General features: G+C 71.6%; 118 protein-coding genes. 54 read left to right on the top strand and 64 right to left on the bottom strand.

Annotation, left to right across the window (positions count from 1 at the left end; translation table 11 throughout):
* Positions 1-2 precede the first annotated feature (2 nt).
* The 3 genes from NIE111_RS18890 (at position 3) to NIE111_RS32070 (ending at position 3,182) form a co-directional block, all read left to right on the top strand.
* On the top strand, positions 3-1,430 hold the full coding sequence (locus NIE111_RS18890) for a DHA2 family efflux MFS transporter permease subunit (RefSeq protein WP_238685650.1): 1,428 nt from the start codon (positions 3-5) through the stop codon (positions 1,428-1,430).
* A gap of 181 nt (positions 1,431-1,611) precedes the next feature.
* Positions 1,612-3,060 carry an OFA family MFS transporter gene (locus NIE111_RS18885; protein WP_238685649.1) on the top strand — a complete coding sequence of 483 codons (1,449 nt, stop codon included), beginning with the start codon at positions 1,612-1,614 and terminating at the stop codon, positions 3,058-3,060.
* A complete protein-coding gene (locus NIE111_RS32070) occupies positions 3,057-3,182 on the top strand; it encodes an MFS transporter small subunit (protein ID WP_266302508.1) in 126 nt (41 codons plus the stop codon). The genes NIE111_RS18885 and NIE111_RS32070 overlap by 4 nt, the downstream gene beginning before the upstream one ends.
* A gap of 64 nt (positions 3,183-3,246) precedes the next feature.
* On the opposite strand, the gene NIE111_RS18880 is transcribed toward NIE111_RS32070, so the two are convergent.
* On the bottom strand, positions 3,247-3,975 hold the full coding sequence (locus NIE111_RS18880; protein WP_238685648.1) for an SDR family oxidoreductase: 729 nt from the start codon (positions 3,973-3,975) through the stop codon (positions 3,247-3,249).
* Between the two features lie 88 nt (positions 3,976-4,063).
* Here NIE111_RS18880 and NIE111_RS18875 point away from each other — a divergent pair, with 88 nt between their 5' ends.
* From NIE111_RS18875 to NIE111_RS18865, 3 genes are all read left to right on the top strand, one after another.
* The gene (locus tag NIE111_RS18875) at positions 4,064-4,897 is read left to right on the top strand and encodes a patatin-like phospholipase family protein (protein WP_238685647.1); all 834 of its coding nucleotides are present in this window, start codon (positions 4,064-4,066) and stop codon (positions 4,895-4,897) included.
* A gap of 45 nt (positions 4,898-4,942) precedes the next feature.
* On the top strand, positions 4,943-5,404 hold the full coding sequence (locus NIE111_RS18870) for a peroxiredoxin (RefSeq protein ID WP_308193706.1): 462 nt from the start codon (positions 4,943-4,945) through the stop codon (positions 5,402-5,404).
* An 83-nt stretch (positions 5,405-5,487) separates the two neighbouring features.
* Positions 5,488-6,171 carry a hypothetical protein gene (locus tag NIE111_RS18865; RefSeq protein ID WP_238685646.1) on the top strand — a complete coding sequence of 228 codons (684 nt, stop codon included), beginning with the start codon at positions 5,488-5,490 and terminating at the stop codon, positions 6,169-6,171.
* Between the two features lie 6 nt (positions 6,172-6,177).
* On the opposite strand, the gene NIE111_RS18860 is transcribed toward NIE111_RS18865, so the two are convergent.
* Positions 6,178-6,630 (bottom strand): MarR family winged helix-turn-helix transcriptional regulator, encoded by a 453-nt coding sequence (locus NIE111_RS18860; protein WP_238685645.1) that lies wholly within the window; start codon positions 6,628-6,630, stop codon positions 6,178-6,180.
* A 97-nt stretch (positions 6,631-6,727) separates the two neighbouring features.
* On the opposite strand from NIE111_RS18860, the gene NIE111_RS18855 reads away from it, so the two are divergent.
* Positions 6,728-7,180, top strand: coding sequence for a winged helix DNA-binding protein (locus NIE111_RS18855; protein ID WP_238685644.1), 453 nt, complete (start codon positions 6,728-6,730; stop codon positions 7,178-7,180).
* A 101-nt stretch (positions 7,181-7,281) separates the two neighbouring features.
* Here NIE111_RS18855 and NIE111_RS18850 read toward each other — a convergent pair whose 3' ends face one another.
* The 5 genes from NIE111_RS18850 to NIE111_RS18830 all read right to left on the bottom strand — a co-directional run bounded on the left by NIE111_RS18850 (position 7,282) and on the right by NIE111_RS18830 (position 12,631).
* Positions 7,282-8,211: a CU044_5270 family protein gene (locus NIE111_RS18850; protein ID WP_238685643.1), complete on the bottom strand. Its 930-nt coding sequence runs from the start codon at positions 8,209-8,211 to the stop codon at positions 7,282-7,284.
* Entirely contained in the window at positions 8,208-8,792 is a 585-nt protein-coding gene (locus tag NIE111_RS18845; RefSeq protein ID WP_238685642.1) for an RNA polymerase sigma factor, read from the bottom strand. The genes NIE111_RS18850 and NIE111_RS18845 overlap by 4 nt, the downstream gene beginning before the upstream one ends.
* A gap of 64 nt (positions 8,793-8,856) precedes the next feature.
* Positions 8,857-10,050 (bottom strand): GNAT family N-acetyltransferase, encoded by a 1,194-nt coding sequence (locus NIE111_RS18840; RefSeq protein WP_238685641.1) that lies wholly within the window; start codon positions 10,048-10,050, stop codon positions 8,857-8,859.
* Positions 10,051-10,205: 155 nt separating this feature from the next.
* Positions 10,206-11,204 (bottom strand): cytochrome d ubiquinol oxidase subunit II, encoded by a 999-nt coding sequence (gene cydB / locus NIE111_RS18835; protein ID WP_238685640.1) that lies wholly within the window; start codon positions 11,202-11,204, stop codon positions 10,206-10,208.
* Between the two features lie 14 nt (positions 11,205-11,218).
* Positions 11,219-12,631, bottom strand: a complete 1,413-nt coding sequence (locus tag NIE111_RS18830; protein ID WP_238685963.1) for a cytochrome ubiquinol oxidase subunit I — start codon at positions 12,629-12,631, stop codon at positions 11,219-11,221.
* A 152-nt stretch (positions 12,632-12,783) separates the two neighbouring features.
* Here NIE111_RS18830 and NIE111_RS18825 point away from each other — a divergent pair, with 152 nt between their 5' ends.
* From NIE111_RS18825 to NIE111_RS18795, 7 genes are all read left to right on the top strand, one after another.
* The gene (locus NIE111_RS18825; RefSeq protein ID WP_238685639.1) at positions 12,784-13,557 is read left to right on the top strand and encodes a lysophospholipid acyltransferase family protein; all 774 of its coding nucleotides are present in this window, start codon (positions 12,784-12,786) and stop codon (positions 13,555-13,557) included.
* A gap of 56 nt (positions 13,558-13,613) precedes the next feature.
* The gene (locus NIE111_RS18820; RefSeq protein WP_238685638.1) at positions 13,614-14,189 is read left to right on the top strand and encodes a TetR/AcrR family transcriptional regulator; all 576 of its coding nucleotides are present in this window, start codon (positions 13,614-13,616) and stop codon (positions 14,187-14,189) included.
* Positions 14,190-14,237: 48 nt separating this feature from the next.
* Positions 14,238-15,197 carry an SDR family NAD(P)-dependent oxidoreductase gene (locus NIE111_RS18815; RefSeq protein WP_238685637.1) on the top strand — a complete coding sequence of 320 codons (960 nt, stop codon included), beginning with the start codon at positions 14,238-14,240 and terminating at the stop codon, positions 15,195-15,197.
* A gap of 59 nt (positions 15,198-15,256) precedes the next feature.
* Complete coding sequence (locus NIE111_RS18810) at positions 15,257-15,832, top strand: hypothetical protein (protein ID WP_238685636.1); 576 nt, start codon at positions 15,257-15,259, stop codon at positions 15,830-15,832.
* Positions 15,833-16,002: 170 nt separating this feature from the next.
* Positions 16,003-16,770, top strand: coding sequence for a glycerophosphodiester phosphodiesterase family protein (locus NIE111_RS18805; RefSeq protein WP_238685635.1), 768 nt, complete (start codon positions 16,003-16,005; stop codon positions 16,768-16,770).
* Positions 16,771-16,787: 17 nt separating this feature from the next.
* A complete protein-coding gene (locus NIE111_RS18800; protein WP_238685634.1) occupies positions 16,788-18,179 on the top strand; it encodes an MFS transporter in 1,392 nt (463 codons plus the stop codon).
* A 56-nt stretch (positions 18,180-18,235) separates the two neighbouring features.
* Positions 18,236-18,952 (top strand): thymidine kinase, encoded by a 717-nt coding sequence (locus NIE111_RS18795; protein ID WP_112586966.1) that lies wholly within the window; start codon positions 18,236-18,238, stop codon positions 18,950-18,952.
* On the opposite strand, the gene NIE111_RS18790 is transcribed toward NIE111_RS18795, so the two are convergent.
* Genes NIE111_RS18790 through NIE111_RS18780 form a run of 3 tightly spaced genes read right to left on the bottom strand, consistent with a single transcriptional unit; the run spans position 18,919 to position 21,768 of the window.
* Positions 18,919-20,070, bottom strand: coding sequence for a low temperature requirement protein A (locus tag NIE111_RS18790; RefSeq protein WP_238685633.1), 1,152 nt, complete (start codon positions 20,068-20,070; stop codon positions 18,919-18,921). The genes NIE111_RS18795 and NIE111_RS18790 overlap by 34 nt on opposite strands.
* 59 nt (positions 20,071-20,129) lie before the next feature.
* Positions 20,130-21,323 (bottom strand): low temperature requirement protein A, encoded by a 1,194-nt coding sequence (locus NIE111_RS18785; protein WP_238685632.1) that lies wholly within the window; start codon positions 21,321-21,323, stop codon positions 20,130-20,132.
* Entirely contained in the window at positions 21,310-21,768 is a 459-nt protein-coding gene (locus tag NIE111_RS18780; protein ID WP_372488361.1) for an Rv0361 family membrane protein, read from the bottom strand. Before NIE111_RS18780 ends, NIE111_RS18785 begins: the two co-directional genes overlap by 14 nt.
* A gap of 146 nt (positions 21,769-21,914) precedes the next feature.
* Here NIE111_RS18780 and NIE111_RS18775 point away from each other — a divergent pair, with 146 nt between their 5' ends.
* The 3 genes from NIE111_RS18775 to NIE111_RS18765 are packed head-to-tail and all read left to right on the top strand — an operon-like array spanning position 21,915 to position 25,243.
* Positions 21,915-23,618 carry an acyl-CoA dehydrogenase family protein gene (locus NIE111_RS18775; protein WP_238685631.1) on the top strand — a complete coding sequence of 568 codons (1,704 nt, stop codon included), beginning with the start codon at positions 21,915-21,917 and terminating at the stop codon, positions 23,616-23,618.
* Positions 23,619-23,649: 31 nt separating this feature from the next.
* The gene (locus NIE111_RS18770) at positions 23,650-24,822 is read left to right on the top strand and encodes an outer membrane protein assembly factor BamB family protein (RefSeq protein WP_238685630.1); all 1,173 of its coding nucleotides are present in this window, start codon (positions 23,650-23,652) and stop codon (positions 24,820-24,822) included.
* A gap of 49 nt (positions 24,823-24,871) precedes the next feature.
* A complete protein-coding gene (locus NIE111_RS18765) occupies positions 24,872-25,243 on the top strand; it encodes a VOC family protein (RefSeq protein ID WP_238685629.1) in 372 nt (123 codons plus the stop codon).
* 119 nt (positions 25,244-25,362) lie between these two features.
* On the opposite strand, the gene NIE111_RS18760 is transcribed toward NIE111_RS18765, so the two are convergent.
* The 7 genes from NIE111_RS18760 to NIE111_RS18735 form a co-directional block, all read right to left on the bottom strand.
* Positions 25,363-26,361: a tyrosine-type recombinase/integrase gene (locus NIE111_RS18760; RefSeq protein ID WP_238685628.1), complete on the bottom strand. Its 999-nt coding sequence runs from the start codon at positions 26,359-26,361 to the stop codon at positions 25,363-25,365.
* 71 nt (positions 26,362-26,432) lie between these two features.
* Positions 26,433-26,858, bottom strand: coding sequence for an Hsp20/alpha crystallin family protein (locus NIE111_RS18755; protein WP_238685962.1), 426 nt, complete (start codon positions 26,856-26,858; stop codon positions 26,433-26,435).
* A 72-nt stretch (positions 26,859-26,930) separates the two neighbouring features.
* On the bottom strand, positions 26,931-27,455 hold the full coding sequence (locus NIE111_RS18750) for a GNAT family N-acetyltransferase (protein ID WP_238685627.1): 525 nt from the start codon (positions 27,453-27,455) through the stop codon (positions 26,931-26,933).
* Between the two features lie 30 nt (positions 27,456-27,485).
* Positions 27,486-29,171, bottom strand: a complete 1,686-nt coding sequence (locus NIE111_RS18745; RefSeq protein ID WP_238685626.1) for an ABC-F family ATP-binding cassette domain-containing protein — start codon at positions 29,169-29,171, stop codon at positions 27,486-27,488.
* A 245-nt stretch (positions 29,172-29,416) separates the two neighbouring features.
* Positions 29,417-29,539 carry a hypothetical protein gene (locus NIE111_RS32065; protein ID WP_274531310.1) on the bottom strand — a complete coding sequence of 41 codons (123 nt, stop codon included), beginning with the start codon at positions 29,537-29,539 and terminating at the stop codon, positions 29,417-29,419.
* 17 nt (positions 29,540-29,556) lie between these two features.
* Positions 29,557-30,072, bottom strand: coding sequence for a DUF2087 domain-containing protein (locus tag NIE111_RS18740; protein WP_238685625.1), 516 nt, complete (start codon positions 30,070-30,072; stop codon positions 29,557-29,559).
* A gap of 54 nt (positions 30,073-30,126) precedes the next feature.
* A complete protein-coding gene (locus tag NIE111_RS18735) occupies positions 30,127-30,630 on the bottom strand; it encodes a MarR family winged helix-turn-helix transcriptional regulator (protein ID WP_238685624.1) in 504 nt (167 codons plus the stop codon).
* 68 nt (positions 30,631-30,698) lie between these two features.
* Between NIE111_RS18735 and NIE111_RS18730 the strand changes: the two genes are divergently transcribed.
* Entirely contained in the window at positions 30,699-31,931 is a 1,233-nt protein-coding gene (locus NIE111_RS18730) for an MFS transporter (protein ID WP_238685623.1), read from the top strand.
* 96 nt (positions 31,932-32,027) lie between these two features.
* On the opposite strand, the gene NIE111_RS18725 is transcribed toward NIE111_RS18730, so the two are convergent.
* Positions 32,028-32,219: a DUF397 domain-containing protein gene (locus NIE111_RS18725; protein WP_238685622.1), complete on the bottom strand. Its 192-nt coding sequence runs from the start codon at positions 32,217-32,219 to the stop codon at positions 32,028-32,030.
* Positions 32,210-32,977, bottom strand: a complete 768-nt coding sequence (locus NIE111_RS18720; RefSeq protein WP_238685961.1) for a DUF5753 domain-containing protein — start codon at positions 32,975-32,977, stop codon at positions 32,210-32,212. Before NIE111_RS18720 ends, NIE111_RS18725 begins: the two co-directional genes overlap by 10 nt.
* Before the next feature lie 228 nt (positions 32,978-33,205).
* On the opposite strand from NIE111_RS18720, the gene NIE111_RS18715 reads away from it, so the two are divergent.
* From NIE111_RS18715 to NIE111_RS18690, 6 genes are all read left to right on the top strand, one after another.
* A complete protein-coding gene (locus tag NIE111_RS18715; RefSeq protein WP_238685621.1) occupies positions 33,206-33,451 on the top strand; it encodes a flavin reductase in 246 nt (81 codons plus the stop codon).
* Between the two features lie 92 nt (positions 33,452-33,543).
* Complete coding sequence (locus tag NIE111_RS18710; protein ID WP_238685620.1) at positions 33,544-34,791, top strand: hypothetical protein; 1,248 nt, start codon at positions 33,544-33,546, stop codon at positions 34,789-34,791.
* Positions 34,778-35,692 (top strand): hypothetical protein, encoded by a 915-nt coding sequence (locus tag NIE111_RS18705; RefSeq protein ID WP_238685619.1) that lies wholly within the window; start codon positions 34,778-34,780, stop codon positions 35,690-35,692. Before NIE111_RS18710 ends, NIE111_RS18705 begins: the two co-directional genes overlap by 14 nt.
* Before the next feature lie 133 nt (positions 35,693-35,825).
* Positions 35,826-36,347, top strand: coding sequence for a SigE family RNA polymerase sigma factor (locus tag NIE111_RS18700; RefSeq protein WP_238685618.1), 522 nt, complete (start codon positions 35,826-35,828; stop codon positions 36,345-36,347).
* Positions 36,344-37,612 (top strand): hypothetical protein, encoded by a 1,269-nt coding sequence (locus NIE111_RS18695; protein ID WP_238685617.1) that lies wholly within the window; start codon positions 36,344-36,346, stop codon positions 37,610-37,612. The genes NIE111_RS18700 and NIE111_RS18695 overlap by 4 nt, the downstream gene beginning before the upstream one ends.
* 149 nt (positions 37,613-37,761) lie before the next feature.
* A complete protein-coding gene (locus NIE111_RS18690) occupies positions 37,762-39,048 on the top strand; it encodes an MFS transporter (RefSeq protein WP_238685616.1) in 1,287 nt (428 codons plus the stop codon).
* On the opposite strand, the gene NIE111_RS18685 is transcribed toward NIE111_RS18690, so the two are convergent.
* From NIE111_RS18685 to NIE111_RS18675, 3 genes are read right to left on the bottom strand one after another with little or no spacing between them, the layout of a single operon-like run.
* Positions 39,049-39,636, bottom strand: a complete 588-nt coding sequence (locus NIE111_RS18685; RefSeq protein ID WP_238685615.1) for a GNAT family N-acetyltransferase — start codon at positions 39,634-39,636, stop codon at positions 39,049-39,051.
* Positions 39,637-39,660: 24 nt separating this feature from the next.
* Positions 39,661-40,167: a mycothiol transferase gene (locus NIE111_RS18680; RefSeq protein WP_238685614.1), complete on the bottom strand. Its 507-nt coding sequence runs from the start codon at positions 40,165-40,167 to the stop codon at positions 39,661-39,663.
* Entirely contained in the window at positions 40,164-41,195 is a 1,032-nt protein-coding gene (locus NIE111_RS18675) for an aldo/keto reductase (RefSeq protein ID WP_238685613.1), read from the bottom strand. The genes NIE111_RS18680 and NIE111_RS18675 overlap by 4 nt, the downstream gene beginning before the upstream one ends.
* A gap of 123 nt (positions 41,196-41,318) precedes the next feature.
* Between NIE111_RS18675 and NIE111_RS18670 the strand changes: the two genes are divergently transcribed.
* Entirely contained in the window at positions 41,319-42,872 is a 1,554-nt protein-coding gene (locus tag NIE111_RS18670) for an ArnT family glycosyltransferase (RefSeq protein ID WP_238685612.1), read from the top strand.
* A 29-nt stretch (positions 42,873-42,901) separates the two neighbouring features.
* On the opposite strand, the gene NIE111_RS18665 is transcribed toward NIE111_RS18670, so the two are convergent.
* On the bottom strand, positions 42,902-43,381 hold the full coding sequence (locus tag NIE111_RS18665) for an RrF2 family transcriptional regulator (RefSeq protein ID WP_238685611.1): 480 nt from the start codon (positions 43,379-43,381) through the stop codon (positions 42,902-42,904).
* Positions 43,382-43,507: 126 nt separating this feature from the next.
* On the opposite strand from NIE111_RS18665, the gene NIE111_RS18660 reads away from it, so the two are divergent.
* Positions 43,508-44,248, top strand: coding sequence for an SDR family oxidoreductase (locus NIE111_RS18660; protein ID WP_238685610.1), 741 nt, complete (start codon positions 43,508-43,510; stop codon positions 44,246-44,248).
* A gap of 86 nt (positions 44,249-44,334) precedes the next feature.
* On the opposite strand, the gene NIE111_RS18655 is transcribed toward NIE111_RS18660, so the two are convergent.
* Both NIE111_RS18655 and NIE111_RS18650 read right to left on the bottom strand, forming a co-directional pair.
* Positions 44,335-44,919 carry a GNAT family N-acetyltransferase gene (locus NIE111_RS18655; protein ID WP_238685609.1) on the bottom strand — a complete coding sequence of 195 codons (585 nt, stop codon included), beginning with the start codon at positions 44,917-44,919 and terminating at the stop codon, positions 44,335-44,337.
* Positions 44,919-46,172: an MFS transporter gene (locus tag NIE111_RS18650; protein ID WP_238685608.1), complete on the bottom strand. Its 1,254-nt coding sequence runs from the start codon at positions 46,170-46,172 to the stop codon at positions 44,919-44,921. The genes NIE111_RS18655 and NIE111_RS18650 overlap by 1 nt, the downstream gene beginning before the upstream one ends.
* A 128-nt stretch (positions 46,173-46,300) precedes the next feature.
* Here NIE111_RS18650 and NIE111_RS18645 point away from each other — a divergent pair, with 128 nt between their 5' ends.
* The 7 genes from NIE111_RS18645 to NIE111_RS18615 all read left to right on the top strand — a co-directional run bounded on the left by NIE111_RS18645 (position 46,301) and on the right by NIE111_RS18615 (position 50,672).
* Positions 46,301-47,239 carry a LysR family transcriptional regulator gene (locus NIE111_RS18645; protein ID WP_238685607.1) on the top strand — a complete coding sequence of 313 codons (939 nt, stop codon included), beginning with the start codon at positions 46,301-46,303 and terminating at the stop codon, positions 47,237-47,239.
* 41 nt (positions 47,240-47,280) lie between these two features.
* On the top strand, positions 47,281-47,898 hold the full coding sequence (locus NIE111_RS18640) for an alpha/beta fold hydrolase (protein ID WP_238685606.1): 618 nt from the start codon (positions 47,281-47,283) through the stop codon (positions 47,896-47,898).
* Between the two features lie 226 nt (positions 47,899-48,124).
* A complete protein-coding gene (locus NIE111_RS18635; RefSeq protein WP_308193704.1) occupies positions 48,125-48,508 on the top strand; it encodes an ArsR/SmtB family transcription factor in 384 nt (127 codons plus the stop codon).
* Positions 48,508-48,996 (top strand): SRPBCC family protein, encoded by a 489-nt coding sequence (locus tag NIE111_RS18630; RefSeq protein WP_238685604.1) that lies wholly within the window; start codon positions 48,508-48,510, stop codon positions 48,994-48,996. The genes NIE111_RS18635 and NIE111_RS18630 overlap by 1 nt, the downstream gene beginning before the upstream one ends.
* Before the next feature lie 4 nt (positions 48,997-49,000).
* A complete protein-coding gene (locus NIE111_RS18625; RefSeq protein ID WP_238685603.1) occupies positions 49,001-49,561 on the top strand; it encodes a dihydrofolate reductase family protein in 561 nt (186 codons plus the stop codon).
* 111 nt (positions 49,562-49,672) lie between these two features.
* Positions 49,673-50,134, top strand: coding sequence for an HNH endonuclease (locus NIE111_RS18620; RefSeq protein ID WP_238685602.1), 462 nt, complete (start codon positions 49,673-49,675; stop codon positions 50,132-50,134).
* 13 nt (positions 50,135-50,147) lie between these two features.
* Complete coding sequence (locus NIE111_RS18615) at positions 50,148-50,672, top strand: hypothetical protein (protein ID WP_238685601.1); 525 nt, start codon at positions 50,148-50,150, stop codon at positions 50,670-50,672.
* Positions 50,673-50,768: 96 nt separating this feature from the next.
* Here NIE111_RS18615 and NIE111_RS18610 read toward each other — a convergent pair whose 3' ends face one another.
* Positions 50,769-51,455, bottom strand: a complete 687-nt coding sequence (locus NIE111_RS18610; protein WP_238685600.1) for a Type 1 glutamine amidotransferase-like domain-containing protein — start codon at positions 51,453-51,455, stop codon at positions 50,769-50,771.
* 89 nt (positions 51,456-51,544) lie between these two features.
* Complete coding sequence (locus tag NIE111_RS18605) at positions 51,545-52,216, bottom strand: nucleoside/nucleotide kinase family protein (RefSeq protein WP_238685599.1); 672 nt, start codon at positions 52,214-52,216, stop codon at positions 51,545-51,547.
* Between the two features lie 328 nt (positions 52,217-52,544).
* Between NIE111_RS18605 and NIE111_RS18600 the strand changes: the two genes are divergently transcribed.
* Positions 52,545-53,330: a phosphotransferase gene (locus tag NIE111_RS18600; RefSeq protein ID WP_238685598.1), complete on the top strand. Its 786-nt coding sequence runs from the start codon at positions 52,545-52,547 to the stop codon at positions 53,328-53,330.
* A 211-nt stretch (positions 53,331-53,541) separates the two neighbouring features.
* Here NIE111_RS18600 and NIE111_RS18595 read toward each other — a convergent pair whose 3' ends face one another.
* On the bottom strand, positions 53,542-54,003 hold the full coding sequence (locus NIE111_RS18595) for a winged helix-turn-helix transcriptional regulator (RefSeq protein WP_238685597.1): 462 nt from the start codon (positions 54,001-54,003) through the stop codon (positions 53,542-53,544).
* A gap of 128 nt (positions 54,004-54,131) precedes the next feature.
* Between NIE111_RS18595 and NIE111_RS18590 the strand changes: the two genes are divergently transcribed.
* Together NIE111_RS18590 and NIE111_RS18585 are read left to right on the top strand one after the other, a co-directional pair.
* The gene (locus tag NIE111_RS18590) at positions 54,132-54,800 is read left to right on the top strand and encodes a DUF899 domain-containing protein (protein ID WP_238685596.1); all 669 of its coding nucleotides are present in this window, start codon (positions 54,132-54,134) and stop codon (positions 54,798-54,800) included.
* Positions 54,797-55,324 (top strand): pyridoxamine 5'-phosphate oxidase family protein, encoded by a 528-nt coding sequence (locus NIE111_RS18585; RefSeq protein WP_238685595.1) that lies wholly within the window; start codon positions 54,797-54,799, stop codon positions 55,322-55,324. Before NIE111_RS18590 ends, NIE111_RS18585 begins: the two co-directional genes overlap by 4 nt.
* Positions 55,325-55,417: 93 nt before the next feature.
* Here the strand turns inward: NIE111_RS18585 and rox are convergent, their stop codons facing one another.
* The gene (rox, locus tag NIE111_RS18580) at positions 55,418-56,896 is read right to left on the bottom strand and encodes a rifampin monooxygenase (RefSeq protein WP_238685594.1); all 1,479 of its coding nucleotides are present in this window, start codon (positions 56,894-56,896) and stop codon (positions 55,418-55,420) included.
* Positions 56,897-57,092: 196 nt separating this feature from the next.
* Positions 57,093-57,806, bottom strand: coding sequence for a TetR/AcrR family transcriptional regulator (locus tag NIE111_RS18575; protein ID WP_238685593.1), 714 nt, complete (start codon positions 57,804-57,806; stop codon positions 57,093-57,095).
* A gap of 85 nt (positions 57,807-57,891) precedes the next feature.
* Here NIE111_RS18575 and NIE111_RS18570 point away from each other — a divergent pair, with 85 nt between their 5' ends.
* Complete coding sequence (locus NIE111_RS18570; protein ID WP_238685592.1) at positions 57,892-58,755, top strand: NmrA family NAD(P)-binding protein; 864 nt, start codon at positions 57,892-57,894, stop codon at positions 58,753-58,755.
* A 540-nt stretch (positions 58,756-59,295) separates the two neighbouring features.
* Positions 59,296-59,772 carry a hypothetical protein gene (locus tag NIE111_RS18565; RefSeq protein WP_238685591.1) on the top strand — a complete coding sequence of 159 codons (477 nt, stop codon included), beginning with the start codon at positions 59,296-59,298 and terminating at the stop codon, positions 59,770-59,772.
* Between the two features lie 12 nt (positions 59,773-59,784).
* On the opposite strand, the gene NIE111_RS18560 is transcribed toward NIE111_RS18565, so the two are convergent.
* Complete coding sequence (locus tag NIE111_RS18560) at positions 59,785-60,768, bottom strand: AraC-like ligand-binding domain-containing protein (RefSeq protein WP_238685590.1); 984 nt, start codon at positions 60,766-60,768, stop codon at positions 59,785-59,787.
* A gap of 103 nt (positions 60,769-60,871) precedes the next feature.
* Here NIE111_RS18560 and NIE111_RS18555 point away from each other — a divergent pair, with 103 nt between their 5' ends.
* Complete coding sequence (locus tag NIE111_RS18555) at positions 60,872-61,447, top strand: maleylpyruvate isomerase N-terminal domain-containing protein (RefSeq protein WP_238685589.1); 576 nt, start codon at positions 60,872-60,874, stop codon at positions 61,445-61,447.
* A gap of 152 nt (positions 61,448-61,599) precedes the next feature.
* On the opposite strand, the gene NIE111_RS18550 is transcribed toward NIE111_RS18555, so the two are convergent.
* The 3 genes from NIE111_RS18550 to NIE111_RS18540 all read right to left on the bottom strand — a co-directional run bounded on the left by NIE111_RS18550 (position 61,600) and on the right by NIE111_RS18540 (position 64,104).
* Positions 61,600-62,889 (bottom strand): MFS transporter, encoded by a 1,290-nt coding sequence (locus tag NIE111_RS18550; RefSeq protein ID WP_238685588.1) that lies wholly within the window; start codon positions 62,887-62,889, stop codon positions 61,600-61,602.
* 152 nt (positions 62,890-63,041) lie between these two features.
* A complete protein-coding gene (locus NIE111_RS18545; RefSeq protein WP_238685587.1) occupies positions 63,042-63,584 on the bottom strand; it encodes a GNAT family N-acetyltransferase in 543 nt (180 codons plus the stop codon).
* A 31-nt stretch (positions 63,585-63,615) separates the two neighbouring features.
* A complete protein-coding gene (locus NIE111_RS18540) occupies positions 63,616-64,104 on the bottom strand; it encodes a DnaJ family domain-containing protein (RefSeq protein ID WP_238685586.1) in 489 nt (162 codons plus the stop codon).
* A gap of 229 nt (positions 64,105-64,333) precedes the next feature.
* Here NIE111_RS18540 and NIE111_RS18535 point away from each other — a divergent pair, with 229 nt between their 5' ends.
* Positions 64,334-64,984: a LysE family translocator gene (locus tag NIE111_RS18535; RefSeq protein ID WP_238685585.1), complete on the top strand. Its 651-nt coding sequence runs from the start codon at positions 64,334-64,336 to the stop codon at positions 64,982-64,984.
* An 8-nt stretch (positions 64,985-64,992) separates the two neighbouring features.
* Here NIE111_RS18535 and NIE111_RS18530 read toward each other — a convergent pair whose 3' ends face one another.
* The 3 genes from NIE111_RS18530 to NIE111_RS18520 are packed head-to-tail and all read right to left on the bottom strand — an operon-like array spanning position 64,993 to position 67,857.
* A complete protein-coding gene (locus NIE111_RS18530; RefSeq protein ID WP_238685584.1) occupies positions 64,993-65,817 on the bottom strand; it encodes an SDR family NAD(P)-dependent oxidoreductase in 825 nt (274 codons plus the stop codon).
* Positions 65,814-67,154: a flavin-containing monooxygenase gene (locus tag NIE111_RS18525; protein ID WP_238685583.1), complete on the bottom strand. Its 1,341-nt coding sequence runs from the start codon at positions 67,152-67,154 to the stop codon at positions 65,814-65,816. The genes NIE111_RS18530 and NIE111_RS18525 overlap by 4 nt, the downstream gene beginning before the upstream one ends.
* 55 nt (positions 67,155-67,209) lie before the next feature.
* Complete coding sequence (locus NIE111_RS18520; protein ID WP_238685582.1) at positions 67,210-67,857, bottom strand: TetR/AcrR family transcriptional regulator; 648 nt, start codon at positions 67,855-67,857, stop codon at positions 67,210-67,212.
* A gap of 57 nt (positions 67,858-67,914) precedes the next feature.
* Between NIE111_RS18520 and NIE111_RS18515 the strand changes: the two genes are divergently transcribed.
* From NIE111_RS18515 to NIE111_RS18505, 3 genes are all read left to right on the top strand, one after another.
* The gene (locus NIE111_RS18515) at positions 67,915-69,273 is read left to right on the top strand and encodes an MFS transporter (RefSeq protein WP_238685581.1); all 1,359 of its coding nucleotides are present in this window, start codon (positions 67,915-67,917) and stop codon (positions 69,271-69,273) included.
* Between the two features lie 26 nt (positions 69,274-69,299).
* Positions 69,300-70,454, top strand: a complete 1,155-nt coding sequence (locus NIE111_RS18510) for a coiled-coil domain-containing protein (protein WP_238685580.1) — start codon at positions 69,300-69,302, stop codon at positions 70,452-70,454.
* Between the two features lie 231 nt (positions 70,455-70,685).
* Complete coding sequence (locus NIE111_RS18505) at positions 70,686-71,027, top strand: RNA polymerase-binding protein RbpA (protein WP_091398247.1); 342 nt, start codon at positions 70,686-70,688, stop codon at positions 71,025-71,027.
* Positions 71,028-71,113: 86 nt separating this feature from the next.
* Here the strand turns inward: NIE111_RS18505 and NIE111_RS18500 are convergent, their stop codons facing one another.
* From NIE111_RS18500 to kdd, 9 genes are all read right to left on the bottom strand, one after another.
* On the bottom strand, positions 71,114-71,644 hold the full coding sequence (locus NIE111_RS18500) for an FxsA family protein (RefSeq protein WP_238681388.1): 531 nt from the start codon (positions 71,642-71,644) through the stop codon (positions 71,114-71,116).
* A gap of 92 nt (positions 71,645-71,736) precedes the next feature.
* Positions 71,737-72,546: a polyprenol monophosphomannose synthase gene (locus tag NIE111_RS18495; protein ID WP_238685579.1), complete on the bottom strand. Its 810-nt coding sequence runs from the start codon at positions 72,544-72,546 to the stop codon at positions 71,737-71,739.
* A 34-nt stretch (positions 72,547-72,580) separates the two neighbouring features.
* Entirely contained in the window at positions 72,581-74,284 is a 1,704-nt protein-coding gene (gene lnt, locus NIE111_RS18490; RefSeq protein ID WP_372488359.1) for an apolipoprotein N-acyltransferase, read from the bottom strand.
* A gap of 479 nt (positions 74,285-74,763) precedes the next feature.
* Entirely contained in the window at positions 74,764-76,101 is a 1,338-nt protein-coding gene (locus tag NIE111_RS18485; protein ID WP_238685578.1) for a glutamate mutase L, read from the bottom strand.
* 40 nt (positions 76,102-76,141) lie between these two features.
* Positions 76,142-76,549 carry a 3-aminobutyryl-CoA ammonia lyase gene (kal, locus tag NIE111_RS18480; protein WP_238685577.1) on the bottom strand — a complete coding sequence of 136 codons (408 nt, stop codon included), beginning with the start codon at positions 76,547-76,549 and terminating at the stop codon, positions 76,142-76,144.
* On the bottom strand, positions 76,546-77,295 hold the full coding sequence (kamE, locus tag NIE111_RS18475) for a lysine 5,6-aminomutase subunit beta (protein ID WP_308193702.1): 750 nt from the start codon (positions 77,293-77,295) through the stop codon (positions 76,546-76,548). The genes kal and kamE overlap by 4 nt, the downstream gene beginning before the upstream one ends.
* Positions 77,292-78,851: a lysine 5,6-aminomutase subunit alpha gene (gene kamD / locus NIE111_RS18470; protein ID WP_238685576.1), complete on the bottom strand. Its 1,560-nt coding sequence runs from the start codon at positions 78,849-78,851 to the stop codon at positions 77,292-77,294. The genes kamE and kamD overlap by 4 nt, the downstream gene beginning before the upstream one ends.
* Positions 78,848-80,413, bottom strand: coding sequence for an amidohydrolase (locus NIE111_RS18465; RefSeq protein ID WP_238685575.1), 1,566 nt, complete (start codon positions 80,411-80,413; stop codon positions 78,848-78,850). Before NIE111_RS18465 ends, kamD begins: the two co-directional genes overlap by 4 nt.
* 4 nt (positions 80,414-80,417) lie before the next feature.
* Complete coding sequence (kdd, locus tag NIE111_RS18460) at positions 80,418-81,479, bottom strand: L-erythro-3,5-diaminohexanoate dehydrogenase (protein ID WP_504859147.1); 1,062 nt, start codon at positions 81,477-81,479, stop codon at positions 80,418-80,420.
* A gap of 141 nt (positions 81,480-81,620) precedes the next feature.
* On the opposite strand from kdd, the gene NIE111_RS18455 reads away from it, so the two are divergent.
* A complete protein-coding gene (locus NIE111_RS18455) occupies positions 81,621-83,012 on the top strand; it encodes a KamA family radical SAM protein (RefSeq protein ID WP_238685574.1) in 1,392 nt (463 codons plus the stop codon).
* 55 nt (positions 83,013-83,067) lie between these two features.
* Here the strand turns inward: NIE111_RS18455 and NIE111_RS18450 are convergent, their stop codons facing one another.
* The 3 genes from NIE111_RS18450 to NIE111_RS18440 are packed head-to-tail and all read right to left on the bottom strand — an operon-like array spanning position 83,068 to position 85,285.
* Positions 83,068-84,126 (bottom strand): hypothetical protein, encoded by a 1,059-nt coding sequence (locus NIE111_RS18450; protein WP_238685573.1) that lies wholly within the window; start codon positions 84,124-84,126, stop codon positions 83,068-83,070.
* Positions 84,126-84,689, bottom strand: coding sequence for an RNA polymerase sigma factor (locus NIE111_RS18445; protein WP_238685572.1), 564 nt, complete (start codon positions 84,687-84,689; stop codon positions 84,126-84,128). Before NIE111_RS18445 ends, NIE111_RS18450 begins: the two co-directional genes overlap by 1 nt.
* Before the next feature lie 47 nt (positions 84,690-84,736).
* On the bottom strand, positions 84,737-85,285 hold the full coding sequence (locus NIE111_RS18440) for a TetR/AcrR family transcriptional regulator (protein WP_238685571.1): 549 nt from the start codon (positions 85,283-85,285) through the stop codon (positions 84,737-84,739).
* A gap of 113 nt (positions 85,286-85,398) precedes the next feature.
* Between NIE111_RS18440 and NIE111_RS18435 the strand changes: the two genes are divergently transcribed.
* A complete protein-coding gene (locus tag NIE111_RS18435; RefSeq protein WP_238685570.1) occupies positions 85,399-86,343 on the top strand; it encodes an NADP-dependent oxidoreductase in 945 nt (314 codons plus the stop codon).
* A 3-nt stretch (positions 86,344-86,346) separates the two neighbouring features.
* On the opposite strand, the gene NIE111_RS18430 is transcribed toward NIE111_RS18435, so the two are convergent.
* Positions 86,347-87,009: a polysaccharide deacetylase family protein gene (locus NIE111_RS18430; protein ID WP_145788528.1), complete on the bottom strand. Its 663-nt coding sequence runs from the start codon at positions 87,007-87,009 to the stop codon at positions 86,347-86,349.
* A gap of 656 nt (positions 87,010-87,665) precedes the next feature.
* Positions 87,666-87,860, bottom strand: coding sequence for a CsbD family protein (locus NIE111_RS18425; RefSeq protein WP_088989634.1), 195 nt, complete (start codon positions 87,858-87,860; stop codon positions 87,666-87,668).
* A gap of 157 nt (positions 87,861-88,017) precedes the next feature.
* Here NIE111_RS18425 and NIE111_RS18420 point away from each other — a divergent pair, with 157 nt between their 5' ends.
* Complete coding sequence (locus tag NIE111_RS18420; RefSeq protein ID WP_210785778.1) at positions 88,018-88,629, top strand: histidine phosphatase family protein; 612 nt, start codon at positions 88,018-88,020, stop codon at positions 88,627-88,629.
* On the opposite strand, the gene NIE111_RS18415 is transcribed toward NIE111_RS18420, so the two are convergent.
* The 3 genes from NIE111_RS18415 to NIE111_RS18405 all read right to left on the bottom strand — a co-directional run bounded on the left by NIE111_RS18415 (position 88,559) and on the right by NIE111_RS18405 (position 91,427).
* Positions 88,559-89,065, bottom strand: a complete 507-nt coding sequence (locus NIE111_RS18415) for an Lrp/AsnC family transcriptional regulator (protein ID WP_091398289.1) — start codon at positions 89,063-89,065, stop codon at positions 88,559-88,561. The two genes, NIE111_RS18420 and NIE111_RS18415, sit on opposite strands and share 71 nt — an antisense overlap.
* A 107-nt stretch (positions 89,066-89,172) precedes the next feature.
* The gene (locus NIE111_RS18410; RefSeq protein ID WP_238685569.1) at positions 89,173-90,315 is read right to left on the bottom strand and encodes an acyl-CoA dehydrogenase family protein; all 1,143 of its coding nucleotides are present in this window, start codon (positions 90,313-90,315) and stop codon (positions 89,173-89,175) included.
* On the bottom strand, positions 90,312-91,427 hold the full coding sequence (locus NIE111_RS18405) for a M24 family metallopeptidase (RefSeq protein WP_238685568.1): 1,116 nt from the start codon (positions 91,425-91,427) through the stop codon (positions 90,312-90,314). Before NIE111_RS18405 ends, NIE111_RS18410 begins: the two co-directional genes overlap by 4 nt.
* Positions 91,428-91,629: 202 nt before the next feature.
* Here NIE111_RS18405 and NIE111_RS18400 point away from each other — a divergent pair, with 202 nt between their 5' ends.
* The gene (locus NIE111_RS18400) at positions 91,630-92,997 is read left to right on the top strand and encodes a glycosyl hydrolase family 18 protein (protein WP_238685567.1); all 1,368 of its coding nucleotides are present in this window, start codon (positions 91,630-91,632) and stop codon (positions 92,995-92,997) included.
* A gap of 99 nt (positions 92,998-93,096) precedes the next feature.
* Here the strand turns inward: NIE111_RS18400 and NIE111_RS18395 are convergent, their stop codons facing one another.
* Both NIE111_RS18395 and NIE111_RS18390 read right to left on the bottom strand, forming a co-directional pair.
* Entirely contained in the window at positions 93,097-94,464 is a 1,368-nt protein-coding gene (locus NIE111_RS18395; protein WP_238685566.1) for an MFS transporter, read from the bottom strand.
* Positions 94,465-94,502: 38 nt separating this feature from the next.
* Positions 94,503-95,423, bottom strand: coding sequence for a DMT family transporter (locus NIE111_RS18390; RefSeq protein WP_238685565.1), 921 nt, complete (start codon positions 95,421-95,423; stop codon positions 94,503-94,505).
* Positions 95,424-95,549: 126 nt separating this feature from the next.
* Between NIE111_RS18390 and NIE111_RS18385 the strand changes: the two genes are divergently transcribed.
* The gene (locus NIE111_RS18385; protein ID WP_238685564.1) at positions 95,550-96,440 is read left to right on the top strand and encodes a LysR family transcriptional regulator; all 891 of its coding nucleotides are present in this window, start codon (positions 95,550-95,552) and stop codon (positions 96,438-96,440) included.
* A 55-nt stretch (positions 96,441-96,495) separates the two neighbouring features.
* On the opposite strand, the gene NIE111_RS18380 is transcribed toward NIE111_RS18385, so the two are convergent.
* Entirely contained in the window at positions 96,496-97,374 is an 879-nt protein-coding gene (locus NIE111_RS18380) for a winged helix-turn-helix transcriptional regulator (protein ID WP_238685563.1), read from the bottom strand.
* Positions 97,375-97,579: 205 nt separating this feature from the next.
* Complete coding sequence (locus NIE111_RS18375) at positions 97,580-98,074, bottom strand: CAP family protein (RefSeq protein ID WP_238685562.1); 495 nt, start codon at positions 98,072-98,074, stop codon at positions 97,580-97,582.
* Between the two features lie 249 nt (positions 98,075-98,323).
* Here NIE111_RS18375 and NIE111_RS32445 point away from each other — a divergent pair, with 249 nt between their 5' ends.
* The 3 genes from NIE111_RS32445 to NIE111_RS18360 all read left to right on the top strand — a co-directional run bounded on the left by NIE111_RS32445 (position 98,324) and on the right by NIE111_RS18360 (position 101,187).
* Entirely contained in the window at positions 98,324-98,836 is a 513-nt protein-coding gene (locus NIE111_RS32445) for a DUF3040 domain-containing protein (protein WP_372488357.1), read from the top strand.
* A gap of 58 nt (positions 98,837-98,894) precedes the next feature.
* Positions 98,895-99,851 (top strand): 5'-3' exonuclease, encoded by a 957-nt coding sequence (locus NIE111_RS18365; protein WP_238670702.1) that lies wholly within the window; start codon positions 98,895-98,897, stop codon positions 99,849-99,851.
* A 127-nt stretch (positions 99,852-99,978) separates the two neighbouring features.
* Complete coding sequence (locus NIE111_RS18360) at positions 99,979-101,187, top strand: low temperature requirement protein A (RefSeq protein WP_238685560.1); 1,209 nt, start codon at positions 99,979-99,981, stop codon at positions 101,185-101,187.
* Between the two features lie 14 nt (positions 101,188-101,201).
* Here the strand turns inward: NIE111_RS18360 and NIE111_RS18355 are convergent, their stop codons facing one another.
* The gene (locus NIE111_RS18355) at positions 101,202-101,960 is read right to left on the bottom strand and encodes a maleate cis-trans isomerase family protein (RefSeq protein WP_238685559.1); all 759 of its coding nucleotides are present in this window, start codon (positions 101,958-101,960) and stop codon (positions 101,202-101,204) included.
* On the bottom strand, positions 101,957-102,784 hold the full coding sequence (locus tag NIE111_RS18350; RefSeq protein ID WP_238685558.1) for a hypothetical protein: 828 nt from the start codon (positions 102,782-102,784) through the stop codon (positions 101,957-101,959). The genes NIE111_RS18355 and NIE111_RS18350 overlap by 4 nt, the downstream gene beginning before the upstream one ends.
* A 252-nt stretch (positions 102,785-103,036) precedes the next feature.
* On the opposite strand from NIE111_RS18350, the gene NIE111_RS18345 reads away from it, so the two are divergent.
* Positions 103,037-103,243, top strand: a complete 207-nt coding sequence (locus NIE111_RS18345) for a hypothetical protein (RefSeq protein ID WP_007460667.1) — start codon at positions 103,037-103,039, stop codon at positions 103,241-103,243.
* 243 nt (positions 103,244-103,486) lie between these two features.
* On the opposite strand, the gene NIE111_RS18340 is transcribed toward NIE111_RS18345, so the two are convergent.
* Positions 103,487-103,849, bottom strand: coding sequence for a winged helix-turn-helix transcriptional regulator (locus NIE111_RS18340; protein ID WP_238685557.1), 363 nt, complete (start codon positions 103,847-103,849; stop codon positions 103,487-103,489).
* A 95-nt stretch (positions 103,850-103,944) separates the two neighbouring features.
* Between NIE111_RS18340 and NIE111_RS18335 the strand changes: the two genes are divergently transcribed.
* Both NIE111_RS18335 and NIE111_RS18330 read left to right on the top strand, forming a co-directional pair.
* Entirely contained in the window at positions 103,945-104,826 is an 882-nt protein-coding gene (locus NIE111_RS18335; RefSeq protein ID WP_238685556.1) for an NAD(P)-dependent oxidoreductase, read from the top strand.
* Between the two features lie 161 nt (positions 104,827-104,987).
* Entirely contained in the window at positions 104,988-105,947 is a 960-nt protein-coding gene (locus NIE111_RS18330) for a TIGR03557 family F420-dependent LLM class oxidoreductase (protein WP_238685957.1), read from the top strand.
* Between the two features lie 201 nt (positions 105,948-106,148).
* Here the strand turns inward: NIE111_RS18330 and NIE111_RS18325 are convergent, their stop codons facing one another.
* From NIE111_RS18325 to NIE111_RS18315, 3 genes are all read right to left on the bottom strand, one after another.
* Complete coding sequence (locus NIE111_RS18325) at positions 106,149-107,510, bottom strand: right-handed parallel beta-helix repeat-containing protein (RefSeq protein ID WP_238685555.1); 1,362 nt, start codon at positions 107,508-107,510, stop codon at positions 106,149-106,151.
* A 261-nt stretch (positions 107,511-107,771) separates the two neighbouring features.
* The gene (locus tag NIE111_RS18320) at positions 107,772-109,868 is read right to left on the bottom strand and encodes an APC family permease (protein ID WP_238685554.1); all 2,097 of its coding nucleotides are present in this window, start codon (positions 109,866-109,868) and stop codon (positions 107,772-107,774) included.
* Positions 109,869-109,955: 87 nt separating this feature from the next.
* Positions 109,956-110,444, bottom strand: a 489-nt coding sequence (locus tag NIE111_RS18315; protein WP_372488356.1) for a hypothetical protein, incomplete at its 5' end; no start/stop codon positions are given.

The raw sequence follows: 110,444 nt of genomic DNA, 5'->3' as shown, positions 1-110,444 counted from the left end.
GCATGCGACGTAGTCCCTGGGCAACTCTGGCGGTGCTGTCGGTAGCGCAGTTCATCGTCATCCTCGACGTGACGATCGTGAACGTGGCGCTGCCCAACATCCAGGCCGATCTGAGTTTCACCGCTGACGACCTGCAATGGGTGATCAGCGCGTACACCCTGCTCTTCGGTGGTTTCCTGCTGCTGGGCGGTCGCGCCGCGGACCTGCTCGGCGCCCGCCGGATCTTCATCGTCGGTCTGGCGCTGTTCGGGGCCATGTCCCTGCTCGCCGGACTCGCTACCTCGCCCGGCCTGCTGATCGCCGCGCGCGCCGTGCAGGGCCTGGGCGGCGCGTTGCTCTCCCCCGCGGCGCTGGCCATCCTCACCGTCACGTTCGCGCACGGACGGGAACGCAACATCGCCATGGGCATCTGGGGCGCCCTCGCCGGGCTCGGCGGCACCCTGGGCGTGGTGGCCGGCGGCCTGCTCGTCGACGCGCTGAATTGGCGGTGGGTCTTCTTCGTCAACGTACCGATCGTCATCGCCCTCGTGGCGATCGTGCCGACCTTCGTGGCGGCCGTACGGCACTCCCAGTCCGGCCCCCGAACCTTCGACGCGCTCGGCGCGGTCCTCGGCACCACCGGTCTGCTCGCCGTCGTGTTCGGCGTGGTCCGGGCCGAGTCCGCCGGCTGGGGCTCGGCGCAGGTGCTCGCCACCCTCATCGGCGGGGTCGCGCTGCTGGCGGTCTTCGTCGGCGTCGAGGCGCGCTCGGCCGCGCCGCTGGTACCGCTGCGGCTGTTCCGCTCCCGGGCGCTGAGTGTCTCCAGTGGGGCGTTGGCGCTCAACGGCGCCGCGTTCCTGTCGATGTTCTTCCTCACCGCGATCTACCTGCAGCAGGTACGCGGCGCCTCGCCGCTGACCGCCGGCCTGCAGTTCCTGCCGATGGGCGCGACGGCCATCGCCGGTGCCGCCCTCGCCACCCAACTGGTACACCGACTCGGCACCCGCACCCTGCAGATCATCGGCGCGCTGCTCAGCGTGATCGGCCTGCTGCTGCTCAGCGGGGCGAGTGCCACCGGCTCCTACGCCGGCGAGCTGCTGCCCGGCCTGCTGCTGTTCGGTCTGGGTATCACCACGCTGGGCGTACCCGCCCAGATCTCCGCGATCTCCGACGTCGAGCACCATGAGGCCGGCGCCGCGTCCGGTGTGGTCACCGCCGTGTACCAGGTCGGCGGCGCGCTGGGGTTGGCCATCGTCACGACGCTGTCGGTCACCCACGTCACCGACGCGCTCAGCCGCGGCGCCGGTCAGCAGCAGGCGCTGGTCGACGGGTTTCACCGTGGCCTGTTGATCGCCGCCGTCTTCGCGATCGTCAACCTGGCCATCTCGCTCGCCACCCCGCAACTGCGCCCCGACGCCGAGCGGGTCGCCGAGGCGGCGGTCGCGGCCTGAGTCGGTGCGCCGTTGGAGGCCGGCCGCGCGCCGGCCTCCAACGGGCGCCCGTCGCGCGGGCGCTGACTGACCGCTCAGCTCAGCGGAACGACCGTCCGGCGACGGTGAGGTTTGCCGCTTACGAGTGCTGTGGGCACGTTGGGGGCGACGTTTCTCGTCCTCATCGGAGAGGAAGCAGCGCATGCTTTCCGCACTCGATCGTCGGCACACCGTCGCGCCGCCCGGCTACAGCCGGTGGCTCATCCCCCCGGCGGCGTTGGCCATCCACCTCTGCATCGGTCAGGTCTACGCGACCAGCGTCTACAAGAACTCCCTGATCGCCCACTTCGACACCAGCCAGACGGCGATCGGGGTGATCTTCAGCATCGCGATCGTGATGCTCGGGTTGTCCGCTGCGGTCGCCGGGACCTGGGTGGAGGCGAACGGGCCGCGTAAGGCCATGTTCGTCTCGGCCTGTTTCTGGGCGGCGGGTTTCCTGGTGGGCTCGTTGGGCATCGCCACGAAGCAGCTGTGGCTGCTGTACCTGGGCTACGGGCTGCTCGGCGGCATCGGGCTGGGCATCGGCTACATCTCCCCCGTCTCCACCCTGATCAAGTGGTTCCCGGACCGGCCGGGGCTGGCCACCGGGTTGGCGATCATGGGGTTCGGTGGTGGGGCGATGGTCGCCTCTCCCCTGTCGCGGCAACTGCTGTCGTTCTACGACGCCGGCTACGACCCGGCCAACGCGGGGTCGACCGCGTCGGGCAGCGCCCTGGTGTGGCTGTTCGTGACCCTCGGCCTGGGCTACTTCGTCATCATGATGTTCGGGGTGGCGAACGTGCGGGTGCCGGCGCAGGATTGGCGGCCGGCCGGCTTCGACCCGGCCAGTGTGGCGGCGAAGCCGCTGGTCACCACGGCGAACGTGTCGGCGGCGAACGCGGTGAAGACCCGCTCGTTCTGGCTGCTGTGGGTGGTGCTGTTCTGCAACGTGACCGCCGGCATCGGCATCCTGGAACAGGCCAGCCCGATGATCCAGGACTTCTTCCGCGACAACGGCACCTCGGCGGTGACCGTCGCGGCGGCCGGCGGGTTCGTGGGTCTGCTGTCGCTGTTCAACATGGCCGGGCGGTTCGTGTGGTCGTCCACCTCGGACATCATCGGCCGCAAACCGATCTACCTGGTGTACCTGGGTGTCGGCATGGTGCTCTACGCGCTGCTGGCGCTCGTCGGGCAGACCTCCACGGCCCTGTTCGTGCTGTTGGCGTGCGTGATCCTGTCGTTCTACGGCGGTGGCTTCGCGACAGTGCCGGCGTACCTGCGGGACCTGTTCGGCACCTTCCAGGTCGGTGCGATCCACGGTCGGCTGCTGACCGCGTGGTCGGCGGCGGGGATCGCCGGCCCGCTGATCGTCAACGGGTTCCTCGACGCGCAGGGCGAGCCGGGCTCGCTGACGGCCGCGGCGTACCGCCCGGCGTTGTTCACGATGGTGGCTGTGCTGGCCGTGGGCTTCGTGGCGAACCTGCTGGTGCGGCCGGTGCCGCAGGGCTACCACGAACCGTCGACGGAGCAGAGGGCGCAACAGGGCGCCGATGAGGACGCGGATCGGGACGTGGACGAGGACACGACGACGCAGAGGAGTGGTACGCGATGAGTGAGGACAGCCGACCCGGGCAGCAGACCCGGTTGTGGATCTCCTGGTTGGTGGTGGCGGCGCTGCTCGGCTACGGGGTCGCCCAGACCGTGGTGACCGCGGCGAAGCTGTTCACCCACTGAGCCGGATCCGGCGGTCTCCGACGGCGTGGACGCCCGGCGGGTTTCCGACCGGGTGGAGACGTGGTCAGAGGCCGCCGGAGACGCGCAGCACGGTCCCGGTGGCGTACGAGGCGTCCGGGCCGAGCAGCCAGGCGATGGCGGCGGCGATCTCGTCGGGTTCGCCGGCGCGGCCCAGCGGGATCCGACCGACGGCGGAGTCGGCGCGGTCGGGCACCCCGGAGTCGGCGTGGATGTCGGTGCGCACGATGCCGGGGGCCACGGCGTTGACCCGGATGCCCTTCGGGGCGAGTTCCTTGGCCAGGCCGACGGTCAGGGTGTCGGTGGCGGCCTTCACGGCGGCGTAGTGCACGTACTCCCCCGGGCTGCCGAGGGTCGCGGCCGCCGACGAGACGTTGACGATCGCCCCGCCGTCGGTGAGCCGGCGGGCGGCCTGCTGGGCGCAGAGGACGTAGCCGACGAGGTTGACGTCGACGACCCGGCGGAGGTCCTCGACGCGCAGCTCGGTGAACGGCCCGATGAGGCTGGTGACGCCGGCGTTGTTGACCAGGCCGGTGAGCGGGCCGAGCTGCGCGGCCGCGTCGAACAGGCTGTGCACCTGTTCGGGGTCGGTGGTGTCGGCGCGTACCGCGATGGCCTGTGCGCCGGCGGCCCGCAGGTCGGCCAGGACGGCGGTGGCGGCGGCCTCGTCGCGGCGGTAGCACAGGGCGACGTGGTGACCGGCGGCGGCGAGCCGGCGGGCGGTGGCCGCGCCGATGCCCCGGCCACCGCCGGTGACGAGGGTGACGGGTGCCACTGTGCCTCCCGGGGAGTCTGACCGCTGCGCGATGGTCGTGCCGACGCTACCGTGACCGGCGCGGGTCGGTCGTCGAGAGGAGGGTCACATGCAGCGGGCGTTGGTGCTCGGCGGTGGCGGGGTGACCGGGGTGGCCTGGGAGTTGGGGCTGCTGGCCGGGTTGGTCGAGCGGGGCGTGCCGGTCACCGAGGCGGATCTGGTGGTGGGTACGTCGGCGGGTTCGATGGTCGGCGCGCAGGTGTGCTCCGGGTTGCCCGTCGAGCGTTTCTACGCCGAGCAGTTGGCGCCGCCGTCGAGTGAGCTGGCGGCACGGTTGGGCTTCGCGACGCTGGCGCGGCTGATCTGGGCCGGTGGGCGGACCCGTGACGCGGTGCGTTCGCGGGCCCGCATCGGGGCGATGGCGGTGGCGGCGCGTACCCAGTCGGAGGCGTCGCGACGGGCGGTGATCGAGGCCCGTCTGCCGGACCGGGAGTGGCCGCGGCGGCGGCTGCTGGTCACGGCGGTGGACGCGTCGTCCGGTGAGTTCGTGGTGTTCGACAGCGACAGCGGGGTGTCCCTGGTGGACGCGGTGGGCGCGAGTTGCGCGGTGCCCGGGGTGTGGCCGCCGGTGACGATCGGCGCACGCCGCTTCGTCGACGGTGGAATGCGTTCGAGCGTGAACGCGGACCTGGCGGCGGACGCGCGCAGGGTGCTGGTGCTCGCGCCGACGTCGGCGGCGTTCGGGCCGATGCCACGACTGTCGGCGCAGGTGGACGCGTTGCGGGCGGCCGGGTCGCGGGTGGTGGTGCTGACGCCGGACGCGGCGGCGCGCACGGCGATCGGCCGCAACGTGCTGGACCCGGCTCGGCGCGCGGGCGCGGCGCGGGCCGGGCGGGCCCAGGCCGACGTGGTGGCCGACGAGGTGGCGGCGATCTGGGCGTGATCGCTTACGCTCACCGCGCTGTCGATCAGACGATGGAGGTGCGCGGTGGCGGGTGTGGGTGTCGGCGACGTGGTGCAGGATTTCGAGCTGCTGGATGAGACGGGCACGCCGCGGCGGCTGTCGGAGTTCGTGGCGGCCGGGCCGGTGGTGCTGTTCTTCTACCCGGCGGCGATGACCCGGGGGTGCACGGCGGAGAGTTGCCACTTCCGTGACCTCGCGGCGGAGTTCACGGCGTTGGGCGCGACGCGGGTGGGCATCAGCCGCGACCCGGTGGCGAAGCAGGCCGAGTTCTCGAAGCTGCACGGCTTCGACTATCCGCTGCTGTCGGACGCTGACGGCGCGGTGGCGCAGCAGTTCGGCGTCAAGCGGCGGGTGCCGCTGGGGCCGTTGAGCATGAAGCGGATGACGTTCGTCATCGGCACGGACCAGCGGGTCATCGAGGTGATCCACAGCGAGGTCAGCATGAACGAGCACGCCGACCGGGCGCTGCGGGCGCTGGGCGGCTGAGCGGGCGTGAGCCCCGTGAGGCGGGTGTCGCAGTCGGCTGGTATCAAGACAGCAATCAAACAGGTGTACGGAAGAGGGTTGTGATGGATGCCGGCCAGGGTTTGTCCACTAGCGAGGTGCAGAGCATCCGGGAGTCGTTGGCGGCCGGGCGTAAACCGCGGGTGGTGTTCACCGCGGCGGCGGGGCAGATCGCCGGTCAGGTCGGTCAGGTGATCGAGCTGACCGACCCGGAGGTGTCCGACGAGTTCGTGGTGGTGCGCTTCGGTCGCGACGAGTTGCCGTTCTCCCCCGCCGACCTGGCCGTGGCGCCCAAGGGCGTCACTCGCCGGGTGGTGGAGCCGAAGCCGGAGGCCGAGCCCGAGCCGCCGGCGGTGGCCGCGCCGGAGTTCGTGTTGGACATGCCGCGGGTGCCCGCGCAGCGACAGGAGGAGCCGAAGGTGGAGCAGACCGAGAAGCCGCCGGCGCGGCGGGCGGTCAAGGCCGTCAAGCCGAAGGGCCCCGCGGGCCTCACCGTGACCTTGGCGTACGCCGACGGTGAGTGGACCGTCGCCGCGCAGCAGGGCAGCAAGGCACTGGCGAAGCCGTACGTGGTGAAGCCGGCGGAGGCGTTGAAGATGGTGGCCCTGGTCGACGTGCCGGGGGTGCAGGAGGCGGTGGAGCAGATCCTGGGCACCGAGCGGGCCGAGGCGGAGCAGCAGGCCGACAAGCTACGCGCCGAGCTGGCCGAGATCGAGGCCCGGCTGGCGGAGCTACGCGAGGCCCGCTGAGACGGGTCAGTGCCGGCTGTGGTGGTGCAGCAGTCGGGTGAGCAGTCGCGTCAACTGCTCGCGTTCGGTGGCCGACAGCGGGGCCAGCAGGTCGGCTTGGACGCGTTCGAGGGTCACGCCCATCCGGCGGGCCTCGTCGGCGCCGGCGTCGGTGGCGCTGATGACGTTGCGGCGGCGATCGGCCGGGTCGGGGGCACGCACCACGAGCCCTCGGCCGGCCAGGTCGTTGATGGCGGCCACCACGTCGCTGCGGTCGATGCCGCAGCGGCGGCCGAGGTCGGCCTGGCTCGCGGGCCCATCCTGGGCCAGGGTGGCCAGCAGGCGGTAGTGGTAGCCGCGGAGGTCGTGCGCGGCGAAGCCCTCGCTGAGCAGGCGGGCGGCGTGTCCGGCGGTCTGGTTGAGTAGCCAGCTCGGGGTGGTGCTGAGCCCGGCGGGTGACTGCGGGGCCGCGTTGTCCATGGGGCGAAGCCTAGCAGTAATCGTTGGTGCGACCCACGATCGGGTGTTACGTTGGCGGGACCAACGTTGGTTCAGCCAACGTATCGAAGGAGGCGTCATGTCCACCATCCCCGCCCTCAACGGCCAGGTCATCGGCCACGCCCACTACGCCACCCGGGCCCTGCTCGAACGGGCCATCAGCCCCCTCGGCGTCACGTTCAACCAGGTGGTCGCGCTGCACGTCCTCGCCCAGGGCCCGGTCGAACGCGCACACCTCACGCACCGGGTCACCAACACGCTCAAGATCGACGAGTCGGCCGTGCGCCAGGTGGTCGACCAACTCGTCGACGCCGACCTCGCGCGGGCCGACGGCGCGGCCGGAGGCGACGAACCGCGGCTGACGCTCACCGACACCGGTCGCGCCACGCAGCGCGGCGTCGTCGCCGCCGTCGCCGACCTCAGCGCCCGGCTGTACGCGGAGATCCCCGCCGACGAGGCCAGGACGGCAGCGCGGGTGCTCACCATCGTCACCCAGCGCGCGAACGCCGAGCTGGCGGTGATCCCGGCCTGACCGCGCCGAGGCCGTGTTGGCGGTGACCGGCCTGACTGCACGCCGCAACCGGGCGACCGGCGCCCAGGACGGTGAGCCCTGGGGCCGGCCGCCCGGAGCACCTAGCGCGCCGGGCGCTGCCCGAGCTCCGACACCACGGCCCGTTGCAGCACCGCGGTCGTGCCCAGCACCGTTCCGGCCGGCCCGTCGTCGGTGTCCGCCACGAGATAGCTGCGCTCACCGAGGTAGTCGAAGGTCTGCTCGTCGAAGATCCACTCGTCGCGGCGGCTCCGCTCGGTGTGCGCGACCGCTATCCCCCGCCGCCCGGCCGCGTCGGCGACCCCGCGCACCACCTCGACCCCGGGGATCTTCGCCGCGGCCCGGTAGAGCGCGGCGCTGGTGGCCGGCGGCACCAACGACTCGCGCAGGATGTCGCCGATCGCGGTGAACGCCGCGCCGTCGCGGCTGTTGCCCCGGCCCCGCTGCTGGCGTTCCCGGTACAGCTTCGCCAGCAGGGCGTCCGGGTCCTCGGGCAGGTCGACCAGCGCCGCGTTCGGCGTCACGTCCGTGAGCGTCTCGCGCTGCGGGATCACACCGATGATCGGCGCGTGGAAGAACGGCTGCCGCAGCAGGCCGTCACCCCGCTCGTGCCGCGGGATCCAGATCTCCCGCTCGTGCACCGGTCGAAGCCGCGCCGGGCCGTCACCGAGCTCGGCGAACGCGCCCCGGCTCCTGATGTAGACGTACCCGCCCTCGCCGGAGGGTGGCCCCGGCTTGTCGGTGGCCACCGCGGCCATCCGGTTCAGCAGCAGTGACGCCCCGAGGCGTTCCCCCTGCTCGACCGGGACGATCAGTGGCGCGCTGTCGGGCGACCACGGCTGGGCGATCATCCCGGCCGCGACGGCGACGGTCAGGACGCCCGCCACGGGCGCGAGCACCCTCATCCGTGGCCGCCTCGACGGCCGCCGGATCTCGGTCAACAGATGATGCCGCAGTGCCTGTCGGCGCATCGCCGGCAGGGCCGGCACGGGCGGGGCGGTGGGCTCTGTCATCGGTACTCTCCCTGCTCGACGGGGGTCATCCGGGTGCCGGCCAACTCCTGCTGCGCCAGTGCTCGCAGCCGGGTCCGGGCCCGTGACAGCCGGGAGCGCACGGTCCCGACGGGTACGCCCAGCGCCTCGGCCGCCGCCGCGTAGTCCAGTTGCGACCACACGCAGAGCAGGAACACCTCCCGGTCGGCGCGGCGCAACGCCCGCAGTCCCGCCATCGCGGCGGCCACCTGGTCGGCGTCGTACATCCGGTCGACCACCGCGTCGGCGAAGTCCGGGACGGTGTCGCGTACCGGCAGCCGCCGCAACGCCTCCCGGTGCCGGCGCGCTGCCCGTCGGCGATTGCGCAGGACGTTGGTCGCGATCCCGAGCAGCCACGGCCGCAGGCTGTCCCCGTCCGGGCGCAGGGATTCGCGGATCCGCCACGCTTCGAGGAAGGTCAGCGACACCACGTCCTCGGCGTGCGCCGGATCGCTTCCGCTCCACAGCGCATGTCGATGAACCGCGTCGGCGTGCTCATCGAAGAGCTCGCCCAACGCATCGGTGTCTCCGGCCCGGATCCGGGCCCGCATCTCGGCTGTCACACCTGTATCTGTCCGCTGCCGACGTCGGGTTCCCACGTCGGAGGCGGAAACCGTCGGCAGCCGGTCAGAAGTAATCGAGCAACTGCGCGGGCCCGCCGGAGGCCAGGAGGTCGAGCGCGGCCGGGTCGACACCCGGGCTGTGGTGCAGCAGCCCGGCCTGCGCGACCGAGCGGGCCAGGGCGGCCCCGGCGTAGAGCAGGGCGAAACCGCGCACGTCCAACCGCAGGTCGGCCTCGCCGTCGACGCGGGTGAGCTCGGCGGCGCCGTCGGCGACGGTCAACCGCCAGGTGCCGCAGTTCCAGTCGGCGAGCGCGTCGGTGAGGCCGAAGTCGACAACACCCCGGGCGTGCGCGGGCCACCCCCGCGCGCTCACCGCGCGGGCGACGTCGACCGGTCGGTGCATCCACAGGTCCCGCTCGTGGTCACGGGCCGACTCCAACGGCAGGTAAACGCTGACCGCGTCCCCGTCGAGGGGGCACAGCCGCAGGGTCGGCGCGACGCTGGCCCAACTGCCGAGCACCCCGACGATCTCCCGGGCGGCCTCGGGGGTGACGGCCAGGGCCTCGTCGACGGTGAGCACGGAATCCGCGCCGTAACCCCGGCCCCGCTGCCAGGTGGCGTAGCCGACCAGGTCGCCGTCGGCCTCGACGAGGGTGAGACCGTCGCCGGGCAGACCCCCGTCGGCGGCGAAGAAGTCGAACAGCTCACCCCGGCGGGTCAGCATGCCGTTGCGGTACCGGGCGACGCGCTCGTACAGGTCGGCGACGGCGGGCAGGTCGACCACCGTGCCGGCCCGCACGGTGAGGTGCGACGCGGGCCGGTGCCGGGGCAGAGCGGCGGTGCTCAGATCGACGGTGCGCAGCACCCCGGCGGTCTCCCATCCGCAGGCCCGGTACGGGGCGGCGACGGTCGGATAGAGCGCGCTCACCGCCGCGCCACGCGCGTGGGCCCCGCGCAGCAGGGCGGTGAGCAGGGCACGGCCCACGCCCCGGCCCCGGGCCTCGGGGGCGACCGCCACCCCGGCCACGTCGGCTGCCGACACCGCCCGGCCCGACCACCACTGATCGTGGTGCAGGTCGACGGCCTTGCCGACGAGCCGACCGCTGTCGTCGAACGCGCCGTAACGGGTCAGTCCGGCGGGCGTGGCGGTGGCCTGCGCGGGCCGCTGCGGGTCGGAGCCGAACGCGAACCGGCCCAGCTCCCAGGCGGCGTCGAGGTCGTCGGCGGTGAGTTCGCGTACGTGCACGGTGGCGGGCATCGGCACACCGTAGCGACACGGCCGCGCACCTAAGGCCGATTTACTCACGGCATGATCAACTAGCCATGCGATCTTGCAGTTCCTGTCGCGGCATACGGGGCATTTCCACGCATCACGGCGACCGAAACTGCAAGATCGGCGGGGTGTCGAGTCGGTCAGTGCTGCGGGATGTTGGCCACGCCGATGCGCTTGCGGAACACCCAGTACGTCCAGCCCTGGTAGGCCAGCACGATCGGAGTGAAGATCACCGCCACCCAGGTCATGATCTTCAGGGTGTACGGGGTGGACGCGGCGTTGGTGGCCGTCAGCGTGCCGGCCGTGTCCAGGGTGGAGGGCAGCACGTTCGGGAACAGCGCAGCGAACAGCGTCGCCACCGCCAGACCGATCGCCACGGCGGTGCCGGTGAAGGCCCAGCCCTCCCGGCGTACCCGGGCGGCGGCTAGAGCACCGAGCAGGGCGAGGGCCGCACCGACGGCGAGCACGACGGCGGCCGCGCTGGAGCGGATGCTCAACGTCCAGGTCAGGAACCCGACCGAGAGCACGGCGGCACCCACACCCAGGCGCACGGCGAGCGCGCCCGCGCGCTCGCGGATGTCGCCGGTGGTCTTCAGGGCGAGGAACACCGCACCGTGGGTGAGGAACAGCGCGAGTGTGGTCGCGCCGCCCAACAGGGCGTACGGGTTGAGCAGGTTCAGCAGGCCGCCGACGTACTCGTGGTCGGCGTCCAGTGGCACGCCGCGCAGGATGTTGGCGAAGGCGACGCCCCACAGGATCGCCGGCAGCAGCGAGCCAACCACGATCGCCGCGTCCCACCGGCGCTTCCAGGACGCCTCGGGGCGCTTGTGCCGGTACTCGAACGCGACGCCCCGGGCGATCAGGGCCAGCAGGATCAGCAGCAGTGGCAGGTAGAAGCCGGAGAAGAGGGTCGCGTACCACTCGGGGAACGCGGCGAACATGGCGCCACCGGCGGTGATCAGCCACACCTCGTTGCCGTCCCAGACCGGGCCGATGGTGTTGATCAGGACGCGGCGTTCCCGGTCGTCGCGACCGAGCACGGGCAGCAGCATGCCGACGCCGAAGTCGAAGCCCTCCAGGATGAAGTACCCGGTGAACAGCACGGCGACGAGGAGAAACCAGATGGTGGTCAGTTCCACGATGGGCTCCGGGATCAGTAGGCGAAGGCGAGCGGGCGCTCGGCGTCGTCGGTGTCGTCGGTGGGGGGCTGCTCGCTGACGTCCGGCACGCCGGCCTTGGCGTAGCGCAGCAGCAGCTTGACCTCGATCACGGCGAGAGTGGCGTAGATCAGCGTGAAGGCGGTGAACGAGGTGAGCACCTCGGCCAGCGAGACGCTGCGGGACACCCCGTTGCGGGTGAGCATCTCGCCGAAGACGATCCACGGCTGCCGGCCCATCTCGGTGAAGATCCAGCCGAAGGAGTTGGCCAGCAACGGCAGCACCGGCATGGCCAGCCCGGCGCGCAGCAGCCATCTGCTGCTCGGGGTGCGGCCCTTGCGCTGGCTCCAGAGCACCAGCAGGGCGATCGCGCCGGCCGCCATCCCGAAGGCGATCATGAAGCGGAAGCTCCAGTAGGTGACCGGGATGATCGGGGTGTAGCTGCCCGCGCCGTACTGGGTGGCGTACTGGGCCTGCAGGTCGTTGATGCCGTGCACCGTGCCGTTCGGGTCGCCGGTGCCCAGGTACGACAGCAGGTACGGGATCTTGATGGCGAACACCTCGCGGCTGCCGTCCAGGCTGCCGATGGTCAGCACGGAGAACGAGGCGGGGCTCTCGGTGGTGTAGAGGCCCTCCGCGGCGGCCATCTTCATCGGCTGCACGTCCGTCATGATCTTGCCTTGGATGTCGCCGGTGAACAGCACGGCGGCGGAGGCGACCAGAACCACCCAGGAGCCGAACTTGGTGGCGAAGCGGTACGCGCCGGTGTCGGCGGAGTCGCGGTTGCGGATGACGTGCCACAGGCCGACGGCGACGATCAGCGACCCGGCGACCAGGAACGAGCCGGCCAGGGTGTGCGGGAAGGTGATCAGGGCGACCTTGTTGGTCAGCACGGCCGGGAAGTCGGTCAGCTCGGCGCGCCCGCTGTCGGGGTTGATCCGGTAGCCGACCGGGTTCTGCATGAACGAGTTCGCCGCGAGGATGAAGTACGCGCTGAGGTTGGTGCCGATCGCGGCGGCCCAGATGCTGGCCAGGTGCGCCCGTTTGGGCAGCCGGTCCCAACCGAAGATCCACAGGCCGATGAAGGTGGATTCGAGGAAGAACGCGACGAGCGCCTCGATGGCCAGGGGTGCGCCGAAGACGTCACCGACGAAGCGGGAGTAGTCGCTCCAGTTCATGCCGAACTGGAACTCCTGCACGATGCCGGTGACCACGCCCATGGCGAAGTTGATCAGGAACAGCTTGCCGTAGAACTTGGTGAGCTTCAGGTACCGCTCGTTGCCGGTGCGGTGCCACATCGTCTGCAGGATGGCCACCAGCACGGACAGGCCGATGGTCAGCGGCACGAAGAGAAAGTGGTAGACGGTGGTGACACCGAACTGCCAGCGGGCAACGTCCAACGCGTCCACCTGAAAACCCCCAGCCATTCGTACTACGAGACGTAGTAAATACTACTGCTCGTCGTAGACGGTTGGGTGGCCCGCACCCTCCCGGGGCCAATGACCCTGATCACCCGACCCGCCCTCGCGGCCCCGCCGGCGCGTGCGACGATGGCGCGCTGATGGACACCGCACACACCGCCTGGCAGCCCCCGCTGATCTGGCGCGCAGCCCTGCTACTGGCCCGGGGCCTGGTCGGCCTGCTCGCCCGCCTCGAGGTCACCGGCGACGTCCCGGCGCACCTGCGTCGCGGCCCGCTGGTGCTGGCCGCCAACCACATCAGCCCGTTCGACCCGGTGGTCATGGCCGCCGCCTGCCAGACTCGTGGCGTCGCGCCGCGGATCATGGCGACCGCCGGGCTGTTCCGCGTCCCGGTGTTCGGTGCCGCCATGCGCCACGCCGGACACATCCGGGTCGACCGGGGCACCAGTGCCGTGCACCGGGCCCTCGACGACGCCGCAGCGGCCGTCGCGCGCGGCTCGGTGATCCTCATCTACCCCGAGGGGCGCATCGGCCTGGACCCCGGCCTGTGGCCCGAACGCGGCAAGACCGGCGCCGCCCGCCTCGCCCTGGCCTGCGGCGCGCCGGTCGTCCCGGTCGCCCAGTGGGGCTCGCACGAGGTGTTGCCGTATCAGGCGCCGCGCGGAATGCTGCGCGGCATCGGCCGTTCGCTGTGGCGTCGACCGGTGATCCGGGTGCACTTCGGCACCCCCGTCGACCTGGGCGAGACGGCTGCCGCCAACCCCGGTGCGGCCCGTCGTGCCACCGGCCGCATCATCGACGCGCTCACCGACACCCTCGCCCCGCTGCGCCCCGACGAGCCGGACCTGCCCCGCCACGTCGACCCCGGCCGTCCCAGCGACCTCACCCGGGCGCACCGCCGCCGCTCGACCTGACGCCCACCCCGCGAACCTGTTAGACAACTTTTGGAAAATCGTCTAATCTGTCTACCGTGAGCACAGTAGAAGCGTCTGTCGAGGACCCGAAGCGCGCCGCCGTCCTGGCGGCGGCGGTAGCGGTGTTCGGGCGCTACGGCTTCCAGAAGACGTCGATGGAGGCGGTCGCCAAGGCGGCGGGCATCTCCCGGCCGGGCCTGTACCTGATGTTCCCCAACAAGGAGCAGTTGTACCGCGCCACCATGCAGGGCGTCATGGAGCGCGCCCAGCACGCCATGGAAGCCTGCCTCGCCGACCAGTCGACGAGCTTCGACGAGCGGGTCGTGGCCGGATTGGACGCCCTGATGGGCGCGTACATCGACACCCAGATGGCCCGCGATCTCAACGACCTGCTGGAGAACAGCGAGCCACAGTTGGGCTCGATGTTCCACGACTACCAGGTGCGGGCTCAAGCGGCCCTGCGAGCCCACATCGACGCCGTCGCCCCGGCCGGTCTGCTCGACGAGGGGCGGACCGCTGACGACGTCATGGACCTGCTCTTCTCCGCGGCGCTCACCTGGAAGTCGACCTCGACCTCCAGGGGCGAGTTCCGCGACCGGCTGCGCCGGGCTCTGCGGCTGCTGCACCGCTGACACACCCCTCACCGAACCGCCACGATCTCGCGCCTCTGGAGGCCCGAAATGTCACGAATCATCACCCCGTACTCGGCCCAGTCGACCGCCGCTGAGGTGATCGACGGCATCGACCTCACCGGCCGACGAGCCATCGTCACCGGCGGCGCGTCCGGGATCGGCCTGGAGACCGCCCGAGCGCTGGCCGACGCCGGCGCCGAGGTGACGTTGGCCGTACGCGACACCGCCGCCGGTGAGCGCGCCGCCGCCGACATCACGGCCGGCGGGGCACTTGGCAAGGTCCGGGTCGACCACCTCGACCTGGCCGACCGCGCCTCCATCGACGCCTTCGTGGCCGGCTGGACAGGCCCACTGCACATCCTGGTGAACAACGCCGGCATCATGGCCGTGCCCGAGCTGACCAGGACAGCCGACGGCTGGGAGGCGCAGTTCGCCATCAACCACCTCGGTCACGCCGCACTGACCCTGGGTCTGCGCGACGCGCTGGTCGCCGCGCACGGCGCCCGCGTCGTCGTCGTCAGCTCGTCGGCCCACCAGCAGTCCCCGGTCGTCTTCGACGACATCCACTTCACCACCCGCCCCTACGAGGCGTGGTCGGCGTACGGCCAGTCGAAGACCGCCACCATCCTGTTCACTGTCGCCCTGGCCAGGAAATGGGCCGCCGACGGCATCACCGCCAACGCCCTGCACCCCGGCGGCATCATGACCAACCTGCAACGCCACCTCGACGACGCGCAGCTGCGCTGGGTCGGCGCGCTCGACGAGCAGGGCAACCGCCTGGAGGTGCCGCCGGGCTGGAAGACCCCCCAGCAGGGCGCGGCCACCTCGGTCCTGCTGGCCGCCAGCCCCGAGGTCGAGGGTGTGACCGGCCGCTATTTCGAGGACGGCAACGAGGCCCCGGTCATCGCCGAGCGGGCCGACGGCCGCAGCGGCGTGCTCACGTACGCCCTCGATGACAGGGACGCCGACGTCCTCTGGGACGAGACGCTGCGGCTCCTGGGGCGCTGACCGGGTCGGCTCAGGTGCCCGGGCACCTGAGCCGACCCGGCGACGGGGACAATGATCACGTGTCGCGCCGCCCTCTCGTCCTCGTCGCAGTGGTACTCGTCGTCGTCGCCGGCATCGGCTACGCCGGGCTGCGGACGGCTCACCACCACGCCAAGGACCAGCGGGACCTCGCCGACCTGACGCGGTCGTCACCGTGGCCTCGCGATCAGCTGCTGATCCCCGACGAGGTGACCCGCTCCGGCGCCGTCGGCTGGCTGGAACGTGGCGGCCTGGACGTCGCCTACCCGCTGCACACCGCCGACGGCCGCGCCGTGCCAGTGCTCTGGCGGTTGCGCGTGCCGCACCCCGCGAGCGGGCTACCCGACGGCGTCGACTGCGGCTCGCCACGGCTGCGCACCTGCACCGACCTGGGCGGCGGGAGCACGCTGATCGTGACCCACGAGACCGACAACAGTGACCCGTCCATCGCGCTCTACCGCACCGAGGGCGCCACCGTACGGGCGGTCGAGGTGCAGGGGCCGGACCCGGTCGGCGTCGACGAGTTGACAGCCGCGCTCACCCGCGCCCACCGGCCCAGCGACGCCGAACTGCTGGACCTGCTGCGCCACGACGGCCACCAGACCGACTGGAGTTGACCGCACCCTCTCGCGATCGTGCACTTGCTGTCCCGACACAAGGAACGTTCCACGCGTATCCGCGACCGAAACTGCAAGATCGGCGCGGTGGGGGTGGCAGCCGGCGCCACGGGCCTGATTTTCGCCGGCAGGCCATCCGCGCTCCACCAACCGAGGGCATACTGCGTCGCGTGTTGACCCGATTCGGTTACCTCGACGCGCCCGCGCCGCTGGCGTTCGCCCACCGTGGCGGCGCCGCCGAGGGCGACGAGAACACCACCGAGGCGTTCGCCCGGGCCATCGGGCTCGGCTACCGGTACGTGGAAACCGACGTGCACGCCACAGCGGACGGCGTCGCGGTGATCTTCCACGACCCGACGCTGCTCCGGGTCACCGGTGAGGCGGGCCGCATCGCCGACATGAGCTGGGCCGACCTCGCCTCGGTACGCGTCGGCGGCGCTGCCGTCGTACCCCGGCTCGACGAGGTGCTCGGCGCCTGGCCGCAGGTCCGCTTCAACATCGACGTGAAGGCCGACAGCGGCGTCGCGCCGACGGTCGCTACCGTGACCCGGGCCGGCGCCGGCGACCGGGTGCTGCTCGCCTCGTTCAGCGACGCCCGGCTGACCCGGCTGCGCGCGCTCACCGAAGGGCGCGTCGCCACCAGCCTCGGCATGCGTGGGGTCGCCCGGCTTCGGCTCGCCTCCCTGCACGGACGCCCGCTGCGACTGCCCCCGTCGGTGGTCGCCGCGCAGGTGCCGCCACGCTACGGGCGGGTGCCGGTGGTGGACCGCCGGTTCCTCGACTACTGCCACCGCATCGGCCTGCAGGTGCACGTCTGGACGATCGACGAACCCGCCCAGATGCACGACTTACTGGATCGTGGCGTGGATGGCATCATGACCGATCACGTCGGCGTGCTGCGCGACGTCTACCGCAGCCGCGGCCACTGGGCCGCCTGACCATCGAAGGACCCCCGATGGCCGAGACCGTGAACCCCACGGTGGACGACACCCCGCCTCCGGCGAGCACCCGCCGGGAACGCAGGGGCTGGTACATCTACGACTGGGCCAACTCCGCGTTCCAGACCACCGTGATCACCGTGTTCCTCGGCCCGTTCCTGACCACCGTCGCCGAGTTGGCGGCCGGCTGCGAACTCGGCGCGGACTCCTGCGACGGCTCCGTCTACCCGCTGGGCATCAAGATCGCCGCCGGGTCCTACTACCCGTACCTGATCTCGCTGTCGGTGTTCCTCACCGTGTTCGTGCTGCCGGTCATCGGGGCGATCGCCGACCGGTCGGCGCACAAGAAGCGGCTGCTCGGCGGCGCCGCGTTCACCGGCGCCGGCGCCACCATCGCGATGGCCTTCGTCACCGGCGACCGCTATCTGCTCGGCGGGGCGCTCTTCCTGGTCGCCAACATCTCCTTCGGCGCCGCGATCGTGGTCTACAACTCGTTCCTGCCGCAGCTCGGCGGCCCCGACGAACGCGACGGCATCTCCAGTCGCGGCTGGGCGCTGGGCTACCTCGGCGGCGGCCTGCTGCTGGCCCTCAACCTCGTCGCGATCACCCTGCTCGACGAGGGCGACAACCCGCAACGCACCCTGGACCTGGCCCGCTGGTCGATCGTGTCCGCCGGCGTGTGGTGGGCGTTGTTCACCCTGGTGCCGCTGCGGTGGCTGCGCGAGCGCCCCAGCGTCGCGGCCCTGGCCAGCGGCGGCAACGTGCTCACCGACGGGTTCCGGCAACTCGCCCGCACCATGCGCGAGGTCAAGGCGTACCCGCTGACGCTGTACTTCCTGCTGGCTTTCCTGGTCTACAACGACGGCATCCAGACCGTCATCACCCTGGCCAGCCAGTACGGCACCGAAGAGCTGCGCCTGGAGCAGAGCACCTTGATCATCACGATCCTGCTGGTGCAGTTCCTCGCCTTCGGCGGCGCGTTGAGCCTGGGCGCGCTGGCCAAGCGCATCGGCGCCTGGAAGACGGTGCTGCTCAGCCTGGTGCTCTGGACCGGTGTGATCATCGCCGCGTTCCGGCTTCCCGCCGAGGCGCCGCTGCCGTTCATGGTCCTCGGCGCGGCCATCGGCCTGGTCCTCGGCGGCAGCCAGGCGCTGAGCCGGTCGCTGTTCAGCCAGCTCATCCCGGCCGGCAAGGAAGGCGAGTACTACGGCTTCTACGAGATCAGCGACAAGGGCACCAGCTGGCTCGGGCCGCTCGCCTTCGGCCTGGTGTTCCAGCTCACCTCCTCCTACCGGGTGGGCCTGGTCTCACTGCTGATCTTCTTCGTGGTCGGGTTCCTGCTCCTCGCCGCCGTGCCGATCCGCCGGGCCATCGTGGCCGCGGGCAACACCCCACCCCGGGTGCTCTGAGCACGCGTCCCGCGCCCGACAGATCAGATGCGGTCGATCAGCTAGGCTGCCCGACCGTGACCGACGACGCCGCCACCGCCCCGACCTGCCTGGCCCACCCGTTCCCCGGCCAGCCGCACGCCCCGGCCGGGTGCGCGGCCGCGCGCGGGCTCGACGGGCGTCCGGTGCACGCGGCGGCGTTGAAGTTCTTCTGGGGGCCGATGGACTGCGGCAAGTCCACGATGGCGTTGCAGATGAACTACAACCACGCCCGGCAGGGTCGGCGCGGGCTGGTCACCACCCGCATCGACCGGTCGCTGGGACCGCAGGTCACCACCCGCATCGGCCTGGCCCACGAGGCCATCGAGGTCACCGACGACCTGGACCTGCGGGCCCTGGTCCGCGGCCGGTGGGCCGACGGCGTACGCGTGGACTACCTGATCTGCGACGAGGCGTGCTTCTACACCGTGGAGCACGTCGAGCAGATGGCCGAGCTGGTCGACAGCTACGACGTCGACGTGTTCGCGTTCGGCCTGGCCACCGACTTCCGCTCGCGGCTGTTCCCCGCCGCGCAACGCCTGTTCGAGCTGGCCGACGAGGTGGCCCGCATCCAGGTCGAGGTGCTCTGCTGGTGCGGCCGCGAAGGGCTGCTCAACGCCCGCGTCGTCGACGGCCGGGTCGTCCGTGAGGGTGCCCAGGTCGTCATCGGCGACACCGTCGACACCGCCGAGGTGCGCTACCAGGTGCTCTGCCGCCGGCACTACCGCAGCGGCGACCTCGGCCCCCGCGACTGAGCGGCCCGCCGCGCCGACATTCGGTCAACCACGATCACCCCGACCGTGGTCAGCAGCGCCGCCCCGGCGGCCACCGCGATCGGCGCCCGCAACGCCACCGCCGCCGGGGACAGCGCGAGCAGCAGCAGCGTCGCCGCGACCCGGGCGACCACCCCGGCCTGACCGAGCGCCATCTCGTACGCGGCGTGCCCGGCCAGAAACAACGCGGGACCGCCCAGGACGACCAGCGCGCTCGCCCAGCCCACAGGTTCCCCGGGATCGTGCAGCAGCCGCTCGTCACCGACTGCCGTGACGACGATGCCGCCCACCATCACCGGGTGCAGATAGTTGAACACCAGCCGGGAGAGCCGCCCGGCCCGTTCACCCGCGGCCGCCAACGCCGCCATGCTGGCCTGCGCCCGGTCGAAGTACACCCACCACAGGGCCACCGAACCCGCGAACGCGAGGAGGAACGCGGCGATGGTCACCCGGTCCAACCGCTGCGTCAGCGTCCCACCGGTGATCAGGAGCGACTCCCCCAGCGCGATGAGGATGAACGCCTGACAGCGTTCGGCCAGGTGCCCGCCCTCCACCCGCCAGTGCTCCGGCCTGCTGCGCCCCATCCCGGGCACCGGAAACCCGGTCGCCAGCCCGATCGAGTCGACGACGATCACCGCGATCCAGATCAGCTCCCGGGCCGGGGCGTCCACCAGCCCGCCGACGACCGCCAGCGTCCCGGTACCGGCGATCCAGACGAAACACTGCCGGAAGCTGTCGCCGAGCCAGGGCTCACCCCGGATCGCCCACAGGGAGAAGGCCGTGCGACCCACCTGCACCGCCGCGTACGCGAGGGCGAAGAGCAGACCGTTGTCGCCGAAGGCGGTGGGCAGCGCGGCGGCGAGCAGCAGGCTGCCCAGCGTCACCACCAGCAGCGTGGCCCGCACGGGTGTCCGGTCCGGGTGCAGCCAGTTGCCCGCCCACACCGTGTAGATCCAGACCAGCCAGATCAGGCTCAGCAGCACCGCTGTCCGTCCGACGCCCTGCCAGCTGAGGTTCTCGGCCAGGTAGTGCGACAGCTGGATGATCGTGAAGACGTAGACCAGGTCGAAGAACAGCTCGGTGGAGGTGGTCCGCTCCACGCCCCGGCGCGGGCGCAGTAACTGCGGATGACGTGGACCGCGTCCTGGCGACGCGCCGGTCACCGCGTCGCCGCCAGTGACCGGAACCGGTCGGTCAGGATCACGGCGACAGTCACCGCCAACGCCACAGCGGCGCACACCGCGACGGGTGCCTCCAGCACCACACCGACCGGCATCAGCGCCAGCAGGACCACCACCGCAGTGACCCGACTGATCGGCAGGGTCCGCCACAACAGCGCCTTGTAGGCGGCGTGCCCGGTCAGGAACAGCGCGGGACCACCCAGGGTGAGCAGTACGTCGACAGTGGTGGCCGGTGCGCCGGGCTCGCGCAGCAACCGCTCGTCGGCCGCCGACGTGACGACGACACCGGCGACGATCACCGGGTGCAGGAAGTTGAACGCGACCCGGCTCAACGCCCCGGTGCGCTCCCCGGCGTGGGCGATGAACTCCGTGGCGGCCGGGGCCGAGCGGGCGAAGTACACCCACCACAGCGCCACCGAACCGCCGAACGCCAGCAGGAACGCCCCGGACGTCACCAGGTCCACGTGCGACGTGAGGGTGCTGCCGGTGACCAGGATCGACTCCCCCAGCGCGATCAGGACGAACGCCGCGCACCGTTCGGCCAGGTGCCCACCCTCCACCATCCACCGCTCGGGTCGGCTGCGTCCCCGTCGTGGCAGCGGATAGCCGATCGACAGGCCGACCACCTCGATCACGATCACCGCCGTCCACACCGCGTCCCGGGCGGCACCGCCGACCAGGCCACCGATGACCACGAGCACCGACGTCCCGGTGATCCACGGCAGCGACTGCTGAAATCCGGCCACCAACCACGGGCTGCCCTGCACCGCCCACAACGCGAACACTGTGCGGCCCACCTGCACGGTGACGTAGACCAGCGCGAAGAGCAGGCCGGTGGAGCCGAACGCCTCCGGGATCGTCGCCGACAACAGCAGGCTGCCCAGCCCCACCCCGATCAGCATCGTCCGCACCGGCCCCTGGTCCGGTTGCAGCCAGTTGGTCAGCCAGGTGGTGTAGACCCAGACGAGCCACACCAGCGCCAGCAACAGGCCGGTACGCCCCGCGCCCCGCCAGTCCAGGTGCGCGAGCAGGTAGTGCGACAACTGGGTGATGCTGAAGATGAAGACGAGGTCGAAGAAGAGTTCCGTCGAGGTGGTCGGCTGCACCCCCTCGCGTGGGCGCAGCAGCTGTGGGCGTGTCGGGGCGGCGACCGGGGGCCTAGAAAGGGTCACCGCACACCCGCCAGTTCCCGTCCTCACGGACCACCGGCAGACGCCGTTCCTCGCTGAGCCCGCCGCTGCGGGTCACCTTCACTGTCACCGTGCCGTGCGGTCGGCCGCTGCGGGTGGCGACCGACACGTCGGTGATCTCGTAGTCGGTGACCATCGGTGGTGTCCGCACCCAACTGGTGAAGCCGATAGCGCTCCAGCGGCTGCGCGCGTCCTCGCAGAGCCGCTCGTACGCCCGGTCGCTGTCGCCGAGGGCCACCTCGCTGAGGAAACCGTCGGCGGTCTCCCGGATCGGGCCGGCGGCCTGCCGGACGGTCTGCAGGTTCCAGGCGCCCAATCCGGCCACCCCCACGCAGCACAGCGCCACGCCGAACCCGGCGAACGCCAACCCGGTGCGCATCGGGCGGTGACGCCGGGCCGGTCGGCTCCACGACTGGCCCGCACCCACGACTACCGACCGTAGAGAAGACGCTCACGCTGACGGGCGACAAGCCGGAAACTGGGTGCGCCCGATGGGCGGGTGTGCCCTGTTCGCGGCGGCCCCGCATCGTCTACCGTCGGCGCACACCCCCGAGCAGTGCCAGGAGCCGATCGATGAGCCGCTTCGTGCAGCCGGTACCACCCCCCGTCGACCCGTACGCCGGCGATGGCCTGCTGCGGTCCTGGCTGGAACGTCACCTCGGCCCGGGCGGGCACGCCGCCGCGAAGGGCCGTCTCGCGGACCTGGCCGCCGACGTCATCGGGCCACTGCGCGCGGCGCACGCCGACGCGGAGGCGCACCCGCCGACGCTGGTCCGCTACGACCCGTGGGGTGCCCGGATCGACCGCATCGACACCTCCGCCGGTTGGCAGGCGCAACGCGCCGCCGCCGCCCGGCACGCCGTGGTGGCGCTGCCCTACCTGCCGGACGCCCGGGGCACCTGGGGTGCCGCCGCGCGGGTCGTGCAGCACGCCCTGCTGCACCTGTACGGGCCGGAGTCCGCGACGTTCTCCTGCCCGGTGGCGATGGCCGACGGGGCGGCGGCGCTGCTCAGCATGCCCGACGTCAACGCCACGGTCCGCGACGCGTGGCTGCCCCGGCTGATCTCCACGGACCCGGCCACGGCGATCACGAGCGGGCAGTGGATGACCGAGTCGCAGGGCGGCTCCGATCTGGGCCGTTCCAGCACGCTCGGCCGACCCGCGGCGGACGGTTCGTGGCGGCTGACCGGGGAGAAATGGTTCTGCTCCGCCGCCGACGCCGCGATGGCGGTGGCGCTGGCCCGGCCGGAGGGCGCCGGGCGGGGCAGCCGGGTGCTCGCCCCGTTCCTCGTTCCCCGGTACGCGGTCGACTCACCGCTGGCCGACGGCGCGTCGCCGGGCGCACCCGCGCCGGGTGTCACAGTGCACCGGCTCAAGGACAAGCTCGGCACCCGGGCGCTGCCCACCGCCGAGATCGGCCTGCGCGACGCGTACGCCCTCCCGCTGGGTGACCCGGCGGTGCCCGGTCTGGTTCGGGCGATGACCCTGGTCGTGGTGACCCGGGTGCACAACGCGGCGGCGGCGGCCGGCGGAATGCGACGGGGTCTCGCCTACGCCCGCGCGTACGCCGAGGTGCGGCACGTCGCCGGCGGCCCACTGGTGTCCTCGCCCCTGCACCGGGCCACCCTGGGCACCCTCGCTGTCGACGCGGCGGGCGCGTTCGCCCTCGCTGGGCACGCCTTCGCCCTGCTCGGGCGGGTCGAGGTCGGCGCCGACCCGGAGGCCGCGGCCGAGCTGCGCGTCGTGGCGCCGTTGGCGAAGCTGGCCACCGGCCGGCTGGCCGTCAGCTCCGCCAGCGAGTACGTGGAGAGCTTCGGCGGGGCCGGTTACGTGGAGGACACCGGCGTGCCCCGGTTGCTGCGCGACGCCCAGGTGCTGCCGATCTGGGAGGGCACCACCAATGTGCTGGCCCTGGATGTGCTGCGCGCGCTGACTCGGGAGGACGCCGGGGCGCCGCTGCTGAGCCGGCTGACCGCCGCCGTCGACCTGGCGCGGCCGCTGTCGCCGGTGTTGGCCGACACCCTGGCCGCCGCCGCCACGCAGTTGCAGGAGACCATCGCCGCGGTGACCGTCGACCCGGTTGCGTCGGCGGTGCTCGCGGGCGCCCGTGGTCTGGCGTTGCGCCTGGCGTACGCGCTGACCACCGCGTTGCTCGTCGAGCACGCCGCGTGGGGCGACGAGCAGGCGGAGTTGGCCGCCCGGCTGTGGGCGCGCCGCTGGCTGCGGCACGAGGAGATCGCCGAGGACGCCCACCACCACCTCGACCTGCTCTGCTGACCGGCCGGCGCGAGCGGACGGGTAAGCGCCCATGTCGGTGCTGATCGAGCTGGGTGACGACCGGGGCGCGCCCCTGGAGGAACGCCCACCTCCACCGCAGGTGTCCCGCCGGTGGTGGGTGGCGGTGCTGGTGGCGGCCTGTGTCCTGCTCGGTGGTTCCGCCCCGCCCGTGCGCCTGACGCCTCAGGTCGGGCCGGCGGTGCCCGCCCGGGCGACAGTGCTCGGCGCCGGGCCGCTGCTGCTGGTCGTCGACCCCGAACCGAACCCGCCGACGCTGAGCGCCTACGACTCGGCCGCGCCGGACGGCCCGCCGCGGTGGCGGGTCACAGTGCCGCCCGCCGCCGGGTGGTCCGCAGAGGTCGCCGGTGACCTGTTGCTGCTGGTCGAGCGTGACCAGGCGCTCGGGGCGCGGGTGACCACCGCGCGGTCGTTGCGTACCGGCCAGCCGGTGTGGCGGCGACCCGAGCGCGTGTACGCGGCCGGAAACGAAGCGGTCGCGGTGCGCGAGGTGCGCAGCGCCGCCGAACCGGGTCGGCGGGTCGAGGGCACGGTGCACGGCGTCGACCCGGGCACCGGCGCGACCCGGTGGTCGGTCCCGCTGCCCTCCACGGCGGTGCTGCGAGCGCTGCCCGGCGTGCCCGGGCGGGTGCTGCTGGTGCAGGACGACGGGTTGGTCCGGCTGCTCGACGCCCGTGACGGCACCGAACGCGGGCGGGGACAGCTTCCGCCGGCCGACTACGGCCCGGACAATCCGCAGCTCGTCGGCGCGCACCTGGTGCTACGCCACCCGAACGGCGGCGCGGTCGCGCTGACCGGCTACGACCTACCCGGGCTGATGCCGCGCTGGCGATCGCCGGTGCAGCCGGGTGAGCTGATCCTGCGGCCCTGCCAGGGTCTGCTCTGCGGGCAGGACGAGCAGGGACGCTGGGCGATCGACGCGGGCACCGGGGCGCGGGTGTGGACGTGGCCGGCCGGGGCGCGCTGGCGCACCGTGGGGGGCCCACGGGGCACCACGGAACCCCTGGTCGTGCTGGGTTTGGCGGCGGACGGCAGGCGCTCCCTGGTCGCGACGGTGGGGCGTGACGGTCATCGGGTGTCCGCGGTGCTCCCGGCGGGTGTGACCGACTGCCGCCGGGTCGGCGCCGGGCTGATCTGCCGCGACGGCACGGCCCGCGTGACGTTCTGGCCCCTCGACGTCCCCTGACCTCTACTCGCGGGGCGAAGTTGTCGGGCCCCGCCGGCATACTGCCGGCGTGACAGCCTCTGCCGACCTCGCGATGGTCAACCTCGACAGTTCCGATCCCGCCGGCCACGCCGCGTTTTACCACGAGGCGCTGGGCTGGGAGGTCACCCACAGCCAACCCGAATACGCGATGATCAGCTCCGGTGGCGTCTCCATCGGCTTCGGGCTGGTCGAGGGATACCGACCACCCTCCTGGCCGGACCAGACCGGCGACAAGCGCTACCACCTGGATCTTTACGTCGACGACCTGGCCGCGGCGGAGGAGAGGTTCGTCGCCGCTGGGGCGTCGAAGCCGGCATTCCAGCCCGGCGGCGAGCGGTGGGTGGTGCTCCTCGACCCGATCGGGCAGCCGTTCTGCATCTGCCCCCGCCCGCAGAGCTGAGAAGAGCCCGCCACAACGACAGAAGGAGTCAGCATGGCCGTCACTCTCGTCAACCCGGACGGGTTACCGAAACCGGACGTCTACCGCTGATCGACAACCCGACGTCGGGCGGGTAGCGCTCAGCCGCGACGACGTGACCGGGCCGCCCACACCGCGTAGGCCGGGTCGCGGTCGAGGTTGTGCCGGTCCCGGTCGTAGCGGCGGGTGGTGCGCGGGTCGGCGTGGCCCATGGCGTCCTGGACGTCCTCCAACGGCACGCCCTCCGAGCGGGCCGTGGTGGCGAAGGCGTGCCGCAGTGAGTGTGGGGACAGCTTCGCCCAGGCTGGGATGCCGGCGGCGCGGGCGAGCCGACGGACCATCCGGAACACCGAGTGCCGGTCCAGTCGGGCACCGCTGGCGGTGACCAGCAGCGGGCCGGTGAGCTGTGGCACCGGCACGCCGGTGGCGGCGGCCCGCTGGGCCAGGTAGGCGTCCAGGGCGTGCCCGGTGCCGGGGGTGAGGGCGCGGCGACGTTGTTTGCCGCCCTTGCCGATGAAGCGCACGCTGCGGTGGCCGCGTTCGGTGCCGAGGTCGGTCAGGTCCAGCGAGATCAGCTCCCCGACCCGCAGACCCAGGTCGGCGAGGAGCGCGAGCGCCGCCCGGTTGCGTACGGCGGTCGCGCCGGTGTCCGCGTCGGCGGCGCTGAGCAGGGCGTCCACCTCTTCGGGGGTGAGCCCGACGGTGGCGGAGTGGTCCCGGTCGACACGGGGGCGGTCGGCGCCGGAGACCGGGTTGGCCGGCACAGCGCTCAGTTTGACCAGGAAGTCGTACCAACTGGACAGCGCCGAGAGTCGACGCGCGACGGTCGCCGGGGTCAGTGGGCGGCCGCTGCGGGCGCCGACGCTGCTCTCCAGCGCGCGGGCGTACTCGTTGACGTGCAGGAACGTGGCCCGCAGCGGGTCCAGGTCGTGATCGGCGCACCAGCGGAGCCAGCCGGTGACGTCGCGTCGGTAGGCGTCGCGGGTGTGCTCGGACAGCCGCCGGTTGCGCAGCCACGCCTCGGTGACCTCGACCGGCCCGCTCGGCAGCGCCGGTGGCGCGGACGGGCGGGCGAGCACCGGAGCGTCGGAGAACACCATGTGAAAAAGGCTCTCAGTCTTGGGTGGGATCGGCCTGCAGGCGCGCCGGTCCCACCCGTTACCGTGTCGAATCAGGCGTTGATCTCTCGCCGGGCGCCGCCGTTGGCCTGGATGGTCACCCGGCGGGGCTTGGCACGCTCGGCGACCGGGATGCGCAGCGTCAGCACCCCGTTCTCGTACCCGGCTTCCAGCTTGTCGGTGTCGAGCGTGTCGCCGAGGAACAGCTGTCGGGTGAAGGTGCCCATCGGGCGCTCGGCGGCGACCAGCTCGACGCCGTCGCCGACGGGCCGGCGACGCTCGGCGCGGACGGTGAGCACGTTGCGCTCGACAGTGCAGTCGATGGTGTCCGGATCGACGCCGGGCAGGTCGAACGCCGCGTAGAAGTGGTCACCGTCGCGGTAGGCGTCCAGGTGCATCGTCGCGGGACGTGCCGCCGTACCGAAGAACTGCTCGGCGAGCCGGTCGATCTCGCGGAACGGGTCGGTACGCATCAACATGGTCATGCCTCCTCGGTTCTCCTGGCCGAAGGTGATGAGTTGAGCCGGGTTGACTCAACTTCCTCTTCTTATTTAGCGCGTCCGCGCGCCGACGTCAACCGCTCCGGACAGCCGCTTCTCAAACCAGTGTTCGGCGTAGGGGCCCCGCGAGTACGCCGGGATCTCGGCGTAGCCGTGCCGGGCGTACAGGGCGCGGGCCTCGACCAGGTCGTGCCGGGTGTCGAGCCGGATCCGGTCCGCCCCGGCCGCGCGGGCCTGCTCCTCGACGGCGGCCAGCAGCGCCGCGCCCCCACCGGCGCCGCGGTGCTCGGAGCGGATGAACACCCGGGTCAGCTCGGCCCAGCCCGAATGCCAGCGCAGCCCGGCGCAGCCGGCCAGGTCGGGGCCGTGGTGGGCGAGCAGGAGTAGCCCGCCCGGCGCGGTCAGGTCGTCGCTGGGCAACTCGGCCAACGCCGCGTCGACCTCGCCGGGCACTGCCGGGCGACGGTGATAGCGAACCACCATCTCGGTCATGTACTCGCGCAGCAGCAGCACCGCGTCGGGGTGCTCGGGCCGGCTGGTGCTGGTCGTCCAGGTGGGCCGGGCGGTAATGGTCACCTGTTGATCATCACCGCCCGGTCAACGGCTTTATCCGGTCGCCCGGGTTCGCGTACCCGGGGTCGCCGGGTCGCCGATCCGGAGCAGCGGCCAGTCGGCCAGGTCCCGCAGCAACTGCCGGTCGTGGGTGGCGACGACGACGGCGGCGCTCGTCGCGCGGATCGCGGCGGTCAGCTCGTCGGCCAGTGTCGACGACAGGTGGTTGGTCGGCTCGTCGAGCAGGATCAGCGTGGGCCGCCCGGCCAACACCAGTGCCAGGTCGAGGCGGCGCTGCTGCCCCTGCGACAACCGCCCGACGGGCGTACGCGTCGCGGCGGAGTCCAGCAGCCCGAGCGATCCGAGCGACACGGCCTCGGCGGCGGGCAGCATCCCACGCGACACCAGTCGTCCCACCTGGTGGGCGTACACCTCGTCGGCGGTGAGATCGGAGGCCTGCCCGGCGGCCTCCTGGGTGAGCCGGGCGACCCGGGCCTCCCTCGCCGTCCAGGCGTACCCGTCGGTGGGTTCGAGCGCTCCGGCGAGCACCGCGAGCAGTGTGGACTTCCCTGCGCCGTTGGGCCCGGTGACGAGCAGCCGGTCGCCGCCGTCGATGGCGAGGTCGACCGGGTTGGCGAGCCGCCCGTCGACGGCGACGCCCTGCGCGCGTACCTGCGGCGCGCCCTGCCGTACGCCGAGGTCCGGCATTCGCAGCGTCGGCGGTGGTTGAGGTACGTCGATCCGGTGTGCCTGGAGCGCGTCCTGCTGCCGGTTCAGGGCCTGCACGACGCCCGGCGCGCGGGACTGGCGCTGGTGCTTGCCGGTCCCCTTGTCCGGCCGCCAGCCGGTGGAGAGGCGGTCGCGGGCCTTCGACACCGCGTCCTGGAGTCGTCGACGCTCGGTCTGTTGCTGCTCGTACTCCTGCTCCCAGTGCTCCCGATCGCGGCGCCGCGCGTCCTGCCAGGCGTCATAACCGCCGGCGTAGAGCCGTGCCTTCGCGTCGTGGGTGGGGTCGAGGTCGAGGAACCGGTCCGCGACGTCGCGCAGCAGCGCCCGGTCGTGGCTGACGATCGCGAGACCGCCGTCGTGCTCGCGGAGACGGCGGGTCAGGAAGTCCAAGCCGTCGGCGTCGAGGTGGTTGGTCGGCTCGTCGAGCAGCAGCACGTCGTGGCGCGCGCCGAGCAGGCACGCCAGCCGCACCCGGTAGCGCTGGCCCACCGACAAGGTCGCCAGGGGACGGTCGCGGTCGGTGCAGGCGCCGAGGGCCTCCAGTGCCACGTCGACGCGACGTTCGGCGTCCCACGCGTCGAGGCGGGTGGCCGCGTCGAGCGCGGCGGCGTAGCGGTCCTCGGCGCCCGGATCGCCAGCGGTCAGGGCGAGGGTCGCCTCGTCCAGCGCGGCGAGGGCGGTGAGCGACGCGGCCAGCGCCTCGGACGTGAGGGTGCGGACCGTCTCGCCGTCGCGGGTGGGCAGTTCCTGGCGGGCCAGGCCGATCGTGCCGGCCCGCTGCACGGTGCCGTCGTCCGGCGTGATCAGCCCGGCGAGGACGTGCAGCAGTGTCGTCTTGCCACGACCGTTCTCGCCGACGACCGCCACCCGCGACCGGGCGGAGACGGTGACCGAGACGTCGGTCAGGACGCGACGGGACCCCCGGGTCACTGTGACGTCGGTGGCGCGCACGTGTGCGCTGCCGGCCTCGACGGGCCGGGACATGGTTTCGGGGTTCGGGGTGAGGTTCAACGGTGCTCCGCAGCTCGCGATGGAGCCGGGCAGCAGCTGATGGCCACCCGGCGGGAACCGGGACGGCGAGCGCGAATTCAGCAGAGGAAGGGCGCCGCCGTCAGCGGGCGGAGCGGACCTTCTGCGACCAGATACCTCGTGCCATGACGGCGATGCTAGCAACCTCGGCGCATCAACTCCCGAGGATTTCGCCCACCCCGTGGTCAATGCGACACGAGGTGGGCGGGGGAATAGCAGCGGGCCGCCTACCGGCGCGGGCGGGGCCGCAGGGCGATCAACGCGACCGCCACTGCCAGTTGAGTCGCGTTGAGGGCGAGCCTGGCGCCGCCGGTGCCCTCGACGCCGAGCACGGCGACGAAGGACAGCACGGTCGCGCGGCGGACGATCAGAGCAGCTGGTAGACGCCGTGCTCGCGGGTGAGTAACTGCTCGTCGATCAGATACCGGCGCAGCGTCGCGTGATCCGACCCGCCTGCGGCGCACCACGGCTTGAGCGCGTCGTCGACGGCCCGCTCCGGATAGCGGGTGCCCGGCTCGAACGACTGCTCGGCGATGTGCGCGAGCACGACCCGCCGTCGACCCCGCTGCGCCGGCAGACTCACCAGGACGCCCGCGCGCAGGAAGGTCCGCAGCACCGGGTCGACGCCGGGCTCGGCGTCGACGGCCGGGCCACTGTCGCGCGCGGCGGCCCGCAGCGACGCCTCGTCGGGCGCGAGCGCGCCGTCCGCGCCGGTGACGAGGCCCGCGTCGGTGAGCCGGCGGACCCCGGTGAGCACCACCCGCGCCGGCAGGCCGGTCCGCTCGGCGACCTCGGTCGCGCTGGTAGCACCCAGCACGATCGCCGCGAAGATCCGTCGCCGTCCGTCGTCGGCCAGGGCCCCGGCCAGCACATGCGCAGTCACGCCGGTCACCCTCGCATCAGCGGTACGCGGACCGCCAGGCGATTTTTGGCCCTCTCAGTCGGTCTGCGGCTGTTCGGCGACGAGCAGCACCCGGCGCAGCAGGTCGGAGAGGTGTCGCCGCTCGGTCGCGGTGAGCGCGCCGAGCAGGCGGTGCTCCTCGGCGCCCTGGACCTCCATCGCCCCGCGCCACGCTGCCCGACCCGCCTCGGTGAGTTCCACGTCGACGCGTCGACGGTCGACTGTCGACGGAATCCGGCGGACGAAGCCCCGCCGTAGCAGCGTGTCTACCCGGGCGGTGATCGAGGCGGGGGCCATCGTGAGGTCCGCGGCGAGGTCAGAAGGTGCGGCCCGGCCACCGCGACCGGCCAGGGCGTGCAGGGTGTCGTACTCGTGGGCCGGCAGGTCGAGGTCGACCAGGACCCGCTCCTTGACGGCCCGCAGATGCCGGGTCAGTCGGATCATCCTGGTCACCGCCCCCTCGACGTCCGCGTCGAGGTCGGGCACCACGGGCAGCCAACGCTCGATGTGCCGGTCGACGACGTCCGGAGTGGTGGTCACCGCGCCAGCTTACCTCAGCGCCGAAATATTCGTTGCCGAAATATTCGATGTCGAAGTATGTTGTGGGCATGGCTCACCCACTGCGCAACCACTCCTTCCGGCTGCTGTTCCTGGGTCGCACCATCTCCGCTCTCGGCGACGCGGTGGTGCCCGCCGCACTGGCGCTGGCCGTGCTGCGGGCCACCGGCTCCACCGGCGCGCTGGCCGTCGTCCTCGCCGCGGCGGTCGTCCCCAGGCTGGTCCTGCTGCCGTTCGGCGGCGTGGTGGCCGACCGGTTCGACGCCCGCCGGGTCGCCCTCCTGGCCGACCTGGTCCGCTGCGCGACGCAGCTCGCGGTCGGCGTGGAGCTGCTCGGCGGCGACCCGTCACTGACCGCCGTGGTGGTGGCGTCCGCGCTCGGCGGCACCGCCTCGGCGTTCGCCATTCCGACGGCGTCCCCGCTGGTCGCCGGCACCGTCGAACCGGCCGACCGGCAGCGGGCCAACGCCCTGATGGGGATCACCGCCAACACCAGCCGCCTCGCCGGCCCGGCGCTGGCCGGCGCGCTGGTCTGGGCCGCCGGACCCGGCTGGGCGTTCATCCTGGACGGCGCGTCATTCGCGCTCAGCGCCACGCTGCTCGCGCTGGTGCGGGTCCGCCACGTGCCGGTGCCCCGCCGTTCCGTCCTCGCTGACCTGCGACACGGCTTCGGCGAGGTACGCGCCCGCGACTGGTTCTGGACCAGCCTGCTCGGGCACGGCGTGTGGAACGGCGCCGCCGCCGTGTTGATGACCCTCGGGCCGGCCGTCGCCATCGACCGCCTGGGCGGCGAGACGACCTGGGTGCTGCTGTTGCAGGCCGGCGCGATCGGGATGCTCACCGGATCGCTGCTGGCCGGGCGGGTCCGGCTGCACCGGCCGGTGCTGCTGGCCAACCTCGGGCTGGCCTGCTACGCCGCCCCGCTGTTCCTGCTCGCCGTCGCCGCGCCCGCCCCTGCGGTGATCGCCGCCTACGCGGTCGCGCTGACCGCCCTCGGCTACCTCAACCCGGTGTGGGAGACCGTCGTGCAGCACCACTTTCCGCCGGAGGTCCTGGCCCGGGTCACCTCGTACGACTGGCTGGTGTCGCTGGGCGCCATGCCGCTGGGCTACGCCCTGGCGCCGTTGGCCGCCGACACGTTCGGCGCACCCGTCCCGCTGGCCGTCGCGGGCCTGCTGGTCCTCGCCGCCTGCGCGGGTACCGCCCTCGTGCCCGGCGTACGCCGACTCACCTGGCCGGCGACCCCGCAATCGCAACCGGCCGACCCCGCTGCCGTCCGTTGATCAGTTCGAATCTCGATGGGTGGGTGAGCGACGGCCGGGCCCATCCACGACAAAGGCTCCCGGCCAGCGCCGGGAGCCTTTGTGCGATGTGGTTGGTCAGCCGGCTTTGCGGGCCATCGCGACGAAGCCACGCCACGACCGTGGGCTGAACGTCAGCGTGCCGCCGTCGCGGTCCTTCGTGTCACGGACCAGGACCACGCCCGGAAGGTTGTCGGCAACCTCGACGCAGTCACCGCCGTTGCCGCCGCTCTTCGTGCTCTTCCGCCACCGCGCACCGGTCATGTCCATGATGCTGCCGCTTCTCTGAGAAGTTCCAACGAACGCCCTCGGGGCAGGGCCTCGCCGCGAATACGCTCCCACCGTCGTTCCAGGCTAACAAGATCCGACGTTTGATTGAGGATCTGCGCCTGTGCCGCGCTGTCGACGTGCGCGACCCGTGACCCGTCCGGCATGTCGGCGATGGTGAACGGTCCGTCGAGCCCGGGGTAGCTGGGCGCATCCGACGGGACGATGTGGAGCTGCACACTGCCCGTCTCGGCGTGCCCGAGCAGGCGCGCGAGTTGCACAGCCATCAAGGTGCGGTCGTCGCCGACACGCCGCCTCAACACCCCCTCGTCCAGCACGGCGATCAGCAGCGGACCGCCTCCCCGGCCGATGATCGCCTGCCGGTTGATCCGCGCCTCGGCGAACTCGGCGACCGCCTCCGGTGTCAGCACCCCACCGGCCAGGGTCGCCCGGGCGTACGCCTCGGTCTGCAGCAGCCCAGGCACCCACGCGAGTTGGAACGACCGCAGTGTCACAGCCTCACGTTCGAGGTCGACCCACGGCCGGAACCACACCGGCTCACGGCGACGGACCACGTCCGGCCACAGCGCGTCGGCGTCCTTTGCCAGCAGCCCCGCCACTGTCGCACGATGTCGGCTCTGGGGAATGTGCCCCGGGTTTGCCCACCTGGCGACGGTCTTCGGGTGCACACCGAGCTGACCTGCGAGGCTCTCGGCGGTGTGACCCGCCGCGGCCAGCGCCGCGACAAAGGCGTGGTTCATGCCGTCCCTCCCCTGGAACAAATCCGCTGCTCCGAGAAGATTAGTTAACGCTGTGTGTTTGTCCAGCAACCCCCGGCACAGTGCGGTGTAGACGGTGCTGCGACGAGGAGGAGAAGCTGTGCGGAACGAGGTACGAAGCGCTCTCAGAGCCGGAGACGTGGTCCTGTTGACCGCCGCCGCGAGCGTCCCCACACCGGTTCGACGGTGCGCGACAGTCGGGGTCGGCTGATGCCCGAGCGTCCGAAGCACTCCCCGTTGCGCCCGTCGTGGCGCTGCCCGGTCTGCGGCATCCTGTGGCCCTGCTCGGCAGCGAAGCTGCGCCTGCTCGGCGAGTACCGCGAGGATCGGCCGGGTCTGTTGATCCACCTGGCGAAGGTCCAGGAGGAAGCCACCGACGATCTCATCAAGCTCAACCCGGACGTCGCGCTGCCCGATCTGACCCCGCGTTTCGTCGGCTGGGCAGAGGCCCGCTGAGCTGTCGTCAACCACCTCCGCGGGTCGGTACGAGTCAGCACGATGCGGGAGACTGACGGCGTGACGACAGGCCCCGGGATGAGGCCGGCCCGATGAGCCGACCATTCAGGATCGTCGTCGCCGTGCTCGCCGCGGTGGGCGCCACCCTGATGTACCTGGGAGTCACCGCCGAGGTCAATTCCATGTCGGGGCCGATCACCGTCACGCGGACCGCCGTCGACTTCCGGACCCTCGTCGCGAAGGGGGTTGTCTTCTTCGCCCCCCTCGACCCCATGACCGCCCCGATGATGGACGCGGTGACGCCGCTGATCCGCTGGGTCGTGATTCTGCTGGTCGGGGTTTCGACGTACCTGGCCTGCGGCCTGGTCACCCGGCGGACGCACCCGTTCGTGGCGGCGATGGTCGGCGCGGCCGCGGCCCTCACCGCCACGGCGGTCGGGGACCTGCTCTGGTGGGCCACCCTCGTGGTCCGCGTCCACACCGCCCCCACCGGTTGGTACGCCAACGAGGCACTGGACCATTCCACGCTCCTCGCCAGCGCACACCTGACGCTGACCGGCTGGACGTCCGACGCCCTCTTTCTCGGCTGCCTGTTGGCGGGCACGAACGCCTCCCTGGTGGGCTGCGCCAGCCTGGCGATGCTGCTGCTGGACCGGCTCAGGACAGCAACCGACGAAGGTGACGGCGAGGCTCAGGCCCCGGTTGTCGACAGCGCGCCGGCGGCCCGCGTTCCGCTGATCGGCGACGTGCGAGGACGCGGCCCGAACCTTGCCCTGGCCGGCGTCCTCCCGGTGCTGGTGCTCATGCTGATCAACGGCACCCAGGCGGTGTGGGACAGCTACTCGGGGAGAGGTTTCCTGGCGTTGCTGTCTGTGTTCCTGTCCCGCCCCGCCCTGTCCCCGCCGCCACGCACACGCGATGACGTGGAGTACCGGCTGACCCACGAGATCGATCCGAATCCCCTGTCGATGGACCTCTGGGTGCACAGGTCGGTGCTCGCCCTCGCCCTGCTGGTGGTGCTGTGGCTCCTGCTCTGGGCGCTGGTCGGCGGCCTGCCGAATTCCGGGCACCGCCTCGGGCTCGTCGTGGTCTGTTGGGGTGCCACGATCACGGCGTCCGCGTTGACAGCGACGTCCGATGTCCTCGTCGGCTGCGCCATCTCGGACTCCCCTACCGGGTGTGCCCCCTGGGAGTCCCTGGGCCTGCAGTTGACCTCGGCGCTGCGGTTCGGCGCGGCCTGGGGCTGGCTCGTCGCGCTGCCCGTGCTGCTGGCCCGTCGGCTCCTCGACACCGACACGTCCATCGATACGCAGGAGACTCCGGCCCATGAGTCCACGTAACAAGCCCCCGCGTCGCCGTAAGGGTGTCACCGCGGCCGCGCCGCCCCCCGCGCCGGCAACCGTCGCCTGGTGGAAGCGTCCCGTCACCTGGCTGCTGACGATCGTGGTCGGTGCCGTCGCCACCTGGCTCGGCGCCGTCGTCCTCGGCGCGATCAACCAGTGGAAGCCCGCGAACGAGCTGGCCGAGCAGTTGGCTGGCCGGGGGCCGGTCGTCGTCCTGGACCTCAAACACGTTCCCTACCCACAGGAGGGCGCGCTCGACTACGTCTACCCCGCCGGCGCCGACCTGGCTCGCCTGGACGCCAAGCGGCCGGACGACCCGACCGTCGAGGCCGGCGCTGTCGACATCGAACGGAGCACCTGGGAAATCACCCTCGTCGGCACCCGGGACGAGGCCGCCGAGGCCGTCGACCTCCGGCCCGTCCTCGTCGAGCCCTGTCGTCCCCCACTCACCGGGATCCATGAGCCCAACGAATCCCAGGGCGACTCCAAGAAGATCGTCCTCGTGACACACGTGGATCGGCCGAATCCCCGCATGCTCGTCGACGACCCGGATGGCGAGGACGCCGGTGCCCCGTTCTTCGCCAGCCACAAGATCACCTTGCCCAAGGGTGAGAAGAACGTCATCCAGGTACGAGCGCTCAGCGCCAAGCAGCACTGCCGATGGCGACTGGAGCTGGACTACCTGGCCGACGGACGACGCCAGACGATGGTGATCTCGGCGCCCGGCGACAAGCCGTTCGAGGTGACCGGGCGCGCTGACGACTCGGCCTACACCTGGATCTACCTCAGTCCGTTCAACGGTTGTCGGGCCAAGGACGGCACCGAGACCGATCGGCTGCGCATCACCGGCCCCGAGTACGCGCAGATGGTGCGCGACGGGCGCAGCTGCCCGTACTGACCGCTGGCCGTCCACCACCCGCGCCACCCGGATCACCGGCCCTCCACCGGGTCCGACCCGGGCGAAGTTGCCGGACCGGTAAACCTCGCGAGCCCACCTGGTGTCTTGCTGGTTGACGAGGCCGGGAGGTCAGATGAGGGATTCGCGCGGGGCGGAGTTCGACGACTTCGTTCGCTCACGGTCGGGGGTGCTGTTGCGGGTTGCCTTCCTGCTGACCGGAGACCGGCACGCGGCGGAGGACCTGCTTCAGGAGGTGCTGGAGCAGATGTACGTGCGTTGGCGTCGGGTGCAGAGCAGCCCGGAGGCGTACGCGCGACGTGCGCTGGTCAATCGGTCGATCAACCGGTGGCGGTGGCGTTCCCGGCGTCCGGAACAGTCGCTGGGCGACCACGACGGGGTTGCCCGGGACCACGCCGACGTGGTGGCGGTTCGCGAGCTGGTCGTCGGGGCGCTGCGGTCGTTGCCGGCTCGGCAGCGGGCCGCTGTCGTGCTCCGTTACCTGGAAGACCTGCCGGTCGTCGACGTCGCGGCGGCGATGGGCTGCTCCGAGGGCGCGGTGAAGAGTCACGCCTCCCGTGGGTTGGCTCGGCTGCGAGAGGCGCTGGCCGGATCGAACCTCGTCATGCCCATCACTGGACCCGGGAGTTCGCGATGACCATGAACGACAGTGACGTGCGCGGCATCCTGCACCGCGCGACGGATGACCTGGTCAGCCCACCGGGCCTGCTCGCTGAGGTGCGTCGGGGTGGGCGGCGGCGGGTGGTGCGCCGGCGAGCCGTGTTGGCGGCGGTCTGCGCGGTCGTGGTGGCCGTGCCCGTGGCTGGCGTCCTCGACCTACCCGGCAACGCCGGAGATGCTCCTGTCGCGTCACCGCTGCTCGACCAGCCCACTCGCGGTGATCTGGCCGCCGACGAGGGATACCTGCGGCAGGTCCGCCAGGTGTGGCAGCGCCGGATCAAGGAGGTCGGAGATCGGACGCGCGGCGAGCCGCACGTGGTGTGGGCAGGAGGAACGCCTGCTGGCCCGGCCGCCTACGTCGCCCACGCCACCGCACACGGCACGACGGTGGGGTTCGTCGAACCCACAGCCGGCGGCCCGCGCGTCCGCACCCTGACGCAGGCCACCGACAGCGAAACAGACGGCCTCGAGCAGGCAGTACTGCTCGGACCGCAGCGCGACGTGCTCCTTGTGCTGGACTTCGGGCAACCGGTGCAGTTCTCCCCGCAACTGCGGTACAAGCCAGATGGCAAGGTCGAGCGAACCTTCGAGCCGGTGGCATTCCAGGACGGTGCGGCGGTGTTGTCGGTGTCGCCGCAGCGCACGAAGCTCACCGTCGCGCTCTCCAGGACTCCCGTTGAACGGCAGAACGTGATTCACATCGACGGCACGAGCGAGATCTACTTCCCCGACAACAAGGATCGGCCCGCACCACCGCTTCTTCGCCACACGTTGCCCGGCGCGGAGCAGGTCTGGGGCACCGACCCGGCTGCCAAAGAGGTGAACGCGCCGACGGAAGCCCTCGCCGAATACATCGACCCGGTCGGAGCGCACACGCACAACGGCTCTCCCCTCCTGTGGGTCTACGGGGCAACCCCCGATGGCCAACGGCTCCTCGTGGAAACCGTCCAGTACGACGACGACCCGTCCCGCGTCATCGCACTGCTCGCCCGCAAGTACCTTCCGTTCGAAGCGGTGGCCAGCACGACCGCGGACTGGTCGGCACCCCTACCCGTGCGGCTACGACTGCCCGACGACCAGGGCGTTCTCGTCGCCGCCGAGGGGTCAGCGCTGAGCTACCGGGTCGGCGACGGCCAGTGGCAGGACGCCGGCCGCAACGCGGCACTCCTGCCCGCGACCGCGACCGAGGTACGGGTCACCAACGACAACGGGACCAGCACCAACGTCCCGGTCGCTTCCTGAATCAGCTCCCCGGCAATGGTAAATACCGCGCTCACCGACGCGGTGATGGCTACCTTCACCTACGGGCTGGTCGGTGAACGGTGTCACCCGGCGTGTGTATCGGCGGCACGACGCCTCACCGCAACCCTTGACGACAGGGGAAGTTCGAGATGTCCGGCGCAGCGTTCGCCACGGCAGGCGCTGCGCCGTTGCGTCCCACCCAACTGCTTCGCCGCAACAGGCCGTTCCGAACGCTCTTCTCGGCACGGCTCGTCTCGTACGCGGGCGACTCACTCAGCCTTGTCGCACTGATCTTCCACGTCGCCGAGACGACGGGTAAGGGGCTGGCAGTCGCGCTTCTGCTCCTTGTCGGAGACTTCGCTCCGTCCCTGTTGGGTCCCTTCACCGGTGCCCTCGCCGATCGGCTCAATCTCCGACGGTTGATGGTCGTCTGCGAACTCATCCAAGCTGTGGTCCTGCTGGTCATCGTGCTGACGATGCCCTCGCTGCCGGTGCTGCTGGCACTCGTCGCGATTCGCGCCACCGCCTCGCAGCTCTTCCAACCGGCGTCTCGGGCGGCGGTGCCCGCACTGGTCGGTGACAGTGACCTGGAAACCGCCAACTCCACCCTCGGGTTCGGCTCCAACGCGGCAGAGGCGGTCGGCCCCCTGCTCGCCGCAGCCCTGTTCCCGCTGGTCGGACTGCGTGGCGTGCTGCTCGTCGACGCCGTGTCGTTCCTGGTCTCGGCCGTGCTGCTCGCGACGCTCCCCTCACTTCCGCCGGCCACCGCCGATGGGCACCAGCCGTCCCTGCTGCGACAGGCCAGAGCGGGCATCGGTTATCTGTTGAGTGTTCCGACGGTGCGGGTGATCTTCCTTGGCTTCACCGCTGTGGTCGCCTTCAACGGGGTCGACGACGTGGCCCTGGTGCTGTTGGCCCAAAAGACCTTCCACGTCGGTGAATCCGCTGTCGGGCTGCTGCTGGGCGCTGTCGGTGTCGGACTGGTGGCCGGATACGCCATGTTGTCCAAATGGGGCTCGCGGGCATCGATGCCGCTGCTGCTGATCGCGGGCTTCGCCGTCAGCAGTGTCGGCAACCTGCTGACCGGGCTCGCCTGGGCCGTCGCCGCCGCGATCGGGCTGCAAGCCGTCCGTGGGTTCGGGTTGGCGGCCATGGACGTCGCCTCCAGCACGCTGCTGCAACGTACGGTGCCAGCGGGAATGCTCGGCAGGGTCTTCGGCAATCTGTACGGTGCGATCGGGGTCGCCGCCGCGACGTCCTACCTCGCCGGTGGTGTCCTGTTGGACGCCACGTCCGCCCCGGTGACCCTGATGGTCGCGGGCATCGGCGGGCTGGTGGCTACCGGAGTCGTCGCGTTGCGACTGCCACAGGCGATCCGACGGGCCGACGAGGATGGTGCGACGCCGACGCCGACGCCACCCGCGCCGACAATCTGATCAGATCGGGCCGTCGGTGCGCAGCCGTGCGTGCAGGTGCATGTCGTGCCAGCCGTCGGAGTGGCGAACCGACCCGCGGGCCACGCCCTCCTCGGCGAAGCCGGCCCGCGTGGCCACCCCGCACGACGCCGCATTGGCCGTCGAGTGCTCCAGGGCCAGCCGGTGCAGACCGGCCCGCGTGAAACTCCACCGGGTCAGGGCGAGCAGCGCCTCGGTGGCGAGACCCTGGCCGCGCGCGGCGGGCACCAACCAGTACGACAGCTGCGCCGACGCCTCGACCAGCAGCACGCCCCGCAACCCCACCTGACCCAACGGCCGGTCGTCGGCGTCGACGATCGCCCAACTGGCCGACGTCTCGTCACGCCAACGACCGACCCACTGCGCCGTCCACGCCCGCGCCTCGTCGTCGCCGTCCACGCGGCGGACGTGCCACCGCTGGATCCGCGGACAGTCGAAGGCGGCCCGGACGGCCGGAGCGTCGTCGTCGCGCCACGGCCGCAGGGCCAGCCCGGGTCGTACCGGAAGGTGGGGTTGCTCCTGGGCGGCGAGGCTCCCGGCGGGCAGGGCTGGTGCGACGAGCAGCGGCATCAGCCCATTATCGGGCCGACGGCCTCACTCACCGGTCGGGCCGCCCGCGAGTTCGGCGACCACGTCGAGGTGACCCAGGTGACGGGCGTACTCCTGCACCAGGTGGAACAACACCCGCTCCAGCGACGCCGGGTCCGCGCCTCTCCAGCGCGGGCCCGGCGCGCCGATCTCGGCCAGGTCGTGCGCCGTCACCACAGCCGTGGTGTGCGCGCCCTGCGCCCGCAGCGCCGCCACCAGATCCGCCCGGGTCTCGTCAGGAGCGACGTACCAGCGGTCGTCGCGACGGTCGCCCCACGGCTCGGCGACGTCCCGGCCCTGGAAACCCCACTCGATCCAGCGCAGCTCGACGTGGCGCAGGTGGGTGAGCAGCTCCAGTGGGGTCCACCCGGACGGCAGCCGACTGCGCCGCAGTTCCGGCTCGGCCAGCGCCGACACCTTGGCCACCGCGGACTCCCGGAAGTAGTCCAGGTAGCGCAGGAAGACCTCGGTGCGGCTGCCGGCCGGGTCGGTGGGCTCAGGGAACGAGGTCATGATCCGGCCGGCAGGTCACGGCCGCGCTGACGCACCCCGGCAGCGCCGTACGGGTAGTCGCCCACCAGCGGGGCGCTCGCCTCGTCCAGCAGCCGCATCTGCTCGGCGTCGAGGACCAGGTCGGCGGCGGTCAGGTTGTCGTCGAGCTGCTCGGTGGTCCGCGCGCCGAGGATCACCGAGGTGACCGCCGGTCGGGCCGCCAGCCAGGCCAGCGAGACCGCCGACATGGACATGCCACGGTCCTCGGCGATCTGGCGGACCGCGTCGAGCACCCGCCAGGTGCGCTCCTCGGCGTTGCGACCCGCGTACGCCTCGACGCCGCGCTGCGGGTTCTCGCCGAGCCGGGTCGCGCCGGTGGGCGTGCTGTCGCGCTGGTACTTGCCGGTCAGCCACCCGCCGCCCAGCGGTGACCACGGCAGGATGCCGATGCCCTCGTTCTCGCAGACCGGCACCAACTCGAACTCGATTTCCCGGGCCAGCAGGTTGTACTGCGGTTGCAGGGTCACGATCGGGGTGAGGTTGAGGTGCTGGGTGAGCAGGGCGGCCTTCTGCAACTGCCAGCCGGTGAAGTTGCTGACCCCCGCGTAGCGGATCTTGCCGGCGCTGACCGCGTCGTCGAAGAACCGCAGCGTCTCCGGCAGCGGGGTCAGCGGATCCCAGGCGTGCGCCTGGTACAGGTCGACGGCCTCGACGCCGAGGCGGCGCAGGCTGGCGTCCAGGGCGCGGGTGAGGTGCACCCGGGACAGGCCGGCGTCGTTGGTCCCCGGGCCCATCGGGAACCGGCCCTTGGTGGCGATCACCAGGCGGTCACGCAGGTCGGGTCGGCTGCGCAGCCAGCGCCCGATGATGTCCTCGGAGACGCCGGTGGAGTAGACGTCAGCGGTGTCGATGAAGGTGCCGCCGGCCTCGACGAACCGGTCCAGTTGGGCGAAGCTGCCGGCCTCGTCGGTCTCCGCGCCGAAGGTCATCGTGCCCAGACACAGGGTGGACACCACGGTGCCGGTCTTGCCCAGAGTGCGATAGCGCATATCGTCCTTTCGGTCCGAGTGACAAAGCTGATCTTCGCACCCGCCTCGGCCACCCGCATTCGGGACAGTGCCGAACGCCGGTTGGGGCACCCACGCGGCGACGCCGCAGGTCATCATGAGCGGGTGAGCGAGCCCGCGATCGAGATCGACCGACCTCAGCGGCCGACCCAGTCGCCGCCGTCGGGGCGGGCGCCGGAGCCCGGCGCTCGTACCCGTGGCCCGTGGCTGGTGGCCGCCGCGACCACCGTGACGCTGCTGCTTCTCGCGGGCCGTTACGGCTATCACCGCGACGAGCTGTACTTCCTGCTCGCCGGTCGGCACCTGGACTGGGGCTACGTCGATCAGGGGCCCCTGGTCCCGGTGCTGGCCCGGCTGCTCGACACGATCGCCCCGGGCAACCTGGTGGTGCTGCGGACCCCGTCGGCGGTGCTGGCCGGCGGCGCGGTGCTGCTGGTCGCCGCCATCGCCCGGGAGTTGGGCGGTGGCCGGGTCGGGCAGCTCTTCGCGGCGGTGCTCGCCGCGCTCTCCGGCATCGTGCTCGCCAGTGGTCACCTGCTCAGCACCACCACCGTCGACCTGCTGGTCTGGTTGGTCGCGGCGTGGTGTGCGGTGCGGTTGCTGCGCACCGGTGACAGCCGGTGGGCGCTGGGCATCGGGCTGGCGCTCGGTGTGGGCATGCTCAGCAAGCTGCTGCCCGCGCTGCTGGCCGTCGGCCTGGTCGCCGGAGTGCTCATCGCCGGGCCGCGTCGACTGCTGCGCGACCGGTGGGTGCTCGCCGCCGCCGGGATCACCGTGCTGCTGGCCGCGCCGAATCTGATCTGGCAGGCGACAAACGGTTTTCCGCAGCTCGGCGTTGCCGGGTCCATCTCCGACGGTGACAGCTCCTACAGTGGCCGCCTTGAGGCCTTCACCCTCCACTTCGTCATCATCAGCCCGTACGCCGTACCGATCTGGATCGCCGGCCTCGTCGCGCTGCTTCGCCGACCGGCGTGGCGGGCCTACCGGGCGGTGGGCTGGGCGTGGCTGGTGGTGGTCGGCGTCGTGCTGATCGCCGGCGGCAAGGGTTACTACGACGCGCCGTTGTTGCTGGTCCTCACCGGCGCCGGCGCGCTGGTCACCGTGGCGTGGGCGTCGCGCGGGTCGTTCTGGTGGCGTCGGGGGTTGCTCGCGCTGGGCGTGGTGCCGTTCCTGCTGCCCAACGTCGTGCTGCTGCTGCCGGTGCTGCCCGCTGACCGGTTGCCCGGTTTCGTGGTCGACGTCAACTACGACGCCGGCGAGACGATCGGTTGGCCCGAGTTCGCCGACTCTCTCGCGGTCGTCCATCGTGGCTTGCCGCCGCAGGAGCGTTCGCGGGCGGTCGTCCTCACCGGCAACTACGGAGAGGCCGGCGCGGTGGCCCGCTACGGGCCGGCCCGTGGTCTGCCCCGGGCGTACTCGGGGCACAACAGCATGGTCGACTTCGGTCGGCCGCCCGCCGACGCGGACGTGGTCGTCGCTGTCGGCTGGGAGCGCCCCGACCAGCTCTCCACCTGGTTCGAGCAGTGCACCCTCGCCGGGCGGGTGGACCAGCGCGTCGAGGTCGACAACGACGAGAACGGCGGCCCGATCCACGTGTGCCGGGGGCTGCGGCGTCCGTGGGCGCAGATCTGGGACACCGAGGTACGCCACACCGGCTGACCGCGTTCACCCGGCTGTGCCGGGTCGGGTCAGGCTCCGTCGGTCAGCCAGGCCTGGATGCCGACCAGGGCCTCGGGGCCGGAGGTGGCATCGACGTCGCGGGCGAGATCGGCGATCGTGACCGCGGCGAGCGCCTGGTGCCACGCGGCCTCGGCCGCCCACATGGCGCGGGACACCGGACACGGCGTGGTGCAGGCGTCGGCCGGCGTCGCGAACGGGCCGCGCTGGCGGATCTCGGTGCAGACGAAGGCCGGGCCGGGCCCGTCGACGGCCCGGACCACGTCGAGCAGGGTGATGCTCTCCGGTGCGCGGGTCAGCACGTAGCCGCCCGACTTGCCCTGCACGGAGTGGACCAGGCCGGCGCGAGCGAGCGCCTGGAGCTGCTTGGCGAGGTAACTGCTGGAGACGTCGTGCAGCTCCGCCAGCTTGGCCGCCGGAACGGGCGTGTGGCTGACGGTGAGCACCACGCAGCAGTGCAGCGCCCACTCGACCCCACCGGACATCTTCATGACGTCACCCTAGTCACCCCGATACTCGGACTCATTGTGTCCGAGTATAGTTACTCGGACAAGGAAGGTCCGAGTAACTGCTGAACCTCAGCAGTCGGACCACGCCGTCACGGGAAGGTGCATGACATGAAGATCGCCGTACTGGGCGGGACCGGCCTCATCGGGTCGCAGGTCGTCAAGATCCTGCAGGCCGCGGGGCACGAGGCGGTGCCGCTCTCGCCGTCCACCGGAGTGGACCTGCTCACCGGGCAGGGCCTGTCCGACGGGCTCGCTGGCGCCGAGGTCGTCGTCAACCTGACGAACTCGCCGACCTTCGACGAGGCCTCGCCCGCGTTCTTCCAGACGACCATGGACAACCTGCTGGCCGCAGCCGCTCGCGCGGGCGTCGGCCACGCGGTGATCCTCTCCATCGTCGGCGTCGACCAGGTGCCCGACCTGGACTACTACCGCGCCAAGAGCCTCCAGGAGGAGATCCTCACGGCCGGTCCGATTCCGTACTCGATCGTCCGCGCCACCCAGTTCTTCGAGTTCATCGAGTCGATCCTGTCCTGGACGGCCGACGACACCACCGTCCGCCTGCCCAGCACGCCGGTGCAGCCGATGGCCGCCGCCGACGTGGCGCAGGCCGTCGCCGAGGTCAGCATGGGCGCGCCGCTGCGCGGCATCCGCAACGTCGCCGGGCCCGATGTCTTCGCCCTCGACGAGCTCGGGCGGATCACGCTCGCCGCCGGTGGTGACCAGCGCACCGTCACCACCGACAACGGCGCGGGCATGTTCGCCGCCATGTCCGGCGACGTCCTCATCGCAGGCGACGACGCCGTCATCGCGCCCACCTCCTACCGGGAGTGGCTCGCGCGCCGGGCCTGACTGGGCACACCCCGCGTCTCGCGGCGGCGATCGACCGCCGCCGCGACGCGCGGGTACGGCGATACCGTGCTCTCGGCCGTATCCAGTTACTGGCGCGTCCCACCCTGCGACGTGCTGGTCCCGGCCCGCCACTCGTGCGCCAGGATCGCGAAGACGAGCTGGTCGGCCCACTCCCCCCGAAACAGGTAACTCTCGACATGGCGGGCCTCCTGCCGCATGCCGAGTCGCGCCATCAGCCGGGCCGACGCCGTGTTGCGACAGTGGCAGCGCCCGTAGACCCGGTGCAACCCGAACTCGGCAAACCCCCAGGCCAGCATCGCCGTGGCGGCCTCCGTGGCCAACCCGCGACCGCAGTGGTCGGGGTGGAAGACGAACCCGAGTTCGGCGGTACGCTCCAGCCGGCTGCGCCACACCAACTCCACGATCCCGATCACCCCAACGTCGGTGACGACGGCCACCGTGAGGCAGTCACCCTCCGCGCGCCACGCGTCCTCGCCCGCCATGGCGAGCACCGACACCCGCGACTGCTCACGGGTACGCGGCTGCGCGCCGAGCATCCAGCGCACGACGTCGGGTCGACGCTGAAACGCGTACACGTCGTCCAGGTCGTCGATAGTGACCGGGCGCAGGATGAGCCGTGCGGTGCGGATCGGGTAGGTCGGTTGGAACATCACGCGATCGTAGAGACCCGTGCCGAGTGTGCCGGTGTCCGTCGATCGGCGTCCGGGCGCCGGGGCAGCAGCAGCGGGCTCGCGAGGATCACCAGCCCCGCGACCGTGATCGCCGTACGTGGGCTGGTGGCCTGCGCGAGCAGCCCACCGAGCGCGCTGAGGCTAGCGATGGCCGCGCTGCTGCCGATCGACCAGGCAGAGAGGGTACGGACGATGCGATCCTTCGGAGTCTGTTGAAGGCGGTAGGTGGCGAGCACCGGGTTGTACAGGCTCATGCTGATGATGATCGCGAACTCGACGGCGATCACCGTGGCGAGACCGACCACGCCGGGTTGGACGAACGCGAGGCCGATCAGCCAGATCGCGCGCAGCGTGCCCACGGTGCGGATGATCCGGTGTTGGCCGTGCCGAGCCACCACCCGACGGGCCAGGCGTGACCCGATGAGGCCGCCGACGCAGGGTAGGGCGAAGGCGAGGCCGTACTGCCAGGGCGGAAAGCCCAGCTCGCCGAGCAGGAGCACTGCCAGCAGCGGCTCGGTGGCCATGATCAGCCCGGCGACGAGCAAATGGTTGAGGTAGAGCGCCCGCAGACCGGGGTGGGTCAGCAGGTGCCGCCAGCCGTCGAACAGCTCCCCGGCCCGGACCCGGCCTGCGCCGGTGCGCCGGGGGTGGTCTTCGTGGCCGCGGATGGCGGTGAGGCCCACCGCGGAGAGCAGGTAGCTGAGCGCGTCGGCCACGACGGTGACGACCGGCCCGAACAGGCCGACCGCCGCGCCGCCCAGCGGCGGCCCGAGCGCGATCGAACTCCAGGTCGTCGACTCGAACCGCGCGTTGGCCACCAGCAGGTCGTCCGGCCGCACGAGGGCCTTGAGGAAGGCGCCGCTGGCCGCGTTGAAGGCGATCTTGGTGGTGGCGAGCACGGCCGAGACGACCAGCAGCTGCCCGAAGCTGAGCCGGTCCAGCGCGTACGCGACGGGGATCGTCAGCAGGACCACGAACCGGGCCAGGTCCATCGCGATCATCACCCGCCGCTTGCGGTGGAACTCCACCCACGGCCCGAGCGGCCACGCGATCAGCGCGCCCACCGCCGGCCCCAGCGCGGCCAACACGGACACCTGGGCGGGGCTGGCCCGCAACACCAGCACGGCGATCAACGGCAACGCCCCGAATCCCAGCCCCGAGCCGTAGGCGCTGACCGCGTACGACGCCCACAACCAGCCGAACGGCCGTCCCAGGGAACGTCTCGTTGACAAGCCCACACCTCCCGCTCCCGACAACTTGCCGTTGACCGGTGTGATCACAGCAAGGCCGGGGACCATGGATCAAACAACCGCATGGGCGGTGAGCCACAACCAGACGTTGTGTCAGTAGGGTTCGGCGGGTGAATCTCGACGCCGTCCGCACCTTCGTCGCCGCCGTCGACGCCGGCCAGTTCCAGGACGCCGCCACGGCACTGTCGATCACCCAGCAGGCCGTCTCCAAGCGCATCGCCGCACTCGAGAAGGACCTCGGGGTACGGCTGTTCACCCGCACCGCGCGCGGCACCCACCTCACCGTCGACGGTCAGACGTTCCTGCCGCACGCCCGCGAGCTGCTGCGGGCCGAGGCACGCGCCGACGCCTCCGTACGCCCCGGCCGCCGGGCACTGCGCGTCGACGTGCACAGCCGACGGATCGCACCGGCGGTGCTGCTGCAGGACTTCCACCGCGCGCATCCCCGCATCGAGCTGGACGTCGTCACCCTCGACGCCGACGTCCACGCCGCGATGGCCGCCGTCGAGGCGGGAACTGTCGACGCCACCTTCCACGCCGTCACCGTCGCCGCACGCCACCTGCCGTCCGCCATCAGGACCACGCGCGTGATCGACGAGCACCACGAGTTGCTGGTCGGCCCCCGCCACGCGCTCGCCAACGCCCGCACCGTCACGCCCGCACAACTTGCCGACCACCGCATCTGGATGCCCGGCATGGCCCCCGGCACCGAATGGGCCGACTACTACAACGAACTCGCCGCCGCGTTCGGCCTCACCATCGACCTGGTCGGACCGGTCTTCGGCAACGAGGCGCTGCTGGCCGAGATCGCCGACTCCACGGAGCTGGCGACCCTCGCCGGCGAGCGCACCCGGTACCTCTGGCCGGACAGCTACGACCTCCGACGCGTGCCGGTGCGCGACCCGGCCCCGATCTACCCCATGTCCCTCATCTGGCGCGACGACAACCCGCACCCCGCGCTGGCCGCGCTCCGCGACCACCTCGGCTCCCGGCGGGTGCGGGCACCCGGCACCGAGGTCTGGCTACCGGCATGGGCGCACCTCAGCTAGCAAGGTCGGCGGCCACCTGATCGTCGTGACGTGCCGACGACATGCTCGGGCTGCTCGACGCACTCGGTTTGGACCGGGCGGATGTGGTGGCCCTCGACGCCGGCGTGCCCGCCGCCTTCCTGCTCGGCGTACGGCACCCGACCCGCGTCCGCCGACTGGTCCTCATGGAGGCTGTGCTGCCCGGCCTGCCGGGCGGATTCGCCACGCCGCCGTGGTGGTTCGGCTTCCACTCGGCCCCCGGGCTGGCCGAGACGGTGCTGGAGGGTCACGAGGGCGAATACCTGGACTGGTTCCTCACGGCGGGGACCTACGAGCGCCGGGGCGTGCCGCCGGAGATCCGGGACGCGTTCGTCCACGCGTACACCGGCCGCGAGGCGCTGCGCCGCGGTTTCGGCTACTACCGGGCGGCGGAGCAGAACGCGGCAGCGATCCTCGCGGCGGGACGGCTGACCGTGCCCACCCTCGCCGTCGGCGGCAACACGGTCGGCGACCTCCTGCACCACCAGTTGGCCCCGGTCACCGACGAGTTGACGGGAACGCTCGTCGCGCGCAGCGGCCATCTCGTTCCGCTCGACCGTCCAGACGCCGTTGCGGAGCTGATCCTCGCGTCCCACGACGCCAGCGGCACCGAGCACCGCGACGGTCTCTCCCGGCCGTAGGCCCGCTCGCCAGGACCGGTAGCCACACCGCGAGCCCGGCGTTGCCCAGTGCCGGCGGCCACCGCCGAGTCGGTGCCCGCCGGCACCTCGACGAGGCTGCGCGTCTACCTGCGGTGGTCACCGCGATGTCTCGGCGTGTTGACAGGCGTTCAGCCGGCACTACATTTAACGTGTTGGTTAAGTGAGGTGGGAGGCTCTGGTGTCTGGCAGCGATCAACTCAGCGCGGTGTTCTCGGCGCTCGCCGACCCGACTCGACGGGCGATCCTCGCCGAACTGGCCGACCGCGACGCCACGGTCACCGAGCTCACCGCTCCGTTCCCGATCTCGATGCCGGCGGTGTCGCGGCACCTGAAGGCCCTTGAGCGCGCGGGCCTCATCTCACGCACCCGGTCGGGGAAGTTGCGGATGAGTCGCATCGAGGCCGCCCCGCTGCGCGAAGCGGCCGAGTGGATCGAGCGCTACCGGCGGTTGTGGGATACGTCCCTCACCCGCCTCGACGCCCACCTCGCGGCCGTCCAGGCCGCTGGTCGCCCAACGGATCGAACGGCCCACGGCGCGGCGATTCCCGACAGCGAATCGCCGAGCAAGCCTCACGACAAGGAGAATTGATGGACAACGACAAGCCGCCAATCGTCATCTCACGCGTGGTGGACGCGCCACGGGAGCTGGTCTACCGGGCTTTCACCGACCCGGACCACCTGGCCGCATGGTGGGGGCCGATCGGCAACTCACTGCCCCGCGAGGAGATGGACTTCGACGTCCGGCCTGGCGGCTACCAGCGGTGGACCGAGGTCTTCCCGACCCAACCCGGCCTTCGAGTCGCCGTCCACATCGACCTCACCGACGTCGTCGACGGCGAACTGCTCGACGGCGTCGCGCACGTCACCGGGCAACTGCCGGAGGGCATTGAGCCGCACGAGACGAGGATGCGGGTCGAGTTCCACGACGAGGCCGATGGACGGACGCGCCTCGAGATCCGTCAGTGGCTCCCGGGGCGGGTGGTCGGCCCCGCCGACCAGGGTTGGAACGAGGCCTTCTCCAAACTGGACGCCACACTGCGGAATGCCCACCCCGCCGCAGTGCACGTCGAGGTGTAACGCCATGGCCAAGCTGATCTACGTGACGAACGTGTCCCTCGACGGTTACATCGAGGACGAACACGGCAGGTTCGACTGGACCCCACCCGACGACGAGTACCTCACGTTCATCACCGACCTGGTTCGGCCCATGGGCACCTACCTCTACGGCCGGCGTCTGTACGAGTCGATGGCCCTCTGGGAAACCGACCCTGCCCTGGCTGCACACTCGAAGCTCACCGCCGACTTCGCCGACGTCTGGCAGGCAGCGGCCAAGGTCGTCTACACCACCACCCTGGACGCGACCTCGACCGCCAGGACCCGGCTCGAACGAAGCTTCGACCCCGCCTCGGTACGCGCCGTGAAAGCCTCGGCCACCAGTGACCTCACCATCGGGGGCGCACATCTCGCGGCGCAGGCATTCCAGGCCGGGCTGATCGACGAGTGTCACCTGCTGATCCATCCCATCCTCACCGGCGGAGGCAAGCCCGGGTTGCCCAGCGGCACCCGCCTTGACCTGGAGCTACTGGGCAACCGCCGACTCAGCAGCGGTGTCGTCCACCTGCACTACCGCATCCGCACCTGAGACGGTCGCCGGCGTCACCGGCCTCACAGGATGTCGGTGACGCCGACTGGCCGCCGAGCAGGCACGCAGGCGTCGTTCGACGACGCCGCAGGACGTGGGTACGGTGACACTGTGCTCTCGGTCGTGAAGGGTCTGTCCCGGTACCACACCGAGGAGTCGCTGCGCTCCCACCTGCTGGAGCGCTCACATCGCACCGAGAACGGCTGCCTGGTCATCGAAGGTTACGGGCGGCGACGCGGGGTGCACCAGAAGGTCGCCGGCCGCGCCTGGGCGCACATTGCCGCGTACGTCGTCCTCGTCGGCGGGTACGACCCCGCCCTCGACGTCGACCAGACCTGCGGCGCCGCCGACTGTATCGAGCCGACACATCTGCGCCAGCTCAGCCGGGCCGACGCCTGCCGCAGCCGCAACCAGTTGGCACAGTGCCGCAACGGCCACGACCGTGAGATCGACCAGGCCACCGGCCGGTACCGTCGGGTCTGTCGCAGTTGCAACCGGGAGGCCCAGCGCCGGTGGCGTGAACGTGAGGCCGCCGAGGTGGCCCAGGCCCGCGCCGCGTACGGCCGCTCGTAGCGATCGTCCTGAGATGACCAGTTTCCCCGCGACCGCCCGCCGGGTGCGTGACGAAAGCCTCAGCCCTCGACGGCGCCGGTCGCACCTACGGGACTGCCTCTACCACTTCGCGCCGTACGGCTTCCACGCCACCTGGCATCACCTGGCGACCCGGCACCGCATTCCCCGCGACATCGAAGCCGATCCCCCGTCGCTGGTCCGGGCCCTCGGTGAACTCGAGACAGCCCGCGCTCTGGTGCTGGCAAGGGCAGTCGCCTTCGCGGCCCAGCGGCGACTGCAGAAACAGGCGGGCCGACGAACCCCCACAACGCCGCATCCGTGGGACTCGTGGGGTTGCCACGACATCGCCTACTGCCCCGATCCGCAGAAGCATCCCACCGACGTGCTCTCCATCGTGGTGGAGCGGGTGCTCGATGCGTACGCCGCAGGGGTCGACCTGGCCGGACGATGCCTGGTCTGCGGCGACGAGGATTCCCGCCCGGGAAGGGCCTGCCGAAACTGCGGCGTCGTACCCGACGGGTATCGCAACTCGGTCTGAAGGATCAGGAGCAGTGCGGTTGCCGCGGTAGCAGGCGCCCCCGCAATCCGGTGACCAGCAAGCGCGCTCGCGTCGGTGTCTGACGGGACGTCTCGGTCAGGGGTCGATCAGTCTCCAGTCTCCTTCGGAGATGACCTCGACGGTGCCATCGACCACCTTGATGGCGGTGTTGTCGTCGATGGCGTAGGTCGGGACCGGGATTCCGGACGCCCACTTCTGAATGTCGGACAGCTCGGTGTCCTCCATGTCCGGATGATTGAGGTGGGGGTACAGCGTGAAATCCACCAGTCCCAGCGCCCGGTCGGCACCCTGCGCCATGTCGCTGCCGTCGGGGACGAATTGCCTGTCGAATTCGGCGTCGCAGTTGTACGGGGTGACCGCGATGCTCCCGGCGCTGACCCCCACATAAACCGTGTCACTCAGCGACGGCAGGAGGTCGGCCAGGCCCGACTGGCGCATCCAGTAGGTCAGGTACAGCACATCGCCGCCCCAGACCAGGAGGGCATCGGCCCCCCGCACCGCCGGGACCCAGTTCTCTTCTCGAATGGTCGGCAGCGCGGTGAGCTCCAACACGCCCAGGGATTTCCAACCGAGCTCAGACAGCGGGATCGAAGGTCGGCCGTGGATCGCCTTCCACGCCCTTTCGCCTCCGCCGGGGAAGGGGTAGACACCAGTGGGGACGAACAGGGCTGTGGCCTCGGCGATCGGTTTGCCCAGCAGGTCGACGAGCGCGTCGGAGATGCTCGGGTTGCAGATGCCCGACGACGTGAGAAGAAACTTCATCGATCCGCTCTCCTCAGCCACCCAATGACGGCGATCACGTTACCCATGAGAACCAGCGTCCCGGCTCGGCTCGTTCTCACTCATCTCGATCATCGTCGACCGATGTCGGCCTTGGCGAGGACCGGTCGGCTCACATCCTGGTTGTCGATGACGACGTCCGCGCGTTCGTGCGGCGCGCAGGCGGCGAAGTACAGCCGCTGGCCGCCGACGTAGCGGCCGAGGCTGGGATGTTCGGGATCCGCATGTGAGCCGTCGCGTCGGGCCATCCGTGCGACGGTGACCGCGAACGGCGCGTCAAGGAAGACGGAGAAGTCCCAGAACTCCATCAACTCGTCACGGTGCAGGAACAACCCGTCGACGATGAGCACCGTGCCAGGCGCCGCGGTCCGCCACGGAAGGTCCAGGGCCTCGTCGGTCCGAAGATCGTGGGCAGCGGGACGGTAACGGCGAGAGCCCTCGGGACCGAACGGCTCCAGCGCGTTGTGGACGAGGGCTTCGTAGTCGTAACTGTCGAGCCAGAAGCCTTCCGGCGAATCCTGGCCCCGGCGACGCCGCACAGCACGACGGTGATGAAAGTCGTCGGCCGACACGTGCACGACAGGACGTCCCCGGCCGCTCAGCACCGCCGCCATCTCGCCGGCGAACGTGGACTTACCCACCCCATCGACCCCGTCCACGGCCACCCGTACGCACTGCGGGGCGGGGAGCGTCGGAACCATGTCAGCGACGTCGTCAAGCAACTGCCCCCGCACGAGGCCCACGTCGTTCCTCCGTTCATGACCGGAAGCGCAGCACGTCCCAACGGATCGTGGAAATCATCCTGGCAGACGCCTCACCGGCAGCGGCTTCACATCAAGCCCGTCGGGACAGGACAGTCGGCTTGTCTGGGGCTTACACCATCCTCAGTCGTTAGGCAGCATAACTGTCATTATGGTGCATGTACGCTACGCACCTTTTGTCCCAGCTAATTAGCGGATTATCGTTAATAACAATCTAGTAATCGGCTCCGCGAGCGGCCTCGCTCCTCCGGCGGCAGCCGGGCTCACGAACACGGTGGCTTTGCGTCCCTCACGCGCTGAGGATGTGGGCATGGATGACCACAGCGCGAACGCGGTCGGCGAGCACGAGGAAGCGCTACCCGGGGGCAACATGGGGGGTGCGACACGTGTCGGTGCCACCGTTCGGCGCGGTGCCGGGGCGTGGAGCCCGACGATTCAACGCCTGCTACGACATCTGCATGAGCACGGCGTCACCTGGGCTCCGCAGCCACTCGGGACCGATGAGCACGGACGCGACAGCGTCTCGTACCTGCCGGGCATCGTGCCGCAGTACCCGTTGCCGGACTGGATCTGGAGCGACGCCGTCCTCACCGATGCCGGTGTCTACCTCGGACAACTTCACCAGGCCAGCGCCAGCTTCGACACCGTCGGTGGAGTGTGGCAGCTCCCGGTGCGGCAGCCAGCTGAGGTCATCTGTCACAACGACTTCGCGCCGTACAACATGGTCTTCACCGACCGGCGGCTCACCGGAGTCATCGACTGGGACACGGCCTCGCCCGGTCCCCGGTCGTGGGATCTTGCCTACCTCGCCTACCGACTGGTGCCGCTGGCCCATCCCGACAACGGCGACGCAATCGCCAGTGACCTGGGCGAGCGGGCACGTCGGCTGCGCCTGCTCTGCGATGCCTACGGCTCGGCCCACGACCCTGCTCACGTCCTTCAGGTCGCAGCCCTTCGGCTACACGACCTCGCCGCCTTCACCCAGGCCCGGGCAGATCAGGGCCAGGAGGACATTCGCGGTCACGTCGGGCTCTACCGACGCGACGCGAGGTGGATCACCGCGAATGCCGATCGGCTGATCCTCGATGACACCTGATCAGATAGGCCGCCCAGCATCAACCTTGCGCGTGCGGCACCGCAGCCACCATCGCCTGCGCCCGGACTCCTACCGAGCCGCCCACGCCGTGTTCGTCGACGCCCGGGCCGACCTCCGCCCGGCGCGGCTGCTCGCAGTGTGCTGGCTGGTGGCCGCCGTCGATGGGACCCGCTCCGCATGCGGATCACGGTGGTGTTGACCGATCCGATGGTCAAGATCTTGGGTCGGCTCCGGGCCCGGGCAACAGATCGATGTCCGTAGCCCGCATGGGCTGTTCGCACTCCGAGCACCGTAGTTCCACGTGACTGATCTTGCCGCAGGCGTGGTGGCGGTAGAGCACCGGCGGGCCGGCCTCGCCCGCCGTCCACCGGTCACCCCACCGCACCATGACAAGCAGTAGATCACAGAGCTCCTGCCCCTTGTCGGTGAGCAGGTATTCGTGCCGGACCGGCCGGGCGGAATACTCACGCCGGGCCAGGACGCCCTGTTCGACCAGCCAGTTCAGCCGCTCGGCGAGCACCTTGCGGGACATGCCGAGTCCGCGCTGGAGTTGTTCGAAGCGGTGCGTGCCGCCGTAGATGTCCCGCAGGACCAGCGGAGACCACGGCTCACCGATGATGTCGAGGGTGCGGGCGATCGAGCACGCCATGGCGCCGAACTGCGTTCGCTGCATGACGCCACGATACGCAAGATGGTTCCTTCAGGGAACTGACTCTGTTAGCGTCGCATCAGTCCATCTCCTTAAGGAACGGACTGGTCTATGCCCCCTCCACACGCGTCTGGAAGCCGAAAGAGGCCCGCATGAACCATCCGCCGATCGTGTCGACCGAGGACTGGCAAGAGGCAGTGAACACCTTGCGCGTCCACGAAAAGGCACTCACCCGCCAGCTCGACGCGGTAGCCGCGGCACGTCGCCGGCTGCCGATGACACCGGTCGAGCAGGAGTACGTGTTCGAGGGCCCGTCCGGGCCTGTCAGTCTGACCGACTTGTTCCAAGGCCGTCGCCAGCTCATCGTGTACACCTTCATGTGGCGTGGCGTCGACGCTGTCTGCTCCGGCTGCTCGCTGTTCACCGACAACGTCGGGCACCCGGCCCACCTCAACGCCCGCGACGTCACCCTGGCGTTGACGTCCCATGGCCCACTGGACGACCTGCTGGCGCTGCGGCGGCGAATGGGTTGGACCCTGCCCTGGTACTCGTCACTGAACAACAGCTTCAACGCCGACATGGGAACCGGCGACGGATTCGCGCTGAACGTCTTCCTCCGTGCCGAGGACCGGATCTTCCGCACCTACACCACCACCGCCAGGGGCGTGGAACGCCTCGGCAGTAACTGGACCTTCCTCGACCTGACGCCATACGGCCGACAGGAGACCTGGGAGGACTCGCCGGAAGGCTGGCCGCAGACCCAGCCCTACCAGTGGTGGCGGCTGCACGACGAGTACGACACGACAGATGATGCGTCATGACAGTCGACACGCCAGTCGCTGAGCTTCTCTTCCGGCAGGACGATGCAACACCCTTCAACACCGACGTGGCGACACTCAAGCCCTGGAGCCAGGCATTGGCCTGTCTGGAGTCCGCGCACAAGTGTTGGCTGTCCACTGTCGGACCGGACGGCCGCCCACATGCCGCGCCGGTGATGGTGGTGCTGGTGGATGGGGTGCCGCGCATCGCGAGCCGCCCGACCTCCCGCAAGAGCCGGAACCTGGCCGGCAACCCCCGTGCTGTCATCACGGTGAGCAGCGACGACCTCGACCTGGTGGTCAGCGGTGGAGCTCACCAGGTGTCGGGCGGCACCGCGCTGCGCCGGGTGGCCGCCGCCTTCGCGACAAAGTACGACTGGACGTTCGCCATCAGGGACGGACGAGTCCATGACGAGAGTCTGCCGGGATCGCCCGAGTATGCCTTCTACGAGGTCTCCCCCGTCCGGGCTTTCGGCTACGGCCCGGACGGGCTGACCGCGACCCGTTGGCGGTTCCACCAAACCTGAGTGACCGGGCTCGGGGCGTCGCCCCGAGCCCGTCCGCCGATGGTTGGTCTGGGCCACACTTTTCACCTCGATGCCGAGGCCGGTGGCCTGAGATCAGTGGGCGGGCTCGCCGAACCAGCGGGAAAGGTGGTCGTCCAGGTCCCGCTGGCCGTCGCCGATCCAGGCGACGTGGCCGTCGGGGCGGAGCAGGACACCCGGAACGTCCAGTGCCGCAGTCGAATCCGCGACGTGATCGACCCGGTCCGACCAGCCGCCGACGGTGAGGCGTTCGGTGCGGTCCAGCAGCAGACCGCGGCCGCGGTGCAGCAGACCGTAGAGGTGGCCCTGTTTCACGTCCAGGTCGGGCAGACGGCGACCGAGCAGGTCGGGGCCGGGGCCGAAGTCGTAGCGGATACCGATGGCGGTGATCTTCTCCAGCAGATGGAGGTTCACCTCGTCGAAGTCCATCAACTCGATGAGCAGCCTCCGTACGGCCTGGGCACCCGGTTCGGTGGACAGCAGCTCCGTCTGGGCGCGGGTGTTGTCCAGCACCGCCTCGGCGACCGGACGGCGTTCGGCCTGGTAGGTGTCCAGCAGTGCCTCCGGCGCCCAGCCGCGGATCCGCGCGGCCAGTTTCCAGCCGAGGTTGAACGCGTCCTGGACGCCCAGGTTGAGGCCCTGTCCACCGATGGGCGGATGGATGTGCGCCGCGTCGCCGGCCAGCAGCACCCGCCCGACCCGATACCTGTCGGCCAGCCGGGTGGCGTCGCCGAAGCGGGACAACCAGCGCGGGGAGTGCACGCCGAAGTCGGTCCCGGCGATGGCGCGCAGCTGGCGTTTGACGTCGTCGAGGGTGGGCGGTTCGGCGCGGTCGCTGACCCCGGTGGCGGGGACCAGGACGCTGTAGACCCCGACGCCCGCGGGCCGGAGCCAGAACCGCTGGTGGGTCTCGCGGATCTCGGCCACCTTCGCGGCGATCTCCTCCTGCGAAACGCCCACCTCCATTTCGCCCATCAGGCTCTCGGTCCGTGCGGGTTCGCCGGGAAAGCCGACGCCGAGCAGTTTGCGCACCGTGCTGCGCCCGCCGTCGCAGCCGATGAGGTAGCACGAGCGCAGCTGTTCCCCGTCGGCCAGCTCGACTGTCACACCCTCGTCGTCCTGCTCGAACCCGGCCACCGCCCGACCGCGCCGGACCTGCGCGCCCAGTTCGATGGCGTGCTCTTCGAGCAGCCGTTCGATGACCGGCTGCGGGATGCCCAGCAGGTAGGCGTACCGGGAATCCAGGCCAGTGGGCGCGGGCTTGGCGATGGCGGCGAAGTAGGCGCTGGCCGGACGCTGCCGCCCGTGCGGGAGGATGCGGTCCAGCAGCCCGCGCATCGCCATCAGCTCGAGACTGCGGATGTGCAGGCCGACGATCCGGACGGCCGACGCCGGTTCGGTCTCCTTCTCCAGGACGAGGACCCGCACGTCGTGCAGTCGTAGTTCGGCGGCGAGCACCGCACCGGTCGGCCCGCAGCCGGCAATGATCACGTCGTACGTGCGGGGCGTGCGATCGGTCGACGGGGGCTCGGCGCTGAATTGCGGAGGGTACATAGGTGTTGCCTTTCGGGAGTGCCGTGTTGGCAAGGCGCTCCCGGCGACACCTACGTCAATCGCCCGACCATGACGGTAAGAGGGAGTACCCACATCGCTACAACGTTCATGGGTCTCACCTCCTCGGGCGGTGTCACGGTCGACTGCAAGCTATCTCGCCAACGTGATCCCGTCGAGTCGTTTCCTCGCCAGGTGATCACGGCGTTGGGTGGGTCAGCGATCGGTGGAGCCACTCGGCCATCAGCGCGCGTTCGGCGTCGGTGAGCCCCGGGAGGTCGGGCAGCACCGTCGCGAAGGTCACCGCTACCGCGTTCGCGCTCGTGTCGGGTGTGGCCGGAGTTGTCGCCAGGATGCTGGTGAGCACGGCCTCGAGCATGGCCTCGACCAGGCCGAGGTCGCGCTGGTCGGCGGGCGTTCCCAGCAGGGTGAGGATAGTTCCGTTGCCCGCAGAGTGGATCATCAGTAGCGCCCGCTCCTCGTCGACCCGCAGGAGGCCGGCTGTGGCGAGTCGCCGGACCCGTCGCCGTAGCACGTCGAGGCCGGCGATCGTCGCCGGCGAGGGTGCGCCGCTCCCCCGGGTAGCGATCAGCGCGTACAGCTCGGGGTTTGTCAGGCCGAACTCCACGTGCGCGCGCCATCCGGCGCGCAGGTCCGCGACCGGATCACCCGTCGCGCCGTCCGCTGCGACCGATTTGCCGCTGACGTAGGTGGCCATGACGTGCTCGGCGACGGCGTCGATGAGGCCGTCCTTGTCGCCGAACAGGCGATAGATGGTCGGCGCCTGCACGCCTGCGGCCTGGGCGACGGCCCGCGTCGTCACCGCGTTCGCGCCCTTCTCCCGCAGCAGTTGGGTCGCCGCCGCGACGATGCCCGCGCGGACGTCGTCGCGGGTGTCCTGCGTCATCACCATGAACCGATGCTAACAGCGTCTTGTTGGCTACGAATTATCGGTGCTAACTTGAGTGGCGTAACACCGATAACAAGGAGTGTTCATCATGATCGTCGTCACCGGTGCCACGGGAAACCTCGGGTCCCAGATCGTCGAGCGGCTGCTCGACCGGCTACCGCCCGACGCGGTGGGCGTGAGCGTGCGCGACGTCGACAGGGCCGCCGGCCTCGCCGAGCGGGGGGTGCGGGTGCGCGCCGCGGACTTCACCGACCCGGCCACGCTGGGGCACGCCTTCGAGGGTGCCGACAAGGTCCTCATCGTCTCCGCCGCCATCCGCGGCTCCGGCGCGTTCGTCGCGAATCGCGCCGCCATCGACGCCGCCCGCGCCGCGGGAGCCGGTCGAATCCTCTACACCAGCCACCAGGCCGCCTCCCGGGACTCACTCTTCGCCGCCCAGCCCACGCACGCCGCGACCGAGGAACACCTGGCCGGACTGGGGGTTCCCTTCACCGCCCTGCGCAACGGGTTCTACGCGAGCACGCTCAGCTTCTCCATCGGCACGGCGTTGGAGACCGGGCAACTCGTGGCGCCGGCGGACGGCCCGGTGTCCTGGACCGCGCACGCCGACCTGGCCGAGGCCGCAGCCGTCGCCCTCACCGAAGACGGCGTACTCGACGGGGTCACGGCGCCGCTGACCGCCTCGGAGATGCTCGACCTGGAAGCGGTGGCCGCCATCCTCAGCGACATCACGGGCCGCGTGGTCGAACGGGTCGTCGTGGACGACGACCAGTGGCGGGCGACCGCCATCGAGCGAGGCATGCCCGCGGCGGCGGCCGACTTCACGCTCGGCATGTACCGCGCGGCGCGAGGAAAGGAGTTCGCCGTGACCGATCCGACGCTGGAGACAGTCATCGGCCACCGCCCGACATCCGTCCGCTCGGTCCTCGAGGCCATCGTGGCCCGGCGGTGAGGGGTTGTCGGCGACACCGCGTGGCGGAACTCCATGTCGACGTCGGGATCGTCGAGTCCGAGTGTGGTGGGGCTCTGGCTCAGGCGGAACGACAGTGGGTGACGGTTCGCGCGGTTGGGCGAAATCCGAGCCCGTGATAGAGGTGTCCGGGCACCGGGTAGGCGGCGTCCCACGGGGGTAGACGACGGCGCGGGTGGCGCCGGCTGCCCGGAGCGCGTGCAGGCAGGCCAGGCTGACCGCGGCGCCGCGTTGCGCTGCCAGGCGAGGTCACCGATGTGCCATCGGCTCGCCGGTGTCCAGGAGCGTTGGACGGCACGCTGCATGGCGATCAGGTCCTCGGGTCCTGAGTAGTCTCGCTGCCGCATCTGCCTCCCTCCGCCGGGTAGAGAACACCCTGCTGACATTCAGGCGCAAGGTCAACTGGTTCGGCCAGCGTCGTCCGCCCGGCGGGTTGCGCGATCGACGCCGCGCTCCGCTCGGCCAGCCCGACTTTCCTCCGGAGTTGACCCTCGACCGGGTTGAGGCCCGACCATCGGCGACATGACCGACCAGGCGACCGTCGACCCGACCATGACCCGCATCATCGAGGCCGTGCAGCTCGGCCAGAGCGGCGCACCTGCCCGAGCCTGTGAGCTACTCACCGTGTTGTGGGACGAACTCGGCCCCACCGGTGACGCCCTGCACCGCTGCACCCTGGCGCACTACCTCGCCGACCTGCAGGACACCACCGAGGCGGAGTTGGCCTGGGACGAACGTGCCCTGGCCGCCGTGTCCGACCTGACCGACGAACGCGCCCAGCGGTATCTGTCCTCGCTCCAGGTCCAGGCGTTCCTGCCGTCGCTGTACCTCAACCTGGCCGACTGCCACCGGCGTCTGGGCAACGTCGGCCCGGCCCGGCAGAACCTCGCCCTGGCCCGTGAACACCTAAAACGGCTACCGGACGACCCGTACGGCGAGAGCATCCGCGCCGCGGTCCGGGACTTCGTCGAGGACGATCCGACCGACCGTCGGCGGTAGCGGTCGGGTCGGTCACCGATCTCGGCGAGCGACGCCCGTGCGGTATTCCTGGGGCGAACGTCCGTAGTGGGCACGGAAGAGGCGGCTGAAGTGGGCCTTGTCCGGGAAACCCCAACGGGCGGCGATGGACTGGATCGACTGCCGCAGCAGCGGGTTGCCGAGATCACGCCGGCACTGCTCCAGGCGCTTGGCGCGGATGAGTTCGGCAACCGTCGTCGCCTCCGCCTCGAACAGGCGGTGCAGCGACCGCGGCGAGATGTGGTGGGCGGCGGCGACGCTGCGAGGGCTGAGCTCGTCACTGTCGAGGTGGCGGTCGATGAAGTCGACGACCCGGGCCCGCAGTGCGGTCTGCCGCGCCTCCGGTGACAGGGTGTCCTCGATGTCGAGGTACTGAGCGAGCGCGGCAGTGAGCAGGTCCACCGCCACCCCGCCCAGGATCTCGGCCTGGGCCGGCTCGAACTGCTCCGGGTGCGCCGCGATGCTGCGCAGGTGGTGGGCCAACAGCCCGCCGACGCCGAGGTGCGACGGCATCGGCGTGGCCAGCAGGCGGCGGAGCCGGTCCGGCGCCAGCGGCAGCGCCGCGTGCGGTATCTGCACGGTGATCGAGGTGGCGGGACCGGGACCGTCCGCGCGATGCCGGGCGACGTGCGGCCGTGCGGTGTCCAAGAGGGTGAAGTGGTTCGCGGCTTCCAGCGTGGACTCGGTGCGGTCCTGGATCAAGGTGCTGTGACCCGTCAGTGGTAGCGCGAGTTGATACACGTCCCCCTCGGCTCGGCGGACCAGTGTCGTGGGCCGGATCGAGTCCAGCGACGGGTAGCGCAGCGAGGTCATCCGGATGCGGCCGAGATCGATGGCCTGCGCGTAGGCCACGAAGTTGTCCAGATGGCCGCTGCTGATGTGCGCCGGCGCGGTCTCCTGGGCGACCAGGGCATACCAGAACGCGAAACGGTCCGCCGGGGGCAGCACCGTCGTGTCCACCACAAGGTTGGGCAACACTCCGTTCGCCTCCCCCCATATGCGAGGATGGATTCTTGCATGCTTCGACTGTCTCTACCCACAACGCGGTTTCCACGCCCGGTGCTGCCCGGCGGGTTGGCGAATGTCGGCGGTGACCGGCGCCGACATTCGGGAGGCGGTCGACGAGATGACCCGGGTGCTGCTGCCACACCGGGAACGCGACTGGTCGGTGCCGGCGGGCTCGCTGAGTTGGAGCTGCTGGACCACAGCGGCGCACGTCGCGCACGACCTTCTCGCGTACGCGGGCCAGGTCACCGGCCGCCCGGATGACGGCTATCTGCCGTACGACCTGCGGGTCTCCCCCGACGCGAGCCCGACGCAGGTGCTCACAGTGGTGCGGGCCTGCGCCGGTCTGCTCGCCGCCGCCGTCGACGCCGCCGGGCCGGAGGCGCGGGCCTGGCACTTCGGCGCGTGCGATCCGACCGGCTTCGCCGCCATGGGCGTGGCCGAGACCGTGCTGCACACCCACGACGTCACCGTCGGTCTCGGCGTGCCGTGGCAGCCGCCGCAGCGGCTGAGCGCGCTGGTGCTGCGGCGACTCTTCCCGGACGCCCCGCCCGGGGCGGCGCCCGAGGTGCTGCTCTGGATGACCGGCCGCGGTGAGCTGCCCGGCCGGACCCGGCGCACCTCCTGGAGCTGGCGGGCCGCGGTCGACTGACTCGCACCGACGGTGAGGGCCGGGTGGTCGCCTTCCGGGCGACCACCCGGTTGGAGCGTCAGGGTCAGGTCCAACTGATGCCACGGTTGCGAACGCTGCGCATGCCCTTCTCCTCTCCCCTCGGTGACGGCCCCCGTGCCCGCCAGGTGACCTCAGCGTCGGCCACGGACTGCTTCGGCGGTACCGGTGTCGGCGTTCGGAGTCGTTCGGGCTTGTTCGACCGGAGACTCGGACGTGGCAGGTCTGGAGTCGGGTCGCCGCTGCCACAGCGGCACGACAGCGAGAACCGCCACCGCGCCCGCCAATCCGCTGAACCCGATCACCGTGGTGGCCGGCCACCGCTCGGCGCCCAGACCCGCGAGGACCATCGCCGTCCCCTGCAGCCCACTGAGACCGGTGATGGCCACCCCGAACGCGCGTCCCCGGTACTGCGTCGGCACCGCCCGGCCGAACAACGCGTTCAGAGGGATGGCGAAGGCGCTCGCGGCTCCGGCCAGCACCAACAACAGGAGCATCATCCACAGCGGAGGGACGAGCCACGCCACCGTCAGCACGCCGGCCGACATCGCGGCCAACGGCAGGATGAGCCGTGGCCGGGCCGCCGGTGGACAGAACCGGGTGAGCGCGACCCCGCCGAGGGACATCCCCAACGGCGCCGCCGCCAGCAACAGCCCGACAGTGGCGGCGCCGCCACCGTACTGTCGGGCCAGCGGCGCCATCAGCCCCTCGGCCGCGTAGGTGAAGGCGCTGGCCGTCCACAGGAGGAGAACGTAGGACCGCAGCCGGGGATCGGCGAAGATCACCCGCAGGCCAACCGCCCGGGCCTCACCGGTCGGGCTCGACCGCGGTCGGGGCGCGGGGCGCGAACGCACACCGATCCCGATCAGAAGTGCCGACACCAGAAACGTGCCGGCATCCACCAGCAGGGCACCGCGCAGCGACAGCACCGCCACCAGACTCCCCCCGACGGCGAAGCCGACCACCTGCACGACCTGGGCGCAGATGTTGTCCACGCCGTTGGCCACCGCGTAGCGGTCGTCGTCGAGCACCTCCGGCATCAACGCCGCCCGCGCCGCCACGAACGGTGGCCGCATCAGGTTGACCACGAAGAGGAGCACCACCAGGGCTTGCGCGGGGAGGTCCGGCAGCGCCGCCAGCGGGATGAGCGCCGCGCGGCCAAGGTCGCACGTGATCATCACGCTTCGCCGGGGGAACCGGTCGGCCAGGCCGGACAGCAGCGGTCCGCCGGTGAGCCAGGCCAGGTAGGAACTGGCGTACGCGGCCGCCGCCAGCGCGGCCGAGCCGGTTTCGCTGAAGACGAGATACGCCACGGTCACGGCCGTGAGCTGGTCACCGGCCAGGGACAGCAGGTACGCACCGAACAGGTGGCGGTACTCGCGTACCGCGAACACCTCGGCGTACGTCGCGGCGCGCTCGGTCACGTCGCCCCGTCCCTCCCGCGCCGGCGGTCATCTGGGCGCTCGGCCCCGACCGTATCCGCGTTCGCGTCGTCGAGGCCGGGAGCAGGCGTTCGGACCTGTTCGGATCCGTTCGTGACAGGTGCGGACGGTCGGCGCGGGCAGGTGATGCCCGGCTACCCGGGATGCAGCGAGTGCCGGTGGCCGTCGAGTGGGAAGGGCGGCCGGGCCGGCAGCACCTCCTGGAACACGAAGCCGCACTTCTGCGCCACCCGGCAGGACGCGACGTTGTCCACCTGGTGCAGCAGGTCGAGACGCGTCACCTCGGGGAACCTGTCGAACGCCCAGCGGCTCAGCGCGGTGACCGCACGCGGGGCGACGCCGCGGCCGCGTGCCCACGACGCCGTCCAGTAGCCGACCTCCGGGGCCGGACGCTGCGGCGTGACCCCCTTGAGCACCACGTTGCCCACCAGCGGGGCGCCGTCGGCCTGCTCGTCGAGGACGGCGAAGGTGTACCGCCGCCCGTCGGCCCAGTCGCGCAGCGCGCCGTCCAACCACCGTCGGGCCTCGGCGGGGGTGGTCACCGGAGCTCTGGTCCAGCGGCGCAGGACCGGATCCCGGTACGCCCGCACCAGCTCATCCAGGTCGTCGGCGCACCACTGCCGCAGGACGACACCCGGCGTCGAGGGCATGTCGGGTGACCGAGATTCGATCATCATCGGCACAGTCTGCCGTGGCAGTGGCCGGCGGTCAGCCCCGACGGCGCCACCGACGCCACCAGCTACGGCGGGGCCGGCGCGTCGGCGGCAGAACGACCGCCGCTTCGGTGCCGGTCGTCGTCACCGTGGGGCGGGCACGTTCGGCGCGCCAACGGCGGACCACGTCCTCGGCGTTCACCGGGCGCACCGCGACCCGGGGGCCGTCGTCGGGGAAGCGCAGCCACGCCACGATCTGCCCGTTCAGCTGCCCCACGAAGTCGCGGACGGACTGTTCGGTGGGCAGGTCACGGACCTCGTCGGGGACCTGCTCGATGCGTCGGCGCAGTTGCAGCGACGTGGGCAGGAGCAGGTCGCTGGGGAGCGCCTCGCGCTCCAGGAAGCTCTTGATCCACCACGCCTCGTCGTACGGCGCCCCCCGACCGGGGATCGGCTTGCCCATGCCGGGCAGGTCGTCGAACTCGCCGCGCTGAACGGCGTCCTGGATCTTCGCCTCCACTGACGCTTCCCACGCCTCGGTCACCGTGCGGCACCTCCCTGGCCACCGTAACGCGCCGCCTCCGGCCGGCGACACGCACTTGCCAGGGGTCAGCACGTCCGCGACGGCGCGCATTCCCGCCGACTGTGGCGCCGTTGCGCCGAACGTGAGTGGATCACCACGGATCGCAGGCCACGGCCTGTCAGGTGGCCCTGGGGTGGGATGTTCATCCTGATTACGGTCGGTGTGGGGATTACCGAACGGGGGAAGCGTCGTGGTGAGTACTGGTGCACTGCTGGGTATCGCGTTGGTGGCGTTGGGGCTGGTGCTCACGCCCGGCCCGAACATGGTCTACCTGGTGTCCCGCTCGGTGGCGCAGGGCCGCCGAGCCGGTCTGGTCTCGCTGCTCGGGGTGGCCGCCGGCTTCGGCGTCTACCTGGCGGCGGCGGTCGCCGGCCTGGCCACCGTCTTCGTCCTGGTGCCGACGCTGTACGCGGTGGTGAAGCTGGCCGGCGCCGGCTACCTGCTCTGGCTGGCCTGGCGGACACTGCGTCCGGGTGGGCACTCGCCGTTCACGCCCGCGCCGCTGCCGCCGGACCCGCCCCGGCGGCTGTTCGCCATGGGCCTGGTCACCAACCTGCTGAACCCGAAGATCGCGATCCTCTACGTGTCGTTGCTACCGCAGTTCATCGACCCGACGCGGGGGCATCTGGCCACGCAGAGCCTGCTGCTCGGTCTGACCCAGATCGTCGTGGCGCTGAGCGTGAACGCGCTGATCGTGCTCAGCGCCGGCTCGCTGGCCGGGTTCTTCGCCCGCCGGCCGGTGTGGTTGCGGGTGCAGCGGTGGGTGACCGGCACGGCGCTCGCGGCGTTGGCCGTGCGGATCGCCGCCGACCGGTCGCGCGCGGCCGTCGCCACGCCCTGACCCGGTGCTCAGTGCCCCCGTTGGCGGCCGAGCATCCCGGCGGCCAGTGGCGCGGCGTCCAGGTCACCGGCGGCGAGCCGGGCGGCGAGGGTGCGGCGGACCAGTCGGTCGGCCAGCGCGGGAGCGTGCCGGCCGACGGCCATCTCCAGCCGGCCGCGTGCGGTGGTCGCCACGTCCCGGGGTGCCCGTCGGGCGGTGGCGGTCCGCAGGATCGCCGCGACCACCCCTTCGACGGGTTCGGGGCGCGACACTCCTCGCAGGGACAGCCCTGCCTCGGCGGTGCTGTCGTGGATCGGGGAGGCGACCATGCTCGGGTAGACGACGCTGACCCCGACGTGGCTGCCCACCTCGTGGCGCAGCGCGTCGGCGTAGGCGACCAGGGCCCGTTTGCTCACCCCGTACGCGGCCGCGAGCGGCAGCGGCAGCACCGCCATCCGACTGGATACGAAGATCACCCGTCCGCGTGCGGTGACCAGCGGGGGCAGCGCGGCGGCGGTGGTGCGCCAGGCGGCGAGCAGGTTGACCTCCAGTTGCCGGCGGACCACCTCGTCGGGCGGCAACTCGGCCGGAGCGGGACCACCGACCCCGGCGTTGTTGATCAGCAGGTCGAGCCCGCCGAGTCGGTCGACGGCGGCCCGCACCGCCGCCGGCACGGCGTCCGGGTCGGTCAGGTCGCAGCCCAGCACCGGAACGTCGTCGTCGGGACGGGCGTGCAGGTCGAGCCCCACCACCCGGGCGCCGGCCGCGCTCAGGGCGGCGCCGAGGTGGCGGCCGAAGGTCCCGCTCGCCCCGGTGACCAGCACCCGCCGACCGGCAAGTGTTCGGTCCCTCACCGGGGTGCCCCCACCGGGGGGGTCGCGCCGGAGCGGGCGCGGCGGGTCCCGGCGGTCAACTCCCTGGCCAGCTCGGCCAGGTAGACGTCGAAGTCCACCCGCATCGCCGGGCGGCGCTGACCCCAGCGGGCGGTCGCGGCCCGCAGTTCGGCCCGGCACGCGGCGCGCTGTCGCTCCGGGTCCGGCAGCGCGTACCGGCCGGCGAGGTGCGCCGCGATCAGCTTGGCCTGCGCCTCGACCAGCGGGAACGCGGAGCCGGTGGACTGCATCAACCCGACGAAGCTCAGCCCGGGGGCGTCGGGGTGGAACACGTGCCGGTACAACGGAAGGGTGTCGGCGCCTCCGGCGAGCAGCGCCGGGTCGAGGAACGGGACGTCCACCCGGTAGCCGGTGCACCAGATGATCAGATCGACGCTGTCGCTGCGGCCGTCGGTGAACTCCACCCGGTCGCCGTCGAGGGCGGCGACGCCGGGTCGGGCCTCGACGTCACCGTGGGTCAGCCGCGACAGCAACCCGTCGGAGAGCGTCGGGTGGTCCTGGAGGAAGCCGTGCGTCGGCGCGGGCAGCCCGTAGCGGGCGGGGTTGCCGACTGTGGTGCTCAGCATCGTCTGGCTGATGCGTTGGCGCAGACGCCACGGCAGCCGGCGGGCCAACGCCCCGTTGAGAGTGTCCGAAGGGCGCCCCAGCAGGTACTTCGGCACCACCCAGACGCCCCGGCGCAGCGACAGCAGGGTCCGGGTGGCGGCGTACGACGCGTCGACGGCGATGTCCATCGCGGAGTTGCCGCCGCCGACGACCAGGACCCGCCTGCCGACCAACTGCTCCGGGCCCCGGTAGTCGTGGCTGTGGATCTGCTCGGCGGTGCTGGTGCCGGGGTAGCCGGGGTCGGGCAGCCGGGGCACCCGGTTGTGCCCGTTGGCGACGACCACGGCGTCGACGGTGACCTCGACCGGGCCGCTCGGACCGCTGGCGGTGACCGTCCAGGTGCCGTCGGGGTGCTGGGTGACCCGCTCGACGGTGTGCCGCAGCCGGATGGTGTCGGCCAGCCCGAAGCGGGTGGCGTAGTCGGCGAGGTAACCGGCGACACGACGGTGGTCGGGGTAGTCGGGCCAGTCGGTCGGCATCGGGTGGTCGGCGAACTGGGTACGACCACGGCTGGTGTTGAGGTGCAGCGTGCGGTATGCGGGTGAGTCGGGTGCCCCGTACACCCAGAGGCCACCGACCTGCTCGGCGGCCTCGAAGCCCACAGTTGGCACGTCGGCGTCGCGGAGTGCCTTGACCGCGGCGAGGCCGGCGGCGCCGGCCCCGATCACCGCCACCCGCTGTGGTACGCCCATTGCCGCCCCCATTAATCCAACGTCCGATGGATAATCGTCGCGTGGCGGCGGCCCGTCAAGGGGTCGGCGGTCCGTACAGCCCGTCGAGCAGGCGATGCACGAACGCCCGGAACTCGCGCCGTTCCCGAGCCCCGGGCGCGCCCGCGGCCAGCGCCACCACGTGCCCGTGCGTCGCCCACACCAGACTGCGCACGGTGATGTGCGGGGTCGGCTCGGCCAGCGCTCCGGTCGCCGCGGCGGCGGTGAGCAGCTCCGCGACCAGCCGGTACAACGGGTCGGCGTAGCGCTGGTCGAGTTCGGCGTGCCGCTGCGGTTCCAACCAGCGGCGCAGCCACAGCGCTGTGGTCTCGGGGCGGTCCTCCAGGAAGTCGACGAAGACGTCGACCAGCTCGTGCAGGGCCCGCCGCGCCGCGTCCGGACCCGCGTCGAGAGCGGCGCGGGCCTGCTCGGCGGCCTCGGTCAGCACGTCCCGCTCGGCGGCGAACACCCGGGCGAAGCACGCGTCGTAGAGCGCCGCCTTCGTACCCGTGTGGTGCGCGACAGTGGCGACGTCGACCCCGGCGGCGGCGGCGACCTCCCGCAGCCCGACGGCGTCGAAGCCCCGCTCGGCGAAGAGCGCGGTCGCCGCGGTGAGCACCACCTCGCGGGTCGGCCGGGTCTCGTCACGGCGGGGCCGACCCGGGCGGCGGCGGGGCATGGTCATGACCGCCATTCTGCCCCTAGAATCCAGCAACCGTTGGATTGCGGAGAGGATGCGGCGATGACCGGGCTGGACCGGCGGCCCGCGGCCGCCACCGACGCGACGCTGCCGCGCGGCCCCCTGGCGGGCTTCGCGGCCGGCTCGCTCGGCATGGGTGTATGGGTGACGGTGCCCGGCCTGCTGCTGCTCTACTTCCTCACCGACGTGCTGGCCGTCGGACCGTGGCTGGCCGGCCTGGCGCTGCTGCTGCCGAAGATCGCCGACGTGCTGCTGCACCCCTGGGTGGGGCACCGCGCCGACGTCGAGCAGACCCGACGCGGCGACCGTCGTCGCCTGTTGCTGCTCGGCTGCGCCCTGCCTGTCGCGTTCGCCGCGCTCTTCGCGGTGCCCGGCGGCCTGACCGGCGCGCCGGCGGCGGCGTGGGTGGCGGTGTTCTTCATCGCCGGCAACCTGCTCTTCGCCGCCTACCAGGTCCCCTACCTGTCCACCCCGGCCGACCTGCGCATCGGCTATCACGAACGCACCCGGCTGATGGCGTTCCGGATGGTGGTGCTCACCCTGGGCATCCTGGTCTCCGGGCTGCTGGCCCCGCTGCTCACCGGCGGCGACGCGGCGACGCGGGACGGCTACCAGCGGATGGGCGTGGTCCTGGCCGTGGGGATGCTGGTGGCCATGCTGGTCGGTGTCGCCGGCATCGCCCGGCTGCGCGGGTCCGCGCCGGCCAGCGCCGCGTCCGGGCACGGTGGGTGGCGGGCGTTGCGCACGGCGCTGCGCGACAGGCAGTTCCGGTGGCTGGTCGCCGCGTACCTGGCGATGTCCACCACCACCCACCTGGTGCTCGCCGGGGTGCCCTACTACGCCGAGTACGAGCTGCGCGCCCCCGGCCTGACCACGGTGCTGGTGGCCGCGTTCGTGGCGCCGGCGCTGCTGGTCACCCCGGCCTGGCTGGTGGTGGCCCGACGCGTCGGCAAACAGCGGGCGCTGCTCGGCGCGCAGGGCGCGTTCGCGATCGGCTCGGTGGTGCTGGCGGTGGGCCGACCGGCCGGCCTGCCGGTGCTGGTCGCCGCGGTGGCGGTGCTCGGGGTGGCGTTCGCCGGCATGCAGCTGCTGCCGTTCTCGATGCTGCCCGACGTGATTCGCGCCGCCAGCAACGCCGGCAGCACCGGGGCCGGCACCTACACCGGGGTGTGGACGGCCACCGAGGCCACCGGCGCGGCCCTGGGCCCGTACGCGTACGCGCTGTGCCTGACAGTGGGTGGTTTCGTGGCGTCCACGGCCGGTGAGTCGCCGGTGCAGCCGGACGCCGCGCTCGCTGCGGTCCGCTACGGCTTCGGGTTGCTGCCGGCGGTGACGATGCTCGCGGCGCTGCTGCTGCAACGCCGCTACACCCTGGACGCCACAGCCCGGGCGGCGAGCTGATCGGCCGGCACTAGACTTCGCCCTCGATGGACGCCCAGCCCAGCACCACCGAGACCCGCCCGTGCGCCCACTGTGGAGCGCCGGTGCCGCAGCGTGTCGGCGCGGGCCGACCGTTTCGCTACTGCCGCGACAACGACGGCGCCTGCCAGCGCGCCTCCCGCAACAGCCGGATGCGCCACCGCAACGCCCCCGGTCTGTCCGGGCAGGTCGCCCGCACCTGGGAGGCGGTGGACCGACTCGACCAGATCGTCGAGACGTTGACCGAGTCGCTGCACGCCGAGTTGTCCCCGGTGGGTGTGCAGCGCCAGCTCGCGCAGGTCCGCGCGGAGGCCGCCACCGAGATCGCGGCGGCGCAGACCGAACGCGACGAGGCCCGCGACGACGCCGAGACCGTGGCGGCCGACGCGGCGCGCGCCCGCGAGCAGGCCCGCGAGGCCCGCGCCGAGGCCGACGACGCCCGCCAGCGCGCCGAGCTGGCGCAGCGGCAGGCCACCGCCGCCGACGAGCGGGCGCGGCACGCCGAGGCCGCCCGCGACCAGGCGCGCCACGATGCCAGCGCCGCCGAGGCGCTGCGCGCCCAGGCCGAGCGCGACCGCGACCAGGCCCGCGTCGAGGCGCGGGACCTGCGCACCGAGCGCGACGCGCAACGGCAGCGGGTGGCCGACCTGGGCGTGGAACGCGACGCGCTACGCGCCGAGGCCGAACGGGCCGGTCGGGCCGCCGCCGAGGCGACCGAGCGGGCCGGTCGGTGGCAGGCCGAGGTGCAGGACGTCCGCCGCCAGATCGAGCAGTCCCGCGCCGACGCGGCGCGGACCCGCGCCGAGGCCGCCGACGCCGCCCGGGCGCGCGAGCAGGCCGACCGGGCCCGCGACCGCGCCGAGGTCGCCGCCCGGCAGGCCGACGACGCCCGGCAGGAGGCCGCGGAGCTGGCCGCGCGGCTGCGCGCGGAGGTGGCGGCCCTGGCCGCCCAGCGCGACACGCTCACCGCCGAGCTGAGCGTGGCCCGGCAGGCCGCGGCGACCGCCGAGGGTCACCGCACCGCCCTGACGGTACGACTCGACGCCGCCGAGACCGACCGGGACCTGGCCCAGCGGCGGGTGGCGCAGCTCGGTGACCAGGTCAGCGACCTGGCGTTGGCGCTGGCCCGCCTCGGCGCCGCCACTCCCGGCGACGCCACCTGATGATCGTGGCGCAACCTTCGGTAGGCTCGGGCGGTTAACCTCCCCGGTGGCAGCGGACACACACCGTTGTCCCGACCCGCCTGGGGATCACCTCACCGGGTGAGCGTCCCGGCCGGTTACCCTTGGTCCCGGCCCACCCGTGGACGCCTCACGCCCTCGGGCGGGAATGGCTCGACGGGGACGCACCGTTACACCCAGAAGACCAGCACCACGAACGAGGGGAAGTCGATCATGGGCGAGCGTATGCTGCGCGGAAGCCGCCTTGGCGCGGTGAGCTACGAATCCGACCGCAACACGGAGCTCGCGCCGCGTCAGACCCGCGAGTACCTCTGCGCCAAGGGCCACCAGTTCGAGGTGCCGTTCGCCGTCGACGCCGAGGTCCCGACGACCTGGGAATGCAAGTTCGACGGCAGCGTCGCCCGACTCGTCGACGGCAACGAGCCGGAGCAGAAGAAGGCCAAGCCGCCGCGTACCCACTGGGACATGCTTCTGGAGCGGCGTTCCATCGCCGAGCTGGAGGACATCCTGGAGGAGCGCCTGCAGGAGGTTCGGACCCGCCGCGGCCGCGCCTGAGCCGCACGACGCACGACGACGGCGCCCCCGGGGTCTTCCCCGGGGGCGCCGTCGTGTCTGTCTTCAGCGGGGTAGCTGGCCTGGTCTCAGTGCCGGCCGGGTTCGACGATCTCGCCCTCGATGGCGCGACCGCCGTCGACCACCACCGGCTGTTCCGGCTGGGGAGTCGGCTGCGGGGTGGGTTGCGGCGCACCTTGGCGCACCCGCACCGTGCGGGGCCCGAACAGGTCACCGGCGACCATCGACGACACCCGCCGCTCGGTGGCGCGGCGCACCCCGGCGCGGGCCAGTCGACGCACCGGCGGCACCAGCAGCAGCAACCCGACCAACCCGCTGACCAGGCCGGGCACCGCCAGCAACAGCGCGCCGGCCAACCCGACGAGCCCATCGGTCACCTGCCCACCCGGTGGCTGCCCGGCCGCCGCGGCGGCGCGGAACCCACGCCAGGCGCGCATCCCCTCGCGGCGCAGCAGCACCAACCCCAGCAGGGACGCGGCGAACACCAGCAACACCGCCGCGCCGAACCCCAGCGCCCGCCCCACGCCGACGAACACCGCCAGCTCCAGCACCACCGCCAGCAACAGGGCCAACGGTACGAACCTCAGTCCTCGGCGCATCTCACCTCATCGCCATTCCTGCGGACACCACGGACGTGTTCCGCTCATCCAGCATGACACGGCCGCGCCCACGGCCACCGCGCCTGACCCGCTCACGGCCACCGTGCCTGGCCGGTGGCGGTGCCGTGCAGGCCCCGGCGCACCGCCTGGCGCCGGTCGCGCACCCCCCAGGCGGTGATCCGCCACAGCGCCTCGGCCACGATCTTCGGGCTCATCTTGCTGTCGCCGCGTTCCCGCTCGGCGAAGGTGATCGGCACCTCCACGATCCGCACCCCGGCCCGGTGCGCCAGCCGCGACAGCTCCACCTGGAACGAGTAGCCCTGCGAGGTCACCGACTCCAGGTCGATGGCGTCCAACGCGCTGATCCGGTACACCCGGTAACCGCCGGTGGCGTCCGAGACGGGCATGCCCAACGCCAGTCGCGCGTACAGGTTGCCGCCACGCGACAGCAACAGCCGCCGCAGCGGCCAGTTGAGCACCCGCGCGCCCCTGGTCCACCGGGACCCGATGACCACGTCGGCGTCGCGGGCGGCGTCCAGCAGCGCCGGCAGGTCCTCCGGGGCGTGCGAGCCGTCCGCGTCCATCTCCACGACCGCCTGGTAGCCACGCTCGCGCGCCCACCCGAACCCGGCCAGGTACGCCGCACCCAGGCCCTGCTTGCCCTGGCGGTGCATCACCTGCACGTGCGCGTCGCCGTCGGCGAGGGCGTCGGCGATCGCGCCGGTGCCGTCGGGGCTGTTGTCGTCGGCGATGAGGATCCGCACCGCCGGGGCGGCCCGCCGGACCCGGCCCACGATCACGGCGATGTTGTCGGCCTCGTTGTAGGTGGGGATCACCACCAGCACCCGGCCCACCCCGGGCACCTCGTCCGCGCGTCGGATCGTATCGGTCGCCTGGATCACGGTTCCTCCGCTCCCGCCGGCGTACCGGCTGTTGCTATCCGGGCCTGACCCGCTGCCGCCGGCGCAGCACCGCCGCGCCGACCAGGGCCGCCGCGGCCAGCGCGGCGAGCGCCACCTCGGGCCACCAGCCGAGGCGGGTGGCGAGGGTACGTCCGTCGTCGAGCCGCAACTGCCGCACCACGACCTCCCGGGTGTTGAACCCGGTGGCATCGCTTACCCGCCCGTCGGGTGCGACGAACCCGGACACCCCGACCGTGGAGGCCATCAACGCCGGCCGTCCGTGCTCCACCGCCCGCAGCCGCACCATGGCCATCTGCTGGCGGGCCTCCGCCACGTCGAAGGTGGCGTTGTTGGTCTGCACCACCAGCAGTTGCGCCCCGCCGGTGACGGTGTCGCGGACCACCTCGTCGTAGGCGACCTCGAAGCAGATCACGTCACCGAGCACTGTGGGGCCGGCGCGTACCACGCCCGGGGTGCTTCCGGGTACGAAGTCGTTGCGGATCAGGTCGACCTTCTTGCTGACCATCCGGGCCACGTCGCGCAGCGGCACGTACTCGGCGAACGGCACCGGGTGGCGTTTGGTGTACAGCTGCCCAAGGTCCGCGCCGGTGCCGGGGCGCCACAGGATGCCCGCGTTGCGGACCTGCCCGGCGTCGGGACCCAGCAGGACCGCGCCGACCAGGATCGGCGCGCCGATGGTGTCGGCGGCCTGGGAGATCCGCGCACCGGCGGTGGGGTTGCGCAGCGGGTCGATGTCGCTGGAGTTCTCCGGCCACACCACCAGGTCGGGTCGCCGCTGCTGCCCGGCGGCGACCCGCTCGGCCAGTTCGATGGTGGCGTCGACGTGGTTGTTGAGCACCGCCTGCCGTTGGGCGTTGAAGTCCAGGCCCAGCCGGGGCACGTTGCCCTGCACGATCGCCACGGTGACGGTGTCGCCGGACCCGGCGGTGGCCACCGGCACCAGCAGGCCCCCGGCGGTCAGCGCGACGGCCACGACGGCCGGTACGACCACCGGCGTCCACGGCCGCGCCGCCGCACCCCCGGGGCGTGCCGGGCCGCCCAGCGGGCCGTCAGCGCCCGGCGCGGCGTCGCCCGGCGCGGTGGTGGGCTCAGCTGCCCGGCGTCGGGCGGTGACCCAGCCCCGCCAGGCGGCGGTGACCAGCAACCCGCCGATGAGGGCCACGACGAAGGTGACCAGCGGGGCGCCGCCGAGCGCGGCCAGGCGCAGCAGCGGTGAGCCGTCCTGGCTGAACGCCAACCGCCCCCACGGGAACCCGCCGAACGGGGTGCGGTCGCGCAGCGCCTCCTGCCCGACCCAGAGCAGCCCGGTCAGCGCCGGCCACGCCCAGCGGGCGCGGTCGACCAGCGGCGACACCCAGGCGGTGGCCACCCCCAGCAACGCCAGGTAGCCGGCCTGCAGCAGCGACAGCAGCACCCACGGCAGGTAGCCGGTGTGCAGGTTCGTCCAGGCCAGCAGCGGGGCGAAGAACGCCACCCCGGTCAGGAAGCCCAGGCCGGCGCCGGCGCGTAACCGCCGCCGATGCGCGGCGGCGGCCAGCAACGCCACCCCGACGGGCGCGAGCGGCCACACCCCGTACGGGGGGAACGCCACCAGCAGGGCCAGCCCGGCGGCCACGGCCAGGGGCACGGCGACCCGCAGCGGCAGCGGCCGACCGGGAACGACCGGCCGGGGCAGCGCCGCCGGGGTGTGCGTCTCATCCCGGTCCAGGGTCGTCACCGCTTCACCTCGATCACGGGGCGAAGGTTACCTGGCTGGCGGGTGCACCGGACCGGTCGGGCCGTCGGGCACGAACCGCCCGGTGGACATGAAATCGGGGCGCGGCTCGCGCCGCGCCCCGATGCTCCCAGGCCCTTCCCGGCCGGTGTGGCGAGGATGGGGCACGACGACCTTCGGACCGACCGGACGTGGACTGGCTGCCCCCGCCGGGCCGTTGTCTACTGGCCGTGCACCTCACCCTGCCCGTACACCGGTAACCGCGGCCGGTTCGCGCCGCCCCGCCGACCCCCGCCCGCTGGACCTGGCCGCCGCGACGATGACGCTCAAAAATGTCGCTCGGCCAGCGGACGAAGGGACGAAGCGAACAACAGCCGCTTCCCGTGGTAGGACTCAAAGACGGTACGTGCCGACCCCCGTCGGTTGTCAACCCGCAGCCGGCCTGTCGTGTGTTGCGACACGGCGTGTCGGGTCGGCGAGTCTCAATGCGTCCGCAGATGCTGACGCAGCAGCGCCTGCGCCGCCCCCCGGTGCTCCTCGGCGAGCAGCCCTCCGGCGGCCAACACGTAGTCGGCGTCGACCACCGCCGCGGCGGCGCGCGGCAGCGCCCACCCGCCGGCGTGGTCGGCCAGGACCGCCGTCAGCACCTGCCCGGACACGTCCGGCGGCGAGTGCCGCAGCACCCCACCGGAGCCCACCAGCATCCGTACGTCGCGCAGGTCCCTCCCGGCCCGCTCGCCGGTGGCGGCGCCCCGGGCGTGCCGGCGCAGCGCCACCGTCGCGGCGAGGGTGGCGATGCGCCGGTCCACGGCCCGCTCGACGTCGTCGACGGCCAGGAACGCCGGGTCGGCCGCCCGCCGCGCGGCAGCGGCACCCAGGTCGTCGGCCTCGCCGTCGGTGAGCAGCCGCTCCTCCGCGGCGGCCCGCACCACCCCGGGGGCGCTCCACCGCATGCCCAGATCGCCCTCCACGGTGCGGGCCCGCCACAGGCTGCCGGCGACCTCCCGGCCCGGCCCGGTGGCCCGCTCGTCGGGCGTGAGCACCGAGTACACGTCGGTGGTGGCCCCACCCACGTCGACGACGGCCAGGTCACCGCCCAGGGTGTCGGCGAGCACCTCCACACCGGTGAGCACCGCGTCGGGGGTCGCCGCCCGCACCAGCCGCGCGAACCGGGCACCCCGCGACAGTCGTTTACCACCGATGACGTGGCGCAGGAACACCGCGCGGATCGCCGCCCGCGCCGACGCCGGGGCGAGCACCCCGATGCGCGGCAGGACGTTGTCGGCGTCGGTGACCGGCACCCCGGCGTCACGCAGCAGCCCGGTCACCTGCTCGCGCACGTCGGCGTTGCCCGCGTACACCACGGGCCGGCGCCACCGGGCCCGGGCCAGGCGGGTGGCGTTGTGGGTGACCGTGTCGGCGTCGCCGCCGTCGGTGCCGCCCACGAGCAGCACCACGTCCGGGCGGGCCGCCCGCAACGCCGTCAGGTCGGCGGCGCCGAGCCGTCCGGCCACGACGTGCACCACGTGCGCGCCGGCGGACAACCCGACCCGCCGGCCGGCCTGCGCGGTGACCAGCGGCTCGTAGCCGATCACGGCCAGGCGCAGCCCACCACCGGCCGACGAGCACACGTACCACGGCACGTCGCGCGCGCCGAGCCCGGCGGTGGCCGCCGCGACCGCGGCGTCCAGGCCGTGCAACACGTCGGTGCCCACAGTGGTGGGCGCCGACGCCGCACCGGCCAGGACACCGGCGGCCAGGTCCACGACCGCCACCTTCGTGTACGTGGAACCGACGTCGGCGCAGACCGCCAGGCTCACGAGTTTCCCTGTTCGCGACTGCGGGGCTCGCAACCCCGGCTCACTCCTCGCGACTCACGCTGGCGGCGGGGACGACCACGGTGCCGGTCGCGGTGACCGCCACGATCGGCGGGTCGAGGACCTCCGCGGCGGACGCGCAGCGGTCCGGGCGACCCCGGCACACCACCGCGCACTCCAGTTCGAGGGTGCGGCTGCGGGTGCCCACCCGCGACACCCGCGCGGTGACCTCCACCACGTCCCCGGCGTGCACGGGCGCGTGGAAGCGCACATCGGCGTACCCGGCGAACAGGCCCTCGTCACCGTCGGTGCGGATGCACACCTCGGTGGCGACGTCGCCGAACAACCCCAGCGCGTACGCCCCGTCAACGAGGTTGCCGGCGTAGTGGGCGTGCGAGTACGGCACATACCGCCGGTGCGTCACCGTCAACCCGAGCCGTGCGTCGGTCATGCCATCGCCTTCCTTTGCGTGATCAGGGCGTGCACGAGGTAGCTGGCCACCTCGCCGGGCGTGGTGCCCCGACCGAAGATCCGGTCCACGCCCAACTCGTCGGTCATCGACTCGTCGAAGCGGGGACCACCGACGATCAGCAGCGGACGCCGCCCCGCCGGCATCGCCTCCCGGAACGCGGCGGACATCTCCCGGGTGTTGTGCAGGTGCGCGTCGCGTTGGGTGACCACCTGCGACACGAGCACCGCGTCGGCCTTCTCCGCCCGGGCGGTCTCCACCAGCTCCGGCACGCTGACCTGCGCGCCCATGTTGGTGACCTTCAACTCCCGGTAGTACTCCAGGCCCTTCTCCCCCGCGATGCCCTTGACGTTGAGGATCGCGTCGATGCCCACCGTGTGCGCGTCGGTGCCGATACACGCCCCGACCACTGACAGCTTGCGCCGCAACCGCTGCTTGATCACGGTGTTGACGTCCTTCGCCGACAGCAGCGCGAAGTCGCGTTCCACCACCTGCACGGCGCCCAGGTCGACCAGGTGGTTGACCCGCCCGTAGACGACGAAGAACGTGAACCCGTCGCCCATCGGCCTGGCGTGCACCACCATCGCCGGGTCGATGCCCATCTTGTTGGCCAACTGCACCGCCGCGCCCTCGGCGCGCTTGTCGTGGGTCACCGGCAGGGTGAACGACACCTGCACCATCCCGTCACCGGTGGTGTCCCCGTACGGGCGCACGATCTGCTTGCTCACGCGGCGGCCTCCAGGATGTCGGTGGCCGGGTTGCAGTAGTCGGCCTCGTGCGCGGCGACCCCGGACAGGCCCTTGCCGCGGTCCGCGGGCCGCTTCATGATCCCGAAGGTGCCCTCGGCGATCGCCGTGAGCAGCGTCTGCTCCCCGATGCGCTCCAGTAGGTCCAGTGCCTCACCGAGGACCTGGTTGGCGCGGCGGCGGATGAACCCGCCCGGCGCCGGCACGAAGTCCTCGTGCAGCCCACCGGCCGCGCCGAGGACGTAACGCACGTTCTGCAGGGCGATGTCCCGGTCGGACAACCACGGCGTCACCACCGCCTCGGTCATCATCCCCACCAGCAGGATGCCCTGACCGGTCAGCGCGCCGGCCAGGTTGAAGAACCCGTCGAGCAGGTTGCCCCGGAACACGTCACCGGTCATGTGCTTCGTCGGCGGCATCCACTTCAACGGGGCGTCGGGGAACAACTCCCGGGCCAGCAACGCGTGCGCCAACTCCAACCGGAACGACTCCGGCACCTCCGGGTTGATCTCGAACGCGTGCCCCAACCCCAACTGCCAGTCCGCCAGCCCCGCCTCGTGGGCGAAGAACTCGTTGAGCAACTGCGACACCGTCACCGTGTGCGCCTCGTCGACAGCGTCGGCGGTGGTCAGGTAGTTGTCCTCACCGGTGTTGATGATGATCCCGGCGCGGGCGTGCACCTGCCGGGAGAACCGCTGGTCGACGAACGTGCGCACCGGGTTGATGTCGCGAAACAAAATCCCGTACATCGAGTCGTTCAACATCATGTCGAGGCGTTCCAACCCGGCCAGCGTCGCCATCTCCGGCATGCACAGCCCGGACGCGTAGTTGGTCAACCGCACGTAACGGCCCACCTCCTTCGACGACTCGTCCAACGCCGCGCGCATCAGCCGGAAGTTCTCCTGCGTGGCGTACGTGCCGGCGAACCCCTCCCGGGTCGCGCCCTCGGGCACGTAGTCCAGCAACGACTGCCCGGTGGACCGGATCACCGCGATCACGTCCGCGCCGGCGCGCGCCGCCGCCTGCGCCTGCGGAATGTCCTCGTAGATGTCGCCGGTGGCGACGATCAGGTAGATCCACGGCCGCTGCGCCGGGTCGCCGTGGCGCTTCACCAGCCGGTCCCGCTCGGCGCGCCGCCGGTCGATGCGCCGAATGCCCGCGCCGACCGCCTTGCGCGCCGCCGACCGGGCCGCCGTGGCCGCCCTCCCGGTGGGCAGGGCGAACCGCACCGACCCGGCGGCCGCCTTCTGCGCCAGCAACGTCACGTCGGTGCTGCCCTCACGGACCAGGGCGTCGAACACCGGCACCGCCACCCCGTGACCCAACCCCACGTCCGCGGCGACCGCGTCGACCAGCCGGTTCACCCACGGAATGCCATCCGGGTCGGCGCCGGTCACCCCGGCCAACCGCAGCACCGCCCGCTCCACCGACACCGTGGTGTGGCTGCGCGCCAGGTCCACCACCGGCTGCCCGGCCCGACGCGCCAACTCCCGCGCCCGCGCCACCAGCACCGGATCAAGATCAAGCTTTCCGGTCATGATGACCCTTCCTCGTAGATGACCTCACCGCGCAGCACCAGACGCCGGCACACCGGCAACGGCGTCGGATCGTCCGGACCCCGCGCCTCCGGGTCCTCGGCCTGCAACACCGGCAGACCCCGCTCGACCCCCGCCGGCGTCGACCACACCGCGAACGTCGCCGGCGCACCCAACGCCAGGACCCCCTCGACGTCCAGGTGCACCGCCCGCCACCCGCCCCGGGTATGCGCCGCGAACGCCGAGCGCACACCCATCCGCTGCGCCGGGTTGTGGTGCGCCACCGCCGCCCGCACCGAACCCCACGGGTCCAGCGCGGTCACCGGCGAATCCGACCCGAACGCCAACGCCACCCCCACCGAGTGCATCGCACCCATCGGGTTCGACTCCAACGCCCGGTCCAACCCCAACCGCGTCTCGTACATCCGGCCCGCGCCGCCCCACAACCGGTCGAACGCCGGCTGCATGCTCGCCACCACCCCGTACTCCACGAACCGCGCGATCAACGCCTTACTCATGATCTCCGCGTGTTCGATGCGGTGCCGGGCCGCGCGCAACCGCTCCACCCCCACCGTCCGCGCCGCCGCCGCGAACCCGTCCAGGACGGTGCCGATCGCCGCGTCACCGATGGCGTGGAAACCGCCCTGCATGCCGTGCGCCGCGCAGTCCAACAGGTGATCGCGCACCTGCTCGACCGACAGGTACCCGTGCCCGCAGCCATCACCGTCGCCGTACGGCCGAGACACGTGCGCCGTGCGCGAGCCCAACGCCCCGTCGGCGAACAGGTCCCCACCGGCGCCGACCGCGCCCAACTCCCGGGCCCGCGCCGCGCCACCCAACTCACCCCAGTACCCGTACACCTCCGGCAACCCCGCGCCGGAGATGCCCAGCAGACCGGTGAAGTCCTCCTCGTCGGAGATCTCCGGGCCACCACACTCGTGCACCGCCGCGATCCCCAACGACGCCGCGTGACCCAGGGCCACCCGCTGCGCCGCGACCCGCTGCGCCCGACTCACCGACGCCTGCGCCGCCGCCCGCACCACGTGGTGCGCGTCGCGCCGCAACCAGCCCGACGCGTCGTACCCGGCCGCCTGCGCCGCCTGCGGACACGCCGCCAGCAACGCCGACGACACCAACGCCGAGTGGATCGACGCCTGCGACAGGTACACCCGCCGGCCACCGGCCGCCCGGTCCAGCGCCGCGGCGTCCGGCAACGTCGGATCCGACCAACCCGACTCGTCCCAGCCGTGCCCCAGCACCACCGCGTCCGCCGGCAGACCCGCCGCGAACCCCGCCACCGCGTCGAGCAGCTGCCCCGCCGAACGCACCCCGGACAACGCCAACCCGGACAACGCCAACCCGGTGTCGGTGGCGTGCACGTGCGCGTCGACGAACGCCGGCGTCACCAACGCCCCGCCCAGGTCCACCACCCGGTCGGCCGGCGGCGCGTCACCGTCGGTCCCCAACCAGGCGATCCGCCCACCGGACACCAGCAGCGCGGTGGCGCTCGGGTCGGCGGGGCAGTGCAGCACGCCGCCGCGATACAACGTCGAGGGGTTCGTCATGACCTCAGTCTGCCGCGACCCGCGCCGCGAACAGCTGACGCACCCCAGGCTCGGCCCGCAGCAGCCCCAACGCCAACTCCGCGTGCCCCGGCACGTACCCGTTGCCCACCAGCATCGTCACGTCCGCCGCCAACCCCTCCGCGCCCAACGCGGCCGCGGAGAAGCTCGTCGCCATCGAGAAGAAGATCACCGTGCCGCCGTCGGCGGTGGCCAGCACCGCCCCGTGCTCGCACCCCGGCACGTCCACGCAGACCACCGTCACGTCCGCCGGCACCCCCAGCGCCGTGGTCACCGCGGTGGACAACCCCACCGGGTCACGCGCGTCGGCCAACGCCACCACCGACGCCAGACCGGCGGCCGTCAGCGCATCGCGCTCCGCCGCCACCGGCACCACCCCGACGGTACGCGCGGCGCCCGCCCGTCGCGCCGCCGCCAGTGACAGCGACCCGCTCTTACCCGCCCCACCGATCACCGCGACCCGCACCGGCGTCGGATCACCGCTACGCCGACGCTCCTCGACGTAGCGCGACACCACCCGGGCGGTCAGCGCGGGCGCCCCGCACACGTCCAGCACGGCGAGGGACAACTGCGGGTCCTCGCCGTCGGGCAGCACAGCGGCGATGGAGCGCGCGAACAGGATCGCCCACCCGTCGCAGGGCACCTGCTCGCTGCGCCCGTCCCAACGGGCCAACCCATCGGTGATCACCAGGGGCGTCAACGTCAACGACACCAGCGTCGCGACCTGCTGCCCCGCCCTGAGCCCCAGCGGAGACCGCCGACCGGCCTCCTCGACCGTGCCGATCAACATCCCGCCGGAACCGGTCACCGGGTTCTGCATCTTCCCCCGGGTCGCGATGATCTCCAGCACCTCGGCGCGGACCGCGTCACCGTCCCCGCCGTGCTTCTCGGACAACTGCCGGAAGCTCGCCGCGTCCAGGTTGAGCCGCTGCACCCGGATCCGCACCTCGTTCGGCGCGATCGCCGCCGACGTGTCCAGGCGCCAGGCCGCCTGCGGCAGCACCCCCGCCGGTTGCACGACGCGGTGCAGTCCCACCGGTGACGTCACGCCAACCTCCCCCTGACAGCCGTTCGAAGCCCCGGTCAAGGCTCGCGTAACGGGAAAACTTACGGCAGACTAGTTTCTGTACCGAATATTTTCCAGTAGCCTTCGGGCTCCGATGATCAGCCGCAACACCGAGGAGGGGCCGTGACCCAGACCATCCCGCACCCCCGTCACGTCCCGGCCGCCACACCGACCGCCGGGCAGCCCTACGAATACCACCGCCGCCCCCTGGTCGAACCCGACTGGACCCGCTTCCCCGGCTGGCGCCACGTCACCCGCGACCAGTGGGAATCCGCCCAGTGGCAGCGCGTCAACTGCGTCAAGAACATCAAGCAGCTCCGCGCCGTCTTCGGTGACTTGATCGACGAAACCTTCTACGCCGACCTCGAAGCCGACCAGTTGGCCCTGGCCACCATGTCCATGCTGGTGCCACCACAAATGATCAACACGATGGTGCCGTTCGCGACCCTCACCACCGAGGCGCTGCTCGCCGACCCCATCCGCCGCTACATGATCCCGGTCGCCTCCGACCGACGCACCGACTGGCCCTCACACCCCTACGCCAGCCGCGACAGCCTCCACGAGCACGACATGTGGGTCGCCGAAGGGCTCACCCACCGCTACCCGACCAAGGTCCTCGCCGAACTGCTCTCCACCTGCCCCCAGTACTGCGGGCACTGCACCCGCATGGACCTCGTCGGCAACTCCACCCCCGCCGTCGACAAACTCAAACTCACCCTCAAGCCCGTCGACCGCTACGACGCCCACATCGCCTACCTCAAGGCCCACCCCGGCGTCCGCGACGTGGTCGTCTCCGGCGGCGACGTGGCCAACGTCCCCTGGCGCAACCTCGAGTCGTACCTCATGCGCCTGCTGGAACTGGACACGGTCCGCGACATCCGGCTCGCCACCAAGGCCCTCATGGGCCTACCCCAACACTGGCTGCAGCCCGACGTCGTCGAGGGCCTGGAGCGGGTGGCCCGCACCGCCGCCCGCCGAGGCGTCAACCTCGCCATCCACACCCACGTCAACCACGCCCAGTCGCTCACCCCACTGGTCGCCAAGGCCGCCCAGACCGCCCTCGACGTCGGCGTCCGCGACGTCCGCAACCAGGGCGTCCTCATGCGCGGCGTCAACGCCACCACCCCGGAACTGCTCGACCTCTGCTTCGCCCTCCAAGGCGAAGCCGGGATCCTGCCGTACTACTTCTACATGTGCGACATGATCCCCAACGCCGAACACTGGCGGGTCCCGGTCTGGCACGCCCAGCAACTCCAGCACGACATCATGGGCTACCTGCCCGGCTACGCCACCCCCCGCATCGTCTGCGACGTCCCCTTCGTCGGTAAGCGCTGGGTGCACATGCTCACCGACTACGACCGCGAGCGCGGCATCTCCTACTGGACGAAGAACTACCGCACCTCCATCGAGTCCGCCGACCTGGAGGCGCTCAACAAGCGCTACGCCTACTACGACCCGATCGACACCCTGCCCGCCGACGGCCAGCAGTGGTGGAACGACCACCGCGACGACTGACCCACCGACAGCGGCGCCCCCGGGGTGGTCTTCCCGGGGGCGCCGCTGTCTTCCGTCACTGGCAGCCCAAGCCCGGGACGTAGGAGGGTCGCAGGGTCCCAGCCGAAATCTCGTCGGCGTACTCCCAGAACACCTCCGGCCAGTCACCGGCCTTGTCCATGTCCCGCAGCACCCGCCACCCGTGACTGCTCCGCAACGCGTCGGCGGCCCGCCGCACCCCGGCCTCGTCCCCACTCGCCCTCGCCCGCTGCCACTCCGCGATCCACCCGCAGCCGACCCGGGACGTCACACCCACACCGAACTGGTACGAGTCACTCACGCCGATGTCCTCCAGCGCCGCGACGTCGAACCCGGGCGGCAGCGGCACATCGGCGAGCACCTTCGCCGCCCTCTCCCCCACCGGCATGACCATCTCCGCCGGAAGCGCGGCCAACCACGTCCGCGCGTCCACCCGGACGATGTCCGCGAGAACCCTGTCCAGGTCCTCACGCGACCAGTTCCCGGAGGTGCTCATCTCCACCACCACGTCGTCGTGGGGACGCAACAGCACCGTGAAATCACCGTTGAGGTTCTGGAACAGATCACCCGGCCAACCAGCGACCCGCACCGACTTCGGAGGACCGTCGGCCAGCCGATCGGAATAGCGATACGTGTACACCCACGCCGAAAACCAGTTCATCTCCAACTCCCGCTCACCCCGGCGAAAACGGATCATGCCCAGCTCCTCGGTGAACCCCGACAGATCAGTCACCTTCCAGCCAGGCCGATCGATCAGCAGCCGCGGGTTCCGCTCCGCCGCCGCCAGCACCAACGGCGAAAAGACGACCCCCTCGGCCGGGGTGACAATCGGAGAAACCCCACCGCCCTCGGCCTGCCCCCGCAACACCATGGAGGCCGGCACGACGCTCATGAGCACCGCTGCCGCCGTCACCACGCCCGCGAAGCGACGCACCCGCAACCGCCGCCGCGCAATACCGGCACCGCCCTCGACCCCCGACTCGGACACGATCTCCTCCAAGAGGGTTCGCTTCACCCCTGCGAGGTCCCCGACGCCACCGAGCCCACCCGGGTCGGCATCCCGAACCAGCCGGTCAACACGCTCATCGCCGCTCATCAGTCCTCCGTACGGGTAGGCGCGGTCAACACATCCAGCACATGTCCGGGCGGCCCCGGGTCGTCACCGACCAGCCCCCGCAACCTCGCCCGCGCCCGCGACAACCGGGTCCGAACCACGGTGGAACCCACCCCCAGCACCGCAGCCACCTCATGCGGCCGCAGACCCTCCCAGACGGTCAGCATCAGCACCTCCCGGTCCACCTCGGCCAGACCCGCCAACGCCGCCCGAACCGCAAGCCGCTCCGGCACCTCACTCCCCGGATCGGCCACCGAAACCACGATCTGCTGGCGCAACCGCTCCCCGAGGCGCTGCCGCCGAACACCACCACGGTGCTGGTTGGCCAACACCCGCCGGGCCACCCCGTACAGCCACAGCCGAGCCTCACCGCCGTCCGGAATGTCCTGCCGGCGACGCCACGCCACCAGGAAGGTCTCCGCGACGACGTCGGCCGCATCCTCCGGATGCGCGACCCGACGCAACGCGTACGCCAACAGCGCCTCGAAGTCCTCGGCGTAGACCCGCCGGAAGCGGCCCTCGTCCTGCTCTGTCCCTGAGCTCACATCCAGTCCATGTCCGGTGTGACGACAACCGTGACAGCCCGCACCGGTCAGGCGCGGATACCGGCGAGCACCAGATCGGCGACCCTACCGATCACCTGGGCACTCGTCGTAGCCGGCAACCGCCGTAGCGACGCGATGGCCAGCAGGCCGGCCCGCACGTCGTCCACGTCGACGCCGTCGCGCAGCACACCCGCCGCCCGGGCTCGCCCGACCAGCACGTTCAACGCCTGCGCGTGCTCCCGCCGCTCCCGCTGAAACGCCGCACTCACCTCACCCGGCCCCACCAACGCCTCGTTGAGCGCCCGGTCGTGGATCTGCCGCTCGGCGAACTCGCGCACCACGCCGGACAACGCCCGCCACGGGTCCGGGTCGTCGAGCGCGCGGCGCATCCGCACACCGCAGTCGTCCACCCGCTCGGCCAGGACCGTCGCGACCAACTCCGTACGCGTCGGGAAGTGCCGGTACAGGGTCGCCACACCTACCCCCGCCCGTCGCGCCACCTCCCGCATGGGCACCTCGAGCCCCGCCGACGCGAACGCCTCCCGTGCCGCCGCCACCACCCGGTCACGGTTGAACCGGGCATCGGCACGCTGCATCTGAGACATCTCCGACCGCCCTCCCTCTCACTTGACCCCACAGCGGAACGGCCGCTCCGTTTCCGGCCTACGGTACGACCATCACCCCGTCTTCCCAGGCAGAGGAGCCCCTGATGTTCGCCGTGCAGTACGACCGGTTCGGCGGCCCCGAGGTACTGCACCTCGGGACCACTCACGCGCCACGGCCCCGGGCCGGCCAGATCCGCATCCGCGTCCAGGCCGCCGGCGTCTCCCCCGTCGACATCGGCCTCCGCTCCGGCCGCACCCCGATGAGCGCCCAACTGCCGCTGCCACACATCCCCGGCGTCGACGCGGCCGGCATCGTCGACGAGATCGGCGACGACGTCGACGGGGTCACCCTCGGCGACCATGTCTTCGGCATCGTCGAGCTGGCCAGACTCGGCGGCGCGAGCGCACAGTTCGCGGTACTACAGCTCTGGGCGCACAAGCCCACCGCCCTGCCGTGGGCCCAGGCCGGCGCGGCGGGCACCAGCATCGAGACCGCCACCCGTGCCCTCGACCTGCTGGACCTACGCCCCGGCATGACGCTCCTCGTCGACGGCGCCGCCGGTGGCGTCGGCAGCACCGCCGTCCAACTCGCCACCGCCCGCGGCGTCCACGTCATCGGCACCGCCCGCGCCGACAACCACGACTTCCTCCGCCAGCTCGGGACGACACCGGTCACCTACGGCCCCGACCTCACCACCCGCCTCGACGCCCTGGGCGTGACCCGGATCGACCGCGCCCTCGACGTCGCCGGCGCCGGGTCCCTGCCCGAACTGCTCCACCTCACCGGCGACCCGACAGCGGTGCTCACCCTTGCCGACTTCACCGCGCCCACCCACGGCGTCCGCCTGTCCATGGGGCAACTGGCCGGCGAACCCGACGGCCGCCACGGCCTGCCCGCCGCAGCCGAACTGTTCACCGAGGGCCGGTTCAGGGTGCCCATCGAAGCGACCTTCCCGCTCGAGAAGGCGGACGACGCGCACCAGACGGCCGAGCACGGATCCCGCCGCGGAAAGATCGTCCTGACCGTCGACGACGTGCAGGAAAGCTGAGCCTCAGCCCTCGGCCAGCACCTCGGACAACGGCGCCGGCACCAGCCCTCGCTCCCGCAACCCGGCCAGGATGTGCGGCAACGCCTCATCCGTCATCGCCGCGTTCGCCTCGGTCACGTGCATGATCACCACCGAGCCGGGGCGTACGTGGTCCAACACCGCCCGCACCAACGGCTTCCACGCCGTCGCGAACGGATCGCCGCTCACCACATCCCCGTCGACCACCGTCACACCCAGCGGCGCCAACGCGTCCAACGCCGCCGCGTCGTGGCACAACCCCGGAAACCGGAAGTACCGGGTCTGCCGACCCCCGTACGGCGCGATCACCTCGAACGTCTTCGCCACATCGCCGGCCAGCTCGTCGACCGGCAGCCGGGGCAGGTCGTAACAGTCGGCGGTGAACGCCGCGTGCCCGTAGGTGTGGTTGGCCAACTCGAAGCGCGGGTTGCCGGCGATCCGCCGGGTCACGTCCGGATACCGCTTGACCCACTTGCCGGTCAGGAAGAACGTCGCCGGCACCTGCTCGCGCTCCAGCAGGTCGAGGATGCGCAGGTTCGCGTACGACTTCACCCGGCCGGCCCGCAGGCTGGCCAACATCCCGTCGGTCATGTCCGCGTCGAAGGTCAGCGCGACAGTGGCACCGGTGCGCGGCCCGTGATCCACCACCGGCGCCCTGCTCCCCACCCGCGTCGCCCCCGGGACAGCAGCCGCAACCGTCGGCGTCGGGGCACTCTGTGGGGTGGCGGCAGCCGTCGGCGTCGGAACCGCCTGCGAGGCGCCGGCCGACGGCGCGGCCGCGGAGGCGGACGAGCCGACGAAGACCGGCCCCTCCGGCGGTGGAACCCGGGAGGCCGTGCACGCGACACTGCCGACAACGGCAGCCGCAACCAGTACGCCGCACCACAATGGGCGGAGGCGGGGTCGGATCACGCCGCAGATCATCGCAGACGCGAAAGCGCCTCACTGTCCCGCGCGCACCGTCCCGAACGCCGGCGGACGCACCTCGCCCACCTCGTCCAGAGCAGGCAGTGGCCCCTGGCGACGCGGGCCTTGCGCGCGTCGCGCGTCGGGGCGGTGCCGCTCCGGTAAGCGATATACCTCAGAGGCATAAATATGACTCCCAGGTATATGGCTCACCAAGGGTTCTCCCGCCCGAGAGGGTGCCGAGGCCGCCACCGCAGTTGGCCACGCAGAACTGCGCGGGGCGTTCATGGTGACCGCCAGGCCGAGCAGGAAAAAGGGCCAACGCCGCCAGCACCAGAGAACGCAGCACGACGGGTCCCCGGGCGACGGTGCGCCCGGGGACCCGTGGACAGCTCAGGTCACTTCGTGAACGAGTCCTTCACGTTGCGACCAGCGTCCTTGACGTTCTGACCGGCCTGCTTGGCGCGCGCGTCGCTCTGCTGGCTGGCGCCCTCGCCACGCATCCGCTCGTTGTCGGTCATGTCGCCGACGCGCTCCCTCGCGGCGCCGGCCATCTGCTCAACCTTGTTCTTTGCCTTCTCGGTGAAGCTCATCGCGCCTCCTCGGTCTGGCGGTTGTCCTGGCTCGCTTGCCCGGTTTCCGGGTGCCGAAACCGGCAGTGCCGGTCGGCACATCCGCTAAGGCATCCTAGGAAGATAGGTAGTGGGAGGGTCTCCTGTCGGCACCGCCCCACGATGGTTAACTGACCGCATGGGAGAGCTCCTGCTGATCCGGCACGGCGAGACCACCTGGAGCGCCAGCCTGCGGCACACCTCGTACACCGACCTGGAGCTGACACCCGACGGCGAGCGACAGGCGCGCACCCTGGCCGCGTTCCTGGCCGGCCGGCGCTTCGTCACAGTGCTGACCAGCCCCCGCTCCCGTGCGCTGCGCACCGCGCAGCTGGCCGGGCTCACCGTCGACGCCGTCGACGAGGACCTCAGCGAGTGGAACTACGGCGAGTACGAGGGCCGCACCACCGTCGACATCCACGACGACGATCCGCACTGGAACATCTGGACCGACGGCTGCCCCGGCGGCGAGTCCCCCGCGCAGGTGGGCGAACGGCTCGACCGGGTGCTGGCCCGCGTCACCCCCCTGCTCGACCGTGGCACCGTCGCGCTGGTCGGGCACGCGCACAGCCTGCGGGTGCTCGGCGCCCGCTGGATCGGCCTGCCCCCGTCCGCCGGTGGGCGGCTACGCCTGGACACCGCCACGGTCAGCGCGCTCGGTCACGAACACGGCCGGCAGGTCATCCTGCGGTGGAACCAGCCGGCTCCTCCGGCGCCCGGGACCGCGACCGACTCGGTGCCGCAGAGCTGATCTTCGGCGGCCGGTTCTCGTACGGCGTGGACAACACCACAGTCGTCCGGGTCGTGACGTTCGCCGAGGTGCGGATCTCCTGGAGCACCCGTTCCAGGTCGGTGGGGCTGGCCACCCGCACCAGCAGCAGGTAGAAGTCCTCCCCCGCCACCGAATAGCAGGAGTCGATCTCCGGCAGGTGGGCCAGTCGCTCCGGTGCGTCGTCCGGCTGCGACGGATCGAACGGCCGGATCGCCACGAACGCGGTCAGCGGCAGGTCCAGCGCCTCGAACGACACCCGGGCGGCGTACCCCTTGATCACCCCGCGCTGCTCCAGCCGACGGACCCGCTGGTGCACGGCGGACACCGACAGCCCCACCCGCTCGGCCAGGTCGGTGTACGACAGACGGCCGTCGGCGGTCAGCGCGGCGACGATAGCGCGGTCGATCTCCTCCACGGCGTGCAACCTACCGGGAAAACCGTCGCACGGCGACGAGGTACCCGAGTGGCGGGCCGCTGTGGGTCGTGACGCACCCACCGCGGCCCCACCACCGCGTGCCGTCGTCAGCCCTTGGCCAGCGCCCGGGAGATCACCATCCGCTGGATCTGATTGGTGCCCTCCACGATCTGCAACACCTTCGCCTCACGCATGTACCGCTCCACCGGGTGGTCGGCCACGTAACCCGCGCCGCCGAGCACCTGCACCGCGTCGGTGGTCACCCGCATCGCCATGTCGGTGGCGAACAGCTTCGCCTTGGCCGCCTCGATCGAGTACGGGCGGCCGGCGTCACGCAGCCGGGCCGCCGCCAGGGTCAGCGCGCGGGCGGCGGAGATCTGGGTGGCCGCGTCGGCGAGGAGGAACCCCAACCCCTGAAAGTCGATGATGGAGCGCCCGAACTGCTGCCGCTCCCGGGCGTAGGAGACCGCGTAGTCCAGGGCGGCCTGGGCCAGCCCGACAGCGCACGCCGCGATGCCCAGGCGGCCGGAGTCCAGCGCGGACATCGCGATGGTGAAGCCCATCCCCTCGCCGCCGATCAACCGGTCGGCCGGCACCCGCGCCTCGTCGAAGGCGATCTGCGCCACCGGGGAGGCGCGCAGCCCCATCGTCCGCTCGGCCGCCTGCGGGGCGATGCCGGCGGTGCCCGCGTCGGCGAGCAGGCAGGAGATCCCCTTCGGGCCGGGCCCTCCGGTGCGGCAGAAGACGTTGTAGAAGTCGGCGGCGTGGGCGTGGGTGATCCACGCCTTGGTGCCGGAGACCAGGTAGGCGTCCCCGTCACGATCCGCCCGGGTGGTCAGCGCCGCCGCGTCCGAGCCACCCTGCGGCTCGGAGAGGCAGTACGCGCCCAGCAACTCGCCACCGAGCATGTCCGGCAGCAGCTTGCGCTGCTCGTCGCTGCCGAAAGCCGCCACCGGGTAGCAGGACAGGGTGTGCACGCTGACCGCTTCGGCGACGGCGAGCCAGCGGCTGGCCAGGATCTCCAGCACCTGCAGGTACACCTCGTACGGTTGCGCCGCTCCGCCGTGCTCCTCGGGGTAGGGCAGGCCGAGCAGGCCGGCGCGGCCCAGCGTGCGCAGCACCTCGCGGGGGAACTCGGCGCGTTCCTCGAAGGCCGCGGCCTTCGGCGCGAGTTCGCCGTCGGCGAGCTCGGTGGCGAGACCCAGCAGGTCGTGGGCCTCGTCGGTGGGGAGGATCCGGTCGACAGTCATAGCGCGATGAGCTCCGTGGGGGTGGTGTTGAGCCGTTGCACGCCGTCCGTTGTGCAGACGACGATGTCCTCGATGCGGGCGCCGTGCCGGCCCGCCAGGTAGATGCCCGGTTCGATGGAGAACGCCATGCCGGCGTCGAGTGGTCGGTCGTTGCCGGCCACCAGGTACGGCTCCTCGTGCCCGTCCAGGCCGATGCCGTGGCCGGTGCGGTGCAGGAACGCGGGACCGTAGCCGGCGGCGGCGATCGGCGTGCGGGCCGCGGCGTCGGCCGCCGCGGCGGTGATCCCGGGGCGCACCGCCTCGACGGCGGCGCGTTGGGCGTCGCGCAGCACCGCGTAGTAGTCCAGGAAGTCGGCTGGCGCCGACCCGCCGGCCAGGTAGGTGCGGGTGCAGTCCGAGCGGTAGCCCGATGCCATGGTGCCGCCGATGTCGACCACCACCGGCTCGCCGACGCCGATGGGACGGTCGGAGGTGCCGTGGTGCGGGCTGGCGCCGTTGGGCCCGGCCGCCACGATGACGAAGTCGACGGTGACGTGCCCGGCGGCGCGGATCGCCGCGGCGATGTCGGTGGCGACCTCGGCCTCGGTGCGACCGGGGCGCAGCCACTCGCCCATCCGCAGGTGCACCTCGTCGATCGCCGCGCCAGCCTCGGCGAGCGCCGCGACCTCCGCCGGGGACTTGCGGATCCGCAACTCGCGCAGTACCTCCCCGGCGAGCCGTTGCGCGGCGTCGGGCAGCGCCGCGCGCAGGCCGAGGACCTGCTCGGCCCACATCCGGTCGGCGAGCCCGACCGCGGCGACCGGGCCGTCGAGGGCGGCGACGACCAGAGGGTACGGGTCGGTGCCGTCGACGTGGTCGACGATGCGCACTCCGGTCGCCGGCGCGGGGGACGCCTCGGCGGCCGGGCGTTCGAGCCGGGGCACGACGAGGGTCGGCTCACCCTCGGCGGGCAGCACCAGGCAGGTGAGCCGCTCCCCCGCGTGGGCGTCGTACCCGGTCAGATACCGCAGGTCGGAGCCGGGCGTGAGCAGGAGGGCGTCCAGGCCGGCGGCGGCCGTCGCGCGCTGCGCGGCGATCAACCGATCCGGCGGATACAGCTCGTCGAGTCCCACCCCGTCAGCTTAACGGTCGTTTGGGCAAACCCCATATCGACACCGATCGTCGGAAAATCCATCGACGTTGATTGACGCGGACAGTTAACACTCTTTAAGATTTGGCTGCCTCGAGGCCCACCCGTCCCTGCGTCCCCGCACCCCCCGCCCGCGACAACCCTGCGCGGGCGGGTGTCGTCCCCCGCCCACGGGAAGGCCCCCGATGTCCTCACCACTGCGCCGCGCCCTCGCCGCCGGCCTGCTCGCGCTGGCCACCGCCGGCGCCACCCTCACCGTCACCAGCGCCCCCGCGCAGGCCGTGGTGCTGCCGAACAACTTCAAGAGCGTCGGCTACATGCCCTCCTGGGCCGGCAACATCAACACCATCCAGTACAACAAGCTCACCCACATCAACTACGCCTTCGTCCTGCCCAACAGCAACGGCACCCTGCAAGGGGTGGACGGGGCGCGGCTCTCCTCGCTGGTCTCCCAGGGGCACGCCAACAACGTCAAGGTCTCCATCGCCGTCGGCGGCTGGAACGACGGCAACGACTCGGCCTTCGAGACGCTCGCCGCCAACGCCACCAGCCGCACCAACTTCGTCAACAACCTGATCAACTTCGTCAACCAGTACAACCTCGACGGCGTCGACATGGACTGGGAGTACCCCGACCCGGGCGCCTCGGCCAACAACTACACGGCGCTCATGACGCAGCTCAGCAGCGCCCTGCACAGTCGCGGCAAGCTGCTCACCGCCGCCGTGGTCAGCGAGGGCGGCAGCGTCCAGGGCGTCCAGACGGCAGTGTTCAACCAGGTCGACTGGCTCAACATCATGGCGTACGACGGCGGCAGCCCGCACGCCAACTACGACTGGTCGATCAACAGCATCAACCTGTGGAAGGCCCGCGGCCTGCCAGCCAGCAAGGCCGTCCTCGGCATCCCGTTCTACAGCCGCCCCGTCTACTACAACTACTCGTACCTGGTCGGACTCGACCCGGCGAACGCCAACCGGGACTGCGCCACCATCGGCGGCAGCCAGCAGTGCTGGAACGGCATTCCGACAGTCAAGCGCAAGACGCAGTGGGCCCTCGCAAACGCCGGCGGCGTGATGAACTGGGAGCTGTCGCAGGACACCAGCGGCTCGACCTCACTGCTCAGCGCCATGTACGACACCATCATGGGCGGCACCACCCCGCCGCCGACCGGTCGTACCGGTCAGATCACCGGGATCGCCGGCAAGTGCGTCGACGTGGCCTCGGCGAGCACCGCCAACGGCGCCGCCGTCCAGCTCTGGGGCTGCAACGGCACCAACGCGCAGACCTGGACCGTGGCCAGCGACAGCACGCTGCGCGCCCTCGGCAAGTGCGCCGACATCACCAGCGGCTCCACCGCCAACGGCGCGAAGGTCCAACTCTGGGACTGCAACGGCAGCGGCGCGCAGGTCTGGCAGGCGCAGTCCAACGGCACGCTGCGCAACCCGCAGTCGAACAAGTGCCTCGACGCCAGCGACAACAGCTCCGCCGACGGCACCCGGTTGCAGATCTGGGACTGCTTCGCCGGCGCCAACCAGCGTTGGACGCTCCCGGCCTGACGGTAAGGGTTGAGGAAGGGCCTCTTGTTGAGTACGTACGTCAACAAGAGGCCCTTCCTCAACCGGCCCCGCGCTGGGGTTGCTGTCCCAGCTCGCCAATTACTTGATCATGGCGCGGTCAGTGTTCGGCGATGGTGGCCCGGACAACAGACCCGGCGTTTCAGCCACCGGACGGTTCGCACCGGCCAGCGCCGGGGACCCGGTTCGCTGATCGGCGCCGTCGTCGTTCTTGCCCGCCGGCGATTCTGGCAAGTCGCGGCGGGTGCGAAGGGGCGAGAGAAACACGGGCAGGAAGGCCACCGTCAGCACGGCACCCCCTACCCAGAGCGTGGCGTGCGCGGTGGCCAACTCGCCGATCAGTCCGGCCACGGCGGCGCCGATCGCGAGTGCGCCGGTGAGCAGGAAGCGGAAGGTGGCGTTCATCCTGCCGAGGAGGGAGTCCGGTGTCATCCGCTGTCGCAGGCTGACGCCGAGTACGTTGTCCATGCCCGTCTTGAACAGGGCAAGCAGCCATCCGGTCCCGGCGAGCCATAACCAGGGGCCCCGGTCGATGAGCGGTACGAGCAGTCCGGCGGGCGCCAGGCACAGGCCGACGAGACCGAGCGCGCGGCCGTAGCCGAGCCGTCCGGCGATGGGGCGAGCGCAGCGGGATCCCAGCAGCAGGCCGGCCCCGCCCACCGCCCAGAACAGGCCCAGCGCGCCGGCCGGGAGGCCGAGTTCCCGGATGAACAGCACCGGAAGCATGGTATTGATGATCTGCGAGCCGAGGTTGGACAGGGTTGCGGTGAGCGCGAGGGCCCGTAGTTCCGGGTTGTTGAAGACGTGCTGCAGCCCTTCGGCGATCTGTGTGCTCAACCGGGTCGCTTGCCCCGTCCCGGCCGACGCCGGGGTACGGCGAATGGCGGTGAGCCGAAGGGCCGAGGCCAGGTAGCCCACGGCCGCGCACGCCACCGCCACGGGCGCGCTGAGTAGCTGGACCAGCGCCCCGCCCGCGCCCCGCCCGGCTATGTTGCCGACCGCCATCAGGCTCACCACGGCGGCGTTCGCCTGGACCAGGCCGTCACGGCCGACGACTCGCGGCAACACGCTCTGCGCGCCGACATCGCTGAAGACGGTGGCGCAGCCGTTCAACAAGACGACCAGATACAACTGCCAGAGCGTGAGGGCGTCCCACCACCAGGCCAGCGGGATGAGGGCGAACAGCGCGGCTCGGGCCAGGTCAGCGGTGATCAGTACGCGCCGATGGCGCATCCGGTCCACCCAGGCCCCGGCGGGAAGACCGATGAGGAGGAAGGCGGCGGTGCTCAGGGTGGCCAGTGCCCCGACCTGGCCGGGACGGGCGTCGAGGGCAGACACGGCGATGAGCGGGACGGCGACGTACCCGACGTTGGTGCCGAGTTGGCTGAGGCTCGTCGCGGTGAACAGGGCGCGGAAGTCGGAGTTTCGCCACGGGGAGTTGGGTTGCATGATCCGTTCATCCGGTGGTTGGGTTCGCGGCACCGCCGTCATCCGGCAGCGGCCTTGCTGGTGGGGGCGGGATGGGTGCCGGGTGTCGCGGCATCCTCGCTGACCGATCGCGGCGGCTGCTGTCGCCGGGTCATCGCGACACCGAGGAACACGACGACCATCCCCGCGATGACGCGCAGACCGATTTGCTCATCGAGCACGATCGCCCCCAGCGCCACCGAGACGATCGGCAGCAGGTACCCGACGGTGGCGGCGCTGGTCGCCCCCTCGTCCGCGATCAGCCGGTAACTGAGGTAGAAGGTGAATCCGGTGCTGAGGATGCCGAGAAGGGCGACCGCGATCACGGCCTTCGGATTGAATTCCGGCGGTGTCATCCCGCCGGCTGGCAAGGCCAGCGCGCTCAGCGCGGTGGCGGTGAGAAGCTGGGCCGCGGCGAGGGCGATCGGGGCGGTGCCCCTCCCGGTGAGCTTTCGGGCCATGTAGGCGAAGGCGACGGCGTAGCTCGCCGCCGCGCCGAGTAGGGCAAGAGTGCCCCAGCTCAGCAGCCCGGCCGCATGCCAGGGGGCGAAGATCAGCAAGGTACCGGCGAAGCCGAGCAGCAGCCCGCCCAGGCGGACCGGGCCCAGGCCCCGTTCTGCCCCGATCCCGATGCCGATCAGCAGAGACCACAGCGGCGTGGTCGCATTCAGCACGCCGGCCAGCCCGGAGTCGACGGTCTGCTCGCCAAGGCTGAAGAGGAAGAACGGCAGGGCGTTGCAGAAGAAGGCGGCCACGACGAGATGGCACCAGGTCGTCCGGTCCCGGGGCACTCGCTGGCGTGCGGACCAGGCCAGGCCCAGCAGGACCGCCGCGCCGAGCGCGGAGCGCGCGAAGGTGATCTGCAGGGGGGTCAGACCGTTGTTCAGGGCCAGCTTGATCCAGAGGAAGCCGGAGCCCCACAGCAGCGCGAGCACGGCCATCCGTCCCAACGCGCCACGTCCGCCAATGTTCACGTCTTGCCTCCCGGTCGAATCGACATGAACGCTGCCGGAGCGGACTCGACAGGACAAGTGAAAGGTTCTTCAGAGACCGTTAAGCTCAGCTACATGATTGACGTACGCCGCATGCAGGTCCTCCGCGCGGTGGTTGCCACGGGCTCGGTGACCGCAGCGGCGGCGGATCTCGGGTACACCCCGTCCGCGGTCAGCCAGCAGGTGGCGGCCCTCGAAAAGGAGGCCGGGATCGCGCTGTTGGAGCGCGTCGGCCGGGGCGTACGGCCGACGGCTGCCGGACGGCTGCTCACCGAACACGCGGCCATCATCGGCAAGCAACTGGCCGAGGCGGAGACGGCGCTGGCCGATCTGCGGGCCGGGCGTACCGGGCGGCTGGCGATCGGCTACTTTGCCACCGCCGGAGCCACCCTGATGGCACCCGCGCTCGCTCGGCTCCGGCAGGCGTACCCGGGCGTCCGGGTCGACCTCAGGATGACCGACCCCGCCGACCCGCTGCCGGCGGTGACGCAGGGCCGGATCGACCTGGCCATCGTGGTCAGATCCGCGGATCGGCCACCGGAGGGCGTCCACCTGGTCCACCTGCTCGACGACCCCTATCGCGCCGCCCTACCCAAGGGGCACCGGCTCGCCTCGAAGCGGGTCGTCGACCTGATCGATCTGGCTGGTGAGCCGTGGGTCGGCAGCGAGTGTCCCGGCCCGTGCCTCGATGTCATCCTCGACGGCTGCGCTGCGGCCGGCTTCCAGCCGAACGTGGTGGCGCGGAGCGAGGATTACGCCACCGCGCAGGGCTTTGTCGCCGCAGGCCTGGGCGTCAGTCTGATTCCGGAGTTGGGGCTGGCCAACCGGCACCCCGGCGTCGTGATGCGCAAGATCCGCAACCCGGAACCCGTACGGGCGATCCAGGCGGCGGTGCGGCAGACATCGCTGGGCCAGCCGGCGCTCGACGGATTGCTCGCCGCACTGCGGCACGCGGCAACCGACTGAGGGCCAACCTCGGGGGCGCGGCGGGACTGCCTGGGACAGCTCCCCCAGCGGGGGCTCACACCTGGTGCGCGCGGACCAGGGTGAGCATCTCGTCCACCGACCCCGCTGGGTCGGAGACCGGGAACTGCAAGGCTCGCACCACCGCCTGCGGGTCGACCAGCAGGGTCAGCCGCTTGAACCGGGTCATCCCACCGGCGCGGAAGACGGGCAGCAGCAGCCCGGCGGCCAGCCGGCCGTCCTCATCGGACAGCAACGGGAAGGGCAGTTCGGCGTACGCGGCGAAATCGGCGAGCTGGTCGGGCCGCTGGGTGCTGATGCCGTACACGCGCACGCCGGCGGTCACGAAGTCCGGATGACGCTTGGCGTAGGTGGTCGACTCCAGGGTGCACCCCCGGGCGCCGGGAATCTCCGCCCAGCCGGGCGGATAGCCGTGCGTTCCCGGCGCGTACGCCCCGGGGAACAGGTAGAGGACCGTCCACGCACCCGTCGCGGCCACCGCCACCGGTTGCCCGTCGGCGGCGGGCAGGACGACATCGGGCAACCGTCGGCCGACCAGGTCGTGCGCCCGGCGCGCCTCGGCCGAACCCGCGTCGGCCGTCGCGGTCACGTCACCGTCGCCCATCAGATGCCTCGTTCCCCACTCCTGCAGCGCGATCAGCACCGGCAACAGCCCCTCGCCCCTCGCGGTGAGCAGGTAGTCGTAGCGCGGCGGGTGTCGTGAGTACGGGCGGCGCTCCAGCACACCGTGCTCGACAAGCGCGCCGAGGCGCTCGGTCAGCGCCCGCCGACTGACACCCAGCTCGCGTTGCAGCCCGTCGAAGCGGGTCGTCCCGCCGGCGACGTCACGCACGATGAGGAACGTCCACCAGTCCCCCAGTACGCCGAGCGCCTGCGCGATGCCGCAGTCCGCATCGGCGAGATCCTCTCGCCGCACCCGCTACCTCCGTTGGTCCCGTCCGACTATAGTCCGTTCCAGATTGGAACGCGCCGGCTTGACGAACGGGGGACGGCGACATTCCCGTCGACGAACGGGCCGGGGCGGGGCGGGCATGCCCGTCGCCTCGGCCCTGAGGGCGGTTCGGGGGCAACCCCCGGGGGCGCACCGGTCACCACCGGTACGCCCGCCGGGGGTCGGCGTCTCAGCTCGCGGGCGTCACGTTCATCACGTACTGGCCTCCCATGTTTCCGGGCGGCGAGAAGTTGGCCACGATGAAGGTCTCCCACCATTTCGCGCCCTGGCCGGCGACCCGCCCCACGCCCAGCTTCGTGGTGTTCTTCCAGACCAGCGCGGTGAAGTGCCCGATGGCCTTCGTGGAGTCGATGGCCTTCCCCGTGGCGAAGTCGTAGTTGCTGATCTCGCTGTACCAGGAGTCGACGGCAGCGGTCCCGGAGCCTGCCGTCGGGCCAGTCGAGGCGCCCGCCCACGACCCGTTCTCACCGGTGTCCGGTCGCAGACCCTCGTGGGTGAGATTGCCCTTCTCGGCCATGAAGGACGCCCGCGACTTCGAGTACTCCACGAGCTCAAGGTCGAGGGTGAGCAACGACGATCCGTGCCGCGCCCGCAGTTCGTTGACCTTGCTCAGCACCTCTTGCAGGAACTCGTCGTTGGTTCGATCCGCGAATCCATCTCGCATGATGTGACACCTCTTCTGAAGAAGAACGGCGGAATGTCTGCCCCTGGTGGGCGGCTCGGCCCTCGACGGCTGGCACAGCGGGTCGGATGGCCATCGACAGCCTTCCATCGGCAGACAGGAAAGAGCCGTCACTGAAGGTGATGGATTGATGACAGAAGCGATAACACCGGCTCTCGCCGGTGAACCGATGCGGAGATGCCGCAGCGGGCCTGGCCGCACCGCCCCAGGTGGTGACCGGGGCACCCTGGCGTGGACGCACCGTCAGCGGCACGCTGTCTCAGACCCGAACGACATCAGCGGCGTGACAGAGAATTTCCTCTTCTCTGTCACAACGGCGATTTCACACCCCGCCGTCGACCGGTGCCGTTCGCTGACGACATCGACGCTACGTCGCCACCCGATTGCCCACCTCGTCACGACTTCGGCACACCGGCCGGCAGGTGCTCCGCCTGCAATTTCCGGCCCCGCGCGTCCCCGCGGCCCCTAGCCTGGGATCGGGACGCCCGCGCGGGCGACCCGACCGGGAGGACCGACGTGGCAGGGAACCAGGCGAACCGGGCGGCGACCCGCCGTCGCCGCCAACTGTGGGCCGGGGTCCTCGCACTCGTCGGCCTGGTCCTGCTGGTCATCGGCGTCACCGTCGCCGACGGCGTCGCGGCCTGGGTCGAGGTGGTGGTCGCCATCCTGCTGCTGGTGACCAGCTACGTCGTGCAGCGCCTGGCCCGACGGGAGACCGTCTACCGGCCCGACGAGCGACGCTGACACCACCGGCGGCCGGGCGTACACCAGATCGTCGGACGGTTGTGCCAGGCTGTCCGGCGTGGCACACCGACCCCCGATCCTGCTGATCGACGCAGCCAGCCTCTACTTCCGGGCCTACTTCGGCATACCGGAGTCCGCAGCAAAGGCTGAGGACGGCACCCCGGTCAACGCGGTGCGCGGCTTCCTCGACATGCTCGCCACCCTGATCCGGGTGCGGGGCGCCGACCGGATGATCTGCGCCCTGGACTACGACTGGCGCCCGGCGTGGCGGGTGGACCTGCTGCCGTCGTACAAGGCGCACCGGGTCGCCCCGCAGGGCGGCGAGATCGTTCCGGACACCCTCTCCCCGCAGGTGCCGATGATCCTGGAGGTGCTGACCGCTGTGGGCATCACCGCGGTCGGCGCGACCGGTTACGAGGCGGACGACGTGCTCGGCACCCTCTCGGTGACCCAGCCCGGCCCGGTGGAGGTGGTCTCCGGCGACCGGGACCTGTTCCAACTCGTCGACGACGCCCGACCGGTCCGGCTGCTCTACGTCGGGCGCGGCGTCGCCAAGCTCGACGACTGCGACGACGCCGCCGTACGGGCCCGCTACGGTGTGCCCGCCGACCGGTACGCCGACTTCGCCGCGCTACGCGGCGACCCGAGTGACGGGTTGCCCGGGGTGGCCGGCGTCGGCGACAAGACCGCCGCCCGGCTGATCGAACGCTACGGCAGCATCGCCGGCATCCTGGCCGCGCTCGACGACTCCGACTCGTCCTTCGCACCGGGCCTGCGCGCCAAGCTGGTCGCGGCCCGCGACTACCTGGGCGTCGCGCCGACGGTGGTCCGGGTCGCCCTGGACGTGCCCCTGCCGGAGCTGCCCACCGCGCTGCCGAGCGCGCCGGCCGACCCGGACCGGCTGCTCGAGCTCGCCCAACGATGGAACCTGGCCGGCTCGGCCCGCCGCCTGGTCGACGCGCTCGCCGCCCCTCGCGGCGGCGAGAAGCCCTCGACATCCCCGCAAGCGGGGTAACCACCCGACACGACCCGGTCGGGGGACGAGCGGGCGAACGCGGGATGCCGGGCTCGCCCGCCCGTTACCGTCCGCAGAGGTGGACCGGACAGGTCCATCGAGTCGAGCGGTTCCGCAGGAGTATCCCGTGCACCTCGCCGCGCCGGAGCCCGGATCGCCACGGGCCAGCGGTCCGCCGGTGCGCGACCCGGAGGGCCCACGTCGGGTCACCCTCCTCGAACTCTTCTTCGACCTGGTGTACGTGGTCGCGCTGGCGCTCATCTCACGGGGAATGGTCGACCAGCTCGACTGGCACCGCGCCGCCGAGGCACTGATCATGCTGGCCGCCGTCTGGTGGACCTGGGCGATCACCACGCTGGTCACCGACCTGTACAACCCGGAACGCACCGAGATCAAGCTGCTGATCAGCGCGGTGATGTTCGGCGCGCTGCTGATGACCACGGCGATCCCGGAGGCGTTCAACGATCGGGGGCTCGTCTTCGCCGGCACCTACGTGGCGATCCACCTCGGGCGTGGCCTGTTCCTGATGCCTGCGGTACGCCGCGAACCGCAGACCCAGCGTCGGGCGGCCCGCATCTTCGTCTGGTTCGCGGTGTCGGCGATCCCGTGGCTCATCGGCGCCTTCGTCAGCGGGGACGCCCGGATCGCGTGCTGGGCCATCGCGCTCGTCATCGACTACACCGGCTTCCGCCTCGCGTACCCGGTGCCGGGGCTCGGGGTGGTGCCCGAGAAGCAGCGCAACGTCACCGCCGAGCATCTCTCCGAGCGCTACCAGCAGTTCTTCATCATCGCGCTCGGCGACGCCATCCTGACGATCGGCACCATGTTCAGCATGGAGCACAACGAGGCCGAGAACATCGGGGCCTTCGCTGTGGCGTTCCTGACCACGCTGCTGCTCTGGCGGATCTACGTGCACAAGTCCGGCGAGCTGCTGCCGACAGCGATCCAGGCAGCCCGGTCGCCCAGCAAGTTCCTGTTCAGCGCGCCGTACACCCACCTGTTGATGATCGCCGGCGTGGTCACCACGGCGGCCGGCTTCCACCTGGTGCTGCACGAGCCGACCGGGCGGACGCCGCCGGCCTGGCTGGCGGTGATCCTCGGCGGCCCGGCTCTGTTCCTGGCCGGCCGGGCCTCGTTCGAGTACGAGGTGTTCAGCCGGGTGTCGTGGTCGCGACCCGGTGGGGTGCTGGCGCTGCTGACCATCGCCCCCGGCGTGCTGTACCTGCCGCCGGTCTTCGCCTCCCTCGGCGGGCTGCTGGTGCTGGTCGGCGTGGCCTACGCGGACTTCCGGCGTAGCCACGGCAAGCCGCCGGAGGCCCCGTCACCCCCGCACTGAACCACACCCGCCTTTTATTGCGGAATCGGGCCGGCCAGCAGCCGGCCCGCGTCGGGCACGTACGGCTCGACACCCAGACCGGTGAGCAGTTGATGCACCGTCGCCGTCGCCGCGGTGAGCACCGGGCGACCGAGACCGGCCTCCACCAGCGGCACCGCCGCCAGTGACGGCAACTGCACGCAGGCGGAGAGGACCACAGCGTCCACGCCGGTCACGTCCAGACGACCGGCCAGCTCGACCAGACGCTCTGCGGGGATGCGCCCGACCGCCACGTTGTCCGGCTCGCAGAGGCTCACCGCGTCGGTCACCCGCACGCCGTACGCGGCGAGGTAGGCGACGACGGTCGCTGTCAACGGCGGCAGGTACGGCGCGACCAGGGCCACCCGGCGGGCACCCAGCGCCCGCAGCCCCGCGACCAACGCGCCGGCACTGGTCACCACCGGCATGTCGTGCCCGGCGCGACCGGCCGCGCGGCCCAACCGCCGCTCGGCCCGCTCGTGCGCGCCGGCGCCCTCGCACATCACCGCCACCAGACAGGCGTACGCGAGCACGTCGCAGCGGGCGTCGGCCAGCTCGGCGGCACACCGCAGGGCGGAGCGGTTCATCCGGGCCAACTCGTCGGCGGTCACCTGACGCAGCCGTACCCGACTGGCGTGGGTGGTGAAGCGGACCGTCGGATCAACGGCCTCACGCCGGCGCAGCATCGCCGGGATCTCGGTTTCCATTGTGGTGTTGGAACTGGGCACCACCAGGCCGATGCGATAGCCGCTCACACCAGTGCCCCGGCGTACCCACGGACCTGCAATCGTTCCCGGGCACCTCCGGCCAGGCGCACCTGCAGGCCGAGCGGCGCGGCGGCGCGGCGGACGTCGTCCAGGTGCAGCGATCCGTGCCGGTCCACCGTGAGCACCGGCGGTTCTTCGAGGTCACCCTCCGGCGCGTGGAACGAGAGCAGGGTGACCGAGGTGGTGAGGTAGCCCGGGTACGCGGCGCGGGCCGCGGCCTCGTCCCGGTGGACCAGCACCACCAGATCGTCGAGGTGGGCGAAGTCGGCGGCGAGGGCGCCCGCCTTCCAGTGCGCCGGTTCCTCGGCAGCGCCGGTGAGATGCCGGGAGCGGTTCGCCGAGGTGATGTAGAGGTGATCCGTTCCGGTCTCGGCGAGCGCCCGCTCGAAGAAGGCGTTGGACGGGCACGTCAGCCCTGGTGCGATCACCTGGGTGGTCCGCAAACCCTGGTCGACCTGGGTGAGGTGGTCGGGAAGCCGGTCCGCGGCCGGCCCGCGGAAGCCGAACGGCCCGGCCCCGTAGAGGGCGTCCATCAGCGCCCGCACCCGGCCGACCGGCAACCGCGGCGAGATCCGCGTCCAGTCGAACATCCCGGGGATCCGGCCGATCGCTGTGGTGATGCTGCCGACCTGCTGGACCGGTCGGCCCTTGGCCAGGTTGACCCGGCGCACGGTGGCCGCGTCGGGACGCGTCACGATGACGTAGAAGTTGGCGAACGCCGCCGCGACGATCGCGCCGCCGGCAAGCGCGCGGGCCGCGACCGCGACGTCCTCGGGGCGGTCGATGTAGAGGGGCGGTGTCGGGGCGTCCATGAGTCCTCCTCGGCGGGGCCGTGAGGCAGTTCTACGTCCACTCACCCGGATGACGGCGAGGTCGGTCGCCGATCCGATAGCCGACAGGCGCTACCCGGTGCGGGCGGCGGATGCCCGGGCGGTACACAACGGCGGACGGCATCGGCCGGATGGGGGATCCGCGGGGGGTCGTAGCACGCAACCGTTAGCCGCGCGACCCGATTGGGTACAACGGCTGCACCTCAGATCCACCACATACCTCAGGAGGCAGCGATGCGCGGCACCTCGATTCTCGGAGTCATCGTCGTGATCTGGTTGGTGATCGGCGCCATCGCCGGTGGCCAGCGCGGTTACTACAGCGGCGACGACACCAATTGCGCCGAGGCCGGCACCATCCTGGTCACCATCGTGGCCGGGCCGTTGAACTACATCGGCGCCAACCCGAAGGTCGACTGCAAGCTGCCCGAGCCTTCCAAGTAGACGACAGACGCACCACGGCCCGTGCCCCCGCAGTGGGGGCACGGGCCGGCGCGGTTTCGGCGAGGTCGCTCCGGAGCCCAAGGGCCTGTTTCATAAGGGCGGTCGAGCCGAGGCGGAGTCCGGGCGGCGATCCGGCAAGGCGCGGTTTCGTTCGGATACCGGTGTTGTATCCGGACGAAACCGCAACGCCGCCGGTCGTCGTTCGGGCCCGCCGCAGGCCGGCCAGTTCTCATGAAACAGGCCCTAGCCCGTCTCCTCCCCCGACCGCGCAACTGTCGACCGGTCGCGTCCCCAGGCGGCCAGCGGCTCGAGGGCCTCGTTGAGGCGAGTGCCGTCCTCGGTCAACGAGTACTCGACGCGGGGCGGCACCTCGTCGTAGGAGACGCGGTGCACGACGCCGTCCGCCTCCATCTCCCGTAGGTGTGAGGCCAGCACCTTCTCGGTGATCCCCGGAAGCAGTCGACGCAGCTCGCCGAAGCGACGCAGGGGGTGCTCGTGGAGCGCCCAGAGGATCAGCACCTTCCACTTGCCGCCGATCACCTCCATCGCGGTGTCGATACCGCACGCGTGTCCGTCCGCGGTGCCCGGCCGGTTCACCGTCGCCATAACCACCCCTCCGACGTGCTCGCTCACCCCCTGGTGAGTACGCACTCCGAAGTGCGTACTTGATCATCTGAGGGCCGATGACCAGCCTAATCGGCATGGAACAGAACACTGTGGAGAGACCCTCCGTCACGATGCTGGGACTCGGCGCGATGGGTACCGCGCTGGCCCGCGCCTGGCTTGCCGCCGGCTACCCGCTCACCGTCTGGAATCGCACTCCGGCCCGCGCAACAGCGCTCGCGTCCGACGGGGCGAGGGTCGCGGGCAGCGCCGCCGAGGCGGTAGCGGCGAGCACCCTGGTCGTCGTCTGCCTGTTGGACGACGGCTCGGTCGACGAGGTGCTGGCCGGTGTCGACCTGGTCGGCCGGGATCTGGTCAACCTGACCACCAGTACCCCTGCCCAGGCCCGCGCCCGCGCGGCCTGGGCCCATCGACAGGGCGCCCGCTACCTGGACGGTGGAATCATGGCTGTCCCGCCGATGATCGGCGTCCCGGAGGCCGGCGGCTACGTCTTCTACAGCGGCTCGCGAGCGCTGTTCGAACGGCACCGGGAGACGCTGGGCGTCCCGGTCGGCACCACCTACGTCGGCGAGGACGCGGGCTTCGCGGCCCTGCACGACGTGGCTCTGCTCAGCGCCATGTACGGGATGTTCGCCGGGGCCGCGCACGCCTTCGCCCTGATCCGTCGGGAGGACATCGACCCGGCGGCGCTCGCCCCACTGCTCGCCGACTGGCTCGTCGCGATGGTCCCGGCGGTGCACCAGACCGCCGACCAACTGCGCAGCGGGGACTACACCACTGGGGTCGTCTCCCCTCTCGCCATGCAGGTGGCCGGAACGCCGACCTTTCTGCGCACCGCCGAGCAGCAGGGCGTCAGCCCCGAACTGCTCCGCCCCTACTTCGACCTGATGCGCCGCCGCCTGGCGGAGGGCGGTGGCGAGGAGGACCTGACGGGCGTCATCGATCTGCTGGTGCGGTGAGATGCCCGGTGGCGGGAGGCGGTCCTTTGGTGCCTCCCGCCACACACCGCACACCGCCTAAGGCATCCTAGGAGGCTGGTTTGCGACTTACCGGCGTTTGTCCGCGCCGAGGCCGGGAACCGCCGATGCCTCAGTCAGCGAACGGGATCGGGAGTGTGGGCATGCAGATCGGCTACAAGCTGGCCGCCGAGGGGTACGGCCCGCAGGACATCATCCGACAGGCCGTCCTGGCCGAGCGGGCCGGCTTCGACTTCGTCGAGATGAGCGACCACTTCCACCCGTGGCTGGACGCGCAGGGACACTCGTCCTTCACCTGGAGCGTGCTCGGCGCCATCGCGGCCAAGACCAGCACCCTGCGCCTGGCCACCGGGGTCACCTGCCCGACCGTCCGCTACCACCCGGCGATCATCGCGCAGGCCGCGGCGACCATGGCGCTGATCTCCGACGGCCGGTTCACCCTCGGGGTGGGCGCCGGAGAGCGGCTCAACGAGCACGTGGTCGGGCAGGGCTTCCCCAGCGTGCGCGGGCGACACGAGCGACTACGCGAGGCGCTGGAGATCATCCGGCTGCTCTGGCAGGGCGGCTACCAGTCGTACGAGGGCCGGCACCTGCAACTGGAGGACGCCCGGATCTTCGATCTGCCGGACACTCTGCCCGTGATCGCGGTGGCGGCCAGCGGTGAGGTGTCGGCACGGCTCGCCGCCGAGTTGGGCGACGGCCTGTTCGCCACCGAGCCGGACGCGTCGATCGTCGAGCACTACCGACGCGCCCAGGGTTCGGGCCCGCGCTACGCCGAGGTGCCACTGGCCTGGGCCACCGACGAGCAACAGGCGGTGCAGGCGGTGTTGCAGACGAGCCGATGGATGGTCACCGGCTGGAAGGTGATGAGCGAGCTGCCGAACCCGGTCAACTTCGACGCGGCCAGCGCGTACGTCGAGGAGAAGCACATCCGGCAGCTCTTCGCCATCGGCCCGGACCCGGAGCCGCACGTCGCCAAGGTCCGGTCGTACGTCGAGGCCGGCTTCGACCACATCGTCCTGCAGAACGCCGGCCCCGACCCGGACGGCTTCCTCGACTTCTTCGCCGGCGACCTCTCCGGCCGTCTGCGCGCGATGGGCTGAGAGCGGACCATCCGCTCGCCGACGAGCGGGCCAGGAGGCTGGTTTGGAGCATTCGCCGCCGGGCCGTCACCCGCATGACCATCAGCTCCACCAGGGGTACAACCGGCGCACCCGGCCCACTGGCGATCGGTCGATCGCTCCTGCGGGCCGGGTGCGTTCCGGACCGGTGTCCGCCACCCGGCGGGCCACCTTGCTGACGGGTCAGCGGAAGCAGTTGGGAACCGGCGCCGTGCTGTCCAGGCAGTTGCTGGGCTCGTTGCCGCTGATCTCGGTCTCGTCATCGACCTTGGCCTGGGCCTTGTCCACGAAGAGGCCGCCAGGCCGCACGTCGGAGACGTTGTCGGCCACCCGGCTCTTGAACAGCGAGACCTGGCCCATGGTGACGAAGATGCCGCCCGCCTTCTTGTCGGCGTCGTTGCGGCTGACGGCGCTACGGCGCACCAGCAGGTTGGACTTCTCGGAGTAGATCCCACCACCGTCGCCTTCGGACGTGTTGTGCGTGATGGTGCTCTCGTCGAGCGGAAGCAGGCCCTGGAAGGTGGAGATGCCGCCGCCCTTGACCGTGGCGGTGTTGTCACGGATCGTCATGCCCCGCAGGTAGAGCACCGCGTCCGAGTTGGCGATGCCCCCACCGACCTCGGCGGTGTTGCCGATCACCCGGACGTCCGAGACCTTGCTGCGCGCCGAGAAGCTGGCGAAGCCCCCTCCCTGCGCCGCCTTGTTGTCGGCGAACGTGCTCCGGTGGACCTCGGCCGCTCCCCGGTAGTTGCCGAGCCCACCGCCGTAGCTGGCGGCGGTGTTCTCGAAGAACTTCGACCTGTCCAGGGTGAGCACGCCACCGTTGAGCAGCCCTCCGCCCTTGCCCTCCTTGCCGATGGCGCGGTTGCCGACGAAGGTGCTGTCGCTGATCGTCATGTTGCCGTCGTTGAAGACCGCGCCACCGCCTCCCTCGGCGGAGCGGGAGGTGCTTCCGATGATCGTCGTGCGCCGCACGGCGGCGGCGGCTCCATGGACCACGTGGATGCTGCCCCCCTCGGCTGCCGACCGGCCGTTCTTGAGGACGACGTCACTCAGGTCCAGCTCACCACCATCGCGGACGGTGAAGAACCGGAACTCCTCGGCGTCTGGGTCGCGCCGGATGGTGGCGCCCTCGCCCCGGATGGTGATGGCGTGGTAGATGACAGGCAGACCGGCCTTGTCGTCCTTCGGATCGCGCGGGGGCGCTTCGGCGTCCCCGGGGTTCTCCGCGGTGTCGGCAGCCTCGCGGGCGTCCCGGATGCCGCCGTCGTAATCGTCGGGTTGCTGGAATGCCTCGGTGAGGGTGTAGGTGCACTTGCGCGCCAGGCGAAGCTCGCCGCCACCCTCGGCGTTGGCACGGACGAGCGCCGCGATGAGTCGGTCGGAGTCGCAGGGCACCGTCACCCGGTCGGCCGCCGCAGCCGCCACGCCGGTCAGACCCGTCGTCGCCACCACCATGCCACCAGCCACGAGACCACCGGTTAAGAACCACCGGGACCGCCGCCTGGGCCGCGCTGGGCGTCGACTCGCTCGGTACGTGAACATAGAACTTCCCTGCCCCTCGTGCATCTGACACGGCCGCCCCCAAAACAGGCGCGGGGTGGCTAACGTCCCTAGCGCCACCGAAATGACGATACGACGGTCAAATGTGACAAGGCAGGCGAACGTGAATAACCTTGCGATTGCGCTTGGGCACCCCCTTCCGCCGCCCACCGCCGCAGCAGGGTCGAATCCGCCCGAAACAGCGGTTGGGGCCCGCTCCAGGGCCAGGGGCAAGCCCTTATGGCGGCCACGTCGGCGCCGAGCTCACCCGCCGACGTGGATGCCGGGTCGACGCAGCGGGTCCCGTTCGGTCCGGCGGATGATCTCCCGCACCACCGGCGGGGTGTCTCCCCGGCCCAGGATGAGGTAGCGCGCCAGGTGCGCGATCGGGCTGCCCTCCGACCACTCGAAGTGCGCGTGCGGCCGGACTCCGGTGGCGTCCCGCAGGGCCAGCAGGATCGCGGCGATCGCGTTCGGCGCGGCCGGGCTGTTGGCCCGCAACACCCGGAAGCCGCCCACCTCGATCCCGTGCACGCGCAACACCTGACTGAACTCCGACGGATCGACCACGTCGATCTCCAGGAACAGCACGTCCGCGGCCCCGGGCACCGGATTCATCCCCCGCTGCGCACGCTCCTTGATCGTGTACTCCTTCACCGACCCCTTCTGGCGCTTGTTCGCGATCAGGTGCAACTGCCCGTCGTGCGCCAGCGACTCGGTGATGAACCGACGGGCCGCCTCGTCGAACTCGATCCGCTCGGCGCGCAGCTCGGTGGTCCGGGTGACCCGGGAGACCAACGAGACCACGATGATGCCGAGGATGAACAGCGCGGAGATCGTGATGCCGTCCGGCTGTTCGATGACGTTCTCCAGCAGCGCGTACAGCAGCACCAGGGTCAGCACTGTGAAGCCGATCGCGGAGCCACGCCGGTGATGACGGGCCGCGGAGATCGTCACCGCCACCGCCCCGGACACCATCATGGCCAGGATCCCGGTGGCATACGCACCGGCCTGGGCGTTGACGTCGGCGCGGAAGGCGATAGTGATGGCGACGCTGACGACGGTGTAGACGATCACCACGGGGCGCACCGCCCGCGCCCACTCCGGCGCCATGCCGTACGACGGCAGGTAGCGCGGCACGATGTTGATCAGCCCGGCCATCGCCGAGGCGCCGGCGAACCAGAGGATGAGCACGCTGCTCACGTCGTAGACGCTGCCGAACACCTCCCCCAGGTAGGTGTGCGCCAGGAACGCCAGCGCCCGCCCGTTCGCGCCGCCGCCCGGCCGGAACTCCTCCGCCGGAATGAGCGCCGTGGTCACGAAGGTCGTCGAGATCAGGTACACCGACATGATCAACGCGGCGGTGGTGAGCAGCCGACGTGTGTTACGGATCCGGGCGGCGAGCCGGGCCTGCTTGTCCGGGCCGTCGGCCGCCACCAGGGGCATCATGCTGACCCCGGTCTCGAAACCGGACAGCCCCAGCACCAGCAGCGGGAACGCCAACACGGCGGTGAGCAGCACCCCGCCCGGGCCGCCACCGGTCGAGGTCACCGCGGCCGTCCAGTTCGACACGATGCCCGGGTCCTCGACGATACGGGCCACCGCGACCACGACGATCACCGCGTTGAGGACCAGGAAGACCGCGACCAGCGGGATGGCCACCACCACCGCCTCGCGGAACCCGAGCAGGAACACCCCACCGAGGATGAGCAGCAGCACCACAGTCACCACGACCGGCACCACGGACCCGTGCAGGACGTCCGGCAGGTACGGGTTCTCCAGCAGGTGCACTGTGGCGTCGGCCGAGGAGAGGGTGATCGTGATGATCCAGGAGGTGGCCACGAAGCCGAGCAGCACGAGGACGAAGATCTTGCCCCGCCAGAACGGCAGCAACCGCTCCAACATCGCCACCGAACCCTGACCATGCGGGCTCTCGTGGGCCACCCGCCGGTACATCGGCAGCATGCCGAACAGGGTGAGCACGACGATCAACAGGGTTGCCAGCGGGGAGAGCGCCCCGGCCGCCACCGCCGCGATGCCAGGCAGGTACGACAGCGTGGAGAAGTAGTCCACGCCAGTCAGGCACATCACCTGCCACCAGGCGTGCCGACGGTTCTGTCCCTCGGTCGCCTCGGGGCCGGGCGGCTGCACCTGGTGCTGGAAGAGCCACCGGCGCAGCGGGCTGGCCGGCGGCGCCGAGCGGGCCGGCGTGGCCACGCGTTCGGGCACCACGACGCCGTGCCGGCCGCCCCGGTGTGGGCGGGCCGGGTCGCGGGCCGCCCGCAGCGCCGGGTCCGGGCCGCTCGGCGCGTGGCGGCGCCCGTTCCAGCGCCGTGGTTTCGCCCGGTGCTCGTCAGCCATCGCCAGTCCCACCCTCACAGGTCCTGATCTGACGGTAGGCGGTGACCCGGCGCCTGATCGGCGGAACCGGGTACCTGTTGGGCCTGCTCAGGACAGGTCCGCGACGGCGAGCAGCCGGGCCAGCGCGGGTGGGTCGGCGACGGTCACCGTGGCCGCCGGGTGCCGGGGCCGCCCTCCGGGCACCAGCGCCGGCACCGGTACGCCGAAGCGCAGGCAGATCCCGCCGGCCGCGCTGCTGCCGAAGGTCGCACCGCCGTCGGCCAGCGACAGGTGTGGGCCGATCGCCCGCCACCAGCGGTACGGCCCGCTCAGCTCGACGGCGGTGACGTTGTCCCGGTCGGTCCGCAGCCGCCACGGCCCGTACCGGATCATCAGGTCCCGTTCGGTGACGGCGACCCAGGCCGTCGCCGGGCGGACCCCCAGCAGCGCCAGCACCGGGCGGAACACCGGGTCGAAGCGGAACGGAAACCGGGCCACGACGCCGGTCATCGGGTGCCGGGCCGAGCGGTGGGTCGCGACACCGGGCCGCCCGGCCGCAGCGGGCCGGGCCGCGCGGGCCGGGGGCGGGCGGCGGGC

It is taken from the genome of Micromonospora hortensis, from assembly GCF_022230935.1.
Lineage (GTDB): Bacteria > Actinomycetota > Actinomycetes > Mycobacteriales > Micromonosporaceae > Micromonospora > Micromonospora hortensis.
The sequence above is the reverse complement of the archived record's forward strand: the minus strand, read 5'-3'. Positions and strand labels throughout refer to the sequence as shown.

What these genes read in the sequence shown, in the direction of transcription:
- NIE111_RS18755 (WP_238685962.1), bottom strand. Translation starts at nt 26,858, where the DNA reads ATGTTGATGCGTACCGACCCGTTCCGCGAGATCGACCGGCTCGCCGAG.
- NIE111_RS18760 (WP_238685628.1), bottom strand. Translation starts at nt 26,361, where the DNA reads ATGGTGTTCTCCGACGCTCCGGTGCTCGCCCGCCCGTCCGCGCCACCG.
- NIE111_RS18500 (WP_238681388.1), bottom strand. Translation starts at nt 71,644, where the DNA reads ATGCGCCGAGGACTGAGGTTCGTACCGTTGGCCCTGTTGCTGGCGGTG.
- NIE111_RS18340 (WP_238685557.1), bottom strand. Translation starts at nt 103,849, where the DNA reads ATGGCGACGGTGAACCGGCCGGGCACCGCGGACGGACACGCGTGCGGT.
- NIE111_RS18695 (WP_238685617.1), top strand. Translation starts at nt 36,344, where the DNA reads ATGACCATGAACGACAGTGACGTGCGCGGCATCCTGCACCGCGCGACG.
- NIE111_RS18600 (WP_238685598.1), top strand. Translation starts at nt 52,545, where the DNA reads ATGGATGACCACAGCGCGAACGCGGTCGGCGAGCACGAGGAAGCGCTA.
- NIE111_RS32070 (WP_266302508.1), top strand. Translation starts at nt 3,057, where the DNA reads ATGAGTGAGGACAGCCGACCCGGGCAGCAGACCCGGTTGTGGATCTCC.
- NIE111_RS18410 (WP_238685569.1), bottom strand. Translation starts at nt 90,315, where the DNA reads ATGACTGTCGACCGGATCCTCCCCACCGACGAGGCCCACGACCTGCTG.
- NIE111_RS18585 (WP_238685595.1), top strand. Translation starts at nt 54,797, where the DNA reads ATGACAGTCGACACGCCAGTCGCTGAGCTTCTCTTCCGGCAGGACGAT.
- NIE111_RS18435 (WP_238685570.1), top strand. Translation starts at nt 85,399, where the DNA reads ATGTTCGCCGTGCAGTACGACCGGTTCGGCGGCCCCGAGGTACTGCAC.
- NIE111_RS18865 (WP_238685646.1), top strand. Translation starts at nt 5,488, where the DNA reads ATGGATGCCGGCCAGGGTTTGTCCACTAGCGAGGTGCAGAGCATCCGG.
- NIE111_RS18565 (WP_238685591.1), top strand. Translation starts at nt 59,296, where the DNA reads ATGACCGACCAGGCGACCGTCGACCCGACCATGACCCGCATCATCGAG.
- NIE111_RS18685 (WP_238685615.1), bottom strand. Translation starts at nt 39,636, where the DNA reads ATGCCGCTGCTCGTCGCACCAGCCCTGCCCGCCGGGAGCCTCGCCGCC.
- NIE111_RS18385 (WP_238685564.1), top strand. Translation starts at nt 95,550, where the DNA reads ATGATTGACGTACGCCGCATGCAGGTCCTCCGCGCGGTGGTTGCCACG.
- NIE111_RS18700 (WP_238685618.1), top strand. Translation starts at nt 35,826, where the DNA reads ATGAGGGATTCGCGCGGGGCGGAGTTCGACGACTTCGTTCGCTCACGG.
- NIE111_RS18720 (WP_238685961.1), bottom strand. Translation starts at nt 32,977, where the DNA reads ATGAACCACGCCTTTGTCGCGGCGCTGGCCGCGGCGGGTCACACCGCC.
- NIE111_RS18320 (WP_238685554.1), bottom strand. Translation starts at nt 109,868, where the DNA reads ATGGCTGACGAGCACCGGGCGAAACCACGGCGCTGGAACGGGCGCCGC.
- NIE111_RS18660 (WP_238685610.1), top strand. Translation starts at nt 43,508, where the DNA reads ATGAAGATCGCCGTACTGGGCGGGACCGGCCTCATCGGGTCGCAGGTC.
- NIE111_RS18595 (WP_238685597.1), bottom strand. Translation starts at nt 54,003, where the DNA reads ATGCAGCGAACGCAGTTCGGCGCCATGGCGTGCTCGATCGCCCGCACC.
- NIE111_RS18625 (WP_238685603.1), top strand. Translation starts at nt 49,001, where the DNA reads ATGGCCAAGCTGATCTACGTGACGAACGTGTCCCTCGACGGTTACATC.
- NIE111_RS18590 (WP_238685596.1), top strand. Translation starts at nt 54,132, where the DNA reads ATGAACCATCCGCCGATCGTGTCGACCGAGGACTGGCAAGAGGCAGTG.
- NIE111_RS18335 (WP_238685556.1), top strand. Translation starts at nt 103,945, where the DNA reads ATGGAACAGAACACTGTGGAGAGACCCTCCGTCACGATGCTGGGACTC.
- rox (WP_238685594.1), bottom strand. Translation starts at nt 56,896, where the DNA reads ATGTACCCTCCGCAATTCAGCGCCGAGCCCCCGTCGACCGATCGCACG.
- NIE111_RS18680 (WP_238685614.1), bottom strand. Translation starts at nt 40,167, where the DNA reads ATGACCTCGTTCCCTGAGCCCACCGACCCGGCCGGCAGCCGCACCGAG.
- NIE111_RS18425 (WP_088989634.1), bottom strand. Translation starts at nt 87,860, where the DNA reads ATGAGCTTCACCGAGAAGGCAAAGAACAAGGTTGAGCAGATGGCCGGC.
- NIE111_RS18840 (WP_238685641.1), bottom strand. Translation starts at nt 10,050, where the DNA reads ATGCCCGCCACCGTGCACGTACGCGAACTCACCGCCGACGACCTCGAC.
- NIE111_RS18375 (WP_238685562.1), bottom strand. Translation starts at nt 98,074, where the DNA reads ATGCGAGATGGATTCGCGGATCGAACCAACGACGAGTTCCTGCAAGAG.
- NIE111_RS18400 (WP_238685567.1), top strand. Translation starts at nt 91,630, where the DNA reads ATGTCCTCACCACTGCGCCGCGCCCTCGCCGCCGGCCTGCTCGCGCTG.
- NIE111_RS18655 (WP_238685609.1), bottom strand. Translation starts at nt 44,919, where the DNA reads ATGTTCCAACCGACCTACCCGATCCGCACCGCACGGCTCATCCTGCGC.
- NIE111_RS18325 (WP_238685555.1), bottom strand. Translation starts at nt 107,510, where the DNA reads ATGTTCACGTACCGAGCGAGTCGACGCCCAGCGCGGCCCAGGCGGCGG.
- NIE111_RS18665 (WP_238685611.1), bottom strand. Translation starts at nt 43,381, where the DNA reads ATGAAGATGTCCGGTGGGGTCGAGTGGGCGCTGCACTGCTGCGTGGTG.
- NIE111_RS18345 (WP_007460667.1), top strand. Translation starts at nt 103,037, where the DNA reads ATGCGCGGCACCTCGATTCTCGGAGTCATCGTCGTGATCTGGTTGGTG.
- NIE111_RS18890 (WP_238685650.1), top strand. Translation starts at nt 3, where the DNA reads ATGCGACGTAGTCCCTGGGCAACTCTGGCGGTGCTGTCGGTAGCGCAG.
- NIE111_RS18615 (WP_238685601.1), top strand. Translation starts at nt 50,148, where the DNA reads ATGACCAGTTTCCCCGCGACCGCCCGCCGGGTGCGTGACGAAAGCCTC.
- NIE111_RS18875 (WP_238685647.1), top strand. Translation starts at nt 4,064, where the DNA reads ATGCAGCGGGCGTTGGTGCTCGGCGGTGGCGGGGTGACCGGGGTGGCC.
- NIE111_RS18545 (WP_238685587.1), bottom strand. Translation starts at nt 63,584, where the DNA reads ATGATGATCGAATCTCGGTCACCCGACATGCCCTCGACGCCGGGTGTC.
- NIE111_RS18770 (WP_238685630.1), top strand. Translation starts at nt 23,650, where the DNA reads ATGTCGGTGCTGATCGAGCTGGGTGACGACCGGGGCGCGCCCCTGGAG.
- NIE111_RS18850 (WP_238685643.1), bottom strand. Translation starts at nt 8,211, where the DNA reads ATGACAGAGCCCACCGCCCCGCCCGTGCCGGCCCTGCCGGCGATGCGC.
- NIE111_RS18555 (WP_238685589.1), top strand. Translation starts at nt 60,872, where the DNA reads ATGTCGGCGGTGACCGGCGCCGACATTCGGGAGGCGGTCGACGAGATG.
- NIE111_RS18510 (WP_238685580.1), top strand. Translation starts at nt 69,300, where the DNA reads ATGGACGCCCAGCCCAGCACCACCGAGACCCGCCCGTGCGCCCACTGT.
- NIE111_RS18725 (WP_238685622.1), bottom strand. Translation starts at nt 32,219, where the DNA reads ATGGACATGACCGGTGCGCGGTGGCGGAAGAGCACGAAGAGCGGCGGC.
- NIE111_RS18465 (WP_238685575.1), bottom strand. Translation starts at nt 80,413, where the DNA reads ATGACGAACCCCTCGACGTTGTATCGCGGCGGCGTGCTGCACTGCCCC.
- NIE111_RS18505 (WP_091398247.1), top strand. Translation starts at nt 70,686, where the DNA reads ATGGGCGAGCGTATGCTGCGCGGAAGCCGCCTTGGCGCGGTGAGCTAC.
- NIE111_RS18690 (WP_238685616.1), top strand. Translation starts at nt 37,762, where the DNA reads ATGTCCGGCGCAGCGTTCGCCACGGCAGGCGCTGCGCCGTTGCGTCCC.
- NIE111_RS18885 (WP_238685649.1), top strand. Translation starts at nt 1,612, where the DNA reads ATGCTTTCCGCACTCGATCGTCGGCACACCGTCGCGCCGCCCGGCTAC.
- NIE111_RS18675 (WP_238685613.1), bottom strand. Translation starts at nt 41,195, where the DNA reads ATGCGCTATCGCACTCTGGGCAAGACCGGCACCGTGGTGTCCACCCTG.
- NIE111_RS18525 (WP_238685583.1), bottom strand. Translation starts at nt 67,154, where the DNA reads ATGGGCGTACCACAGCGGGTGGCGGTGATCGGGGCCGGCGCCGCCGGC.
- NIE111_RS18775 (WP_238685631.1), top strand. Translation starts at nt 21,915, where the DNA reads ATGAGCCGCTTCGTGCAGCCGGTACCACCCCCCGTCGACCCGTACGCC.
- NIE111_RS18730 (WP_238685623.1), top strand. Translation starts at nt 30,699, where the DNA reads ATGGCTCACCCACTGCGCAACCACTCCTTCCGGCTGCTGTTCCTGGGT.
- NIE111_RS18420 (WP_210785778.1), top strand. Translation starts at nt 88,018, where the DNA reads ATGGGAGAGCTCCTGCTGATCCGGCACGGCGAGACCACCTGGAGCGCC.
- NIE111_RS18710 (WP_238685620.1), top strand. Translation starts at nt 33,544, where the DNA reads ATGAGCCGACCATTCAGGATCGTCGTCGCCGTGCTCGCCGCGGTGGGC.
- kal (WP_238685577.1), bottom strand. Translation starts at nt 76,549, where the DNA reads ATGACCGACGCACGGCTCGGGTTGACGGTGACGCACCGGCGGTATGTG.
- NIE111_RS18610 (WP_238685600.1), bottom strand. Translation starts at nt 51,455, where the DNA reads ATGAAGTTTCTTCTCACGTCGTCGGGCATCTGCAACCCGAGCATCTCC.
- NIE111_RS18395 (WP_238685566.1), bottom strand. Translation starts at nt 94,464, where the DNA reads ATGCAACCCAACTCCCCGTGGCGAAACTCCGACTTCCGCGCCCTGTTC.
- NIE111_RS18390 (WP_238685565.1), bottom strand. Translation starts at nt 95,423, where the DNA reads ATGGCCGTGCTCGCGCTGCTGTGGGGCTCCGGCTTCCTCTGGATCAAG.
- NIE111_RS18570 (WP_238685592.1), top strand. Translation starts at nt 57,892, where the DNA reads ATGATCGTCGTCACCGGTGCCACGGGAAACCTCGGGTCCCAGATCGTC.
- NIE111_RS18860 (WP_238685645.1), bottom strand. Translation starts at nt 6,630, where the DNA reads ATGGACAACGCGGCCCCGCAGTCACCCGCCGGGCTCAGCACCACCCCG.
- NIE111_RS18715 (WP_238685621.1), top strand. Translation starts at nt 33,206, where the DNA reads ATGCCCGAGCGTCCGAAGCACTCCCCGTTGCGCCCGTCGTGGCGCTGC.
- NIE111_RS18450 (WP_238685573.1), bottom strand. Translation starts at nt 84,126, where the DNA reads ATGAGCGGCGATGAGCGTGTTGACCGGCTGGTTCGGGATGCCGACCCG.
- NIE111_RS18800 (WP_238685634.1), top strand. Translation starts at nt 16,788, where the DNA reads ATGGCCGAGACCGTGAACCCCACGGTGGACGACACCCCGCCTCCGGCG.
- NIE111_RS18520 (WP_238685582.1), bottom strand. Translation starts at nt 67,857, where the DNA reads ATGACCATGCCCCGCCGCCGCCCGGGTCGGCCCCGCCGTGACGAGACC.
- NIE111_RS18705 (WP_238685619.1), top strand. Translation starts at nt 34,778, where the DNA reads ATGAGTCCACGTAACAAGCCCCCGCGTCGCCGTAAGGGTGTCACCGCG.
- NIE111_RS18855 (WP_238685644.1), top strand. Translation starts at nt 6,728, where the DNA reads ATGTCCACCATCCCCGCCCTCAACGGCCAGGTCATCGGCCACGCCCAC.
- NIE111_RS18350 (WP_238685558.1), bottom strand. Translation starts at nt 102,784, where the DNA reads ATGGACGCCCCGACACCGCCCCTCTACATCGACCGCCCCGAGGACGTC.
- NIE111_RS18640 (WP_238685606.1), top strand. Translation starts at nt 47,281, where the DNA reads ATGCTCGGGCTGCTCGACGCACTCGGTTTGGACCGGGCGGATGTGGTG.
- NIE111_RS18630 (WP_238685604.1), top strand. Translation starts at nt 48,508, where the DNA reads ATGGACAACGACAAGCCGCCAATCGTCATCTCACGCGTGGTGGACGCG.
- NIE111_RS18330 (WP_238685957.1), top strand. Translation starts at nt 104,988, where the DNA reads ATGCAGATCGGCTACAAGCTGGCCGCCGAGGGGTACGGCCCGCAGGAC.
- NIE111_RS18815 (WP_238685637.1), top strand. Translation starts at nt 14,238, where the DNA reads ATGTCACGAATCATCACCCCGTACTCGGCCCAGTCGACCGCCGCTGAG.
- NIE111_RS18515 (WP_238685581.1), top strand. Translation starts at nt 67,915, where the DNA reads ATGACCGGGCTGGACCGGCGGCCCGCGGCCGCCACCGACGCGACGCTG.
- NIE111_RS18440 (WP_238685571.1), bottom strand. Translation starts at nt 85,285, where the DNA reads ATGCAGCGTGCCGATGCCCGGTTCAACCGTGACCGGGTGGTGGCGGCG.
- NIE111_RS18825 (WP_238685639.1), top strand. Translation starts at nt 12,784, where the DNA reads ATGGACACCGCACACACCGCCTGGCAGCCCCCGCTGATCTGGCGCGCA.
- NIE111_RS18575 (WP_238685593.1), bottom strand. Translation starts at nt 57,806, where the DNA reads ATGGTGATGACGCAGGACACCCGCGACGACGTCCGCGCGGGCATCGTC.
- kamD (WP_238685576.1), bottom strand. Translation starts at nt 78,851, where the DNA reads ATGACCGGAAAGCTTGATCTTGATCCGGTGCTGGTGGCGCGGGCGCGG.